Annotated in this window: 110 protein-coding genes (2 of these 110 cut by a window edge); 81 read left to right on the top strand and 29 right to left on the bottom strand. The window is 68.6% G+C overall.

Translation table 11 applies throughout. The features are described 5' to 3' along the window. The 6 genes from QU603_RS09925 to QU603_RS09900 form a co-directional block, all read left to right on the top strand. Window positions 1-534, top strand: partial view of a hypothetical protein gene (locus QU603_RS09925; protein WP_308491231.1) — the 3' portion only. 120 nt of this gene lie to the left of the window's left edge; the window shows 534 of its 654 coding nt (coding positions 121-654); its start codon lies off the left edge, out of view; its stop codon occupies window positions 532-534. After that, window positions 531-1226 (top strand): hypothetical protein, encoded by a 696-nt coding sequence (locus QU603_RS09920; protein WP_308491230.1) that lies wholly within the window; start codon window positions 531-533, stop codon window positions 1224-1226. Before QU603_RS09925 ends, QU603_RS09920 begins: the two co-directional genes overlap by 4 nt. Beyond that, window positions 1223-2365, top strand: coding sequence for a type IV pilus twitching motility protein PilT (locus QU603_RS09915; protein WP_308491229.1), 1143 nt, complete (start codon window positions 1223-1225; stop codon window positions 2363-2365). The genes QU603_RS09920 and QU603_RS09915 overlap by 4 nt, the downstream gene beginning before the upstream one ends. Further along, the gene (locus QU603_RS09910) at window positions 2362-3600 is read left to right on the top strand and encodes a type II secretion system F family protein (protein WP_308491228.1); all 1239 of its coding nucleotides are present in this window, start codon (window positions 2362-2364) and stop codon (window positions 3598-3600) included. Before QU603_RS09915 ends, QU603_RS09910 begins: the two co-directional genes overlap by 4 nt. A 285-nt stretch (window positions 3601-3885) precedes the next feature. Continuing rightward, complete coding sequence (locus tag QU603_RS09905; RefSeq protein ID WP_308491227.1) at window positions 3886-4185, top strand: hypothetical protein; 300 nt, start codon at window positions 3886-3888, stop codon at window positions 4183-4185. Window position 4186: 1 nt separating this feature from the next. After that, the gene (locus tag QU603_RS09900; protein WP_308491226.1) at window positions 4187-5134 is read left to right on the top strand and encodes an ATP-grasp domain-containing protein; all 948 of its coding nucleotides are present in this window, start codon (window positions 4187-4189) and stop codon (window positions 5132-5134) included. A 25-nt stretch (window positions 5135-5159) separates the two neighbouring features. Here the strand turns inward: QU603_RS09900 and QU603_RS09895 are convergent, their stop codons facing one another. Next, window positions 5160-6059 (bottom strand): NAD(P)H-binding protein, encoded by a 900-nt coding sequence (locus QU603_RS09895; RefSeq protein ID WP_308491225.1) that lies wholly within the window; start codon window positions 6057-6059, stop codon window positions 5160-5162. A 70-nt stretch (window positions 6060-6129) separates the two neighbouring features. Here QU603_RS09895 and QU603_RS09890 point away from each other — a divergent pair, with 70 nt between their 5' ends. Then, window positions 6130-6750 (top strand): TetR/AcrR family transcriptional regulator, encoded by a 621-nt coding sequence (locus tag QU603_RS09890; protein WP_308491224.1) that lies wholly within the window; start codon window positions 6130-6132, stop codon window positions 6748-6750. A 129-nt stretch (window positions 6751-6879) separates the two neighbouring features. Here QU603_RS09890 and QU603_RS09885 read toward each other — a convergent pair whose 3' ends face one another. Together QU603_RS09885 and QU603_RS09880 are read right to left on the bottom strand one after the other, a co-directional pair. Continuing rightward, window positions 6880-8550, bottom strand: coding sequence for a GspE/PulE family protein (locus QU603_RS09885; RefSeq protein WP_308491223.1), 1671 nt, complete (start codon window positions 8548-8550; stop codon window positions 6880-6882). A 128-nt stretch (window positions 8551-8678) separates the two neighbouring features. Further along, window positions 8679-9557, bottom strand: a complete 879-nt coding sequence (locus QU603_RS09880) for a LysR family transcriptional regulator (protein ID WP_308491222.1) — start codon at window positions 9555-9557, stop codon at window positions 8679-8681. A 198-nt stretch (window positions 9558-9755) separates the two neighbouring features. Between QU603_RS09880 and QU603_RS09875 the strand changes: the two genes are divergently transcribed. Continuing rightward, complete coding sequence (locus tag QU603_RS09875) at window positions 9756-10667, top strand: NAD(P)-dependent oxidoreductase (protein WP_308491221.1); 912 nt, start codon at window positions 9756-9758, stop codon at window positions 10665-10667. A 37-nt stretch (window positions 10668-10704) separates the two neighbouring features. Then, a complete protein-coding gene (locus QU603_RS09870; RefSeq protein WP_308491220.1) occupies window positions 10705-12210 on the top strand; it encodes a CoA-acylating methylmalonate-semialdehyde dehydrogenase in 1506 nt (501 codons plus the stop codon). 30 nt (window positions 12211-12240) lie between these two features. Here the strand turns inward: QU603_RS09870 and nadE are convergent, their stop codons facing one another. Next, the gene (gene nadE, locus QU603_RS09865) at window positions 12241-13071 is read right to left on the bottom strand and encodes an NAD(+) synthase (RefSeq protein ID WP_308491219.1); all 831 of its coding nucleotides are present in this window, start codon (window positions 13069-13071) and stop codon (window positions 12241-12243) included. 132 nt (window positions 13072-13203) lie between these two features. Between nadE and QU603_RS09860 the strand changes: the two genes are divergently transcribed. From QU603_RS09860 to QU603_RS09850, 3 genes are all read left to right on the top strand, one after another. Beyond that, window positions 13204-13431: a response regulator gene (locus QU603_RS09860; RefSeq protein ID WP_308491218.1), complete on the top strand. Its 228-nt coding sequence runs from the start codon at window positions 13204-13206 to the stop codon at window positions 13429-13431. Continuing rightward, a complete protein-coding gene (locus QU603_RS09855; protein ID WP_308491217.1) occupies window positions 13428-14114 on the top strand; it encodes a CYTH domain-containing protein in 687 nt (228 codons plus the stop codon). Before QU603_RS09860 ends, QU603_RS09855 begins: the two co-directional genes overlap by 4 nt. Window positions 14115-14344: 230 nt before the next feature. Next, a complete protein-coding gene (locus QU603_RS09850) occupies window positions 14345-14818 on the top strand; it encodes a hypothetical protein (RefSeq protein WP_308491216.1) in 474 nt (157 codons plus the stop codon). A gap of 162 nt (window positions 14819-14980) precedes the next feature. On the opposite strand, the gene lpdA is transcribed toward QU603_RS09850, so the two are convergent. Both lpdA and QU603_RS09840 read right to left on the bottom strand, forming a co-directional pair. Beyond that, window positions 14981-16378, bottom strand: a complete 1398-nt coding sequence (gene lpdA / locus QU603_RS09845; RefSeq protein WP_308491215.1) for a dihydrolipoyl dehydrogenase — start codon at window positions 16376-16378, stop codon at window positions 14981-14983. Between the two features lie 10 nt (window positions 16379-16388). Continuing rightward, window positions 16389-16937 carry a copper resistance CopC family protein gene (locus QU603_RS09840; protein ID WP_308491214.1) on the bottom strand — a complete coding sequence of 183 codons (549 nt, stop codon included), beginning with the start codon at window positions 16935-16937 and terminating at the stop codon, window positions 16389-16391. A 165-nt stretch (window positions 16938-17102) separates the two neighbouring features. Between QU603_RS09840 and QU603_RS09835 the strand changes: the two genes are divergently transcribed. The 3 genes from QU603_RS09835 to QU603_RS09825 all read left to right on the top strand — a co-directional run bounded on the left by QU603_RS09835 (window position 17103) and on the right by QU603_RS09825 (window position 18998). Beyond that, the gene (locus tag QU603_RS09835) at window positions 17103-17591 is read left to right on the top strand and encodes an FHA domain-containing protein (RefSeq protein WP_308491213.1); all 489 of its coding nucleotides are present in this window, start codon (window positions 17103-17105) and stop codon (window positions 17589-17591) included. Next, a complete protein-coding gene (ftsR, locus tag QU603_RS09830; protein WP_308491212.1) occupies window positions 17591-18280 on the top strand; it encodes a transcriptional regulator FtsR in 690 nt (229 codons plus the stop codon). The genes QU603_RS09835 and ftsR overlap by 1 nt, the downstream gene beginning before the upstream one ends. A gap of 172 nt (window positions 18281-18452) precedes the next feature. Further along, window positions 18453-18998: a MerR family transcriptional regulator gene (locus QU603_RS09825; protein WP_308491211.1), complete on the top strand. Its 546-nt coding sequence runs from the start codon at window positions 18453-18455 to the stop codon at window positions 18996-18998. 174 nt (window positions 18999-19172) lie between these two features. On the opposite strand, the gene QU603_RS09820 is transcribed toward QU603_RS09825, so the two are convergent. Continuing rightward, window positions 19173-19985, bottom strand: coding sequence for a ParA family protein (locus QU603_RS09820; protein WP_308491210.1), 813 nt, complete (start codon window positions 19983-19985; stop codon window positions 19173-19175). Between the two features lie 95 nt (window positions 19986-20080). Here QU603_RS09820 and QU603_RS09815 point away from each other — a divergent pair, with 95 nt between their 5' ends. After that, complete coding sequence (locus tag QU603_RS09815) at window positions 20081-23488, top strand: pyruvate carboxylase (protein WP_308491209.1); 3408 nt, start codon at window positions 20081-20083, stop codon at window positions 23486-23488. Window positions 23489-23501: 13 nt separating this feature from the next. Here QU603_RS09815 and QU603_RS09810 read toward each other — a convergent pair whose 3' ends face one another. Next, complete coding sequence (locus tag QU603_RS09810) at window positions 23502-24911, bottom strand: hypothetical protein (RefSeq protein ID WP_308491208.1); 1410 nt, start codon at window positions 24909-24911, stop codon at window positions 23502-23504. Here QU603_RS09810 and QU603_RS09805 point away from each other — a divergent pair. The 3 genes from QU603_RS09805 (at window position 24882) to QU603_RS09795 (ending at window position 27656) form a co-directional block, all read left to right on the top strand. After that, a complete protein-coding gene (locus tag QU603_RS09805; RefSeq protein WP_308491207.1) occupies window positions 24882-25937 on the top strand; it encodes a MinD/ParA family ATP-binding protein in 1056 nt (351 codons plus the stop codon). The two genes, QU603_RS09810 and QU603_RS09805, sit on opposite strands and share 30 nt — an antisense overlap. Window positions 25938-25939: 2 nt before the next feature. Continuing rightward, complete coding sequence (gene def, locus QU603_RS09800; protein WP_308491206.1) at window positions 25940-26431, top strand: peptide deformylase; 492 nt, start codon at window positions 25940-25942, stop codon at window positions 26429-26431. 340 nt (window positions 26432-26771) lie between these two features. Then, entirely contained in the window at window positions 26772-27656 is an 885-nt protein-coding gene (locus QU603_RS09795) for a type IV toxin-antitoxin system AbiEi family antitoxin (RefSeq protein WP_308491205.1), read from the top strand. 543 nt (window positions 27657-28199) lie between these two features. Here the strand turns inward: QU603_RS09795 and QU603_RS09790 are convergent. Next, window positions 28200-30035, bottom strand: a complete 1836-nt coding sequence (locus QU603_RS09790) for an AMP-dependent synthetase/ligase (RefSeq protein ID WP_308491204.1) — start codon at window positions 30033-30035, stop codon at window positions 28200-28202. 201 nt (window positions 30036-30236) lie between these two features. On the opposite strand from QU603_RS09790, the gene QU603_RS09785 reads away from it, so the two are divergent. Next, entirely contained in the window at window positions 30237-30929 is a 693-nt protein-coding gene (locus QU603_RS09785; protein ID WP_308491203.1) for a lysophospholipid acyltransferase family protein, read from the top strand. Between the two features lie 26 nt (window positions 30930-30955). Continuing rightward, window positions 30956-32293: a class II 3-deoxy-7-phosphoheptulonate synthase gene (locus QU603_RS09780; protein WP_308491202.1), complete on the top strand. Its 1338-nt coding sequence runs from the start codon at window positions 30956-30958 to the stop codon at window positions 32291-32293. Window positions 32294-32379: 86 nt separating this feature from the next. On the opposite strand, the gene pknB is transcribed toward QU603_RS09780, so the two are convergent. Continuing rightward, window positions 32380-34320: a Stk1 family PASTA domain-containing Ser/Thr kinase gene (gene pknB / locus QU603_RS09775; protein WP_308491201.1), complete on the bottom strand. Its 1941-nt coding sequence runs from the start codon at window positions 34318-34320 to the stop codon at window positions 32380-32382. Window positions 34321-34402: 82 nt separating this feature from the next. Continuing rightward, window positions 34403-35596 carry a muramidase family protein gene (locus tag QU603_RS09770; RefSeq protein WP_308491200.1) on the bottom strand — a complete coding sequence of 398 codons (1194 nt, stop codon included), beginning with the start codon at window positions 35594-35596 and terminating at the stop codon, window positions 34403-34405. A gap of 174 nt (window positions 35597-35770) precedes the next feature. Here QU603_RS09770 and QU603_RS09765 point away from each other — a divergent pair, with 174 nt between their 5' ends. Further along, entirely contained in the window at window positions 35771-36121 is a 351-nt protein-coding gene (locus tag QU603_RS09765; protein ID WP_308491199.1) for an Rv2175c family DNA-binding protein, read from the top strand. 9 nt (window positions 36122-36130) lie between these two features. Here the strand turns inward: QU603_RS09765 and QU603_RS09760 are convergent, their stop codons facing one another. Further along, the gene (locus QU603_RS09760) at window positions 36131-37228 is read right to left on the bottom strand and encodes a polyprenyl synthetase family protein (RefSeq protein ID WP_308491198.1); all 1098 of its coding nucleotides are present in this window, start codon (window positions 37226-37228) and stop codon (window positions 36131-36133) included. Between the two features lie 65 nt (window positions 37229-37293). Here QU603_RS09760 and QU603_RS09755 point away from each other — a divergent pair, with 65 nt between their 5' ends. From QU603_RS09755 to QU603_RS09710, 10 genes are all read left to right on the top strand, one after another. Next, complete coding sequence (locus QU603_RS09755) at window positions 37294-37656, top strand: DUF3040 domain-containing protein (protein ID WP_308491197.1); 363 nt, start codon at window positions 37294-37296, stop codon at window positions 37654-37656. Window positions 37657-37942: 286 nt separating this feature from the next. Beyond that, window positions 37943-38374 carry a division/cell wall cluster transcriptional repressor MraZ gene (gene mraZ, locus QU603_RS09750; protein WP_308491196.1) on the top strand — a complete coding sequence of 144 codons (432 nt, stop codon included), beginning with the start codon at window positions 37943-37945 and terminating at the stop codon, window positions 38372-38374. Window positions 38375-38477: 103 nt separating this feature from the next. Continuing rightward, window positions 38478-39443 (top strand): 16S rRNA (cytosine(1402)-N(4))-methyltransferase RsmH, encoded by a 966-nt coding sequence (gene rsmH, locus QU603_RS09745; RefSeq protein ID WP_308493993.1) that lies wholly within the window; start codon window positions 38478-38480, stop codon window positions 39441-39443. Further along, complete coding sequence (gene ftsL / locus QU603_RS09740; protein WP_308491195.1) at window positions 39440-40018, top strand: cell division protein FtsL; 579 nt, start codon at window positions 39440-39442, stop codon at window positions 40016-40018. The genes rsmH and ftsL overlap by 4 nt, the downstream gene beginning before the upstream one ends. 4 nt (window positions 40019-40022) lie before the next feature. Next, window positions 40023-41804, top strand: coding sequence for a peptidoglycan D,D-transpeptidase FtsI family protein (locus QU603_RS09735; RefSeq protein ID WP_308491194.1), 1782 nt, complete (start codon window positions 40023-40025; stop codon window positions 41802-41804). A 21-nt stretch (window positions 41805-41825) separates the two neighbouring features. Continuing rightward, entirely contained in the window at window positions 41826-43238 is a 1413-nt protein-coding gene (locus QU603_RS09730) for a UDP-N-acetylmuramoyl-tripeptide--D-alanyl-D-alanine ligase (protein WP_308491193.1), read from the top strand. Then, a complete protein-coding gene (gene mraY, locus QU603_RS09725) occupies window positions 43235-44344 on the top strand; it encodes a phospho-N-acetylmuramoyl-pentapeptide-transferase (RefSeq protein WP_308491192.1) in 1110 nt (369 codons plus the stop codon). The genes QU603_RS09730 and mraY overlap by 4 nt, the downstream gene beginning before the upstream one ends. A gap of 13 nt (window positions 44345-44357) precedes the next feature. Beyond that, window positions 44358-45899, top strand: coding sequence for a UDP-N-acetylmuramoyl-L-alanine--D-glutamate ligase (gene murD / locus QU603_RS09720; protein WP_308491191.1), 1542 nt, complete (start codon window positions 44358-44360; stop codon window positions 45897-45899). After that, entirely contained in the window at window positions 45859-47109 is a 1251-nt protein-coding gene (ftsW, locus tag QU603_RS09715; protein ID WP_308491190.1) for a putative lipid II flippase FtsW, read from the top strand. Before murD ends, ftsW begins: the two co-directional genes overlap by 41 nt. A gap of 9 nt (window positions 47110-47118) precedes the next feature. Next, the gene (locus tag QU603_RS09710; RefSeq protein ID WP_308491189.1) at window positions 47119-48195 is read left to right on the top strand and encodes a UDP-N-acetylglucosamine--N-acetylmuramyl-(pentapeptide) pyrophosphoryl-undecaprenol N-acetylglucosamine transferase; all 1077 of its coding nucleotides are present in this window, start codon (window positions 47119-47121) and stop codon (window positions 48193-48195) included. Window positions 48196-48301: 106 nt separating this feature from the next. On the opposite strand, the gene QU603_RS09705 is transcribed toward QU603_RS09710, so the two are convergent. Next, window positions 48302-48676: a GntR family transcriptional regulator gene (locus QU603_RS09705; protein WP_308491188.1), complete on the bottom strand. Its 375-nt coding sequence runs from the start codon at window positions 48674-48676 to the stop codon at window positions 48302-48304. A 130-nt stretch (window positions 48677-48806) separates the two neighbouring features. Here QU603_RS09705 and murC point away from each other — a divergent pair, with 130 nt between their 5' ends. The 14 genes from murC to QU603_RS09635 all read left to right on the top strand — a co-directional run bounded on the left by murC (window position 48807) and on the right by QU603_RS09635 (window position 64013). Beyond that, window positions 48807-50219 (top strand): UDP-N-acetylmuramate--L-alanine ligase, encoded by a 1413-nt coding sequence (gene murC, locus QU603_RS09700; protein ID WP_308491187.1) that lies wholly within the window; start codon window positions 48807-48809, stop codon window positions 50217-50219. A 3-nt stretch (window positions 50220-50222) separates the two neighbouring features. Then, a complete protein-coding gene (locus tag QU603_RS09695; RefSeq protein ID WP_308491186.1) occupies window positions 50223-51266 on the top strand; it encodes an FtsQ-type POTRA domain-containing protein in 1044 nt (347 codons plus the stop codon). Window positions 51267-51449: 183 nt separating this feature from the next. Then, window positions 51450-52619: a cell division protein FtsZ gene (ftsZ, locus tag QU603_RS09690; protein WP_308491185.1), complete on the top strand. Its 1170-nt coding sequence runs from the start codon at window positions 51450-51452 to the stop codon at window positions 52617-52619. After that, complete coding sequence (locus tag QU603_RS09685; RefSeq protein ID WP_308491184.1) at window positions 52619-53305, top strand: YggS family pyridoxal phosphate-dependent enzyme; 687 nt, start codon at window positions 52619-52621, stop codon at window positions 53303-53305. Before ftsZ ends, QU603_RS09685 begins: the two co-directional genes overlap by 1 nt. Window positions 53306-53336: 31 nt before the next feature. Next, window positions 53337-53795, top strand: a complete 459-nt coding sequence (locus QU603_RS09680) for a cell division protein SepF (protein ID WP_308491183.1) — start codon at window positions 53337-53339, stop codon at window positions 53793-53795. Between the two features lie 6 nt (window positions 53796-53801). Beyond that, a complete protein-coding gene (locus tag QU603_RS09675) occupies window positions 53802-54104 on the top strand; it encodes a YggT family protein (protein WP_308491182.1) in 303 nt (100 codons plus the stop codon). Between the two features lie 123 nt (window positions 54105-54227). Continuing rightward, on the top strand, window positions 54228-54809 hold the full coding sequence (locus QU603_RS09670; protein ID WP_308491181.1) for a DivIVA domain-containing protein: 582 nt from the start codon (window positions 54228-54230) through the stop codon (window positions 54807-54809). A gap of 8 nt (window positions 54810-54817) precedes the next feature. Continuing rightward, window positions 54818-55396 (top strand): signal peptidase II, encoded by a 579-nt coding sequence (lspA, locus tag QU603_RS09665; RefSeq protein ID WP_308491180.1) that lies wholly within the window; start codon window positions 54818-54820, stop codon window positions 55394-55396. Between the two features lies 1 nt (window position 55397). Continuing rightward, window positions 55398-56318: an RluA family pseudouridine synthase gene (locus QU603_RS09660; protein WP_308491179.1), complete on the top strand. Its 921-nt coding sequence runs from the start codon at window positions 55398-55400 to the stop codon at window positions 56316-56318. 55 nt (window positions 56319-56373) lie between these two features. Further along, the gene (dnaE, locus tag QU603_RS09655) at window positions 56374-59892 is read left to right on the top strand and encodes a DNA polymerase III subunit alpha (RefSeq protein ID WP_308491178.1); all 3519 of its coding nucleotides are present in this window, start codon (window positions 56374-56376) and stop codon (window positions 59890-59892) included. Between the two features lie 262 nt (window positions 59893-60154). Beyond that, the gene (locus tag QU603_RS09650) at window positions 60155-61081 is read left to right on the top strand and encodes a hypothetical protein (RefSeq protein WP_308491177.1); all 927 of its coding nucleotides are present in this window, start codon (window positions 60155-60157) and stop codon (window positions 61079-61081) included. Between the two features lie 72 nt (window positions 61082-61153). Further along, complete coding sequence (gene hisD, locus QU603_RS09645; RefSeq protein ID WP_308491176.1) at window positions 61154-62476, top strand: histidinol dehydrogenase; 1323 nt, start codon at window positions 61154-61156, stop codon at window positions 62474-62476. Window positions 62477-62487: 11 nt separating this feature from the next. Continuing rightward, the gene (gene nrdR, locus QU603_RS09640) at window positions 62488-62958 is read left to right on the top strand and encodes a transcriptional regulator NrdR (protein ID WP_308491175.1); all 471 of its coding nucleotides are present in this window, start codon (window positions 62488-62490) and stop codon (window positions 62956-62958) included. A gap of 17 nt (window positions 62959-62975) precedes the next feature. Further along, window positions 62976-64013: a quinone-dependent dihydroorotate dehydrogenase gene (locus tag QU603_RS09635; protein ID WP_308491174.1), complete on the top strand. Its 1038-nt coding sequence runs from the start codon at window positions 62976-62978 to the stop codon at window positions 64011-64013. Here the strand turns inward: QU603_RS09635 and QU603_RS09630 are convergent. Next, window positions 63988-64554 carry a DUF3043 domain-containing protein gene (locus QU603_RS09630; protein WP_308491173.1) on the bottom strand — a complete coding sequence of 189 codons (567 nt, stop codon included), beginning with the start codon at window positions 64552-64554 and terminating at the stop codon, window positions 63988-63990. The two genes, QU603_RS09635 and QU603_RS09630, sit on opposite strands and share 26 nt — an antisense overlap. Window positions 64555-64600: 46 nt before the next feature. Between QU603_RS09630 and QU603_RS09625 the strand changes: the two genes are divergently transcribed. The 5 genes from QU603_RS09625 to QU603_RS09605 all read left to right on the top strand — a co-directional run bounded on the left by QU603_RS09625 (window position 64601) and on the right by QU603_RS09605 (window position 69700). Continuing rightward, window positions 64601-65995 carry a dipeptidase gene (locus QU603_RS09625; RefSeq protein ID WP_308491172.1) on the top strand — a complete coding sequence of 465 codons (1395 nt, stop codon included), beginning with the start codon at window positions 64601-64603 and terminating at the stop codon, window positions 65993-65995. A 104-nt stretch (window positions 65996-66099) separates the two neighbouring features. Then, window positions 66100-66465: an iron-sulfur cluster insertion protein ErpA gene (gene erpA, locus QU603_RS09620; protein ID WP_308491171.1), complete on the top strand. Its 366-nt coding sequence runs from the start codon at window positions 66100-66102 to the stop codon at window positions 66463-66465. Between the two features lie 163 nt (window positions 66466-66628). Further along, a complete protein-coding gene (ctaC, locus tag QU603_RS09615) occupies window positions 66629-67525 on the top strand; it encodes an aa3-type cytochrome oxidase subunit II (protein ID WP_308491170.1) in 897 nt (298 codons plus the stop codon). 1 nt (window position 67526) lies between these two features. Continuing rightward, the gene (gene ctaD, locus QU603_RS09610) at window positions 67527-69266 is read left to right on the top strand and encodes an aa3-type cytochrome oxidase subunit I (RefSeq protein ID WP_370655295.1); all 1740 of its coding nucleotides are present in this window, start codon (window positions 67527-67529) and stop codon (window positions 69264-69266) included. After that, entirely contained in the window at window positions 69266-69700 is a 435-nt protein-coding gene (locus tag QU603_RS09605) for a cytochrome c oxidase subunit 4 (protein ID WP_308491168.1), read from the top strand. Before ctaD ends, QU603_RS09605 begins: the two co-directional genes overlap by 1 nt. Before the next feature lie 629 nt (window positions 69701-70329). Here QU603_RS09605 and qcrB read toward each other — a convergent pair. Genes qcrB through ctaE form a run of 4 tightly spaced genes read right to left on the bottom strand, consistent with a single transcriptional unit; the run spans window position 70330 to window position 74714 of the window. After that, window positions 70330-72138 (bottom strand): cytochrome bc1 complex cytochrome b subunit, encoded by a 1809-nt coding sequence (gene qcrB, locus QU603_RS09600; protein WP_308491167.1) that lies wholly within the window; start codon window positions 72136-72138, stop codon window positions 70330-70332. Beyond that, window positions 72135-73214 (bottom strand): cytochrome bc1 complex Rieske iron-sulfur subunit, encoded by a 1080-nt coding sequence (qcrA, locus tag QU603_RS09595; protein ID WP_308491166.1) that lies wholly within the window; start codon window positions 73212-73214, stop codon window positions 72135-72137. Before qcrA ends, qcrB begins: the two co-directional genes overlap by 4 nt. Window positions 73215-73250: 36 nt before the next feature. Further along, on the bottom strand, window positions 73251-74057 hold the full coding sequence (gene qcrC / locus QU603_RS09590; RefSeq protein ID WP_308491165.1) for a cytochrome bc1 complex diheme cytochrome c subunit: 807 nt from the start codon (window positions 74055-74057) through the stop codon (window positions 73251-73253). A 21-nt stretch (window positions 74058-74078) separates the two neighbouring features. Further along, complete coding sequence (gene ctaE / locus QU603_RS09585) at window positions 74079-74714, bottom strand: aa3-type cytochrome oxidase subunit III (RefSeq protein WP_308491164.1); 636 nt, start codon at window positions 74712-74714, stop codon at window positions 74079-74081. A 219-nt stretch (window positions 74715-74933) separates the two neighbouring features. Between ctaE and trpD the strand changes: the two genes are divergently transcribed. After that, window positions 74934-75995, top strand: coding sequence for an anthranilate phosphoribosyltransferase (trpD, locus tag QU603_RS09580; protein ID WP_308491163.1), 1062 nt, complete (start codon window positions 74934-74936; stop codon window positions 75993-75995). Between the two features lie 7 nt (window positions 75996-76002). On the opposite strand, the gene QU603_RS09575 is transcribed toward trpD, so the two are convergent. Further along, window positions 76003-76932 (bottom strand): 5'-3' exonuclease, encoded by a 930-nt coding sequence (locus tag QU603_RS09575; RefSeq protein ID WP_308491162.1) that lies wholly within the window; start codon window positions 76930-76932, stop codon window positions 76003-76005. Between the two features lie 136 nt (window positions 76933-77068). Between QU603_RS09575 and QU603_RS09570 the strand changes: the two genes are divergently transcribed. Further along, the gene (locus QU603_RS09570) at window positions 77069-77431 is read left to right on the top strand and encodes a TraR/DksA family transcriptional regulator (protein ID WP_308491161.1); all 363 of its coding nucleotides are present in this window, start codon (window positions 77069-77071) and stop codon (window positions 77429-77431) included. Window positions 77432-77437: 6 nt separating this feature from the next. Here the strand turns inward: QU603_RS09570 and QU603_RS09565 are convergent, their stop codons facing one another. Beyond that, window positions 77438-77935 carry an STM3941 family protein gene (locus tag QU603_RS09565; RefSeq protein ID WP_308491160.1) on the bottom strand — a complete coding sequence of 166 codons (498 nt, stop codon included), beginning with the start codon at window positions 77933-77935 and terminating at the stop codon, window positions 77438-77440. Window positions 77936-78054: 119 nt separating this feature from the next. Here QU603_RS09565 and QU603_RS09560 point away from each other — a divergent pair, with 119 nt between their 5' ends. From QU603_RS09560 to QU603_RS09540, 5 genes are all read left to right on the top strand, one after another. Further along, the gene (locus tag QU603_RS09560; RefSeq protein ID WP_308491159.1) at window positions 78055-78219 is read left to right on the top strand and encodes a hypothetical protein; all 165 of its coding nucleotides are present in this window, start codon (window positions 78055-78057) and stop codon (window positions 78217-78219) included. After that, entirely contained in the window at window positions 78219-79025 is an 807-nt protein-coding gene (locus QU603_RS09555) for a PH domain-containing protein (protein WP_308491158.1), read from the top strand. The genes QU603_RS09560 and QU603_RS09555 overlap by 1 nt, the downstream gene beginning before the upstream one ends. A 225-nt stretch (window positions 79026-79250) precedes the next feature. Further along, window positions 79251-80708, top strand: a complete 1458-nt coding sequence (gene rpsA / locus QU603_RS09550; RefSeq protein ID WP_308491157.1) for a 30S ribosomal protein S1 — start codon at window positions 79251-79253, stop codon at window positions 80706-80708. Window positions 80709-80788: 80 nt separating this feature from the next. Further along, window positions 80789-82498 carry a sensor histidine kinase gene (locus QU603_RS09545; RefSeq protein ID WP_308491156.1) on the top strand — a complete coding sequence of 570 codons (1710 nt, stop codon included), beginning with the start codon at window positions 80789-80791 and terminating at the stop codon, window positions 82496-82498. A gap of 2 nt (window positions 82499-82500) precedes the next feature. Next, a complete protein-coding gene (locus QU603_RS09540) occupies window positions 82501-83676 on the top strand; it encodes a hypothetical protein (RefSeq protein ID WP_308491155.1) in 1176 nt (391 codons plus the stop codon). Here the strand turns inward: QU603_RS09540 and QU603_RS09535 are convergent. The 5 genes from QU603_RS09535 to QU603_RS09515 form a co-directional block, all read right to left on the bottom strand. Further along, window positions 83663-84445 carry a response regulator transcription factor gene (locus tag QU603_RS09535; protein WP_308491154.1) on the bottom strand — a complete coding sequence of 261 codons (783 nt, stop codon included), beginning with the start codon at window positions 84443-84445 and terminating at the stop codon, window positions 83663-83665. The genes QU603_RS09540 and QU603_RS09535 overlap by 14 nt on opposite strands. Window positions 84446-84553: 108 nt before the next feature. Continuing rightward, window positions 84554-84931 carry a hypothetical protein gene (locus QU603_RS09530; protein WP_308491153.1) on the bottom strand — a complete coding sequence of 126 codons (378 nt, stop codon included), beginning with the start codon at window positions 84929-84931 and terminating at the stop codon, window positions 84554-84556. A 281-nt stretch (window positions 84932-85212) separates the two neighbouring features. Continuing rightward, complete coding sequence (locus QU603_RS09525) at window positions 85213-85845, bottom strand: signal peptidase I (protein WP_308491152.1); 633 nt, start codon at window positions 85843-85845, stop codon at window positions 85213-85215. Between the two features lie 32 nt (window positions 85846-85877). Beyond that, a complete protein-coding gene (locus tag QU603_RS09520; RefSeq protein ID WP_308491151.1) occupies window positions 85878-86426 on the bottom strand; it encodes a hypothetical protein in 549 nt (182 codons plus the stop codon). A gap of 170 nt (window positions 86427-86596) precedes the next feature. Continuing rightward, on the bottom strand, window positions 86597-87340 hold the full coding sequence (locus QU603_RS09515) for a response regulator transcription factor (protein ID WP_308491150.1): 744 nt from the start codon (window positions 87338-87340) through the stop codon (window positions 86597-86599). A gap of 136 nt (window positions 87341-87476) precedes the next feature. On the opposite strand from QU603_RS09515, the gene coaE reads away from it, so the two are divergent. The 10 genes from coaE to QU603_RS09465 all read left to right on the top strand — a co-directional run bounded on the left by coaE (window position 87477) and on the right by QU603_RS09465 (window position 99691). Next, the gene (gene coaE / locus QU603_RS09510) at window positions 87477-88100 is read left to right on the top strand and encodes a dephospho-CoA kinase (RefSeq protein ID WP_308491149.1); all 624 of its coding nucleotides are present in this window, start codon (window positions 87477-87479) and stop codon (window positions 88098-88100) included. A gap of 48 nt (window positions 88101-88148) precedes the next feature. After that, a complete protein-coding gene (gene uvrB, locus QU603_RS09505) occupies window positions 88149-90230 on the top strand; it encodes an excinuclease ABC subunit UvrB (RefSeq protein WP_308491148.1) in 2082 nt (693 codons plus the stop codon). Window positions 90231-90260: 30 nt separating this feature from the next. Further along, a complete protein-coding gene (locus tag QU603_RS09500) occupies window positions 90261-91037 on the top strand; it encodes a DUF4129 domain-containing protein (RefSeq protein ID WP_308491147.1) in 777 nt (258 codons plus the stop codon). A 2-nt stretch (window positions 91038-91039) separates the two neighbouring features. Then, window positions 91040-91537 (top strand): hypothetical protein, encoded by a 498-nt coding sequence (locus tag QU603_RS09495; RefSeq protein ID WP_308491146.1) that lies wholly within the window; start codon window positions 91040-91042, stop codon window positions 91535-91537. Continuing rightward, entirely contained in the window at window positions 91534-92541 is a 1008-nt protein-coding gene (locus QU603_RS09490) for an AAA family ATPase (RefSeq protein ID WP_370655294.1), read from the top strand. Before QU603_RS09495 ends, QU603_RS09490 begins: the two co-directional genes overlap by 4 nt. After that, a complete protein-coding gene (locus QU603_RS09485) occupies window positions 92541-93824 on the top strand; it encodes a DUF58 domain-containing protein (protein ID WP_308491145.1) in 1284 nt (427 codons plus the stop codon). The genes QU603_RS09490 and QU603_RS09485 overlap by 1 nt, the downstream gene beginning before the upstream one ends. Beyond that, window positions 93821-94414, top strand: a complete 594-nt coding sequence (locus tag QU603_RS09480) for a hypothetical protein (protein WP_308491144.1) — start codon at window positions 93821-93823, stop codon at window positions 94412-94414. The genes QU603_RS09485 and QU603_RS09480 overlap by 4 nt, the downstream gene beginning before the upstream one ends. A 51-nt stretch (window positions 94415-94465) precedes the next feature. Continuing rightward, window positions 94466-97363 carry an excinuclease ABC subunit UvrA gene (gene uvrA / locus QU603_RS09475; protein WP_308491143.1) on the top strand — a complete coding sequence of 966 codons (2898 nt, stop codon included), beginning with the start codon at window positions 94466-94468 and terminating at the stop codon, window positions 97361-97363. Between the two features lie 6 nt (window positions 97364-97369). After that, window positions 97370-99232 carry an excinuclease ABC subunit UvrC gene (uvrC, locus tag QU603_RS09470; protein ID WP_308491142.1) on the top strand — a complete coding sequence of 621 codons (1863 nt, stop codon included), beginning with the start codon at window positions 97370-97372 and terminating at the stop codon, window positions 99230-99232. Between the two features lie 96 nt (window positions 99233-99328). After that, window positions 99329-99691 carry a hypothetical protein gene (locus QU603_RS09465; protein ID WP_308491141.1) on the top strand — a complete coding sequence of 121 codons (363 nt, stop codon included), beginning with the start codon at window positions 99329-99331 and terminating at the stop codon, window positions 99689-99691. On the opposite strand, the gene QU603_RS09460 is transcribed toward QU603_RS09465, so the two are convergent. Further along, window positions 99645-102005 (bottom strand): CDP-alcohol phosphatidyltransferase family protein, encoded by a 2361-nt coding sequence (locus QU603_RS09460; protein ID WP_308491140.1) that lies wholly within the window; start codon window positions 102003-102005, stop codon window positions 99645-99647. The genes QU603_RS09465 and QU603_RS09460 overlap by 47 nt on opposite strands. Window positions 102006-102101: 96 nt before the next feature. Between QU603_RS09460 and QU603_RS09455 the strand changes: the two genes are divergently transcribed. The 13 genes from QU603_RS09455 (at window position 102102) to QU603_RS09395 (ending at window position 112849) form a co-directional block, all read left to right on the top strand. Further along, window positions 102102-103091, top strand: a complete 990-nt coding sequence (locus QU603_RS09455; RefSeq protein WP_308491139.1) for a zinc-dependent alcohol dehydrogenase — start codon at window positions 102102-102104, stop codon at window positions 103089-103091. Continuing rightward, window positions 103069-103509 carry a 6-pyruvoyl trahydropterin synthase family protein gene (locus tag QU603_RS09450; protein WP_308491138.1) on the top strand — a complete coding sequence of 147 codons (441 nt, stop codon included), beginning with the start codon at window positions 103069-103071 and terminating at the stop codon, window positions 103507-103509. The genes QU603_RS09455 and QU603_RS09450 overlap by 23 nt, the downstream gene beginning before the upstream one ends. Further along, complete coding sequence (locus QU603_RS09445; protein WP_308491137.1) at window positions 103506-104543, top strand: glycosyltransferase family 4 protein; 1038 nt, start codon at window positions 103506-103508, stop codon at window positions 104541-104543. Before QU603_RS09450 ends, QU603_RS09445 begins: the two co-directional genes overlap by 4 nt. Window position 104544: 1 nt before the next feature. Beyond that, complete coding sequence (locus QU603_RS09440; RefSeq protein ID WP_308491136.1) at window positions 104545-105564, top strand: lysylphosphatidylglycerol synthase transmembrane domain-containing protein; 1020 nt, start codon at window positions 104545-104547, stop codon at window positions 105562-105564. Beyond that, the gene (locus QU603_RS09435) at window positions 105557-106240 is read left to right on the top strand and encodes a RibD family protein (protein ID WP_308491135.1); all 684 of its coding nucleotides are present in this window, start codon (window positions 105557-105559) and stop codon (window positions 106238-106240) included. Before QU603_RS09440 ends, QU603_RS09435 begins: the two co-directional genes overlap by 8 nt. Before the next feature lie 60 nt (window positions 106241-106300). Beyond that, a complete protein-coding gene (gene rapZ / locus QU603_RS09430) occupies window positions 106301-107185 on the top strand; it encodes an RNase adapter RapZ (protein WP_308491134.1) in 885 nt (294 codons plus the stop codon). A gap of 50 nt (window positions 107186-107235) precedes the next feature. Then, window positions 107236-108213, top strand: coding sequence for a DNA-binding protein WhiA (gene whiA, locus QU603_RS09425; protein WP_308491133.1), 978 nt, complete (start codon window positions 107236-107238; stop codon window positions 108211-108213). 130 nt (window positions 108214-108343) lie between these two features. Next, entirely contained in the window at window positions 108344-108970 is a 627-nt protein-coding gene (locus QU603_RS09420) for a superoxide dismutase (RefSeq protein WP_308491132.1), read from the top strand. A gap of 96 nt (window positions 108971-109066) precedes the next feature. Further along, window positions 109067-110077 carry a type I glyceraldehyde-3-phosphate dehydrogenase gene (gene gap / locus QU603_RS09415; RefSeq protein WP_308491131.1) on the top strand — a complete coding sequence of 337 codons (1011 nt, stop codon included), beginning with the start codon at window positions 109067-109069 and terminating at the stop codon, window positions 110075-110077. An 18-nt stretch (window positions 110078-110095) separates the two neighbouring features. Then, window positions 110096-111328, top strand: a complete 1233-nt coding sequence (locus QU603_RS09410) for a phosphoglycerate kinase (protein ID WP_308491130.1) — start codon at window positions 110096-110098, stop codon at window positions 111326-111328. Beyond that, on the top strand, window positions 111325-112119 hold the full coding sequence (gene tpiA, locus QU603_RS09405) for a triose-phosphate isomerase (RefSeq protein ID WP_308493991.1): 795 nt from the start codon (window positions 111325-111327) through the stop codon (window positions 112117-112119). The genes QU603_RS09410 and tpiA overlap by 4 nt, the downstream gene beginning before the upstream one ends. A gap of 126 nt (window positions 112120-112245) precedes the next feature. Continuing rightward, window positions 112246-112494: a preprotein translocase subunit SecG gene (gene secG, locus QU603_RS09400; RefSeq protein WP_308493990.1), complete on the top strand. Its 249-nt coding sequence runs from the start codon at window positions 112246-112248 to the stop codon at window positions 112492-112494. Between the two features lies 1 nt (window position 112495). Next, a complete protein-coding gene (locus QU603_RS09395; protein ID WP_308491129.1) occupies window positions 112496-112849 on the top strand; it encodes an RNA polymerase-binding protein RbpA in 354 nt (117 codons plus the stop codon). A gap of 36 nt (window positions 112850-112885) precedes the next feature. Here the strand turns inward: QU603_RS09395 and pgl are convergent, their stop codons facing one another. The 3 genes in view from pgl to zwf are tightly spaced (each overlapping or abutting the next) and all read right to left on the bottom strand, a layout consistent with a single transcriptional unit that may run on beyond the window. After that, window positions 112886-113689, bottom strand: coding sequence for a 6-phosphogluconolactonase (gene pgl, locus QU603_RS09390; protein WP_308491128.1), 804 nt, complete (start codon window positions 113687-113689; stop codon window positions 112886-112888). Beyond that, the gene (locus QU603_RS09385) at window positions 113682-114638 is read right to left on the bottom strand and encodes a glucose-6-phosphate dehydrogenase assembly protein OpcA (RefSeq protein ID WP_308491127.1); all 957 of its coding nucleotides are present in this window, start codon (window positions 114636-114638) and stop codon (window positions 113682-113684) included. Before QU603_RS09385 ends, pgl begins: the two co-directional genes overlap by 8 nt. Continuing rightward, window positions 114635-115343 carry the final stretch of a glucose-6-phosphate dehydrogenase gene (gene zwf / locus QU603_RS09380; protein WP_308491126.1) on the bottom strand. 842 nt of this gene lie beyond the right edge of the window, so the window shows 709 of its 1551 coding nt (coding positions 843-1551); the start codon falls outside the window, past its right edge — the gene reads right to left on this strand; the stop codon is at window positions 114635-114637. The genes QU603_RS09385 and zwf overlap by 4 nt, the downstream gene beginning before the upstream one ends.

Below are 115343 nucleotides of genomic sequence, written 5' to 3'. Positions count from 1 at the left end.
GTCGTGTTCGCCGCGATCGTGGTCGCGGCTGTCGCAATCGGCGCCGCGTTCGCATGGAGCCTCTTATCAACCCAGCGCTTGTCTGCGGCGCAAGCGCAGACGAACAGCCTGCTGACGCAGATCGGCAGCATGTCGGATGTCTCGTCCTCCCTCGCCGCCGAGCAGGAGCTGCAATCGTTCCGCGCCGACGCGATGGGCGGCGATTTCGCGTGGAAGCCGCTGTTGACGTCCGTCGAAGGCACCTTGCCCAAGGACGTGAAGGTGACCGGCTTCGACCTCGCCACCGGCGCACCGCCGAAAGCCGGCAGCGAACCGGCGAGCGAGGTCGGGCTCACCGGCACGCTCACCCTGACGAGCCCGAACGTCGTCGACATCGCGGGCCTCTCGCGCAAGCTCGCCACAGTCCCCGGCGTACAGCACGCTGACGCCCGTGCGACCAAGACCGCGAGCGGCACCGATGGGTTCGACTACACCGTTGACGTCACGTGGGACCAGTCGATCTATTCCGGTGCTTACGCGAAAGAGGCGAAGTGATGAACAAGCAGATCATCTCGCTCATCGGAGGTCTGGTCGCCGCTGGCGTGCTCGTGCTCGCCTTCGTCGCGGGCGTCGTGCCGCAACTCACCGCTGCGAACAGCACGAACGCACAGGCGGCACAGGTCGATGCCACGAACCAGGCATACCGCGCGCAGATCACCCAGCTGCAGAGGGCGAAAGAGAACATCGGTCAGACACAGGCCAGCGTCGCCCAGTTGCACACTCAGATCTCGGCTGATCCGCTGAACTGGCAGGTATTCCGTCAGATCGCCGTTGCCGCCGACGCGGCCAAGGCCACCGTGGAATCGATCGACGCCGACGACCCGGTCGCGTTCGTGCAGCAGGCCGCCCCCGTGCCCGCCGGCAGCCCGACGCCCGCACCAACACCAACTCCAACGCCGGCTCCGTCGCCTTCGGCGAACACGGATGCCGGGGCTGCGGCCTCCGGCACCGCATCGACAGCACCGGCCACTGCATCGGCCGACGGTCGCCTGCAGGTTCCGTTCACGATCTCGGTGACCGTGCCAGATGCGAAGGCCGCCATCGCCTTCTTGGATGGGCTGCGTAAGGGACCGCGGCTGATCGGCGTCGTCACCGCAACCGCGGCGTCGCAGAGCGCCGACGGTATCCGACTCGACGTCAACGCGCTGGCGTTCGCCGAGCCGACCAAGGAAGGAGCGGCGAAATGAGTGCCGATGATCTCACCCACCTGCTTACCGTCGGCGCGCGGCGCGCGGCATCCGACGTCCACATCACGGCGGGGCAGCCGCCTCTCATGCGCGTGGACGGTGACCTGGTGCCGGTTCCGGGCTATGAGGCGCCGCTGGCGACCGAATGGGTCGAAGACGTGGCCTACGGGCTGATGAGCCTCGAGCAGCGCGACGAGTTCCACGAGCAGCATGAGGTCGACCTGGCCCACGCCGAGCCGGCGATCGGCCGGTTCCGAGTGAACGTGTTCCGCCAGCTCGGTGAGATCGCGATCGCCCTGCGCTACATTCCCGAGCGGGTGTTCTCACTCGACGAACTCGGTATTCCGCAGATCGCCCGCGAGCTCGCACTGCACCCACGTGGCCTCGTGCTGCTGACCGGCCCCACCGGGTCGGGAAAGTCGACGACGCTGACAGCGATGGTCGACATCATCAACAGCACCCGCCCCGTGCACGTGGTCACGATCGAAGACCCGATCGAGTTTCAGCACACCAGCCGCAAGGCGCTGATCCACCAGCGCGAGGTCGGCAGCGACACCGCATCGTTCACCGAGGCGCTGCGCCGCGTGCTGCGGCAAGACCCCGACGTGATCCTCGTCGGCGAGCTTCGTGACCCCGAATCGATCTCGATCGCCCTGTCGGCGGCCGAGACCGGGCACCTGGTGCTCTCGACCCTGCACACTCAGGGCGCGGCAAAGGCCGTAAACCGCATCGTCGACGTCTTTCCCGCCGACCAGCAGCACCAGATCCGTGCACAGCTGGGCGACACGCTGCGCGGCATCATCAGCCAGACGCTGCTGCCGATGGCACAGTCCAACGGCCGCTGCATCGCGACCGAAGTACTGATCAACACGCCGGCGGTGGCCAACCTCATTCGCGAGGGTCAGGTCGCCCAGCTCTACACGGCCATGCAGGCAGGTGTCGGCGTCGGCATGCACACTCTTGATCAAGACCTGCGGCGGATGGTCTCGGAAGGGCTTGTGTCGATGGCCGTCGCCCGCACGTTCGCCGACGATCCGAAGTCGCTGGACGGAGTGGTCGTGCGCCACAAGGACTTCGACGCCGAATCGTGGTCGGTGCACGCCGATGAGCAGCTGGACGAATGGGGGACTCTCGCATGAGCATCGTGCAGGAGTTCGCGTACAAGGCCTTGGAGCAGACGACCGGCAGCGTCGTCAAGGGGACGGTCGAGGCATCCAACGAGTCGGCCGTCGCGGGCAAGCTGCGTGCGCAGGGATTGACACCACTCGACGTCTCGCTGTTGTCCAAGACCGGGCTGCACCGCGAGATCACGCTGCCGAGCTTCAGCAAGACGATCTCGGCCAAGTCGCTGGCCGTGTTCTCGCGGCAGATGGCGGCGCTGATCAACGCCGGCCTGCCGCTGATGCGCACGCTCGCGATTCTCACCGACCAGACCGCCGACAAGAAGCTCAAGCCCGTGCTGACGCAGGTCGCCGCCGACGTCGAGAGCGGATCGTCCTTCTCGGCAGCGCTCGGCCGGCACGGGCTGGTCTTTCCGCCGCTGATGATCTCGATCATCCGCGTCGGCGAGACTGGCGGCTTCTTGGGTCAGGCGTTGAACACGATCGCGGAGAACTACCGCAAAGAGGCGGAACTGCACGGCAAGATCCGCGCGGCGACGACCTACCCGCTTGTCGTGCTGATCATCGCGCTCATCGGCGTGGTGGTCATGGTCACTTTCGTCGTGCCGATCTTCGAGAAGATGTTTGCCGGATTGGGCAAGGCACTCCCGCTACCCACGCAGATTCTCGTGAACATCTCGCACAACATGATCTGGATCTTGCCGCTGCTGATCGTGCTGGTGATCGTGGGGTGGGTGTGGTGGGCGCGCAACCGCTACACCGACGGCTACCGGCGCGTGGTCGACCCGTTCAAGCTGAAGCTGCCGATCTTCGGCAAGCTGACCACCAAGATCGCCGTCGCCCGGTTCGCGCGCAACCTGTCGATGATGCTCGATGCGGGCGTGCCCATCATCCAGGCCCTGTCGATCGTGGGGCAGGCGTCGAACAACTGGAAGATCGAGCAGGCCGTGCGTGACGTGCAGGACTCGGTCCGGTCCGGCAAGTCGTTCGCGGCGCCCTTGTCGCGCGCCGAGGTCTTCCCCGAGATCGTGCCGCAGATGGTCGCCGTCGGAGAAGAATCAGGAACCCTCGCTGAGATGCTCGCCAGCATCGCGGACTTCTACGAAGAAGAGGTCGCCACCGCGACCGACCAGCTGTCGTCGATGATCGAGCCGATTCTGATCGTCGGGCTCGGCATCGTCATCGGCGGCATGGTGGTCTCGCTGTATCTGCCGATCTTCACGCTGTACGGAGACATCGCCAACCAACACTGAGAGACCGGGCTTCACGCCTGAATGACCGGATGCCGCGACCCGTGCGAGTAATGTGCGTAACCCTCCAGTGGTTGCACCCCCAGGCACACGCCGAGTCGCGGCATCCTTCTTCTCCTTCGCGTTGCGGGTGCTGGTGCACCCATTGACTTCGGTGTGGTTCTCCGCCATCCTCATTCGTAATCGAGTGGCTGATCGGACAGCAGATTCGGGGAGGCGGCCTTCAGGCTGTGGGACTGCGTTCGTGCAGCGGCTCTTTTCGATACTGGGATCGAAGGGGAAACGACCATGGAAAACAACGAAAACGCGGGCGCGGAGGCCTTGCCGGCGCTCGACAACACCGCGGGCCGCCGTTACGTCCTTGCGGAAGAGAAGGAGGTCGGCGCGCTGGTGCCCACCGTGTGGCCGTTCAAGGCCGAGTGGTTCGAATTCGCCGGTCAGGACGGGCTGGCGGAGTGGGAAGAGGCGATGCGCACCAAGGTCGGGATTCCGATCGATGCGCGCATGGCCTACAAGCCGGGGTGCGTGACGACATCGGGCTCCGGTGACGGCTGGGACGACTGCGACTACTGGGGCAACGGCTGCTGAGTTGTCGCACATCGGCATCCTGACGCAGGTCGGTGATCTGCACGCCGAATTGGTGGCGCACTGGATCAGGCAGGCCGGCGGTCGGGTGTCTTTGGTGTACGCCGACTGCGTGCCGGCAGAGGGCGGAATCAGTTTCGATCCGGCCCACGCGGCCAGAGCGCGGCTGCGGTCTGCCGACGGCGTCATCACGCCAGAGGATCTCGATCTGGTGTGGTGGCGTCGGGTCGGCAAAGCCCGCGTCCCCGAGCAGGTGCAAGATGCCGATGCCCGCGAGGTCGTCTCGAACGACAGCCGGGATTCGGTGGTGGGTCTGTTCCGGTCGGGCTTCCGCGGTGTCTGGGTCAGCGACCCGGACGCGACGAGGAACGCAGAGTTCAAGCTCGTGCAGCTGAGGGCGGCCGTCGACGTCGGGCTGCGGGTTCCCGCCACCCTGGTCAGCCAGGTGCCCGACGACATCCGGGAGTTCTGCGTGCGGGTCGGCGGCCGCATGGTCGTCAAACCCGTCGCGAGCACGATGGATGTGCCGTTACGGGCAGGTGTGCTCGAGCTGGAGGACCTGCCGGGGGATGACGCGCTCTCCCTTTCTCCCGCCATCTATCAGGAGTTCGCGCCGGGGTCGCAGCATCTGCGTGCCTGCGCGTGGGGCTCGACGGTCATCTGCGGGCGTCTCGAGTCGCCCATCATGGACTGGCGCACCGACCCGAGGCCGAGAGTGGACACTGCCGAGATCGACGCCGACACCGCGGGTCGCCTGTGCGCGCTCAACGACAGGCTGGGCCTCGAGATGGGGATCTCTGACCTGAAGCCGGCGGCCGACGGTGGGCCGCCGTACTGGTTGGAGGTCAATCCGCAAGGGCAGTTCCTCTTTCTCGAAGGGCTGGGCGGCCCGGAGGTCGCCAAGCCGTTCGCCGATTTTCTGCTCGCGCGTTCGGGTGAGGGTGCTGTCTGAGATCCGCTGCTGCATCGCGCCGAGGTCAGGCGGCAGCGTGCCGCGGTGACGCGGCATCCATCGCCGGCTTCAGCACCTCTTCGGCGAACCGGCGCAGCGACGTCGGGGTCGTGTTCTCGGGCGTGCGCGCGATGGCCCGATCGATGCCGCGCTCTTTGGCGACGTCCATGTCGACCAGCGCCTGGGCGACGGCCTCAGAGAACCCGTACCCCATGAACGCCTGCAGGTCGCCGGCGCGGTCGCCGCGCTCGTAGCGGATCGGAGTGCCCAATACCTCGGTGAGGATGCGCGCCGTGTCGTTCATCGACAGGTCCTCGGGGCCCATCACGCCGATCGTGTCCTGACCGGTCCAGGTGTGATCGAGCAGCAGCCGCACGGCGGTGGTCGCGATGTCAGCGGTCGCCACGGTGGGCAGCGCGAGGTCGCCCGGCAGGTTGCCGGTGAGGACGCCGGCCTGCAGTGCGGGGATCTGCCGCAGCAGGTTGTCGATGAACGTCGGGTTGGCCAGGGCGCGCACGTGCACACCGGTGGAGCGGAACAGATCTTCCATCGCGAGCGACGCGGAGATGTGGCCGCCGTAGATGCCGGTGCCGCGACCGAGGGCCGAGACGATGACCACGCGCTGGACTCCGTGGCGGCGGGATGCCTCGGCGCCGGGGATGCTCGCGGTGACGTACGCGTCATAGATGCTGGGGGCGGTGCGCTCGGCGGGCATCAGCCAGAAGAGCGCGTTGGCATCCGTCAGCGCCCGGTCGAGGACGGACGGATCGTGGTGCGATCCCGTGATGACGTCGAAGCGCTCGAGCGCGGCCGGGGGCAGCTTCTGCGGATCGCGGGCGATGACCCGCACGGGCTCGGGCTGGTCGAGCAGTCCGGTCAGAACTTTGCTGCCGATGTGACCGGTGGGGGCGGTGACGACGATCATGGGTATGGGCTCCTGTCGTGGGGGATAAGTAAACTATACTGTACCGTATACTTGAATGAAGGAGGGCACCATGGCGCGTCGCGGGGCGGTGCTGCGTGATCACATCCTCGAGCAGGCCAAAGAGGCCTTTCTCGAGGCCGGGTTCGAGCGCACGTCGATGGATGCCGTGGCCGCCCGCGCGGCGACGTCGAAGCGATCGCTCTATGCGCATTTCGCGACGAAAGAGGTGCTGCTGCTCGCCGTGCTCGACTATGTCGACGAGCTGTTCCAGCACCGGATGATGACCCCGGCCAGCTACGCGGACGACCCCGTCGACGCAGCCGCGCTCTACTGCGCGCGCTTTCTGCAGATGCTCGGCTGGGCGTCGCTGACCCAGACCTGTCGGCTGGGCATCGAGGTGGCCGTGCAGTTCCCCGACGCCGCCGCGCGGCTGCACGAGGTGTTCTTCGGTTCGACCACGGCGCGACTGGCTGATCATGTGGGGGCGTCGTACACACTGGATGCCGCAGCTGCGCAGTCGCTGGCGGGGGAGCTGCTCGGCGCCACGGTCTATCCCGAGCTGCCGCGGCTGCTGTTCGGCCTCAGCGAGACGCGGCCCGACGTGCCTGAGATCCAGACGCTGACGGAGGACGTTGATGTCGAGGCGATCCGTCGGCAGGTGGGGGTGCGGCTGGCGGGCGTTGCGGCGTGACGGGGTTTCCATCCCACGCCGGAAACCGCTGCCGCGTGACGAGCGCGCTGCGCAGCGCGGCGCGCGATGAGACTGCGCGAGCGGCGTGAGTCCGATGAGACGCGCGAGTCGCCTCGGCCGAACCATGTCTCACATCGAGACGCGCAACACCTCTTCGATCGTCGTCAGACCCGACGCCGCCTTCTCCCAGCCGTCGTCGCGCAGCGACACCATGCCCTGCGCCAGCGCCAGCTCACGCAGTTCGGTGCCGGTCGCATGCGCCACCAGACGCTGTTCGATCTCATCCGACACGCTCATGACCTCGTGCAGCGCGATCCGGCCGCGATAGCCCGTGTTCGAGCACGCGTTGCATCCGACCGCGCGATACACCTGCGAACCCTCCACCAGGTGCTCGGGCAGACCCACTGCTGCCAGGGTGTCGGCATCCGCTCCCAACGGCACTCGACACCGCGTGCACAACTGCCGCGCCAGCCGCTGCGCCACCACCGCCGACAGCGCCGTGGCCACCAGATACGGCTCCGTGCCGATCTCGGTGAGACGGGTCAGCGCACTGGGCGCATCATTCGTGTGCAGCGTCGAGAGCACCAGGTGACCGGTCAGCGCCGCCTCGATCGAGATGACGGCGGTCTCTTGGTCGCGGATCTCGCCGACCAGCACGACATCCGGGTCGCTGCGCAGAATCGACCGCAGTGCCGACTGGAATGTCAGCCCCGCACGCGGGTTCACCTGAACCTGATTGATGCCCGGAATGCGGAACTCCACCGGATCTTCGACCGTGATGATGTTCACCCGCGGATCGGCCACCGCACGCAACGCCGTGTACAGCGTCGTCGACTTGCCCGACCCGGTGGGGCCCGTCACCAGCACCATGCCGTGCGGCCGCGTGATCGCCGCGGTGAACCGTTCCTCGTTGGCGGTCGAGAACCGCAGATCGCTCATCGTCAGCAGCTGCGCCGACGTGTCGAGGATGCGCATGACGATCTTCTCGCCCCACACCGTCGGCAGGGTCGCCACACGCACATCGATCGTGCGTCCGTCGTGCGAGACGCTCAGACGTCCGTCCTGCGGCTTGCGCTTCTCGGCGATGTCGATCGACGACATGATCTTCAGCCGCGAGATGATGCCGTCCTGAATCGCCCGGTCGGCCTTCTGCATCTCGTGCAGCACACCGTCGATGCGGTACCGCACCGTCAGCTGCCGTTCACCGGGCTCGATGTGGATGTCGCTGGCACGGTCGTTGATGGCCTGCGAGATCAGCAGATTGACGAACCGCACGACGGGGGCATCGGCATCCTGCCCGTCCAGAGCCTCGGTGAACGCGATCGAATCCGTCTGATCGGCCGCCTCGCCCAGCTGCTCGGACAGGTCGCTGAGCTCTTCGTCGCTGCGCAGGTAGCGTTCGAACGCCTGCTCCAGGGCATCGGATGCCACGACCACCGGCTCGACCTGCAGGTCGGTGATGCTCGTCACATCGTCGATCGCGATGATGTCGGTCGGATCGAGCATGCCCACAAGCAGCCGCTCGCCACGTCGATCGAGCGGAATGATCTGATAGCGGCGACACAGCGCCCCCGACACCAGCGCGACGACCGTCGGATCCAGTGTGGCCCCGCTCATGTCGACGTAGCGGTACCCGGTGTGCACCGCGACGGCCTCGGCCAGCTGCGCCGGCGTGATCGCCCGCGAAGCCACCAGCTGCGCGGTCAGCTCGGCGCCGTCACCGTGTTGAGCAATCGCCTCCGACATCTCGGCCGCGCGCATCGCGCCGGTCAGCACGAGCGTCTGCGCGAGTCCTCTCACACGTGTCCCCAATCCCCGTCGCATTCCCGCGGTCAATTCCCGCGGTCAATCGCCGCAGTTCCCCAGGAACATCCTAAGCGGGTGGGCGTCCCGGCGCGCCCGCCGCGGCGGACGGCAGTACCTCCCGATCAGCCGGCGCGGTCCACGATCCGGCGCAGCGCCTCCAGAGTCGCCGCGACCGCCTGATTGCGCGGCCCCTCGTCGCGCACGACCGCCCAATACGACAGCGGATGCGCATACGCGTCGCGCAGCACCGGCACCACCCGGTCATCGACGTCGGCCAGAAAGTCCGGCAGCACCCCGATTCCGGCGCCGGCAGCCGTCGCCTCCATGTGCGCGAACACGCTCGTCGACCGGATCGACGGGGGAGAGGCCGGCAGCCGCAGGGTCGCAGCATCCAATTCGTCCACCTGCAGAGACGACTCCACGTAATAGATGACAGGATGCCGCGACAGCTCATCGAGCGAGGCCGGCGCGCCGTGGCGCTCAAGGTAGGACGGCGCCGCATACAGCCGCAGCGAATAATCGCACACCGGTGTCGCGAACGCACGGTGCACGACCGGGCGGCCGACCACGATCTCGAGGTCGACGCCCGACCGGTTCTGCCGCACACGCTGCGTGGCGGCCAGCAGCTCGATCGCCAGACCCGGATGCGTGCGCTGCAGCTCCACCATCGCCGGCACCAGGAACGCCGAGGTGAAACCCTCCGGCGCCGCCACCCGCACCATGCCCTGCAGCGAATCGCGGCCGGTGTCCTCACCCAGATCGTGCAGTGTCGATTCGATGGCCTCGGCCGCAGACAGCGCACGCCTGCCGAGCGCGGTGATCTCCCACCCGCTCGATGTGCGCACCAGCATCCTGCCGCCCATCGCGTCTTCCAGCCCCGCCAAGCGCCGCGACACCGTCGAGTGGTTCACACCCAGCACTTCGGCGGCGGCCGTGTAACGACCCAGCCGCGCGACGGCGAGCAAGGTCAGCAGCGCGTCGGGCTGAGGATCGGAAGGCATCCTCACAGTGTGCATCCGCGCACGGTGACCGTGCAACATTGCCGCCGCTGTGTGCATTGATCTGCAGTCGGACCGAGCCTATCCTGGCCATGACGCGGTGGTCACGATGCCGCCGCGCGGCACGTGCAAGACGTGCTTGCCGCAGTGAACCTGCGCTGGCAGGCGTGCGGCAGGCGCTGACACCTACAAGGAGGCAGGATGTCGACCATCGCGTGGATCGGGCTCGGTCATATGGGCGCGCCCATGAGTGCAAACCTCGTCGCCGCCGGACACACGGTGCGCGGCTTCGACATCTCTCCGGACTGCATCGCCGCCGCAGAGGCACGAGGCATCGGCACCGTCGGCAGCATCGCCGAGGCGCTGGACGGTGCCGACGCGTGCTTCACCTCACTGCCGATGCCGCAGCACGTGCGCGGCGTCTACGAGAGCGACGACGGCATCTGGGCGCACGCGTCGACCGACACGCTGCTGCTGGACACCTCGACCGTCGACGTCGAGACCTCGCGCTGGTGCCATGACGAGTCGGCGGCCCGCGGCTTCCACTTCGTCGACAGTCCCATCTCGGGCGGCACCGCAGGCGCCGAGGCGCACACGCTGACATTCATGCTCGGCGGCGACAGCGCCGACGTCGAACGGGCCGCGGTGTACGCGCAGGCGATGGCCGGTTCGGTGATCGCCTGCGGCGGGCCGACCGCCGGCATCGCCGCGAAGCTCGTGAACAACATGATGCTGTTCGTCTCGATGATGGGCGTGGCCGAAGGATCGCAGCTGGCAGAGCAGCTGGGCCTTGACCCCAAGGTCTTCTACAGCGTCGCCAACGTGTCGTCGGGCCAATCCTGGCCGCAGCGCACGTGGTACCCGGTGCCGGGCGTGGTCGACAGCGCCGCAGCCAACCGCAACTTCGACGCGACGTTCTCGGTCGACCTGGCCCGCAAGGACTGCGGTCTGGCCGTCAAAGCGGGCGAATCCACCGGCATGCACCTGCCGGCCGCCGAGCTCGCGCTCTCGCAGCTCGAGCAGCTGTCGGCCGAAGGCCTGGGCGGCAAGGACTGCTCGCTGGTGACCAAGCTCGTCACACCCGACGGCACCCTGCGCGGCTACACCCCCTGAGGTGCGCGGCATCCACACTCCACACGAAGGACACATCATGAGTACGACACTCCAGTCAACCCTCACCCAGATTCCGCACATCGTCGGCGGCCGGCGCATCGACCCCGCAGAGCGACGCGGAGCCGTCTACAACCCGTCGCTGGGCACCCAGACCGGCGAGGTCGGCCTCGCCTCTGCCGGCCTCGTCGCCGAGGCGGCCCGCGTGGCCGCCGAAGCGCAGAAGAAGTGGCGCGATGTGGGTCTGGTCAAGCGCGCGCAGCTGATGTTCCGCGTGCGCGACCTGATCGTCACCCGCGGCGAAGAGCTCGCCCGCATCATCACCGCACAGCACGGCAAGACCGTCGCCGACGCGCTCGGCGAGGTCACCCGGGGGCTGGAGAACGTCGAGTTCTGCACGGGCCTCATGCATCACCTGAAGGGCGAGTACTCCGAGCAGATCGCGACCGGCCTGGACGTGCACCAGGTGCGCCAGCCGCTGGGCGTGGTCGCCTGCATCACGCCGTTCAACTTCCCGGCCATGCTGCCGCTGTGGATGGTGCCCACCGCCATCGCCGCCGGCAACGCGGTGATCCTCAAGCCGAGCGAACGCGACCCCTCGGCCGCCGTGTGGATCGCCGACATCTTCCGTGAGGCGGGACTGCCCGACGGAGTGCTCAACGTCGTGCACGGCGACAAAGAGACCGTCGACGCGATCCTGGCCGACCCGATCATCAAGGCCGTCTCGTTCGTCGGCTCCACGCCGATCGCCAAGTACATCTACACCGAGGCCGCCGCGCACGGCAAGCGCGTGCAGGCCCTGGGCGGCGCGAAGAACCACATGGTGGTCATGCCCGATGCAGACCTGGATGCCGCAGCCGACGCGGCGGTGTCCGCCGGATTCGGCTCGGCGGGGGAGCGCTGCATGGCGATCTCGGCCGTGGTCGCCGTCGGCGGCGTGGGCGATGCGCTGGTGGCCAAGGTCGCCGAGCGCATGAAGAACCTGCGCATCGGCGACGGCTTCGACCCCGACAACGAGATCGGCCCGCTGATCACCGCCGCCGCGCGCGAGCGGGTGCGCGGGTTCGTCGACGGCGTCTCCGATGCGGGGGCGACCCTCGTCGTGGACGGACGTGAGCAGCAGTTCGACTCGGACGGGTTCTTCCTGGGCGCGTCGCTGGTCGACGACGTCACGCCCGGCATGGCCGTGTACGACGAAGAGGTGTTCGGCCCGGTGCTCTCGGTGCTGCGCGTGGACACCTACGACGAGGCCGTCAAGATGATCAACGAGAACCCGTACGGAAACGGCACGGCGGTGTTCACCCGCGACGGCAAGACCGCCCGCCAGTTCGAGTACGACATCGAGGTCGGCATGGTCGGCATCAACGTGCCGATCCCCGTGCCGGTCGGGTCATTCTCGTTCGGCGGCTGGAAGAACTCGCTGTTCGGCGACACGCACATGTACGGGCCGGAGGCGTTCAACTTCTACACCCGCCGCAAGGTGGTCACCAGCCGCTGGCCCGAGCCCAGCGAGAGCCAGATCAGCCTGGGCTTCCCGACGCACTGAGTCGCCCCCGGTCGTTGAGCGAGTCGGTGCTCAACGACCGGCGGAGCGCCACCAGGTGTCGTCGGGCGACACCGGCAGATGGCGTTTGTGCTCTGAAACCCGGTATTTCTGCTCAATGCGGGCAGCGGTCGCCGCATCCACGGGCTTGCCTTCGAGATAGTCGTCGATCTGCTCGTAGGTGAGGCCGAGTTCATCCTCGTCGGCGCGTCCGGGGCGGTCGTCGAGCAGGTCGGCGGTCGGGACCTTCAGCCAGAGTCGATCGGGTGCCCCGAGTTCGCGCAAGAGGCTCTTGCCCTGACGCTTGGTGAGGCCGGCCAGCGGCAGGATGTCGGCGGCGCCGTCACCGAACTTCGTGTAGAAGCCGGTCACCGCCTCGGCGGCATGGTCGGTGCCGACCACGAGGTGTCGGTCGGCGCCGGCCAGCGCGTACTGCGTGACCATGCGGATGCGGGCCTTGATGTTGCCCCGGTTGAAATCCGAGACGGATGCTCCCGAGGCCTGCTCGATGTCGGCCTCCACACCCTCCACGCCATGCTGGATGTTCACCTCGACCACCCGATCGGCAGAGATGAACTCGAGCGCCGCCGCCGCGTCATCCGCATCGTGCTGAATTTTGTACGGCAGGCGGACCGCGATGAAACCGGCCGTACCGCCGCCGGCACGGACGCGCTGGACGGCGAGCTGGGCCAGACGCCCGGCCAGCGTCGAGTCCTGTCCGCCCGAGATGCCGAGCACGAACCCGTTCGCGCCGGTCTCCATCAGATAGTCGGCGAGGAACTGCACCCGCCGCTCGATCTCGGTGGCCGGATCGATCTCGGACCGCACCCCGAGTGCCCGGGCGATCTCGTGCTGAAGAGTCATGTCCCTAGTCTGGTCTGCTCTCGGCGACACCGCGAACGCCGTGAGTCGCGTGTCAACGACCGGGTTGCAGTCCCGCGAGGCCGGCACGCGCACATTCCCGCCCAATCCCTGCCCGCGCACTACCATGTGACCATGGCAATCGCACGTCTCTCCGGCGGCCCGCTCGACGGGCAGATCATCCCGCTCGAACCGGGAGCCTCCGACTCGCTCATCATGCCGTACGGCGGTGGCCAGCTGGTCTATCGCCGCGAGGGCGCTGCGGCCAATACCGGAGCCCACGACGGACCCACCGAGACGCGATTCGTCTATGCCGAGGCGACCGAAGACATCAATCCCGACCCCGACGGCCGGGACGAGTGAGCTCGCAGCCGGAGCATTCCCTCGAGATCGAGCGCAAGTACGACGTCGACGACGGCGTGGTACTGCCGAACTGGCGCGCGCTGCCCGGCGTGGTCGGCGTCGACGCGCCCGAGCCGCGCGAGCTCGACGCCCGATACTTCGACACGGCCGATCTGGCGCTCGCCCGCGGGGGAGCGGCGGTGCGCCGCCGCGAAGGCGGCCCCGACGCCGGCTGGCACATCAAGGTGTCGGCCGTGGACGGCAAGCATGAATACCACTGGCCGTTGACGGTGGATGCCGCGGCCTCCGATTCTGCCGATGGCGGCGATGGCGGCGATGGCGGCGATGGCGGCGATGGCGGGACCGGCGGCGTTCCGGCCGCGGTGGCGGCAGCTCTCGCCGACCGCTCCGCAGGGCCGTTCGTGCCGATCGCCCGCATCCGCAACCACCGCGTCGCCTACGGGCTGCGCGATGTCGCCGGAAAACTGGTGGCCGAAGTCGTCGACGACCACGTCACCGCGCGCAACGAGCGTTCGGGCGGCGAGCAGTCCTGGCGCGAGTGGGAGGTCGAGCTCGGCCCGGCCGGCCCTGCGACCCCGGCCCAGATCGCGGCGTTCTTCACCGAAGTGGATGCACTGGTCGCCGCCGCAGGCGGCCGGGTATCGGCATCCCCGTCAAAGCTCGCCCGGGCCCTCTCTGCCTGACTCGCCCGGGCCTTCTCGGCCTGGCTCGCCCGGCCGCTCGGCACCCCCGCCGACCGTGCAGCGGGAGCGTATGGTCTCGCCACCGGCGCCGTGCGAGGGCGGGATCCGGGGGGTCCGATATTGGGGCTATCGCCGGCAAGCTCCTGAGGTCTAGTCTGAACCTCATTCTGGGGGGAGTTCGGCCGGTATTCCGCTGGTCGAGCCCCGTTTATGGATCAAAGGGGATTTCCATGCGCACGTCTCGAAAGTTCTTCACGCTGCTCGCTCTGGCCGGTTTCGCTGTGCTCGGCACCGCCGGGCCCGCATTGGCCGCACCGCCCGCGCGGTCGACCTCGGCTCAGCTGGTCGGCATCGTCCATCAGACGGGCGCCACCACCGCGACGGTCACGGCCCGGTACACCTGCACCGGCGGGGCCGACCAGACCCACCTGTGGATCTCGGTCAAGCAGACCGCGGATCGCACGGCCGACCCGATCCTGGCGACCGAGGGCTCGTCCCAGGCGTCAGCTGCGTGGAGTCAGACGCACGCCGGCGTGCTGGACTGCGACGGGATGAACCATGTCGCCACCTTCACCGTCGATCAGACCGAGCAGGGCTTCGGCGAGCTGGCGTCGGGGTCCGCGTGGGTGCAGTTCTGTCTGTTCGACGCGACGACCGGCTTCGAGACCCCGGTCAGCGACACGGGGTTCATGCTCGTGCGCTGACCGCCTCCGTGCGGGCGCGGCGTGTCGGCCGGCTGCGCCCGCGAGGCGCCGAGGGCGCCGCGAGAACGACCGCGGGTGCCGCCGGAAATCAGCGACGCCGCCCTCGGCTTCGAGCAGGGCGGCGTCGTTGGGTTCCCGGAATCCGGGAGACTGACCAACAGTCTAGAGGTTGATCATGTGTCCGGCCAGACCATGGAAGCCTTCTTGGAGGGCCTCCGACAGCGTCGGGTGGGTGTGCACGTTGCGGGCGGCCTCCAGAGCGGTCAGATCCCACTTCTGCGCGAGGGTCAGTTCGGGCAGCAGCTCCGACACGTCGGGGCCGACCATGTGGCCGCCCAGCAGCTCGAGGTGCTCGCCGTCGGCGATCAGCTTGACGAACCCGACCGGCTCGCCCAGACCGTTGGCCTTGCCGTTCGCCGAGAACGGGAACTTCGCGACCTTGACGTCGTAGCCGGCGTCGCGCGCCTGCTGCTCGGTCAGACCGAACGAGGCGATCTGCGGCGAGCAGAAGGTCGCGCGCGGCATCATGCGGTAGTCACCCAGCGTCATGGTCTCGGCACCGGCGATGGTCTCGGCGGCGACGACGGCCTGCGCCTCGGCCACGTGCGCGAGCTGCAGCTTCGCGGTCACGTCGCCGATCGCGTAGATGTGCGGCACGTTGGTGCGCATGTAGTCATCGATGTCGATCGCGCCGCGCTCGGTGAGGGCGACCCCGGTGTTCTCCAGGCCGAAGTTCTCGACGTTCGGCGCGAAGCCGACCGACATGAGCACCTTGTCGGCCTCGACCGAGCCGGCCACTCCGTCTTTGTCGGTGTAGGTGACGGTGACCTTCGAGCCGTCGTCAGTGACCGTCTCGACCTTGGTCGAGGTGAGGATCGGGATGCCGTAGCCCTTGTACTGCTTTGTGATCTCCTTCGAGACCTCGGCGTCTTCGTTGGGCAGCGCCCGGTCGAGGTATTCGATGATCGTGACCTCGACGCCGTAGTTGCGCAGGACGAAGGCGAACTCCATGCCGATCGCGCCGGCTCCGACGATGACGATCGACTTCGGCAGCTCGCGCGTGAGGATCTGCTCCTCGAACGACACGATGTTGCCGCCGATGGTCACACCCGGCAGGCTGCGCACCTTCGAGCCGGTCGAGATGATCGCGTTGTCGAACGTGACCTCCTCGGTGGACCCGTCGGACTTGGTCACGGTGATCGCGTTCGCGCCGGTGAAAGAGCCGCGGCCGTCGTACTCGGTGACCTTGTTCTTCTTCATCAGGAAGTGGATGCCCTTGACGTGCGTCTCGGCCACCTTGCGGCTGCGGTCCCACGCGACGCCGAAGTCGAAGTGCACGTCACCCGAGATGCCGAACAGCTCGGCCTTGTGCAGCACCTGGTGCGCGAGGTCGGCATTCTTCAGCAGAGCCTTCGAGGGGATGCAGCCCACGTTCAGGCACACACCGCCCCAGTACTTCTCTTCGATGATTGCGGTGGAAAGACCCAACTGAGCGCTGCGAACGGCCGCGACATACCCGCCGGGGCCGGCGCCGAGGATCACGACGTCATAATGTGGCATGCCTTCCAGCCTAGCGGTCGCCGGCACGGCTCGAGCGGGTGACCAGGAGCACGATCACCGCTGCCACGATCACCACCACGCCCCCGCCGATGATCCAGGGCAGCATCCCGTCCGATGAGCCGGTGGGAGCGGTCGTGGCGGGAGCTGCGTCGCACGACGACGCGGGGGATGCCGCAGCCGCCCCCGATCCCGACACGGTGAAGGTGAAATCGCCCGAGACGGGGTGGCCGTCGCGGGAGACCACGCGCCACAGCACCGTCACCGGACCGGTGGATTCTCCTGCGATGGGCTGGGTCACCACGTTATCCTGCAGTTGCAGGGGGCCGTCGTTGATGACTTTGCACGAGGCATCCATCACCTTGACCTGGTTGGCGTCGGAGCCTGCGTCATCCACGGTGTCATTGAAGGTGAGGGTCACCGCGGTAGGCAGAGACGAGACCGTCGCCCCGTCCTGAGGGCTGGTCGACAGCAGCTGATCGTGTGCGAAAGCGGGTCCTGCGACGCCGAGAACGGCGAAGGCGGCAAGAACGGCGGCGGCGATGACAGCGGGGATCCTCACGGGCGGGAGCCTACCCGCCTGCGCTGAGGGCCGGGCCGGACCGAGGCTCGGGACGGTGTTCGAGTGGACAGCGGCACCCGCCGTTCAATAGGGTCGACTATCGGCGCTATCCGCTCTCGCAGCGGAAGCGCGATCGGTTAGTCTGGGGGGAAAGGAAGGACGACCGTGGACGATTTCCGTCGACCCGACGCGGGGGGCATTCATCGTGGCTCCGGGGCGTCGCGCAACAGCGACGCGACCCAGACGTTCGGCCACGACTCTGATCTGTCGTTCGTGCCGTTCGGCAGCGATCTGTCCAGCGCCGAGCTCGCCGCGATCGACGCGTTGCCTTCGGGTGTGGCGCTGCTGGTGGTCCGGTCGGGCCCCACTGCCGGAGCCCGCTACCTGCTCGACACCGACGTCATGACCGTGGGGCGGCATCCCGAAGCCGACATCTTCTTCGACGACGTGACGGTGTCGCGACGTCATGCCGAGATCACCCGTGACGGCAAGCGCTTCGAGATCGTCGACCAGCGGTCGCTGAACGGCACGTATGTGAACGGCGAGCGCGTGGACCGTGCGGCACTCGCCAACGGCGCCGAAGTGCGCATCGGCAAGTTCAGATTGAACTTCTTCGTCTCTCCCGCTGATCTCGAGCAGGTCGCGGAGAGCTGATGCCCGCCTCACCCGCACCCCGCCGCGCCGCGGCCGGGGGCGCGCTGAGCATCGGTCAGGTCCTCGCTCGCCTCAGCCCGGAGTTTCCCGCACTGACGGCCAGCAAGCTGCGCTTTCTCGAAGTGCAGGGGATCGTGACGCCGATGCGCACCGCGTCCGGATATCGCAAGTTCACGCCCGAGAACGTCGAGCGGCTGCGGCTCGCGCTCACGCTGCAGCGCGATCACTATCTGCCGCTGGCGCGCATCCGCGCGTACATGGAGGATGTCGACGCCGGCCGTGCGCCCGCATCGCCCACCTCCGTGCCGCCCTCGATCACACCCACCGCCCGCCGCTACCGGCGCGCCGAACTGCTCGCGGCAGCGGGAGCGGCGCCGCAGCTGCTGAACGACGCGGTCAGCACCGGCATGATCCCCGGCGCGGACACATACGACGAGCAGGCGCTGGCCGTGCTGCGTGCACTCGTGGCGCTGGATCGGCACGGCATCGAGCCGCGCCATATGCGGGGCATGCGTCAGGCGGCAGAACGCGAGGTCGCGCTGATCGAGACGGCGCTGGCACCGCTGCTGCGTCGCACCGACTCCACATCCCGTGGGCGAGCCGGCGAGCTGGCCCCCGAGCTGGCGGCTCGGCTGGGCGAGGTGCGCACGGTCTTCGTGCGCCACGCGATCGATCGACTCGTCCAGTGACGGGGGCGCGCACGGAGCCCTCCGCACGGGGCGGCCGAGCCGCGACACGGGGCGGCCGAGCCGCGAAGGTGCGCGACACGCGACCGGCTCCACGCCGGAGGTCGTTGCCGGGAGGAGGATGGTCCTCTAGCGTGGGGGAAGGTCCATTGGACTTCGGAGAAGGGGGATCTCGATGACCGCGGATGAAGCGGCAGGCGAGCATCGATTCGGCGTCGATCTCCTGTTCACCGACGGGTTGCCCGCCATGGACGACGAAGTCGGCTATCGCGGTGCGGTGGCCGCGCGGGCGGCCGGCATCACGTACCGGCAGCTGGACTACTGGGCGCGCACCGAACTCGTCGAGCCCACCGTGCGCGGAGCGAGCGGATCGGGATCGCAGCGCCTGTACGGATTCCGCGACATCCTGGTGCTCAAGCTCGTCAAACGGCTGCTCGACACCGGAATCTCACTGCAGCAGATCCGCACGGCCGTTGAGCAGCTGCGGGTCGCCGGCATCCGTGACCTGGCCGGCACGACGCTCATGAGCGACGGCGCCTCAGTGTATCTGTGCACCTCGAACGACGAGGTCATCGACCTGGTCAGCCGCGGTCAGGGCGTCTTCGGCATCGCCGTCGGCAAGGTGCTCACCGAGGTCGAATCGACATTGCTCGAGTTCGACCCGCAACGGCCCGACCCGGTCGACGAGCTGGCGGCCCGTCGCGCGCAGCGCACCGCCTGACCGCCGCCCGGCCTCTGCCGTCCTGTGCCCGCAGTGCGCGTGGCACTTGGTGTCGAAATCATATGACTTCGCCGGCGACACATGGGTTTGACGCAAATTTGATGTGTGCGCGTCGAGATCACATGATTTCGACGCGGGGGCGGGGCGGGGCCGCGGGGCGAGCGCGGCGCGCGGTCAGGCTACGGGGAGGCCGTCGGGCGACGGGATGCGGCCGGTGCGCATGATGCGATCCAGCAGCTGGTCGAAGTCCGCCGCGAGCTCCTGGGCCGAGTCGCCCGGCCAGATGTGCAGCGGCTTGGCCGCGCCCTGCGCCTGCTGCAGCGACGTGCGCTCGGGCAGCTGCGGGGACAGCACCAGCGGGCCGAACATGTCGCGCAGCTCCTTGATGCGGAACTGGTGCTCGATCGACTGCGGGCGCACGCGGTTGACGACGATGCCCAGCGGCTGCAGGCGCGGCGAGAGGCCGCGGCGGATCTCTTCGATCGCGCGCAACGCGCGGTCGGCGGCGGCCACGGAGAACAGGCCCGGCTCGGTGATCACGATGACACGATCACTGGCAGCCCACGCCGTGCGCGTGAGCGCATTCAGCGACGGCGCGCAGTCCACGAGCACGAGGTCGTAGTCGGCCTCGACGGCGGCGAGCGCCTCTTCGAGCTTCCAGACGTCGCGGATGCTCGGGTGCGGACCGTCGAAGTTGATGGCCGAAGGGCTGCCGATCATGACATCGATCGTGCCAGGGTGCACCTTGGTCCAGCCGCTGGAAGTGATGGCCTGGCGTACGACCTTCTCTTTCGGGCTGGCCAGCACATCGGCGACGTTCAGGCGGCCTGCCACCTGGATGTCCATCCCCGTGGAGACGTCGGACTGCGGGTCGAGATCGACAACGAGCGTCTTGACACCCCGGGCGAACGCCGCGGAGGCGAGACCGAGGGTCACGGTTGTCTTACCGACACCGCCCTTGAGGGAGCTGACCGAGAGGACGTGCACAAGGCTCTACGTTACCGTCCCCTAGGCTGAGAGCACACTCAGCCACGAAAGGCGATCACGCCTGCCCGCATGATCGTCGCCTTATTGGGAGTCGCATGTTCGAGAAGATCCTGGTTGCCAACCGCGGTGAAATCGCAATTCGCGCGTTCCGAGCCGCATACGAACTGGGTGCTCGCACCGTCGCCGTCTTCCCCTACGAGGATCGACATTCACTGCACAGGCTGAAGGCCGACGAGGCCTACCAGATCGGCGAGCAGGGGCATCCCGTACGCGCATACCTCGACGTCGACGAGATCGTCCGCGTCGCGCTCCAGGCCGGGGCCGACGCCATCTACCCGGGCTACGGGTTCTTGTCGGAGAACCCCGAGCTGGCCGAGAAGGCGGCAGCCAACGGCGTCGCGTTCATCGGACCGCCCGCCGCGGTGCTCGAGATGGCCGGCAACAAGGTCGAGGCCAAGCACCACGCGATCGAGGCGGGCGTGCCGGTGCTGCGCTCGACCGAGGCATCCGACGACATCGACGCGCTGGTCGCACAATCCGACGAGATCGGGTTCCCGCTGTTCGCGAAGGCCGTCGCCGGCGGCGGCGGACGCGGGATGCGGCGGGTCGCGTCGAAGGGCGAACTCGCGCAGGCACTGGCAGAGGCGATGCACGAGGCCGGCAGCGCGTTCGGCGACCCGCGCATGTTCCTCGAGCAGGCGGTCCTGCGCCCGCGTCACATCGAAGTGCAGGTTCTGGCCGACGCGCACGGCGAGACAGTGCACCTGTTCGAACGCGACTGCTCGATGCAGCGCCGCCACCAGAAGGTCGTCGAGATCGCACCCGCGCCGAACCTCGACGACGAGATCCGCCGCAGCCTGCACCGGCACGCCATCGCATTCGCACGCTCGATCGGCTATCAGAACGCGGGCACCGTCGAGTTCCTGCTCGAGACCGAGGGGGAGCGCACCGGCGAGGTCGTCTTCATCGAGATGAACCCGCGCATCCAGGTCGAGCACACGGTGACCGAAGAGGTCACCGACGTCGACCTCGTCCAGGCGCAGATGCGCATCGCCGCCGGCGAGACGCTCGCCGATCTCGGCCTGCGGCAGGACGAGATCCGGCTGCGCGGGTCGGCCGTGCAGTGCCGCATCACCACCGAGGATCCGTCGCAGAACTTCCGCCCCGACACCGGCAAGATCACCACCTACCGGTCGCCGGGCGGCGCCGGCATCCGCCTCGACGGCGGGACGACCGCGGCCGGGTCCCAGATCAGCCCGCACTTCGACTCGATGCTCGCGAAGCTGATCTGCCGCGGCCGCGATTTTCCCGCCGCCGTCAAGCGCGCACGACGCGCTCTGGCCGAGTTCCGCATCCGCGGTGTGGCCACCAACATCCCGTTCCTGCAGGCGGTCTTCGACGACCCCGAGTTCCTCGCAGGCGACGTCTCGACGCTGTTCATCGAGTCCCGTCCCGAGCTGCTGCGCGGCCGCGTCTCGAAGGACCGCGGCAGCAAGATCCTCACCTGGCTCGCCGACACGACCGTCAACCGGCCGCACGGGCCGAACCCGGTGACCGTCGACCCCGTGGCCAAGCTGCCCGCCGTCGACCTCACGGTGCCGGCCCCCGAGGGTTCGCGTCAGCGTCTGCTGCGGCTGGGGCCGACAGGCTTCGCCGCTGAGCTGCGCGGCCGGCAGGCGCTGGCGGTCACCGATACGACCTTCCGCGACGCGCACCAGTCTCTGCTGGCCACCCGGGTGCGCACCAAGGACCTCGCCGCCGTCGCCCCGTACGTGGCACGCCTGACCCCGCAGCTGCTGTCGGTCGAAGCGTGGGGCGGGGCCACCTACGACGTCGCGCTGCGGTTCCTGGGCGAAGACCCGTGGGAGCGCCTGGACGCTCTGCGCACCGCCATGCCGAACATCGCGATCCAGATGCTGCTGCGCGGTCGCAACACGGTCGGGTACACGCCCTATCCGACGCAGGTCACCGACGCGTTCGTGCGCGAGGCCGCGGCATCCGGAATCGACATCTTCCGCATCTTCGACGCCCTCAACGACGTCGCCCAGATGCGCCCCGCCATCGATGCGGTCCTGTCCACCGACACCGCCGTGGCCGAGGTCGCCGTCTGCTACACCGGCGACCTGCTCAACCCCGCCGAGGACCTCTACACGCTGGACTACTACCTGCGCCTGGCGGAGCAGATCGTTCAGGCCGGCGCGCACATCCTGGCGATCAAAGACATGGCGGGCCTGCTGCGGCCGGGCGCCGCAGCGAAGCTCGTCGCGGCGCTGCGCGACCGGTTCGACCTGCCTGTCCACGTGCACACGCACGACACCGCAGGCGGGCAGCTGGGCACGCTGCTGGCGGCGAGTGCGGCCGGCGCCGATGCGGTGGATGCCGCGGCCGCTCCGATGTCGGGAACGACGAGCCAGCCCTCCCTGTCGGCACTGATCGCGGCCCTGGCGCACACCGATCGCGACACCGGCATCGACCTGTCGGCCGTGACCGATCTGGAGCCGTACTGGGAGGCGGTGCGCCACCTGTACGGGCCGTTCGAGTCGGGACTGCCCGGCCCCACAGGGCGCGTGTATCACCACGAGATCCCCGGTGGGCAGCTGTCGAACCTGCGCCAGCAGGCCATCGCGCTGGGCCTGTCGGAGGACTTCGAGCTCATCGAGGACATGTACGCCGCGGCCGACGCGATCCTCGGACGGGTGCCCAAGGTCACTCCGTCCTCGAAGGTGGTCGGCGATCTGGCGCTGCACCTGGCCGCCGTCAAGGCGGACCCGGCGGACTTCGCCGAGAACCCCGAACACTATGACGTGCCCGACTCGGTCGTCGCGTTCATGGCGGGGGAGCTCGGGGACCTTCCCGGCGGATGGCCCGAGCCGTTCCGCACCAAGGTGCTCGCCGGTCGCGACATCAAGCACGGTGTGACGCCGCTCACCGACGATCAGGCGGCGGCGCTGGATGCCGACTCCTCGACCCGGCGCGAGATGCTCAACGAGCTGCTGTTCCCCGCGCCGACCCACTCGTTCCGCCAGCTGCGGGAGCAGTACGGCGACCTGAGCGTGCTCGAGACAGCCGACTACCTCTATGGCCTGGTCCCCGGCGTCGAGCACGTCGTCGACCTCGAACGCGGCGTGCAGCTGTACGTCGGGCTCGAGGCCATCGGCGAGGCCGACGAGAAGGGCATGCGCTCGGTCATGACGACTCTGAACGGCCAGCTGCGGCCCGTGTTCGTGCGTGACCGCAGCATCGACGTCGAAGCGCGGCAGGCCGAGAAGGCCGACGCTTCGCGGCCGGGACAGGTCGCGGCTCCCTTCTCGGGTGCCGTGACCGTCAAGGTCGCCGAAGGCGATGTCGTCGAGGCCGGACAGCCAGTCGCCTCGATCGAGGCGATGAAGATGGAAGCGGCCATCACCGCACCGGTGGGAGGCGTGATCGAACGCGTGGTTCTGGACGGCACTTCTCAGGTCGAAGCAGGGGATCTTTTGGTCGTCATCCACCCGCGGCAGTAGCCTGGAGGGCGGGCTAACCGGCCCCGACGCTTCTTGGAGACAACCCGCTGTGACGCCCGATCACCCCGACCATACCCCTGACGAGTCCACCGAACTCGGGATCCTTCCCGAGGTGACGCGAGCCGACACCGGCATCCTCGGCATCCTCGGCACCACGACGACGGCCACGGCACAGGTGAGTGTCGCTCTGCCGACGGTCGACGAGGACGAGCTCTCCGACGACGACGTCGTCGGAGACGAGGTCTCGTTCGACGACGGCGGCGAGAGTGTGACGTACGATGATGGACCGGTCGCGCCGGTGCGTGCGATGGACGTGGATGCCGCCGCCGACGATGCTGTCGCGGACGAAGGTGATGGCGCGGTCGAGGGTGATGACGCGGTCGAGGTCGTTGAAGCGGACGGCGCGGTCGATGGTCCGGAAGCGGTCGACGTGGACGAGGCCGACGAGGCTGCTCAGGTCGATCAGGCCGATGAGGTCGATGAGGTCCACGTGGTCGACGATGCTGACGTGGTCGAGGTGGATGCCGCGGCCGGCTCGGACGCGGATGACGCGGCCGGTGGCCCTGTCGACGCCAACTCCGACGCGGATGATGCGGATGTGGTCGACGTCGAGCTCGACGAGGTCGACGTGAACGAGGACGACGACGTGGTTGACGCGGATGTGGTCGACGATGAAGTCGACGGGGACGACGACGGGGCTCGTGCGGCCCGAGCCGACGACCTCGACGATGACCTTGATGTGATCGAGGTCGAGGCGGCCGAGGACTGCACGGCCGGCGCCGACGCCGACGAAGTTGCTGACGCTGACGCCGACGAGACCGTCGTGGACGTTGCTGGCGCTGATGCCGATGTCACCGAGGTGGCAGACGCGGATGTTGTCGGGGCCGACGAGGCCGAGAGGGAAGCCGCTGATCACGCCGACATCAGAGGCGACGTCGTCCGGACCGACGGCCTCGGCGACACAGCCGCGGTCGACGAAGCAGGCGCCGCAGACGCCGGAGGCGACGCCGCGGACCTCGTCGACGATTCGGACGACGACTGGCATGCCGGCGACGAGCCGTTCGACCGCGCGGCGTTCGCAGCCCTCATCGACAACACGATCGCACGGTATGCGCATCCTGAGACGGTTGAGCCGGCTCCGGATGCGCCGGCCGCAGACACGACCGATGCGCAAGCGCCCGCCGGTGACGTGGAGGCCGCGACTGGTGACACTGATGACATCCCCGCCGAGGCGGGCGGCGCCGACGAGGCGGACGATGCGCGCGATACGGTAGCGGTGGCCACGGCGGCACCGAACATCGGCGTCGCATATCCGACCGTCGTCGACGCCGAACCGGTTGACGCCGAACCGATCGAAACCGAGCCTGCCGCAGGCGCGCTGGAGGAGGCATCCGTGAATGAAAATCCCGCCGGGCGTGGCCACGACGTGGAGCGCGTGCAGACTCACCGTCCCGAGGTCAGCCTGACATCGAAGCGGCTTGATCAGTTCGACTCCGGCAAAGAGACCTCTGACCTGCTCACCGCCGACCGCCTGCTCGAACGCGGCAAGATCGCCGGTGGCGAGCCCGAAGGCACCTGGCAGCACTTCGTGTATTCGCTCTCGGGCGGGCGCATAAACCTGGGCGACGGCAAGCGTGCACGCGAACGCAAAGAGCTCACCACCCGGATCGCGGCGCCTCTGAGCGGCGGAGCGCGGTTCGTGCCGGTGCTCTCGCGCAAGGGCGGCGTCGGCAAGACGACGATCACGACCCTGCTCGGCATGGCCTTGGCCGATGCGCGTGATGACCGCGTGATCGCGATCGACGCGAACCCCGACCGGGGCACTCTCGCCGAACGGATCGCGCGCCCGAGCGGCAAGACGGTGCGCGACCTCGCGCGCATGCAGGGGGCCGTCGCCGGCTACAACGACATCTCGTCGATCGTCGCGCGCGATCAGACGCGCTTGGACGTCCTGGCATCCGATGCCGACCCGCGTGTCTCCGAGGCGTTCAGCGACGTCGATTATCAGGATGTCGCGGGCCTGGCCGCTCACTACTACTCGATCGTGCTCACCGACACCGGCACCGGCATCGTGCACTCGGTCATGGGCGCGACGCTGAACAGCGCCGACCAGCTCGTGGTCGTGTCGGGACTGAGCATCGACGAGGCACGGCTGGCGTCCGAGACCCTGACCTGGTTGGAGACCAACGGCTTCGCCGGGCTGGTGCGCAGTGCCGTCGTGGTGCTGAACAACTCCCGCCCGGGCACCCCGCTCGTGCGCGAAGACGAGCTCGAAGCGCACTTCACCACACGCGTACGCACGGTGGTGCGCATGCCGTATGACCCGCTGATCGGCACGGGCAGCGCCATCACGTTCCACGACCTGCAGCCTGCCACGCGTCAGGCGGCCCGGCGGCTCGCCGTCGCGGTCGTCGAGGGCCTGCGCGAGAACGCGACGGCAGCGGCCTGACCATGGCGGTGCGAGAGATCCGTCTGTTCGGCGACCCCGTTTTGCGTTCGACGGGCACCGAGGTGACCACGTTCGACGAGGGCACCCGCGCGCTTGCGCGCGACCTGGTCGACACCGTCGAGCTGCCCGGACGCGCGGGAGTCGCGGCATCCCAAATCGGTGTCGGCGTGCGCGCGTTCAGCTACAACGTCGACGGAGACATCGGCTGCGTGTTCAACCCCGTACTCGTCGAAGTGTCGGGGGAGCCGACGGCGATCGGTGAGGGATGCCTGTCGGTGCCCGGACTGTGGCACGAGGTCGTGCGGTACCCGCACGCGAAGGTCGAAGGCGTCGACGCCGACGGCAACCCGGTCACGATCGAGGGCGACGGCGTGCTCGCGCAGGCGCTGCAGCACGAGACCGACCATCTCGACGGCAAGCTGTACATCGACCGGCTCGACAAGGACACGCGTCGCGTCGCGATGCGTGAGATCCGCGAGTCCAGCTGGTTCTGACCCGGCTCCCTTCGTGTCGAAATCATGTGATTTCAACATGGGCACATCAAATTGACGTCGGAATGATGTGTGCTGGACGAGTACATATGATTTTGGCCGCGCGGCGGCGCCTCCTCCCCAACGGTGCCAACGCTGGCGATCGTCCACCGATCGCGTAGGGCGCCGGATCCTGACCTGATGGCCCGAGCAGGCTGTCGGTATGCGAACGGCGCACGACATCGGGACGATCCGCTCCGCCCTGCGATCGCGAGCCGGCCTCGTTGCCACCGGATGGACCGATCGGCAGATTCGAACCGCGGTGCGCCTCGAATCGGTGCGCCGCGTGCATCAGGGATGGTACGTGGCACAGGACTTCTGGGACGACCTCTACTGGGAGCAGCAGCACCTCGCGCACGTGGCCGCCGTGATGGAGGATGCCCGAGAAGAGCCCGGGCCGGTCGCCTGCCATGAGTCGGCCGCGGTCGTGCATGGATTGCCGCTCTTCGGCCGTCCACCCGATCGTGTTCACGTTCTCTGCAGCGACGGAGTCAGAGCTTCCAGCACCCGCGATGTCCTCCGGCATCGTGAGGCACACGACGCGGACGACATTGAAGAAGTCGACGGCATCCGCTGCACCACGCTGGCGCGTTCGGTTGTGGATGTCGCAAGGTCGGCCTCACTCGAGACGGCGGTGAGCTGCGCGGATGCGGCATTGCACAGTGTCGCGGCATCCTCGCCGTCACGGCTGTATGACGAGGATGCCGCGGAACAGCTCCGCGACCAGATGCGCGCAGTTCTCGGCCGCATGTCCGCGACACGCGGTGCCCGCAAGGCAGCGTGGGTTCTCGCGTTCGCCGACGGCCGAGCGCAACTCCCGGGCGAGAGCGTGAGCCGCTTGCGGCTGGTGCAGCTCGGTTTCGTCATTCGGGGGTTGCAGGTAGGAGTGCCGCGGCCCGACGGCGGGATGTATTACGTCGATATCGACACCGACGACTGGTGGTTCGAGTTCGACGGCAAGGCGAAGTACCTCGACGAATCGATGCGCAAGGGAGTGTCGATCGAGGAGACCGTGCTCGATGAGAAGAAGCGTGAGGACGTGATTCGCGCATCCAGCGGTCGACGGCTGATCCGCGCGACAGGCGAGCACATCGTGTCGATCCCGGCTTTCGCGGGCCGACTCGCGGCCTACGGCATCCACTCTCCGACCCGTCGTCCACGTCCTGAGGCCGGGCCGTCGTTCGGCTAGCTGCTGCGCTCGGCACGGGTCGGGCTCGCGTGCGGTCGAACGTCTTGCGAGGGTTGCGCGGGCTCAGCGTGTCGAACGGGTCGTGCGGGGGTTGAGCGTGTCGGGTGGGCGGCGCGTGTCGAGCGGGCCGGGCGTGTCGAGCGCGTCGGGCGGCCGGCGCGTGTCGAGCGGACGAACGCTGCGCGTGTCGCGCGTGTCGGGCGTGTCGCGCGTATCGAGCGTGCATGGGCCGCGGGTGCCGAACGCCTTGAGCGGGCAACGGCGGCGCGGACCGATCGTCCCGCAGTCGCGCTGAGGGCGGTCACCGCACCGCGGTCATGACCGACCGTGCGCTGCGCCGAACACCGGGGCCACCGGCGCACATGCGACCACGGCCGAAGCCAGCGGTACGGGCACGCGCACAAATGCGCACCGTGGCCGACCACGGAGACCACGAGCACACATGAAGACCACGGCCACACATGTGATCGACGTCAAACGCATGTGTGCCCGTTGAAATCACATGATTTCGACGAGACGCGCGACGCGCGGCCGGGCGGGCGGCTACTTCAGCGACACGCCCGTGGTCGCGGTGGCCGGCAGGTTGTAGATGTCGTCGATGGCCGCCGCGAAGTCCTTCAGGATCACGTTGCGCTTGATGCTGAGCTTCGGGGTGAGGTGGCCGCTGGCCTCGGTCCACTCCGTCGGCAGAATCGTGAACTTGCGGATCGACTCGGCCCGCGAGACCATCGCATTCGCCTCGTCGACTGCACGCTGCACCTCGGCGCGCACCTGCGGGTTGGCGGCGCATTCCTCCATCGACATGTCGGCGGGCAGGCCGTTGTTGGCCAGCCACGTCGGCAGCATCTCGTCATCGAGCGTCACCAGTGCCGCGATGAACGGACGCTTCTCGCCGACCACGACCACCTGACTGACCACCGGGTTGGCGCGGATCGGGTCTTCGAGCGTCGCGGGGGCGACGTTCTTGCCGCCCGCGGTGACGATGATCTCCTTCTTGCGGCCGGTGATCGTCAAGAATCCGTCGTCGTCGAACGAGCCCAGGTCGCCGGTGCGGAACCAGCCGTCGTCGAACGCGGCCGCCGTGGCCTCGGGGTTGCGCCAGTACTCGCGGAACACGTTGATCCCGCGCACCTGCACCTCGCCGTCTTCGGCGACGCGCACCCCGACGCCCGGCAGTGCCGGTCCCACGGTGCCGATCTTGGTCTTGGTCGCCAGGTTCACCGTGGCCGGCGCCGTGGTCTCGGTCAGGCCGTAGCCTTCGAGCACCGTCACGCCCAGGCTCGCGAAGAAGTGGCCGAGCCGCTCGCCCAGCGGCGCCGAGCCCGAGATCGCGTAGACGATGTTGCCGCCCATCGCCGTGCGCAGCGTGCTGTAGACGAGCCGGTCGAACACGCGGAACTTCACGCCGAGCCAGAACGGGATCTTCTGCCCGTTCTGCGTCAGTCGCGAGTGCTCGATCGCGGTGCGGGCGGCAGAGCGGAAGATCTTTCCCTTGCCGGCGGACTCGGCCTTCTGCTCGGCCGAGTTGTACACCTTCTCGAACACGCGCGGCACGGCCAGCAGGAACGTGGGCTTGAACGACCCGAGTGCCGGCAGCAGGTGCTTCGTGTCGGGCTGGTGACCTGTCTTCACTCCGGCGTGGATGTTGAGGATGCTGATGAACCGCGCGAACACGTGCGCGGTCGTGATGAACAGCAGAGTGGATGCGCCCGGAGTCTCCACGACCTCGCGCAGCGCTCGCGACGAGTTGCGGGCGAGTTCGACGAAGTTGCTGTGCGTGAGCACGCAGCCCTTCGGGCGTCCGGTGGTGCCCGCGGTGTAGATGAGCGTGGCGATGTCGTCGCCGTTGGCCAGCGACCGGCGCCGCTCGATCTCGTCGTCGGCAACCGACGCGCCTTCGGACCGCAACGTGTCGAGGACTCCCTCGTGCATGTTCCAGGTCGTACGCACAAGCGGCAGGTCCTTCTGCGCCTCGGCAAGGCGGGCGGAGTGCTCGGGCAGCTCGGCGATGCACGCGATCGCGCCCGAGTCCGCGAGGTTCCACTGGATCTGTGCCGCCGAACTCGTCTCATAGATGGGAACCATGACGGCTCCGGCATAGAAGAGCGCGAAGTCGACGAGGGTCCAGTCATACGTCGTGCGCGCGATCAAGCCGACCTTGTCACCGGGTTGGATGCCGCCGGCGACGAACCCTTTGGCCAGGGCGACCACCTGCGCACGGAATGCGGAGGCCGAGACATCCCGCCATCCGTCTCCCTCTGGAACCGAGAACAGCGCGAGGTCAGGCGTGGCCGCGACCCGGTCCTCGAGCAGATCTGTGATGTTGGCCTGCGGGTCGGCGGGCACGATGGCTGGAACGTCATATGTGACAGTGGGCATTCCGGCATCTCCTTCGGTACCGTTACGGGTTGCTGTGCTTCGAGTCTAACCTGCGCACGGGGCCACGCTCCTGACATTCAGTCTCACTTATTGCGACACTCGATCTCGCCCTTCGGCATGCCGCGGGCCGGCGCATGCGCGCTGGGTAGACTTTTGCACGCACAGGCACGGCACACGCACGGCACGGGAGGGAGGCGAGCGATGTTCTACTGGCTGATGAAGTATGTGGTGATCGGGCCGATCCTGAAGGCGATCTTCCGTCCGTGGATCGTGGGACGTCGCAAGATCCCCAAGACGGGGGCCGCGATCCTCGCGAGCAACCACCTGTCGTTCGCCGACTCGATCTTCCTGCCGCTGCTGATCGACCGCCCTGTCGCATTCCTCGCCAAGAGCGACTACTTCACCGGCCAGGGCATCCGCGGCTGGGCCACGCGCGTGTTCATGAAGGCGACCGGGCAGCTGCCCATCGACCGGTCCGGCGGCAAGGCGTCCGAGGCATCGCTGAATACCGGACTTCAGGTGCTGGGGCGCGGCGAGCTGCTGGGCATCTACCCCGAAGGCACCCGCAGTCCCGATGGCAGGCTCTACCGAGGACGCACCGGCATCGCCCGCATGGCGCTGGAGGCCAAGGTCCCCGTCGTCCCGGTCGTGATGGTCGACACCGACACGATGATGCCGATCGGCCGGCGCCTGCCGCACATCGTGCGGGTGGGCGTGGTCATCGGCGAGCCGCTGGACTTCAGCCGCTACGCGGGCATGGAGAACGACCGCTACATCCTGCGCTCGGTCGTCGACGAGATCATGGTCGCGCTGCAGCGGCTCGGTCAGCAGCAGTACGACGACGTCTACGCCTCGACGGTCAAGGATCGCCTTCCGTCATCAGCGAAGGCGTGATATCGCGCGGCCGGTAGACTTGCCGGATGCTGCAGCACCTGGATGGCCTGGACCACTGGCGGACACTTCCCATCAAGCAGCAGCCCGCCTGGACAGACCCCGAAGCCGTGGCTGAGGCATCCGCTGAAATAGCGTCGATGCCCCCGCTCGTCTTCGCCGGCGAAGTGGATGCGCTGCGCATGAAACTCGGCCGCGCAGCGGCGGGACAGGCCTTCCTGCTGCAGGGCGGCGACTGCGCCGAGACGTTCGCGGGGGCCACGGCCGACAAGATCCGCAACCGCATCAAGACGGTGCTGCAGATGGCGGTCGTGCTCACCTACGGCGCTTCGCTGCCGGTGATCAAGATGGGCCGCATGGCGGGGCAGTTCGCCAAGCCGCGCTCCAGCGAGACCGAGACCCGCGGCGACGTCACGCTGCCGGCCTACCGCGGCGACATCGTCAACGGCTACGACTTCACCGAGGGCTCACGCGTGCCCGACCCGCAGCGGCTGCTGCGCGGCTACCACGCGGCATCGGCGACGCTGAACCTCATCCGCGCGTTCACCCAGGGCGGCTTCGCCGACCTGCGCGAAGTGCACAGCTGGAACCAGGGCTTCGCCAAGAACCCGGCCAACCAGCGCTATGAGGGCCTGGCCGCCGAGATCGACCGTGCGATCAAGTTCATGGAGGCAGCCGGCGCCGACTTCGACGAGCTGCGCCGCGTCGAGTTCTACACGGGCCATGAGGGCCTGCTGATGGACTACGAGCGGCCGATGACGCGCATCGACTCGCGTACCGACCTGCCCTACAACACGTCGGCGCACTTCCTGTGGATCGGTGAGCGCACGCGCGACCTCGACGGCGCGCACGTGGACTACTTCTCGCGCATCCGCAACCCGATCGGCGTGAAGCTCGGGCCCTCCACCACGCCCGACACGGCGCTGGCGCTGATCGACAAGCTCGATCCCGAGCGCGAGCCCGGTCGACTCACCTTCATCACGCGGATGGGTGCAGGCAAGATCCGCGACGCGCTGCCGCCGCTGCTGGAAGCAGTGAAGGATGCCGGTGCCACGCCCCTCTGGGTCACCGACCCCATGCACGGCAACGGCATCACCACACCCACCGGGTACAAGACGCGCCGTTTCGACGACGTCGTCGACGAGGTGCGCGGGTTCTTCGACGCGCACCGCGAGGTCGGCACGTTCCCCGGCGGCATCCACATCGAGCTCACCGGCGATGACGTCACCGAGTGCCTCGGCGGGTCGGAGCAGATCGACGAGGGCACCCTGGCGACGCGGTACGAGTCGCTGTGCGACCCGCGCCTGAACCACATGCAGAGTCTGGAACTGGCGTTCCTGGTCGCCGAGGAGCTTGAGCGGCTCTGATCCGCGTGGTGTGGGCCGCTCGGCTCGGCCTGGGCTGCTCGCCGAGCCCTCACCGGGGGTCGCTCCCGTCCAGGGCGCGGGCGATGCTACTGGGTGCCGGTGATCTGCAGATAGACGGACGTGCCCTTCGGGCGCATCTGGCCGGCTGCGGGGTCCGTCCCGGTCACCTGGGTGAGCCCGTTGGGGAAGAGCTTCCAGATCGGAGCGTAATCGACCGTGAAGCCCTGGCTCTCGAGGGTCCGGGCCGCCTGGTCGCGGGTCTTGCCGCTGACATCCGGGATCGGAAACGGCTGCGGCCCCTTCGAGACCACGAGCGTCACGGTATCGCCGGGGCGCCAGTCGCCGCCGCCGGGACGCGGGCCGACGCTGATCACATCGCCCTTGGTGACGGAGTCGCTGAAGTCTTCCGTGGTCTTGACCTTCAGGCCGAGGTCGGTCAGCGTCGAGGTCGCATCTGTCGCTGAGGTGCCGACCACGTCGGGCAGCGGGCCCTTCGACACCGACAGGGTCGCCGCGCCGCCCTCGTAGACAACGCACCCCTTCGTGCAGTCGACGGCCTTGTCGCTGCCACGGGCGGTGAAGGATGCCGCGATCACGGCTCCGTCCTTCGCATCGGTGAAGAAGTACGCGGCATCGCCGACGGCGACCTTCGCCCTGCTGAATTGGTCGCGTGCGTCCTTCTCGTCCATGCCGGCCAGGGCCGGGATGTCGTGCGGCGCAGGCCCGTTCGACACCACGATCGTCACCGTCGTGTGTTTGTCGACACGGTCCCCGGCCGCGGGAGTCGTGTCGATGACCGTGCCCTTGGCGACGTCGAGGTCGTAGGCGTCCTTGTGGGCCGGTGTGAGGTTCGCGGTGGTGATGGCCTGCTCCGCCTGGCCAAGCGTCTTGCCGGCGACCTGTGGCACGGCGATCAGCGAACCGGGTCCCGAGCCGAACCACCAGCCGGTGCCCCCCGCCAGGGCCGCGAGCAGAACCACCAGCACGAGCAGCCACGCGCCGCGGGTGCGCCGCCGCTTGGCGCGGTTGCGCAGACGCGTCGCGTTGTCGTCGCCCTCTGTCGGCACGGTGGGCACGCTCACGGCCGTGGGCAGCACTTTGGTCAGCTCGCCGGTGTCCAGTCGCTCCGTGACGCCCAGGGTGCCGGCGACGGCCAGAGTGCGCTGCACCTGCGGCGCGATGCCCAGCTGCTGCTCGATCTCGCGCATGCGGTCGAGCATCTCGGTGGCGTCGGCGGGGCGCTCGGCGGGCTCTTTCTCGGTGGACCACAGAACGAGCTCGTCGAGCTGCTCGGGAACGCCGGGGTTCTTCATGCTGGGGCGCGGCACAGAGTCGGTCGCGTGCTGGAAGGCGATTTGCATGGGCTGCTCGCCCTTGTAGGGCTGTTCGCCGGTGAGCATCTCGTACAGCATGATCCCGAGGGCGTAGATGTCGCTGCGGGCATCGGCGGTGCCGCGGGTGACCAGCTCGGGCGCGATGTAGGCGATCGTCCCGAGCAGCAGCTGCCCACTGGACGTGTTCGCCGTGGTCGCCCGGGCCAGGCCGAAATCGCCGATCTTGATGCGGCCGTCTTCGGCCAGCAGCACATTCTCGGGCTTGACGTCGCGGTGGACGATGCCGGCACGGTGGGCCGCGGCCAGCCCCGACAGCACGGCATCCATGATCGTCACCGTCTGCGCGACGCTCAGTCGCTTCTGCTCGCGCAGCAGCTCGCGCAGGGTGATCCCCGGCAGGTACTCCATGACCAGGTAGGCCATGTCGCCTTCCTGCCCCTGGTCGAACACGTTGACCACGTGCGGGTCGGCCAGGCGGGCGGCGGCGCGCGCCTCTTGGATGAAGCGGCTCTGGAAGATCACGTCATCGCTGAGATGGCTGTGCATGACCTTCAGGGCCACGCGGCGCTCGAGCCGAAGGTCGGTGGCCACATAGACGGTGGCCATGCCGCCACGGGCGATGCGAGCGCGCACACGATAGCGGCCGTCGACAAGACGCCCGATGAGGGGGTCTGCCTGCGCGCTCGTGCTCACGCTGCGAGTCTACGGAGGATTGGCCGCGAGCCAGGGCAGCGGCGCACCCCTCCGGGCCGCCGGCCGCGGTGATGCGATGCGCTCATCCGATGGCGGCGAGCCACGCGTAGGCAGGCTTCTCCCACTGGGCATACGCCCGCGGATAAGCCGAGATCTGCACGGCCTGCGCCGCGTCGGCGAAGTCCATCTTCTGCCAGCCGGCGATGTCCAGAAGCCCGCGGGTGCGCCCGGCGTTCGGGTTGCCCCGCCCGCCGAAGAACGCGCGCACGGCGCGGTCGGCGTCGCGGGTCTGCGCGGCCGTTCCCCACCCGGCGCTCGGCCGCTGCTGGAACAGTCCCAGCGAATCGCGGTCGCCGTAGTCGAGGTTGCGCAGTCCGGATTCCTGCATCGCAGTGCCCAGGGCGATCGCCAGCCCCCTGTTCGGCACGCCGAGCTGACGGCCGATCCGTACGATCAGGCGCGCATTGGCGGCCTGTTCGTTCGACAGGCCGGGCAGGCCGCTGGTGGGGATGCGCACGCGCTGACCCGGGTAGATGATCGAGTTCCAGTCCATGCCGTTCGCGTGCAGCAGCGCCGTCACGCTCACCCCGTGGGCGGCGGCGACGGCCGACATCGTGTCGCCGGCGCGCACCGTGTAGGCGCTGCCGGCGGAAGCCGGGGACGTGTCGGGGCGGGGCGCGGGCTTGACCGTTGGCTTGACCGTGGCCTTCGTCGCCGCGGGGGCGCCGGCTTTGGCCGGGATCACGAGCTTCTGGCCGGGGAAGATCACCGACGACCAGCGCAGGTGGTTGGCGTTGAGCAGTGTCTGCGTGCTCTGCCCATGCCGGCGGGCGATGGCACTGATGGTGTCGCCGGAGCGCACCGTATAGGTCGCGCCGGCGGCAGGTCGCATGGCGCTCTTCTTGTGAGGGGATGCCGCGGCCGCCCGCTTCGTGGGTGTCGCGGCCTTGGTGCTTGCCGGCGGCGTGAGCCGCAGGACCTGCCCAGGATGGATCACGGCAGACCTCCCCAGTCTGTTCCACGCCAGCACATCGGCCGTGCGCAGCCGATACCGCACGGCGATCGCCCACACCGTGTCACCACGCACGACGCGGTGCGTGGCGGGCGTGCGTCGCGCCGGCACCGCAGCGATCGTCGCCGGAGCGACGGCGGGTGAGATCGTCGGCATGATCCCGGTCTGCGGCGCCATCGGCGCGCGTTCGACAGCGGTTGCGGCGTGTGCGGGCAGCGCTGTCAGAGACAGCGCCAGCGATCCGATCGCGGCCGGCACTGCCATGGCTGCATGCCGAATAGTGCGGTGATGCTGTGGCACGAGTTTCCCCCCTCAGTGACCATGTCACCGTGTCACGGATGGCGATCAGTGTCAACAGGAGATGAAGACGTGGCTGATGTGACACCTGTGACAGCTGTGACGACAACCGGAGCGTCCGCGGCATGAGATAGTGGCCTGGTGAGCGCTGAGAACACGGCATCCACGTCCATCGACTGGTTGACACTGCCCGAGATCGCCGAATTGCTGGACGAGAGCATCGGGCGCGTGCATCGCATGCTCGACGATCGCCAGTTCGCCGCATCGCGGCGTGACGGTGCGGCCAAGGTGCCGGCGGCGTTCTTCATCGAAGACCGCCCGCTGCCGTCGCTGCGCGGCACGCTGTTCGCCCTGCACGACGCGGGCTTGGACGACGACGAATCGATCGATTGGCTGTTCAGCCCCGAAGAGACGATCGGTCAGCGTCCGATCGACGCGCTGCTGCAGGGGCGCAAGAGCGAAGTGCGTCGCGTGGCGCGCACCCTGGCCTGACCCGCCCGGTCAGGCCGAACGCACCACCGCATCGCGGGCCAGATCGCGCAGCTGCGCGACGGCCGCATTTCCCAGGGGCGCCCCCCGCAGGGCGCGGTCGGCGTCGGCGGCGTACTCGCTGATGAGCGTCTCGACACGTTCGAGGGCGCCGCTGTCTTCGATCGTGCGGCGCAGCGCCGCCACCTGTGCGTCGTCGAGGTCGGGGTCTCCGACCAGTTCGTCCATGATCCGACGGGCCGTGGGTGCCAGCGCCTCGCGCGCGTACGCGATGAGCACTGTGCGCTTGCCTTCGCGCAGGTCGTCGCCGGCGGGCTTGCCGGTCACCTCGGTGTCGCCGAACACTCCCAGCACATCGTCGCGCAGCTGGAAGGCCAGCCCCACCGGGTGACCGAAGTCGGCCAGCGCCTTCAGCTGAGCGGCGTCGGCCCCGGCCAGGCGCGCTCCGATCAGCAGCGGCTGCTCGACGCTGTAGCGCGCGGACTTCAACGAGGCCACACGCAGTGCGCGATGGGCATGCTCGGAATCGTCGGCGTCGACATGCGCCGACTCCTCGGCGACGTCCAGGAACTGCCCGATCGTGACATCGCGGCGCATCGTGGCGTACTGCGCGCGGGTCGCGGCGGCGATCTCGGCGGGCTCGGCGAGGAGCGAGCGCTCCATCAGGTCGTCGCTGAGGGCGACCAGCAGGTCGCCGACGAGGATCCCCCCGGCACGGCCGAAGGCCGCGGCATCCCCGTCCCACGATGCGGTGCGGTGCAGGCTCTGCAGACGCCGGTGGGCGGCGGGGCGGCCGCGCCGCGTGTCGGAGTTGTCGATCAGATCGTCGTGCACGAGAGCGGCGGCGTGGAACACCTCCAGGGCGGCTCCGACGCCGATCACCGAGGCCGGGATGTCGGGCGTGCCGACGGAGGACATCTCGGCCACCGAGGCGAATCCTGTGAAGCAGAAGCGGGCGCGCAAGCGCTTTCCGCCGACCACTGCGTCGGCGGCGGCATCCATCAGCAACGTCGCCTCCGAGCCGAATTCTGCGATCGCGCGGCGCTGGCGTGTGAAGAAGTCATCCAGTTGCTGGGAAAGCGCCGCGATCGTACCGGGGGAGGATGCCACGGGCCTAGCCTAGTGAGCGAACCGACGGGTAGACTCGAAGCAAGAATTCCAGCCGAGGGGGATGCATGCCACTCTCCGAACAAGAGCAGCGCCTGCTCGATGAGATGGAACGCCATCTCATGAACAACGACGCCGATGTCGTGCGCGCTCCGAGCGATGGGCGCGCCCTGAGTTATCGCAATGTCGTGTACGGGGCTCTGCTCGTACTCGTCGGCCTCGGCGGCCTGATCGCCGGGGTCGCACTTCCGCAGATCGTCATCGGGGTCATCGGCTTCGTGCTGATGCTCGGCGGTGTCGTGCTCGCCGTCACTCCCAGCCGTCATCGTCTGCGCGGCGCGCGTGATCCGCGACCGGTCGAGACTGCCCGTCCGTCGTTCATGGACAAGATGAACGAGCGATGGGATCGCCGCGGGCACGACCAGCAGTAGGCCCGCCCCTCCAGCCTCCACCGCGCTCCACCACACCCACACCGACCTTCGGGTCGGTGTTTTTTTGTGCCCGAGTGACTCCCGCGCCCCGTCTGGGCGGGGATGCGGCGCTGTTCCGGCGCCGCTCTGACGCCGTGCCGTCGTCACTCGCGCCCGTACCGTGCCGCGTGCCAGGGAGCCGACGTGGAGGAAATGCCTTCCTAATGGTGGTGAAGTGGAGGGTAGTGGAGTAAAGTGGGGGAGAACCTCACGGGGGGCCGGACAAAGAGGGGGGGGGTGATCGGCGATGTTGCTCGGAACGCATACTCCGAAGCTCGACGACAAGGGCCGCGTCATCCTGCCCGCGAAGTTCCGTGAGGACCTCGGCGCCGGCATCGTGGTCACCCGCGGCCAGGAGCGCTGCCTCTACGTGTTCTCCACCGAGGAGTTCGAGCGCATCCACGAGCGCATCCGCGAAGCGCCGCTGACCAACAAGCAGGCCCGCGACTTCCTGCGCATGTTCCTGTCGGGCGCCAGCGCCGAGAAGCCCGACGGCCAGAACCGCATCACGATCCCGCCGCCGCTGCGCACCTACGCCGGCCTCGAGAAGGAGCTCGTCGTCACCGGCGTCGGAGCCCACGCCGAGATCTGGGATGCCGCGGCGTGGAACACCTACGCCGAGAACTACGAAGACGCCTACAGCGAGATGGAGCAGGAGGTGATTCCGGGGCTGTTCTGATCCCTGTCCGTGATGCCCAGCCGCTCACGCCCTGACACACTTCCCCGGTGCCAGGTCAGAGCGGATGGGGATCAGGGATCGGGATCAGATGCCAGGACACACCATGGACATCCGCGACATCCACACCCCCGTCATGCTCGAACGCTGCGTCGAGCTGCTCGCACCTGCCCTCGAGCGAGACGGCGCCGTCCTGGTCGATGCCACGCTCGGGATGGGCGGCCACTCCGAGGCGTTCCTGCAGCGCTTCGACCGCCTGCAGCTGGTCGGCTTGGATCGCGATCAGGATGCGCTGCGCATCGCGGGGGAGCGCCTGGCGCCGTTCGCCGACCGGGTGCGGCTGGTGCACACGGTGTACGACGGCATCGGCGACGCGATCGCCGGCGCCGGCCTGTCCGGTGTCGAAGGCATTCTGTTCGACCTGGGAGTCTCGTCCCTGCAGCTGGATGAGACCGCACGCGGCTTCGCCTATGCGCACGACGCGCCGCTGGACATGCGCATGGACCAGTCCGTCGGGCTCACCGCGGCCGACGTCGTGGCCACCTACGGCGAGGGCGACCTGCGGCGCATCTTCGAGCGCTACGGCGAAGAGAAGCTCGCCGGACGCTACGCCCGCGCGATCATCGCCGCACGAAAGACCGCGCCGATCGAGCGGTCGGGCCAGCTCGTGCAGATCCTGCAGGAGGCGACCCCCGCGGCCGTCCAGCGCGCAGGGCATCCCGCCAAGCGGGTGTTCCAGGCGCTGCGCATCGAAGTCAACGCGGAACTGTCCGCCCTCGAGCACGCCATCCCCGCCGCCCTGGCGGCACTGAACGTCGGCGGCCGCATCGTCGTGCTGTCGTACCAGTCCTTGGAAGATCGCCTCGTCAAGAGGGCGATCGCCCAGGCATCGGCATCCACCGCCCCCGCGGGACTGCCGGTCGAACTTCCCGAACACGCCCCCCGATTCCGCCCGCTGGTCAAAGGCGCAGAGCTGGCGACCGACGAAGAGCGCGCGCGCAACCCGCGTGCGACACCCGTGCGGTTGCGCGCCGCCGAACGCGTGCGCGCTGCTGTGAAGGAGGACGCATGAGCACCCAGACCGCGGCCGTCCGGCCGCTGAGCGCGCCCGGGCTCACGCCGCGCACCGACGCGCCGCGACGACTGCACGCCGTCGCAGCCCCGGCACCGCGTCGCAAGCCACGCCTGGTGTACGGGCTGGTCGCCGTGGTCGGGGCCCTCGCCATCGTCGGGGCGCAGATGGTGCTGTCGGTGATGACGACGCAGACCTCGTATCAGATGGCGCAGCTGACCACTCAGCAGCGTCAGCTGACCTGGCAGAAGCAGATCCTGGATGACGAGGTCACCGGACTCAGTTCGCCGCAGTACATCGCCGCCAACGCCGCGGCCCTCGGCATGGTCGTCAACGAGTCGCCGAGCTATCTGCGTCTGAGCGACGGCAAGATCGTCGGGGCGGGCAAGAAGGCGTCCTATCGTTCGTCGGTCGACCCGCTCGGGCGCGGAGCCGTGGCCAACCACCTCATCGCCGATACTCCGCTGGTGACCGATCCGCAGGCCACGATCGAGGGGAGCGGGCGGGGAACGGCGAGCAAGAACGTGACACCCGTGCCCGTGACCGACGGCTTGCCCACCGTGCGCACACACTGAGACCATGACGCCCAGCAGCAGCACCCGTTCGCCACGGCGCCGCACCGTGGTGGCCCTTGCCGTTGTGCTCATCGTGCTCTGCGCGTTCGTGATCCGCTTGGTCGACATCCAGGTGGTCAACGCGCGCGAGAACGTCGACGCCGCCGTCGAGCACGGCCTCGGGGTCACCCAGACCATCGCCGGCACGCGCGGCGCCATCGTCGATGCATCCGGTCGGCCGCTGGCCTCCAGCATCCTCACCTACACGTGCCAGTACGACCCGTCGAACGTGCGCGACATCTCCCGCACCGCCGCCGACGGCACGAAGCTGGTCACCGCGTGGTCGCACGTGTCCACGCAGATCGCCAAGATCACCGGTCAGTCGGTCGACCAGGTGCGCGCGACGGTGTCGGATGCGCTGGTGAACAACCCGCACGCGCAGTACGCGCAGCTGAAGAAGGGCTTGTCCACCGAGCAGTACCGCGCGCTCATGGACCTCGGCGTCGACTACATCACCTGCACCGCCGACCCCGCCCGCGCCTATCCGAACGGCGCGGTGGCCGGAAACCTCGTCGGCTTCGTGCGGGGGGACGGCAAGCCGCTCGCCGGGCTGGAGAGCGAGTACAACCGGTGTCTGGCCGCCAAGAGCGGCACCTTGACCTTTCAGAAGGGCAAGGACGGCGTGATCATCCCGGGCACCGAGAGCGAGCAGCCGGCCACGGACGGCGGCACTCTCACACTCACGATCGACACCGACCTGCAGTGGTACATGACCCAGCTCGCGCAGCAGGCCAAGCAGGACATGCACGCCACGTTCGCGACCATCACCGTCCTGGACGTGAAGACGGGAAAGCTGAAGGCGGCCGCGGAGTATCCGACCGTCGATCCCAACAATTTCGACGCGAAGGGCAGCTACCTGTCCAGCCGCATCTTCAACTGGCAGTTCGAGCCGGGCTCAACCTTCAAGGGCATCACGGCCTCGACGCTGCTGGATTCCGGCGCGGCCACTCCCACCTCGACGGAGATCGTGCCCGACCGCAAGCACTTCCCCAATGGCGCCGTCGTCAGCGATGCCACCCGGCATCCCACCTACGACTACACCCTTGCGGGCGTGCTGATGGACTCGTCCAACGTCGGCGCCTCGACGTTCAGCCAGCGGGTGAGCCTGAAGACCCGGTACGACTACCTCAAGAAGTTCGGCATCGGGTCCGGCAGCGCGATCACGTTCCCCGGGCAGACGCAGGGCATCGTGCACCCGTACCAGCAGTGGGACAACCAGATGCGCTACGACACGTCGTACGGCCAGGGTCTGACCACCACGGTGCCCGAGCTGCTCGGCGCCTACGACGCGATCATCGACGGCGGCGTGAAGAAGCCGCTGCAGCTGGTGGAATCGTGCACCAAGCCCGACGGCACGGTCGTCAAGCCGACGCTGCCGAAGGCCACACGCGTGATCAGCTCCAAGACATCGGCGCAGATGCGCGAGATCCTCGAGAACGTCGCGCTGCAGGCCTCGTACGCCAAGATGATCAAGATCCCCGGCTACCGGATCGGCGTGAAGACCGGTACCGGTCAGATCGCGGCGAACGGGCATTACAAGGCCGGTGTCTACTACACGACGATGATCGGATTCGCCCCGGCGAACGACCCGCAGTACCTCGTCGCCGTCACGCTCGACGAGCCGACTAAGGTAAGGTCATCTTCGGCCAACGCGCCGTACTTCCAGAAGGCGATGACCCAGGTTCTCAAGACGTACCGGGTCATGCCGGCCACCAGCAAGCCGACCATTCTGCCGAAGTTCGGCTGACCCCGCGGGCCCGCATTTCACATGATCGCACTCACACTCCACGAGCTCGCCCGCGCCGTCGGCGGGCAGCTTCACCTTGCCGGATCCGACACCGACCAGACGGTCGTCTCGGGTGCGGTCGACACCGACTCGCGTCAGATGGAGCCCGGCGGGATCTTCGTCGCCAAGCCCGGCGAGGCCACCGACGGACACCTGTTCGTCGGCGCCGCCGTGGCCGCAGGCGCCGTGCTGGCCATCGTCGAGCACACCGTCGAGGCCGCCGTCACCCAGATCGTGGTGCCCGACGCGGTCCAGGCGCTGGCCGATCTCGCGCGCGAGGTCGTCGCGCGTGTGCGGGCGGGCGGGCAGCTGCGCATCGTCGGCATCACCGGCTCCAACGGCAAGACGACCACGAAGAACCTTCTGGCGCGCATTCTGCAGGACGAGGGCGAGACCGTCGCTCCGCGCGCGTCGTTCAACAACGAGGTCGGCGCGCCGCTGACCATGCTGCGCGTGACGCCGTCGACCCGCTTCCTGGTCAGCGAGTTCGGCGCCTCCGGCCCCGGCGCCATCGCGCACCTGGCCGGTCTTGTCCAACCCGACATCGGCGTCGTGCTGATGGTGGGCATGGCCCATGCCGGCGGCTTCGGCGGCATCGAGGGCACGGTGAAGGCCAAGGCCGAGCTGATCCGTGCGCTGCGCCCGGGCGGTGTCGCCGTACTGAACGCCGACGACGGCCGTGTCGCCTCGATGGCCTCGATCGCGCAGGAGCGCGGGCTGGCGGTCCGGTGGTTCGGCACGGGCCCGTCGGCCGACGTGCGCGCCGATGACATCGAGACGGATGCCGCCGGCACGCGGTGCACGGTCAGTGTCGACGGCGTCGGCCTCCCGCTGCGCCTGAAGGTGCTCGGCGCCCACCACGTGATGAACGCCATCGCCGCACTGACCGCAGCGGCCGTACTCGGAGTCGAGGCATCCGCCGCCATCGCGCGGCTGGAGACCGTCGAGCTGGCCGAACGCTGGCGCATGCAGCCGATGGGCAGCGACCGGGTGCGCATCATCAACGACGCCTACAACGCCAGCCCCGACTCGATGTCGGCAGCCCTGCGGACCCTCGCCCAGATCACCGGCCCGGACGAGCGCACGGTCGCCGTGCTGGGCGCGATGAGCGAGCTCGGCGAGTACGCCGGCGAAGAGCACGACCGCATCGGCGAACTCGCGGTGCGACTGCACATCCAGCGCATCGTGGTCGTCGGCGCCGAGGCGCGCCGCCTGTTCCTCGCAGCCGTGGGCGAAGGGTCGTGGGACGGCGAGGCGATGTTCTTCGCCACCGCCGACGAGGCCTACGACTACCTGATGGGTGAGCTGCGCGACGGCGATCGCGTGCTGGTGAAATCGTCCAACTCCGTGGGGCTGCGGTTCCTCGGCGATCGTCTGGGAGAATCGTTCTCGTGAGGTCACTCCTGACAGCAGCCGCGGTCTCGCTGGCGTTCACCCTGTTCCTCACGCCGGTATTCCTCCGGGTGTTCCGCAGATGGGGCTGGGGTCAGGTCATCCGCACGCCCGAAGACGTGCACAACCCCAGCCATGCCGCCAAACGCGGCACCGCCACGATGGGCGGGGTCATCTTCATCGTCGGGGCGGTGGTCGGGTATCTCGTCGGCTGCTACACCGGCAACAACCCACCCACGATCTCGGGCCTGCTGGTGATCTGGATGATGGTCGGGTTCGGGGTGGTCGGATTCATCGACGACTTCATGAAGGTGCGCAGCCAGCGCAGCCTCGGTCTGAGCGGGTGGCGCAAGATCCTCGGCCAGGTGGTCGTGATCGTGCCGTTCGGCGTGATGGCGATGAACTTCCCCGACCGGTACCAGCAGACGCCGGCCTCGGGAATGATCTCGGTCGTGCGCGACGTGCCGGTGCTGAACCTGTTCGCGCTGGGTGCGGTGATCGGCTGGATCCTCTACCTGATCTGGATCACGTTCATCGGCGTCGCCTGGTCGAACAGCACCAACGTCACCGACGGGCTGGACGGCCTGGCCACCGGCATCGGCATCTTCACGATCGCCGCGATGAGCCTGGTCACGTTCTGGCAGTTCAACCAGTCCTGCAGCGGCATCGGCCTCGTCGACGCCTACCAGCCCGCCTGCTACCCGACACGCGACCCGATGGATCTCACGATCATCGCGGCATCGTTCGTCAGCGCACTGATCGGGTTCCTCTGGTGGAACGCGCCCAAGGCCAAGGTCTTCATGGGCGACGTCGGCTCGATGTCGATCGGCGGGGTGATCGCGGCGCTGTCGATCCTGTCGCACACCGAACTGCTGGCCGTCCTGCTGGCCGGTGCCTTCATCGTCGGCCCCGGCTCGGTGATTCTGCAGCGCATCTACTTCAAGCTCTCGCGTGGCAGACGGCTGTTCCTCATGAGTCCGTTCCATCACCATCTCGAGATGCGCGGCTGGCCGGAGATCACAATCGTGGTGCGCATGTGGATCATCGCCGGCATGCTCGCGGTCACCGGCATCGGCCTGTTCTACGTCGAATGGCTCTCGCGCACATGAACGACGGGCGCAGATGAACGACCGACTGGACTCGCTGACCAGCTGGAACGCTGACTGGTCCGGCCTGCGTGTGGCGGTTCTCGGCCTGTCGATGACGGGGTTCTCCGTCGCCGACACCCTCGCCGAACTCGGCGCCGACGTGCTCGTGGTCACCGAGGGTGCCGATCCCGAATATGCGCGGCTGCTGCCGGTGATCGGTGCGCGGCTGCACGTGGGCGGCTTGGATGAGGTGCCCGCCGAGCTGGTGGCCTTCGCCCCCGACGTGATCGTGGCCTCACCGGGGTTCGCCCCGCATCACCCGGTGGTGGCGTGGGCGCAGGCATCGGGCATCGCGCTGTGGGGCGACATCGAGCTGGCCTGGCGTGTGCGCGACAAGGTCCTGCGCGCCGACGGCACGCCCGCCGAATGGCTGCTGATCACCGGAACGAACGGCAAGACCACCACGACCCAGATGACGGCCGCCATGCTCGTCGAGGGCGGCCTGCGGGCTGCCCCGTGCGGCAACATCGGCGTACCCGTGCTCGACGCGGTCCGCGACCCGGGCGGTTTCGACGTGCTGGTCGTTGAGATCTCCAGCCACCAGCTCTGGTATCTCTCACACCAGATCTCGCGGGAGGGCGCGGTCTCACCCCACGCGAGCGTGTGCCTGAACCTCGCTCCCGATCACCTGAAGTGGCACGGGTCGTTCGAGGCGTATCGCGACGCCAAGGCCGTCGTGTACGCCAACACACGGGTCGCCTGCGTGTACAACAGAACGGATGCCGCGACCCGGCGCATGGTCGAAGACGCCGAGGTGGTCGAGGGCGCGCGGGCCGTGGGCTTCGGTCTGGACATTCCCGGCCCCAGCGACGTGGGAGTGGTCGAGGGGATCCTCGTGGACCGCGCCTTCCTGGACGATCGACGCACGAGCGCGCTCGAACTGTGCACCGTCGACGACCTCGCCGCGCACGGTCTCGCCGCGGCGCACCTCGTCGCCGACGCGCTGGCCGCCGCCGCCCTGGCCCGCTCGCTCGAGGTGCCGCCCGCGGCGATCCGTGAGGCGCTGATCGCCTTCCATCTGGATGCGCACCGCATCCAGAACGTGGGCACCGTCCGCGGCATCACCTGGATCGACGATTCGAAGGCGACCAACCCGCATGCCGCGGCATCCTCGCTCGCCGCCTACCCGGGTGCGGTCTGGATCGTCGGGGGACGGCTCAAGGGTGTCGACATCAACGGCCTGGTCGAAAGCCGCGGGCCCGCAACGAAGGCCGCCATCGTGATCGGCCTGGATCGCACCGAGATCGTCGCGGCGTTCGCCCGACACGCGCCGTCGGTGCCGGTGATCGAGGTCGATGCCGGTGAGACTGAAGATGTCATGGCGCAGGTCGTCCGAATCGCTGCGGGCGTCGCCGATGACGGGGACGTGGTGCTCCTCGCCCCCGCCGCGGCATCGTTCGATCAGTTCACCTCCTACGCCGACCGGGGGAGGCGCTTCGCCGCCGCCGTGCAGGACCTGACGGCGGGGGGAGCCGATGACGAGCACGACGACCCGTCCGGCTCGCGGGACGCCTGAGCCGGCTGAGCGCTCCGGGCGCGGGCTGACCGCGCGCGTGTCCCTGGGCCGCGTGTTCGCGCCGGTTCCCAGCGAGTTCCTGCTGATCGCCTCGACATCGCTGCTGCTGACCGGCTTCGGTCTGGTGATGGTGCTCTCGGCCACCTCGGCCATCGGCACCGCGAACGGCGACCAGCCGTACGAGGCACTGCTCAAGCAGGGGATCTTCGCCGTGATCGGCGTGCCGCTCATGTTCATCATGAGCCGCTTTCCGATCGCCTTCTGGAAGCGGATGGCCTGGCCGGCGCTGATCATCGCGACCCTCGGTCAGATGCTCGTGTTCACCCCGCTCGGCCACAGCAACGACGGCAACCGCAACTGGATCGTCATCGCCGGCATGCAGGCCCAGCCGTCCGAGTTCCTCAAGCTCGCCCTCGCGCTATGGCTGGGCTACGTGCTCTACCGTAAGCAGACCCTGCTCGGACTGTGGCGGCACGTGTTCATCCCCGTGGTGCCGGTGGCCGCCCTAGTGATCGCCACCGTCATGGCCGGTCACGACCTGGGCACCGCGATGATCCTGGTGCTGATCGTGATCGCGGCGCTGTTCTTCTCCGGCGTCAAGCTGCGCATCTTCATCATCCCGCTCCTGCTGGGAGTGATCGGCGTCGCCGTGCTCGCGGTGACCAGCACCGACCGCATGCGGCGCATCATGAGCTTCCTCGACCCGGTCTGCGCCGACTACTACAACACCTGCTACCAGCCGCTGCACGGCATCTGGGGCCTGGCCAGCGGCGGGTTCTTCGGCCTGGGGCTGGGCAACTCCAAGCAGAAGTACGACTGGCTGCCGGCGGCCGCCAACGACTACATCTTCGCGATCGTCGGCGAAGAGCTGGGCCTGGTCGGGTGCTGCGTCGTCCTCGTGCTGCTCGCGCTGTTCGCCGTGGGCGCGTTCCACGTCATCCGCAAGACCGACGACATGTTCGTGCGCATCGCGGCGGGTGCGATCGTGATCTGGATCGTGGGCGAGGCGCTGCTGAACATCGGCGTGGTCCTGCGCCTGTTCCCGGTGCTGGGCGTGCCGCTGCCGTTCCTGTCGCAGGGCGGCACGTCGCTGCTGTCGACGCTGCTGGCGTGCGGGGTGCTGCTGTCCTTCGCCAGATCTCTGCCCGCGAAGGGCCCGACGCCCGTCGCCGCCCCTGCGGCGGCGAAGACTCCGCGGCGCACCCGCTAGCCTCGTGTGGTGACGACCTACTTACTGGCCGGAGGCGGAACCGCCGGCCATGTCAACCCGCTGCTGGCCGTGGCCGATGGTCTGCGCGAGCGCGACCCGGCCGCACACGTACTCGTGCTCGGCACGCGGGAGGGACTCGAGGCGCGCCTGGTCCCCGAACGCGGCTACGAACTGCTGTTCGTCGACAAGGTGCCCTTCCCCCGCCGGCCGAACGGCGACGCGGTGAGGTTCCCGGGTCGATTCCGTCGCGCGATCGCACAGGTGCGGCAGCACGTGCGAGAACGCGGCGTCGATGTCGTGGCCGGGTTCGGCGGGTACGCGTCTGCGCCGGCCTACGTCGCGGCGCGGCGTGAGAAGGTGCCGTTCGTCGTGCACGAGGCCAACGCCAAGCCGGGCCTTGCCAACGTGCTCGGCGCACGCCGCGCGGCGGCGGTCGGGGTCGCCTTCGAGGGCACGCGGCTGCGCGGCGCCGAGCCGGTGGGCATGCCCTTGCGGCGCGAGATCGTCGACCTCGACCGCGTCGGGCTGCGCGTGCAGGCCGCAGAGTTCTTCGGGCTGGATGCCGGCAAGCCCACGCTGCTGGTGTTCGGCGGCTCACTCGGCGCGCGCCGGCTGAACGAGGCGTTCGCCGGGTCGTGGCAGGACGTGCTGGATGCCGGGTGGCAGCTGATCCACGTCACCGGCGAGCGCAGTGACCTGGCCGACCCGGGTGTGCCCGGTTATGCGATGCGGCGCTACGTCGACCGGATGGACCTCGCCTTCGCCCTCGCCGATCTGATCGTGTCGCGATCGGGTGCGGCCACGGTGAGCGAGATCAGCGCCCTGGGGATCCCGGCGGTGTACGTGCCCTATCCGGTCGGCAACGGCGAGCAGAGCCTGAACGCCGCCTCGGCCGTACGCGCCGGCGCGGCACGGATCATCCCAGACGGCGCGTTCACCCCCGAGGTCGTCACGAGTGCGATCATCGGCCTGCTGGGCGATGCCGACGGGATCGACGAGATGCGGCAGGCTGCGGCATCGGTCGGCACGCGCGCCGGAACGCAGAACGTCATCGCCCTGATCGACCGGGCCCTCGCCGACCGCTGACGGGCCCGATCTCGGTCGTGGCCCGGCCTGCGTCGTCCACTGGCGTCGCCCGGTGCCTCGAGATCGCGCAGACTGCCCGGTCGGGGACCGCACGCGCGGGTCGGCGTCACGCGCCCGCGCGCAGGGCCGCTGCAGCCAGGGCGAGTGCCTCGTCGGCGTCGAGCCCGAGACCGCGGATCTGCTCCGCGAACGCGGCAGCCGCCCGCTGCGCCTGCTGACGCAGCGGGTCGCGGTCCAGGCTCACGAAGCTCCCCGCGCGTCCCCGGGTCTCGATGATGCCGGATGCCTCGAGCTCGCGGTACGCGCGCGCCACGGTGCCCGTGGCCAGACCCAGGTCGTCGGCCAGGCGACGCACGGTCGGCAGACGCTCACCGGCGACCAGTCCACCCGAGGCGATGGTGGCCACCAGCTGCGCCCGCAGCTGCTCGAACGGCGGTGCAGCGTTCGCCGGATCGATGTGCAGGGTCTGCTCGGCGTCCATACCCGTTTGTACCACCGTCTGGATCAGCGTCACACCGCGTGCCTGCGGCCGGACCGCGGCATCCCGCCCAGCCACCTCACAGCGCGCCACGCCCGGGGGCATCGCCGGGCCAATCTAGGATGGATCCGTCATGATCAGACCCGACCTGAGCCTTCCCATCCCCGACGACATCCACGCTGCGCACTTCATCGGCATCGGCGGATCCGGCATGTCGGGGCTCGCGCGCATGTTCCTGGCCCGCGGCATCCGGGTCTCCGGCTCCGACCGTGCCGACAGCGCGAACCTGCGGGCTCTGGCCGCTCTCGGCGCCGACGTGCACGTCGGGCACGACGCAGCGCACCTCGGCGACGCCGATACCGTCATCCACACCGGCGCCATCTGGCCGACCAATCCCGAATACGTCACCGCCCGGCAGCGGGGGCTCGCGGTCATCCACCGTTCGCAGGCGCTGCATTGGCTCATCGGCGGTCGCCGTCTGGTCTCGGTCGCCGGCGCGCACGGCAAGACAACCTCGACGGGCATGATCGTCACGGCCCTGCAGGCACTGGGCACCGACCCGACATTCGTCAACGGGGGAGTGATCGCCCAGCTCGGCGTTTCCAGCGGCACCGGGTCCGACGAGCTGTTCGTGATCGAGGCCGACGAATCCGACGGCACGTTCGAGCTGTACGACACGTCGGTGGCGCTGGTCACCAACGTCGACCCCGACCACCTGGACCACTACGGCACCGCCGATGCGTTCTACGACGCGTTCGCACGCTTCGCCGACAAGGCGCGTGAGGCCGTGGTCATCTCGGCCGACGACGCGGGCGCCACCCGTGTGCGCGCCCAGCTGGCACACGCGCACATCGTGACGTTCGGGCAGGATGCCGCAGCCGACGTGCGCGTGAGTGACATCCGCACCGACGGGCCTGTCACGTTCACCGTCTCGCACGGCGGGGTCTCGGTCGCCGCGCGTCTGCCGGTGCCGGGAGCACACAATGCGGTCAACGCCGCGGGGGCCGCCGCCGTGCTGCTCACGCTGGGGTTCGACCTGGCCGACGCCGTGCACGCGATCGAGGGCTTCACCGGCACCGTGCGCCGGTTCGAGCTGCACGGCGTCCAGCGCGGGGTCAGCGTGTACGACGACTACGCACACCACCCGACCGAGGTCGCCGCGGCCCTCACCGCCGCGCGCAGCGTCGTCGGCGAGGGGCGGATCATCGCGATCCAGCAGCCGCACACATACTCGCGCACGCAGCAGATGCACCACGAGTTCGCCGAGGTGCTCGAGCACCTGGCCGATCACACCGTCATGCTGGACGTCTACGGTGCGCGCGAGGACCCGGTGCCCGGTGTGACCGGCAAGCTCGTCAGCGACGACTTCGCCGACCCGTCGAACGTGCATTATGTGGCCGACTGGCAGGATGCCGCGGACTACACCGCCTCGATCGCCCGTGACGGCGACTACGTCATCACCCTCGGCTGCGGCAACGTGTATCAGATCATCCCGCAGGTGCTCGAGGCGCTCGGCCGGACCCCCGCCGCGGCCGACCAGGGATAGCCCATGCGCCGGCCCGCACCGCTTCCCGCTCCGGCACGGCCCGCGCCGCGGCCGTCCGCAGCCGGTGGGGCCTCGTCGCCCGGCGTGGACGGCACGGACGAGACGGGGCGGGATGCCGCGGCCCGGGTGGTTGCGCTCGCCGGCGGTGCGGCACCGGACGGTGACCGTCCGGCCGGCGGGGAGCATGCCGGCGTCGCTGACGCCACAGGCCCGGCAGTGGGGGCCGGCGCGGGTGCCGGCCTCGACGCGGGAGCCGGCGCCGGCTCTGTCGCGGACGACGGCATCGTCGGGATGCGTGATGTGTGGCGGGCGGCCCGCGCACGGCGTCGGGCGCTGCGCGCCGAGGTGCGCCGGTTCACCGGGCGCCAGCGCCGGCGCCGCGCCATCTGGATCTGTGTGGCCGTCGCCTTCGCGGTGCTCATCGCCGGGTCGTTCGGCGTGGCGTACAGTCCGCTGTTCGCCGTGCAGCGCATCTCAGTGGTCGGCGCGCACAGCCTGAAGGCTGCCGCCGTCGAACACGCCCTGGCCTCGCAGCTGGGAACGCCGCTGCCCTTGGTCGACGATGCGGCGGTCAAGGCCGCGCTCGTGCGCTTTCCGCTCGTGGAGACCTACACGCTGCAGGCCAGACCTCCGCACGAGCTGGTCGTGCGGATCGTGGAGCGCACACCCGTCGGTGTGGTGACGGGTCCCGCCGGCTACACGCTCGTGGATGCTGCCGGAGTGGCGCTGTCGACCACGGCGACGGCGCCGGAAGGTGAACCGGTGCTGACGGTGACCGGGGGAGTGGACTCGGATGCCTTCCGCTCGACGGGGCTCGTCATCCGCTCTCTGCCATCTGATCTGCGTGCACTGGTCACCGCGGTGTCGGCATCCACCCCCGATGACGTGACGCTCACGCTGGGCAAGACCGGATCGAAGGTCATGTGGGGCGGCGAGGACGACTCCGGGCGGAAGGTGCTGGTGCTGAAGGCGCTGATGAAACGGTACCCACCGGCCAAGACGGGTCTGTACGATGTGTCATCGCCTGACGCGGTCCTCGTGAAGTAGCGACAGCGTGCGCCCGATCGGGGGAGTTTCGACTCGCTCTTCGCGACACGCCCACGGCGTCGCGGGCTGTCGTGCCCCCTCCGCTTATCTTCAATCAAAAGGAATTGCATACCGGGCAATTCTTTAAACCTCTAGATGAGGTTGAAGGTTTACAGCTTGGTTCGGGACGAGACGGAGGCCGGCATGAGCCAGAACCAGAACTACCTCGCAGTGATAAAGGTGGTCGGCGTCGGCGGCGGTGGTGTCAACGCCGTGAACCGCATGATCGAGCTGGGGCTGCGCGGTGTCGAGTTCATCGCCGTCAACACCGACGCGCAGGCGCTGCTCATGAGCGACGCCGACATCAAGCTCGACGTCGGGCGCGAGCTCACGCGCGGGCTCGGTGCGGGTGCCGATCCCGAAGTGGGTCGGCGTGCGGCCGAAGACCACGCCGAAGAGATCGAAGAGGCCCTCGCCGGGGCCGACATGGTCTTCGTCACGGCAGGCGAGGGCGGCGGCACGGGAACGGGCGGCGCGCCCGTGGTGGCCAAGATCGCCAAGTCGATCGGGGCTCTCACGATCGGCGTGGTCACCAAGCCCTTCTCGTTCGAGGGCCGTCGGCGCCAGAGTCAGGCCGAAGCCGGTGTGGCCAAGCTGAAAGAAGAGGTCGACACGCTCATCGTGGTGCCCAACGACCGGCTGCTGGAGATCAGCGACCGCGGCATCTCGATGATCGAGGCGTTCGCCACCGCGGACCAGGTGCTGCTGGCCGGCGTTCAGGGCATCACCGACCTGATCACCACGCCCGGTCTGATCAACCTCGACTTCGCCGACGTCAAGTCGGTCATGCAGGGGGCGGGCTCGGCCCTGATGGGCATCGGCTCGGCCCGCGGCGCGGATCGCGCGATCAAGGCGGCAGAGCTCGCCGTCGAATCTCCGCTGCTGGAGGCTTCGATCGAGGGTGCGCACGGCGTGCTGCTGTCGGTGCAGGGCGGATCCAACCTCGGCATCTTCGAGATCAATGACGCCGCGCAGCTGGTCAAGGAGGCCGCGCACCCCGAAGCGAACATCATCTTCGGCACGGTCATCGACGACACGCTGGGCGACGAGGTGCGGGTCACGGTCATCGCGGCGGGCTTCGACGGCGGCGAGCCGCAGGCGCGCATCGAGCCGATGATCGGCAGCCGCACGGCACCGGCGCTGCCGGCGACGACGGCCGATGAGGCCGCATCCCGGAACGCGGGCGACGAGCCGAAGGACGGCTCCGACCAGAAGCCGGCAGTCAAGAGCGTGCCGGTCGCGGTCGTCGCCGAAACGGGCTACGACTCGGCGTTCGGCGACGACGACCTCGACATCCCCGACTTCCTGAAGTAGTGGACGACCTCGCCTCGCGGCTCGCCGCAGTCGACGCGCGCATCGCCGATGCCGCGCGCGCGGCGGGCCGCGATCCGGCTTCGCTGACGCGGATCGTCGTCACCAAGTTCCATCCGGCCGCACTGGTCGCGCAGCTCCACCGTCTCGGAGTGCGCGACGTGGGCGAGAACCGGCAGCAGGAGCTGACCGGCAAGACGGCGGAACTGGCGACGCTGACCGATCTGCGGTGGCACTTCATCGGGCAGGCGCAGACCAAGAAGGCGCGCGCCATTCGGGCGGCGGCATCCGTCGTGCATTCGCTCGACCGTGACAGACTCGCCGACGCGCTCGAACGCGCCGGCGAAGACACCGACGCCGTGCTGGACGTGCTGCTGCAGGTCAACCTCACCCAGGATCCGGATCGCGGAGGGGTGGCTCCCGCACAGCTGGAGCGGCTGGCCGAGCACACGGCGGGATGCCGCACCCTGCGCGTGCGCGGGATCATGGCCGTCGCTCCGCTCGACGAGGAGCCGGCCGCCGCGTTCGCACGACTGGCAGGCTTCGCGCAGCGCCTTCGCACCGTGGTGCCGGATGCCGACTGGATCTCGGCCGGGATGACGGCCGACTTCGGCGAGGCGATCGCCGCCGGTGCGACACACCTGCGGATCGGCTCGGCAATCACGGGACCGCGACCCGTGCACGATTAGCCTCGACTCAGACAAGCAAACGGAGGATGCGATGTCGAACCCGCTCAAGAAGACCATGGTGTACCTGGGCCTCGCCGACGAAGAAGAGATCGAAGACGAGCCCACCGCCGCACCGCACAGCACGGCCAAGACCATCGAGAAGGCTCCGGCCCCGGTCACGCCCATCCACCGGCCCGCCGTCGTGCGCCAGCCGGCCCCTGCCGCTGTCAGCGAGATCCTCACCGTGCACCCGAAGCAGTATCGCGACGCACAGCTGATCGCCGAGAACTTCCGTGAGGGAATCCCGGTCATCATCAACCTGTCGCAGATGAGCGACGCCGACGCGCGCCGCCTCGTGGACTTCGCGAGTGGGCTGTCGTTGGGGCTGTACGGCCGCATCGAGCGCGTGACGAGCAAGGTCTTCCTGCTCTCACCCGAGAACGTCGCGCTGTCCGGCGACGGCACGGTCGCCCAGGCCGATCCCGACGTCACGCCCTTCACCCAGCACTGACGCGGCGTGCAGATCGTCCATGTCATAGCAGCCGTCGTCTACTGGCTGCTGCTGCTGTACGTCGTGGCGCTGTTCGCACGGATGGTGCTGGACATCATCCCGCTCGTCAATCGAGGGTGGCGCCCGAGCGGCGCCGGTCTCATCGCCGCCGAAGTGGTCTACACCATCACCGATCCGCCGATCCGGTTCCTCCGCCGGTTCGTGCGGCCCGTGCGCATCGGTTCGATCGCGATCGATCTCGCTTTCACGATCGTGCTGATCGCCTGCTTCATCCTGATGTCGATCGTGCGTGCTCTCACGTTTCTGTGAGTGCCCTCCTCGCACCCCGTCACAGCGCCGACTATGCTGTCCAGGTAACACCGGTTCACTGGGCCGGGGTGCCCAGACATCGGTCAGCATCACGTTCACAACGAGCCCCGAAACGAGGAAGAAATGCCTTTGACTCCGGATGACGTCGTCACCAAGCAGTTCCAGCACGTCCGGTTCAAGGAGGGTTTCGACCCCGACGAGGTCGACGATTTCCTCGACGAGGTCGTCGTCGAGTGGCGCAAGGCCCTGGCTGAGAACGAAGAGCTCAAGGCGAAGATCGCCGCCCTCGAGTCCGGTCAGCCCGCCCCCGCACCGGCCGCCGCCGAGCAGGCACCTGCTGCCGCAGCGCCGGCCGTGCAGCCTGCGGCCGTCGGCGGTGCGAGCCAGAGCGCCGGCATCATCGAGCTGGCTCAGCGTCTGCACGACGAGCACGTCGCCGAGGGCAAGGCCCAGCGGGACAAGCTCATCGCCGATGCGCAGGCGCAGGCGGCCACGATCGTGTCGCAGGCCGAAGCCCGTGGCCGTGACGAGATCGCCCGCCTCGACAAGGAGCGCTCAGCTCTGGAGAGCCGCATCTCCGAGCTGAGCACGTTCGAGCGCGACTATCGCGCCCAGCTGCGCAGCTACATCGAAGGCAAGCTGCGCGAGCTCGAGACCACGGCGAACGCTTCCGGCCCGACGCCGGTCTCGTCCGTCGGCCTGTAGGGCCGGCGGTGAGTGGCCGCGCCCCTCTGCGGACGGTCGCGGCCGGTACCATCGTCGTCGTTCTGTCGGCGCTGGTGCTGGTCGCCGATCAGTTCACGAAGTACCTCGCGCTGAAGCACCTGCCGTTCGAGCAAGGTGTGCACGTGATCGGGGACTTCCTGATCTTCTTCCTGATCAAGAACGCCGGTGCGGCCTTCTCCCTCGGCGAGAGCGTGACCTGGCTGTTCACGATCGCCCTCGCCGTGGTCGCTCTGGTGATCATCTGGCTGGTGGGCACGCGGGTGCACTCCCGCGCATGGGCCATCGTTCTGGGCCTGCTGCTGGGCGGCGTGCTCGGCAATCTGTCGGATCGGCTGTTCCGCGAGCCCGGTTTCCCGGTCGGTCACGTCGTCGACTTCATCAACATGCCGTGGATGATGCCCGCGACCTTCAACGTGGCCGACATGTTCATCACGACGATGATGGTGGCCGTGGCGATCCTCGTGCTCACGGGGCTGCGCCTGGACGGCACGCGAGACAAGCACGCCTCGACCATGGGTGATGACGCGGGCGAGGCGTCCAAGGCCGACACGTCCTCGAAGGACTGAGGTGGAGTCCCGCACGCTTCCGGTGCCCGACGGCCTGGCCGGCTCTCGGGTCGATGCCGCTCTGGCGAAGATGCTCGGCTTCTCGCGCACGTTCGCGGCCGAGGTCGCAGACGCCGGCGGCGTGAGCGTGGACGGGCGTACGGCCGGCAAGTCCGATCGGCTGCACGCCGGTTCGTGGGTCGATGTGTCGTGGACGCCGAAGGCCGAGCCCGTGGTGGTGCCGGTCGCGGTGCCGGACCTGGGCATCGTGTACTCCGACGACGACATCGTCGTCGTCGACAAGCCGGCGGGCGTGGCCGCCCATCCGTCGCTGGGGTGGGGGGGCCCGACGGTGCTCGGGGCGCTGGCGGCGGCCGGATTCCGCATCGCGACCACGGGACCTGCCGAACGGCAGGGGATCGTGCATCGGCTGGATGCCGGAACCAGCGGTCTGATGGTCGTGGCATCCAGCGAACGCGCCTACGTCGCGCTCAAGCGCGCGTTCAAAGAGCGCACGGTCGAGAAGATCTACCACGCGGTCGTGCAGGGCCACCCCGATCCGCTGGCGGGCACGATCGATGCCCCCATCGGTCGGCACCGCTCGCACCCGTGGAAGTTCGCTGTCACGCCCGACGGCAAGGACTCGATCACCCACTACGAGACGATCGAGGCGTTCCGCGGGGCATCTCTGCTGGAGATCCACCTCGAGACCGGCCGCACGCATCAGATCCGCGTGCACATGGCCGCGCATCGGCATCCCTGTGTCGGCGACCCGCTCTACGGCTCGGATCCGACGCTGTCGGCGCGGCTGGGCATGACGCGGCAGTGGCTGCACGCGCATAGGCTCGCGTTCACGCACCCCCGCGCGGGCGAACGGGTGTCATTCGAGTCGCCGTATCCGGCCGATTTCCAGCATGCGCTGGACATCTTGCGCGAAGACTGACCGCTGACCGCCGCGCCGGGCGCCGAGGTCGGAGCCGGTACGTAGACTCGATCTCGTGGCATCCGATTCTTTCGTTCACCTGCACGTGCACAGCGAGTACTCGATGCTGGACGGTGCCGCCCGCATCGGATCGATGGTCGAAGAAGCCGCCCGGCTCGAGATGCCGGCGATCGCGGTGACCGACCACGGCAACACGTTCGCGGCGTTCGAGTTCTACAAGACCGCCAAGGCGGCCGGCATCAAGCCGATCATCGGCATCGAGGCGTACGTGACTCCGGGTACGCACCGCTCCGACAAGGCGCGCGTGCGGTGGGGGACCCCCGAGCAGAACGACGACGACGTCTCGGGTTCGGGTGCGTACACGCACATGACCCTGCTCAGCGAGACCAGCGAGGGCATGCACAACCTGTTCCGGCTCTCGAGCCGGGCCAGCCTCGAGGGCTACTACTTCAAGCCGCGGATGGACCGCGAACTGCTGCAGAGCTACAGCAAGGGGCTGATCGCCACCACGGGGTGCCCGTCTGGTGAGATCCAGACCCGCCTGCGGCTCGGTCAGTACGACGCGGCGCGTGCGGCAGCCGCCGAGTTCCAAGACATCTTCGGCCGCGACAACTACTTCTGCGAGATCATGGACCACGGTCTGTCGATCGAGCGGCGCGTGATCGGCGACCTGCTGAAGATCGCGAAAGACCTGCAGATCCCATTGGTGGGCACCAACGACCTGCACTACACGCACCAGCACGACGCTACCAGCCACGCCGCGCTGCTGTGTGTGCAGTCCGGCTCGACTCTCGACGACCCGAAGCGATTCAAGTTCGACGGCGACGGCTACTACGTCAAGTCGCCCGCCGAGATGCGGCAGGTGTTCCGCGACCACCCCGAAGCCTGCGACACGACGCTGCTGATCGCCGAGCGCTGCAACGTCGAGTTCAACCTGGGTGCGAACTACATGCCGCGCTACCCCGTGCCCGACGGCGAGACCGAAGAGAGCTGGTTCATCAAAGAGGTCGAGAAGGGGCTGCGCTTCCGCTACCCGGACGGCATCCCCGACGCGGTGCGCAAGCAGGCCGACTACGAGTGCGGCGTCGTCGCGCAGATGGGGTTCCCGGGCTACTTCCTCGTGGTGGCCGACTTCATCAACTGGGCCAAGGACAACGGCATCCGCGTCGGCCCCGGACGCGGGTCCGGTGCCGGCTCCATGGCCGCGTACGCCATGCGGATCACCGACCTCGACCCGCTCAACCACGGGCTCATCTTCGAGCGGTTCCTCAACCCCGACCGCGTCTCGATGCCCGACTTCGACGTTGACTTCGACGACCGGCGTCGCGGCGAGGTGATCCAGTACGTCACCGAGAAGTACGGCGACGACCGGGTCGCCCAGATCGTCACGTACGGCACGATCAAGGCCAAGCAGGCGCTGAAGGACGCCGGGCGCGTGCTCGGCTTCCCCTTCAGCATGGGTGAGAAGCTCACCAAGGCGATGCCGCCGGCGGTGATGGGCAAAGACATGCCGCTGGGCGGCATGTTCGACCCGAAGCATCCGCGCTACAAAGAGGCATCCGAGTTCCGGACGGTCATCGAGACCGACCCCGATGCCAAGACCGTGTTCGACACCGCCGTGGGTCTGGAGAACCTGAAGCGTCAGTGGGGCGTGCACGCGGCCGGCGTCATCATGTCCAGTCATCCGCTGACCGACATCATCCCGATCATGAAGCGGGAGCAGGACGGTCAGATCGTCACGCAGTTCGACTATCCGTCCTGCGAGACGCTCGGCCTGATCAAGATGGACTTCCTGGGGCTGCGAAACCTCACGATCATCAACGACGCGCTCGACAACATCGAAGCCAACCGCGGGCATCCGCTGGTGCTCGAAGAGCTGCCGCTGGATGACCGCGAGTCGTACGACCTTCTTTCGCGCGGCGACACACTCGGCGTGTTCCAGCTCGACGGCGGGCCGATGCGGTCGCTGCTGCGGCTGATGAAGCCCGACAACTTCGAAGACATCTCGGCGGTCATCGCGCTGTATCGACCGGGACCGATGGGTGCCAACTCGCACATCAACTACGCACTGCGCAAGAACGGTCAGCAGGAGATCTCGCCGATCCATCCGGAGCTGGCCGAGCCGCTGCAAGACATCCTCGAGACCAGCTTCGGCCTGATCATCTATCAGGAGCAGGTGATGGCCATCGCCCAGCGCGTCGCCGGGTTCTCGCTCGGCCAGGCCGACATCCTGCGCCGCGCGATGGGCAAGAAGAAGAAGTCCGAGCTCGACAAGCAATACGCAGGCTTCCACCAGGGCATGATCGACCGCGGGTACGGCGAGGGCGCGATCAAGGCGCTGTGGGACATCCTGCTGCCCTTCTCGGACTACGCGTTCAACAAGGCCCACTCCGCCGCTTACGGCCTGGTGTCGTACTGGACGGCATATCTGAAGGCCCACTACCCGGCCGAGTACATGGCGGCTCTGCTGACCAGCGTGGGGGACTCGAAGGACAAGCTCGCGCTGTATCTGAACGAGTGCCGGCGCATGGGCATCAAAGTGCTGCCGCCGGACGTCTCGGAGTCGATCAAGTACTTCGCGGCCGTGGGGGAGGACATCCGGTTCGGTCTGGGCGCGATCCGCAACGTCGGCTCCAACGTCGTCGACGGCATCGTCCAAGCCCGGCAAGAAGGCCCATACACGACCTTCCACGACTTCCTGCGCCGGGTTCCGCCGCACGTCGCCAACAAGCGCACGGTGGAATCGCTGATCAAGGCCGGTGCATTCGACTCGATGGGCGCCACGCGCCGTGCCCTCGTTGAGATCCACGAAGACGCGACCGAGGCCGCGGTGCTCGACAAGCGTCGCGAGGCGCACGGCGAGGTCGGATTCGACTTCGACTCGTTGTGGGGCGACGACGAGCCGCAGCACGACAGCAAGGTGCCCGATCGTCCGGAGTGGACCAAGAAGGACAAGCTCGCCTTCGAGCGCGAGATGCTCGGGCTGTATGTCTCGGACCACCCGCTGGCGGGGCTGGAGATTCCGCTCGCCAAGCACGCGTCGATCAACATCCACGATCTGCTCAGCAGCGAGGACATGCGCGACGGCGACCAGGTCACCGTCGCGGGGCTGGTCACCAGCGTGCAGCACCGTGTGGCCAAGCAGAGCGGCAACCCCTACGGCATGATCACCGTCGAGGACTTCAACGGCGAGGTGACGGTCATGTTCATGGGCAAGACCTACACCGAGTTCCAGACCATGCTGCAGGCCGACTCGATCCTGGTGGTGCGCGGCCGGGTGTCGCGGCGCGACGATGGGCTGAACCTGCACGCGCAATCGTGCTTCTCACCCGACCTCGGGGTGGCGGACGCATCCGGGCCACTCACGCTGACCATGCCCGAGCATCGCGCCACCCAGCGCGTGGTGGGCGATCTCGCCGAGATGCTTCAGCGACACCACGGCGACACCGAGGTGACGCTGCGGCTGTATCGCGGCGGCACGGCGAAGGTGTTCGAGGTGCCGATGCCTGTGCATGTGACAGCAGATCTCTATGGAGAGCTCAAGGGATTGCTCGGTCCCAATTGTCTCGGGTGACCGCTCAGATAGGATCGGACGGCGCCGGGCCGACACGCGCCGCGGCCATCGGAAGGAGACCCTGTGACCGACGAACAGCACACAGACCCGCGGCAGGGCGTCAACGCGCACGATGATGCATGACTGACGGATGCCGCCGGTCACGGCGCTAGCACGAGGGCGACGGCGTTTCCGGTGGCCGACGCCCAGGCCGCCGAAGACACGACCCCGGTGCAGTACGGCGTCGGGGCCGTTCTCGTTGCGCGAAGTGATCCTCGCCGGTGTGTGGATCGTCGCATTCGTCGTCTCGTTCTTCTCGAACAGCTCGTACGTGTTCAGCTCGGTGTGGACGCACGGCATCGACTGGATCCTCGCAATCGGTCGTGCCGACCGGTGGGCCGTCTTCCTGCTCGTGCTGCGCCGACTTTCGCCCACCGGCATCCGTCGTGTCGGCTCGCTGGGCATCGACCAGTTCGCCTCGGTCGCCTTCAGCGTCGCAGCAGTCGTCTGGCTGCAGATGCTGTGGTTGCAGGTCGCGGTAGTCATCGCCGGCGGAGGCGTGCGCTCGCAGACGGGGATCGCCGTGGTCAGTGTGCCGTGGGTCACGACCTGGGTGCCGTGGGTGGAGCTGGTGCTCATGCTCGCCGGCGTCGTGCTGACGGTGTTCGCCCCGTTCATCCCGGGGCTCTCGGACGACTTCCGGCACCGCCCCGAGACCGTCTCACATCGCAGCGCGCGCCTGGCGCGTCCGGTCGCGCCCCGGCCCAAGCCGGTGCTGTCGCCGGTTCCCGCCCATGCCTTCGCTCCGGAACGGACCGCGCCGGCAGCGGCTGCACCCGCAGAGGCGGCACAGGCGACGGTCGCACCGCAGGCGACGACTCCCGCCGAGGCGGATGATGCGTCTGCAACGCCCTCTGCAGTCGACGCGGCGGCCGCCGGTGACGATGTGCCCGCCGGCGGCGGCATGTCGAAGGAGGCGGCATCCGACCAAGACGCGACCAGCGCCGTTCCCGCGGCCTCGCGTCAGGCGTTCTGGGCGCTTGTACCCGAGGAGCGCGACGTCGTCGATGAGAACGGCACCGCGCTGTTCCGCATCGGCCCGACCGCCTGGGCCCTCGTCATCGAAGACCGTGGGTCTTCGTACGTCGTCCGCCACGAAGACGGCCGGGTCGGCCTGCTCAACGACGTGTCGGGGGTCACGCGCGGCTGACGCCCCGCGCAGATCGCGCGCGGCCTCGTCATGACCGAAGGAGCACACGGGCCCACCGACTAGCCTGGAACGATGCTGCGCATCATCGACCTCCGGGGTCACTCATTGTCGGCCGCTGATCTTCTCGCGGCGGTGCCGCGCGCACAGGCGGCCCGCGCGGACGCGCTGGCCGCCGCCGGCCAGATAGTGCTCGACGTCGCCGCGCGCGGCGAGGCCGCGCTGCGAGAGCAGGCCGATCGGTTCGATCGGGTGCAGGGGCACGCGATCCGTGTGCCCGCTTCGCACCTTGACGACGCTCTCGCGCAGCTCGACCCCGCTGTGCGGGCGGCCCTGGAGGAGTCCATCCGTCGCGTGCGGATCGCCTCACGCGCCCAGGTGCCGGCACCGGTCGTGACCGAGATCGCCGCCGAGACCGGCGGCGGGGCGGCATCCGGGCGCATCGAGCAGCGCTGGCAGCCGGTGCGCCGCGCCGGCGTCTACGTCCCCGGCGGCAAGGCGGTCTACCCCTCCAGCGTGGTCATGAATGTGGTCCCCGCCCAGATCGCCGGAGTCGGACAGGTGGCCCTGGCCTCCCCACCGCAGGCGGCGTTCTCGGGTCGGGTGCACCCCGACATCCTGGCCGCGGCCAAGCTGCTGGGAATCGACGAGGTGTACGCGATGGGCGGCGCCGGCGCGATCGGAGCCTTCGCCCACGGTGTGGCCTCGTTCGGTCTCGACCCCGTGGACGTCGTCACGGGGCCGGGCAACAACTTCGTCGCTGCCGCCAAGCGCGCCGTCGCGGGGCTGGTGGGAGTGGACGCCGAGGCGGGCGCCACCGAGATCCTGATCGTGGCCGATGAGGCAGCCGACGCGACGCTGATCGCGGTGGATCTGATCAGCCAGGCCGAGCACGATGAGCAGGCGTCGGCGGTGCTGGTCACCGACAGCCCCGAGCTGGCCGGGCGCGTGCACTCCGAGGTCGCCGCGCGCGTGGCGGCCACACGCAACGGCGCCCGCGCCGGAGAGGCGCTCGACGGCGTGCAATCGGCGATCGTGCTGGTCGACGATCAGGACGCCGCCGCGGCGTTCACCAACGCGTACGCGCCGGAGCACCTCGAGCTGCACGTGGCCGATCCGCGGCCCGAGCGGTTCGTGAATGCGGGGGCGATCTTCGTGGGGGCCTATTCGCCGGTGAGCCTGGGAGATTACCTCGCCGGGAGCAACCACGTGCTGCCCACCGGGGGACAGGCGCGCTATGCCCCCGGGCTGTCGGCTGCGACGTTCCTGCGCCCGCAGCAGGTCATCACCTACGGGCGCGATGCGCTGGCCGACGTGGTCGACCACATCGTCGCCCTGGCCGAGGCTGAAGCGCTGCCCGCTCACGGCGAAGCGGTCACCGCGAGGTTCGCGGGGTAGTCTGTCGCCTGATGCACTGCCCCTTCTGCCGCCACCCCGATTCCCGCGTCATCGATTCGCGCACGAGCGATGACGGCCTCGTGATCCGCCGTCGTCGGCAATGCCCCGAGTGCGGCCGACGATTCTCGACCGTCGAGACCGCGAGCCTGACCGTGCTCAAGCGCTCCGGTGTCGCCGAGCCCTTCAGTCGTGAGAAGGTCGCCGCGGGTGTGCGCAAGGCGTGTCAGGGCCGGCCGGTGACCGACGACGACCTGGCGATCCTCGCGCAGAAGGTCGAAGAGGCGGTGCGCGGCACCGGCGCCGCCCAGATCGACACGAACGACATCGGACTGGCGATCCTCGGCCCGCTGCGGGAGCTCGACGAGGTCGCGTATCTGCGTTTCGCGAGCGTCTACCAGGCGTTCGACTCGCTCGACGACTTCGATGCGGCCATCGCACGGCTGCGGGCCGACCATGCCGCGGGCGGGGCAGTGGAGGACTGACCGATACGCTGGAGGGGATGTATCCCTTCCTCTTCCGCATGGTTCTCTCCCACCTCGATGCGGAATTCGCGCATCACAGCGGCATGGCCGTCGTCCGCCTGCTCGGCATGCGGGTCTTCGCCGGCGTGACGCGCCGGCTGACGGCCCCCGACGCCGCACTGCGCACGTCGGTGCTCGGCCTGACGTTCGATTCGCCGTTCGGCGTCGCTGCGGGGTTCGACAAGGACGTCGTCGGCGTGCGCGGGTTGACTGCCCTCGGCTTCGGTCACGTCGAAGTCGGCACCGTCACGGCGATCCCGCAGGACGGCAATCCCAAGCCGCGCCTGTTCCGGCTGATCCCCGACCGCGCCGTCATCAACCGCATGGGCTTCAACAACCGCGGAGCGGCGGCGGCCGCCGCACGTCTGGCCAAGCTGCGACGCAGTCCGCGCCCGCGCAGCGTGATCGGCGTGAACATCGGCAAGAGCCGGGTGGTGGACGTCGCCGACGCCACTGCCGACTATGTGCGCAGCGCGACGCTGCTTGCTCCGCTGGCCGACTACCTCGCCGTCAATGTGTCCTCGCCGAACACGCCGGGACTGCGCGGGCTGCAGGCGGTTCAGACGCTGCGGCCGCTGCTGCAGGCGGTGAAGGATGCCGCGGGCACGACGCCGCTCCTGGTGAAGATCGCCCCGGACCTGCCGGACGACGAGATCGCCGCGATCGCGTCGATGGCCGTCGAGGAGGGCCTGGCGGGCATCATCGTCACGAACACGACCATCTCACGCGAGGGCCTGATCTCGGACCCGGCGGTCGTTGCCGCGGCCGGAGCGGGCGGACTGTCGGGTGCGCCGCTGAAGCAGCGCGCGCTGGCCGTGCTTCGCCAGGTGCGCGCCGTGGTTCCCGCGCACTTCGCCGTGATCGCCGTGGGAGGGGTCGAAACGGCCGCCGACGTGCAGGAGCGGCTGGAGGCTGGAGCAGACCTCGTGCAGGGCTATACGGCCTTCCTGTACCGGGGGCCCTTCTGGGCGCGTCAGATCAACCGCGGGCTCAGTGCGGGTATTGGCCGCGCTTGACCTGAGGCTTGGGCAGCCGCATCCAGCGCATCTGGATCGTGCGCATCGCGCCGTACCAGCCGAGCCCGCGCTCGCGCTTGCTCCCGAACTTGCGACCCGCCGCGCGCTTGACGCGCAGTGAGGTGACGACCATGTCGATGATCACCAGCAGCACGAAGATCCACAGGATGAGCATGCTGATCAGCTGGATCTCGGTGATCTGCACGACCATCGTGACGATCACGAGGATCATCAGCGGCATGATCAGCTCGCCCAGGTGCCAGCCGGCATCGATGTAGTCGCGCACGAAGCGGCGCTGAGGGCCCTTGTCGCGGACCGGCAGGTACTTGTCTTCGCCGGCGGCCATGCCGATGCGCGCGCGCTCGCGCTGGGTGGCCATGTCTGCCTTCTGCCGCTGTCGGGCTTCTTTGGTGTCGGGCACGAGCGGCCGCTTGCGCGCGGCCTCCTGCTCGGCCCGCGTCGGGGTCGGCCGTCCCTTTCCAGAGTTCGTGACGTCGTCGGTGGCGTCCTCGGCGGCGGGTTCGGCTGTCTTCTTGGACACGGATGATCCTCGGTCTCTGTGAACGGGTTCCCTTAAGATTACCCGCATGACATCTGAGCTGTCCCGACCCCAAGCCGTCCGCGATGCCGCGGACAGCGGCATCCCTTCAGCATTGGCCGACCTGGGAAGTCTCGTGCGCATCCCGTCGGTCGCTTTCGCGGGCTTCGACCGCGCACATGTGCAGCGCTCCGCCGAGGCGGTGCGCGAGCTCATGGAAGGCATCGGACTGTTCGAGCGTGTCGAGATCCGCGATGCGGCCATCCCCGGAACCGAGGAGCGTGGCATGCCCGCGGTGCTGGCCACGCGCGCAGCCCGCAACGGCAGGCCGACCATCTTGCTGTACGCGCACCACGACGTGCAGCCGGTCGGAGACGAAGGGCTCTGGACGTCGTCGCCGTTCGAGCCGACAGTGCGCGACGGCCGCCTGTACGGGCGGGGGGCCGCCGACGACAAGGCCGGCATCATGGTGCACGTCGGCGCACTGCGGGCTCTGCGGGCGGCGCTGGGAGACGATCTCGATCTCGGCATCGCCGTGTTCATCGAGGGAGAAGAAGAGGCAGGGTCCCGCTCGTTCGCACAGTTCCTCGCCGACAACGCCGATGCGCTGCGAGCCGACGTGATCGTGGTCGCCGACTCGGGCAACTGGGATGCCGTGACCCCGGCGGTCACCGTCTCGTTGCGCGGCAACGCCCGCTTCACGCTGAAGGTGCGCACTCTCGAGCACGCGTCGCACTCGGGCATGTTCGGGGGAGCGGTGCCCGACGCGATGATGGCGACGGTGACGCTTCTGGCGACGCTGTGGGACGACGCGGGCGCCGTCGCCGTCGAGGGCCTCGCCGTGCGCGACGCGGCGACCCCGGACTACTCGGAGGCGACGCTGCGTGATGAGGCAGGACTTCCGCAGGGGGTCCAGCCCATCGGGCGCGACAGCATCCTCAGCCGCATCTGGAACAAGCCGTCGATCACCGTGACCGGCATCGATGCGCCCAGCGTCGTGAACGCCTCGAACACGCTCAGCCCCGAGGTCAGCGTCGTCATCAGTGCCCGGATCGCCCCCGGGCAGTCCGCCCGTGACGCGTACGAGGCGCTCGCAGCGCATCTGCGTGCGCATGCGCCGTTCGGCGCCCAACTCGAGTTCGTCGATGTCGACTTCGGGGACGGATTCCTCGTCGACACCAGCGGCTGGGCCGTGCAAGACGCGCGCGCGGCCATGCAGGACGGATATGGCGTCGCGCCGGTGGACCTGGGCGTGGGCGGCTCCATTCCCTTCATCTCCGACCTGGTGCGCGAGTTCCCCGACGCCCAGATCCTGGTCACCGGTGTCGAAGACCCGCATGCGCGGGCCCACAGTCCGAACGAATCGCTGCACCTGGACACTTTCCGTCACGCACTGCTGTCCGAAGCGCTGCTGCTGGAACGGCTGGACGCCCGCGAAATGTGACCCGGCGGTCCGCGATGACACGGCCTCGGACGCGGCCGCGGCCGTGTGCGCGGGCGTAGACTCTTGGGCGTCCGCCCCGCTTCTGCCAGACCTGGAGGATTCACATGACAGACACGGCACTGACCACGGAACAGACGGTGAGCGAGCACGGTGTGCTGCTGACCGATGCCGCCTCAGACAAGGTGAAGAGCCTGCTGGCCCAGGAAGGGCGCGATGACCTGCGACTGCGTGTCGCCGTGCAGCCCGGAGGCTGCTCGGGTCTGATCTACCAGCTGTACTTCGACGAACGGGTCCTCGATGGTGACCGCACGGTCGACTTCGACGGTGTCGAAGTGATCGTCGACGACATGAGCGTCCCGTACCTCGACGGCGCGACGATCGACTTCAAGGACACGATCTCGGAGCAGGGCTTCACGATCGACAACCCGAACGCTGCGGGGTCCTGCGCGTGCGGCGACAGCTTCCACTGATCACACGGTGACCTCGTCGGCTTCGGCCGGTGCTCGGCGTACCCGCGGAGGGTGGGCCGAACACCATGCGTCCCTGCTTCCGGGCTGGACGAATGGCCAGAATCCGGTGGGAGGTTGCTCTAGACTTGCCACTGTCGAAACCATGATTCCGGAAAGGTGCATCGTGCCCTCGAAACGTCGCCTGCGCTGGCTCGCTCTCCCGGTGGGGGGTGCCGCGGCCGTTCTGCTGGCCGGATGCACGTCCACCCAGCTACACGGGTATCTGCCCGGGTTCGCGGACCCGAACGCGAAACCCGCGACCAACCGCACCGACATGGTCGCCTCGCTGTGGACCAACTCGTGGATCGTGCTGCTCGTGGTCGGTCTGATCACGTGGGGCCTCATGCTGTGGGCGATGATCGCCTACCGTCGTCGCAAGGGTCAGACGGGCCTGCCGGTGCAGTTGCGCTACAACATGCCGATCGAGATCTTCTACACGGTGATCCCGCTCATCCTCGTGGCCGGCATGTTCTCATTCACCGCACGTGACCAGACGATCATCGAGACGCAGGATCAGCACCCCGACGTGTCGGTCGTGGCGATCGGCAAGCAGTGGTCGTGGGACTTCCAGTACAACGGCCAGGCCTCTGACAACTCCGACGCCGTCTGGTCGATGGGCACGCAGGCACAGCCCGACAAGAACGGCAACGTCGACCAGGATGCGCTGCCCACGCTGTACCTTCCCGTCGACAAGACCGTGCGCATCGACCTCGAGTCGCGTGACGTCGCGCACTCGTTCTGGGTCATCGACTTCCTGTACAAGAAGGACCTCTACATCGGCAGGGACAACTCGTGGTCGTTCACCCCGACCCGCGAAGGCACCTACCAGGGCAAGTGTGCGGAGCTGTGCGGCGAGTACCACTCGGCCATGTTGTTCCGCGTCAAGGTCGTGAGCGCGGCTGAATACCAGCAGCATCTGACGGAACTGCGCGACGAGGGAAACACCGGCGACATCACGGACGGTTACGACCGGCTCGGCAACGAACCCGGTACTGGCGCTCAGAACAAGGGGAACAACTGATATGGCGACCACGCTCCCATTGCAGGAGTCCGCACAAGGCCACAGATCCACGCTGCCTCCGCGCCAGGCGGCGCTGATGAGCGCCACCCGCGTGGAGCAGAAGGGCAACATCGTCGTCAAGTGGATCACCTCCACTGACCACAAGACGATCGGCTACATGTACCTGATCGCCTCGGTGATGTTCTTCATGCTCGGCGGGGTGATGGCGCTGATCATTCGCGCCGAGCTGTTCGCGCCGGGACTGCAGATCATCCCGACGAAGGACCAGTTCAACCAGCTGTTCACGATGCACGGCACGATCATGCTGCTGATGTTCGCGACGCCGCTGTTCGCCGGCTTCGCCAACGCGATCCTGCCTCTGCAGCTGGGTGCGCCGGATGTCGCCTTCCCGCGCCTGAACGCGTTCGCGTTCTGGCTGTACCTGTTCGGCTCGACGATCGCGACGGCCGGGTTCCTCACGCCGCAGGGCGCCGCGGCGTTCGGGTGGTTCGCCTACCAGCCGCTGGCCAATGCCACGTTCTCGCCGGGAGCCGGTGGCAACCTGTGGATGCTCGGCTTGGGCATGAGCGGGTTCGGCACGATCCTGGGCGCCGTGAACTTCATCACGACCGTCATCACGATGCGCGCCCCCGGCATGACGATGTGGCGCATGCCCATCTTCTCCTGGAACACGCTGATCACCAGCATCCTGATCATCATGGTCTTCCCGGTGCTCGCCGCCGCGATCCTCGCCGCTGCCGCCGACCGCGTGCTCGGGGCCCATATCTACGACTCCGCCAACGGCGGTGTCCTGTTGTGGCAGCACCTGTTCTGGTTCTTCGGCCATCCGGAGGTCTACATCATCGCGCTGCCGTTCTTCGGTATCGTGTCCGAGATCTTCCCGGTGTTCAGCCGCAAGCCCGTCTTCGGCTACAAGACGCTGGTGTATGCCACGATCGCCATCGCGTCGCTGTCGGTGTCGGTGTGGGCGCACCACATGTACGTGACCGGTGGCGTGCTGCTGCCCTTCTTCTCGCTGATGACGATGCTGATCGCCATTCCGACGGGTGTGAAGATCTTCAACTGGATAGGCACGATGTGGCGCGGCTCGATCACGTTCGAGACGCCGATGGTCTTCTCGATCGGGTTCTTGACCTCGTTCGTGTTCGGTGGCCTGACCGGCGTGATCCTGGCCTCGCCGCCGCTGGACTTCTTCCTGTCCGACTCCTACTTCCTGGTCGCGCACTTCCACTACGTGGTCTTCGGCACGGTGGTGTTCGCGATGTTCGCCGGCTTCTACTTCTGGTGGCCGAAGTGGACCGGCAAGATGCTCAATGAGCGCCTCGGCATGGTGCACTTCTGGATGCTGTTCATCGGCTTCCACATGACGTTCCTGATCCAGCACTGGGCCGGTGTGGACGGCATGCCCCGCCGCTACGCGGACTACGCGCCGTCGGACGGCTGGACCTGGATGAACGAGGTGTCGACGATCGGCGCGATGCTGTTGGGTTCGTCGATGATCCCGTTCCTGCTGAACGTGTGGATCACCGCACGCAACGCGCCGAGGGTGACGGTGAACGACCCGTGGGGCTACGGTGCGTCGCTGGAGTGGGCCACGAGCTGCCCGCCGCCGCGGCACAACTTCACCTCGATCCCGCGCATCCGCAGCGAGCGCCCGGCGTTCGATCTGAATCACCCGGAGGTCATGGAGCCGGCCGGTGCCGCGCTGGTCGGCGCGGGGGCAAGTGGAGAGGCGAAGTAATGCGTGCGAATGCTGGTATCTGGTGGGTCATCTGTGCATTCTTCGTGGTGATGTCGATCGTCTATACGATCTGGAGCATCCTGCCCCACCCGGACCTGCCGTGGAACCACGGGGTGGAGTGGGTCGGCACGATCGCACTGCTGTTCGTCGGCTTCATGGCCGCACTCATCGCGTTCTATATCGGTCGGGTGCATCACGCACAGGGTGGCGAACTGCCCGCAGACATCCCGACCGCCGACATCGACGACGGTGACCCCGAAGTCGGCGAGTTCTCGCCGTGGTCCTGGTGGCCGCTGGTGCTTGCCTTCTCGGCAGGTATTGCGATCCTAGGTCTCGCGATCGGCACGTGGATGATGCCGATCGGTGTGGCCGTGTTCGTCGTCGCGATCGTCGGCTGGGTCTACGAGTACTACCGCGGGTACTTCGCGCGCTGAGACAGCCGTAGAGGGCCGCTGACACCGGGTCATCCGGGTCGGCGGCCCTCTGTCATGCGCCGCCGTGTCCCGTCTGCGCCGCTTTGTCGCCGTCTGCGCCGCCGTCTCCCCGTCTGCGCCGCCGTGTCCCTGCGCATGGTCAGCGCCGGTACGCGAGTTGACAGAAATGGCCGGAACCGCACCGATCATTCCGGCCAGTTCTGTCAACTCACGGATGCGGGATGGCATGACCGCGACTCGCCGGACGTCGGGCGATGGTGACGAGCGCCGGATGCGGCGGTCCGGGCGGAACCTCACCGGACCGCGTTACCGCGCACGCACGTGACACGCACGCTGTCTGCATCGACAATGTCGTTCACGACTCCGCCCACCCCGGACCCGTGCGGCGTCCCGGACGCGTGGTGCTCAGAGAACCCCGGCGCGGGGTACGGTAGTGGCCGGAATCGTGCGGACGATTCCGGCCACTACCGTCAGCTCACTGACGTGGAGGGTGTGGGGCCGCCGTGGGACGTGGGCGCCGGGTCGGCCGGGCGAGTGACGAGCACGGGGAGGGGCGGGGCCGGGGCGTCCAGACGGAAAGAGCCCCGGACCGCGCATGGCGGTCCGGGGCTCTCAGCGTCGCGAGAAGACTACTTCTTGCCGTCGCCCTCAGGCTCGTCCTCGGCGAGGACGGTCGTGGCCACGACGGGGATCTCACCGGTCTTGCCGTCGATGCCGGCCACGTGCAACGGCGCCTCAGGGTGACCGGCGCGCTCGTGCGCGGCCTGGATCTCGGCGTCGGCGACAGTGGTCATCTCGGCCAGTGTGTGGTGCTGATGCTCCACGGCCGCATCGAGCTGTCCCTGCGTCACCGGGCTCAGGCGATCCTCGAAGAACCACCGTGACATCCCCGCCCGGACGTTCTGCCAGAAGCCGATCCGACCCTTCGCGTTCGGACGCACGATGAGCGGCTGGTAGGTCTCGTAGTCGACGAGCTTGAATCGGTCGAAGTGCTCGACGGGGCGGTGCACCTCGACGAATTCACCACCGGGCAGTCGCACGATGCGGCCGGACTCGTACCCGTGCAGCACGATCTCACGATCCTTCTTCTGCAGCGCGATGGCAATGCGCTTGGCGACGAAGTATCCGACGATCGGTCCGAGGATCAGCAGAGCCTGGAGGCTGTGGATCACACCCTCCATCGTCAGCGAGAAGTGCGTGGCGATGAGGTCCGACGAGGCGGCGGCCCACAGCACTGCGTAGAAGATCACGCCGGCCACGCCGATGCCCGTCCGCGTTGCGGCGTTGCGGGGGCGCTGAGCGATGTGGTGCTCGCGCCTGTCACCGGTGACCCAGGCCTCGATGAACGGGTAGATCATCACCAGGAGGATGAAGACCACCAGCACCAGCACCGGCAGGATGATGTTGAACGACCAGGTGTGGGCGAGCCAGACGAACTCGAGATGCGGGGGCACGAGACGCAGAGCGCCGTCGGCAAAGCCGATGTACCAGTCGGGCTGGGTGCCCGCCGAGACAGGAGACGGGTCGTACGGGCCGTAGTTCCAGATCGGGTTGATCGTGAACAGCGATGCGATCAGCACGATCACACCGAAGGTGATGAAGAAGAAGCCGCCCATCTTCGACATGTAGACGGGCATCATCGGGTAGCCCACGACGTTGCTGTTCTGGCGGCCGGGGCCGGCGAACTGCGTGTGCTTGTTGATGACCATCAGCATGAGGTGCAGCACGAGCAGCCCGACCAGGATCGCCGGCAGCAGCAGAATGTGCAACGTGTAGAGGCGACCCACGATCTGGTCGCCCGGGAATTCACCGCCGAACAGCAGGAACGAGGTCCAGGTGCCGATCAGCGGCAGGCCCTTGACCATTCCGTCGATGATGCGCAGGCCGTTGCCCGAGAGCAGATCGTCGGGCAGCGAGTATCCGGTGAAGCCTTCGCCCATGGCGAGGACGAACAGGATGAAGCCGATCACCCAGTTCAGCTCACGGGGCTTGCGGAACGCCCCCGTGAAGAAGACACGCAGCATGTGCACGCCGATGCCGGCGATGAACACCAGCGCCGCCCAGTGGTGGATCTGCCGCACGAGCAGTCCGCCACGGATGTCGAACGACAACCGCAACGTCGAATCCAATGCTGCGGACATCTCGACCCCGCGCATCGGGATGTACGAGCCCATGTAGTGCGTCTCGACCTGCGATGCCTGGAAGAAGAACGTCAGGAACGTGCCCGAGAGCAGGATCACGACGAAGCTCCACAGCGCGATCTCGCCGAGCATGAACGACCAGTGGTCGGGGAAGATCTTGCGGCCGAGTTCCTTCACGAAGCCGGAGAGGCTCGTGCGCTCATCGATGTAGTTGGATGCCCAACCGACGAAGCGGCCGCCCAGCGGCTTCTCCTTGGCGTCCTCCTGGAACCGGGAGGTGGCGGATGCGGTACTCAATGACGCTCCCAGAAGCTCGGACCGACGGGTTCGTGGAAGTCGCTCTTGGCGACGATGTAGCCCTCACTGTCGACCTCGATCGGCAGCTGCGGCAGCGGGCGCGCCGCCGGGCCGAAGATGACCTCAGCGTTGTGCGAGACATCGAACTGCGATTGGTGGCACGGGCAGAGCAGGTGGTGGGTCTGCTGCTCGTACAGCGCGACCGGGCAGCCGACGTGCGTGCAGACCTTGGAGTAGGCGACGATGCCGTCGAAGCCCCAGTTCTCACGTCCCGGTGCCGGGTGCAGCTGGTCGACGGGCAGACGCATCAACAGCACGATCGCCTTGGCCTTCTGGTCGAGGTAGCCCTCGCTCGGAGTGAGCTTCGCCAGATCTTCGGGAATCACGTGGAACGCCGAACCGAGCGTGACGTCGGACGCCTTGATCGGAACACCGCTCGGGTCGTGCGCGAGGCGCATCCCCTTCTTCCACATGGTGTGGCTGAGCAGATAGACCGGGTCGCCGGCGTGTGGCTCGGACGGTGAGCTGTGCGGCGCGAGACCGCGGAACAGGACGATCCCCGGAACGAGAGAGGCCACCAACGCGGCGAACATCGAGTTGCGCACCATGGCGCGACGGCCGAAGCCCGACTCTTCGTTCGCGTCTGCGAACGCCTTGATGGATGCCTCGCGGGTCGCGTCACGACCACGGGTCGCGTGCCGAGGCTCGACGAACTCCTTGTCGGACATGATCGCCTTGGACCAGTGGATCGCGCCGATGCCGACCGCCAGCAGCGCCAGGGCGATGCCGAGTCCGATGAACATGTTGTTGTGGCGGATGGCGACGACCTGGCCGTCTTCGATCGGGAAGATCAGGTATGCGGCCACCGCCCAGATGCTGGCGGCCACCGACAGGTAGAACAGCGTGTAGACCGTGCGGACGGCGCGGTTCATGGCGGCCGGGTCCGTGTCGGTGGTCCGCTCGCGATGCGGCGCCAACTCGCTGTTCTGCACCGGGTCGGGGACCGCGACGGCGAGCCCGGGGGAGGGCTTCCACGAAGCCCTCTCGTGCTCGAGCGGGTCTTCCTCGTGTGCCATGGTGCTCCTCGTGCGTGGAATGTCGAAAAAGTAGGGTCAGTTGGACTTCGCGGTGATCCACACCGTGACGCCGATCAGCGTGCCGATGCCGAAGATCCAGATGAACAGACCTTCTGCGACCGGGCCGAGCGAACCGAGCGCGAAGCCGCCGATCGACTCGTGCTGCTGCAGGAACAGCAGGTACGAGATGATGTCGCGCTTGTCCTCCAGGTTCAGGTTGAGATCGCTGAACACCGGCATGTTCTGCGGACCGGTCACCATCGCCGCGTACATGTGCAGCGGGCTGGTGGTGTTCAGCGCCGGGGCGAACTTGCCCTCCGTCAGCGCACCGCCGGCGCCGGCCACGTTGTGGCACATCGCGCAGTTGGTGCGGAAGATCTCAGCGCCCTTGGCGACGTCGCCCTTGCCGTCCAGCGTCTCTTCGGACGGGTACGTCGGACCCGGAGAGACGGACTGCACGTAGGCTGCCATCGCCCGGATCTGGTCCTCGGTGAACTGCGGCGGCTTCTGCGGGGCCTGCGGCCCCTGCATGGCCAGCGGCATGCGTCCCGTGGAGACCTGGAATTCGACGGCGAGCTCTCCGACGCCGTACAGCGACGGGCCTGCTTCGGTTCCCTGCAGGTCCATGCCGTGACAGGTGGCGCAGTTCGCCTGGAACAGCTTCTTGCCGTCCTCGACGCTCAAGGCCGTCGCGGACGTCTGCGAGCCGTTGGTGGTGGCGGCGACGGCCGCCGATGCTCCGGCGTACACGCCACCGGTCATCAGCAGACCCACGCCGATCAGGACGACGGCTGCCAGCCGACTGCGGCGCCCAGCGGCGCGACGCTTCTTCTCACGTGCCATTTCGAATGAGGCCTTCGCTTCTTATTTGAGGAAGTAGATGACGAGGAACAGGGCGATCCAGACGACGTCGACGAAGTGCCAGTAGTACGACACCACGATCGAGGTGGTCATCTCTTTTCGCCCGAAATTCTTCACGGCGTAGGCGCGCCCGATCACCAGAAGGAACGCGACCAGCCCACCGGTGACGTGCAGGGCGTGGAAGCCCGTCGTTAGGTAGAACGCGGACGCGTAGGCGTTCGCGTAGATCGGCATGCCTTCGGTCGACAGCTGCGCGTACTCCCACACCTGGCCGGACACGAAGACCGCGCCCATCGCGAAGGTGAGGAAGAACCATTGGACCATGCCCCATCGGTACTTGGGGGTGCGGGTCGTATAGGGCTGGAAGCGCTCAGCTGCGAACACGCCCATCTGGCAGGTCACGGACGAGAGCACGAGGATGATCGTGTTCACGGCCGCGTACGGCACATTGAGGTGCTGCGTCATCTCTGCCCAGAGTCCGGGAGAGGTGCTGCGCAACGTGAAGTAGATCGCGAACAGACCCGCGAAGAACATCACCTCGCTGCCGAGCCAGACGATCGTGCCGACGGCGACCGGGTCGGGTCGCCTCACAGTGCGCAAGGCCTGATTGAAAGTCGCTGGGGTCGTCACGCACACCATTATGGCCGATTATGGGCGCCGGTATTCGCATCCGGAGGCCCGATTCGCGGTCCGATTCGGCTGATCACTGCCTTGGAGCGCGCCGAACATCTGCCCGAAGCCGCTCGTGATGCGCTGGGAGGGCCCTGAGAAACCCCGGTGAGCGGCGGGATGACTCCTCAATGTCACACAAGGCGGCCGTGTGCGGCCGGTTGCAACGTGATCGATATTCTTGTCGGCATGGCAGAACTCATTTCGTGGCCGCAGGTCCTGACGACTCTTCTGGAAGGCCGTGATCTGAGCGTCTGGGAGGCGACCTGGGCGATGCGCGAGGTGATGGCCGGGCGCGCCACCCCCTCGCAGCTGGGCGGATTCCTCATCGGACTGCGCAAGAAGGGCGAGACCGTCGACGAGATCGTCGGGTTCCGCGACGCGATCCTCGAAGCGGCCCTGCCGCTGCCGGTGGATGCCGATGTCCTGGACATCGTCGGAACGGGCGGCGACCGAGTGGGAACGGTCAACATCTCGACGATGTCGGCGATCGTGGCGGCGGCATCCGGTGTTCCCGTCGTCAAGCACGGCAACAAGGCGGCCAGTTCATCGTCGGGCTCGTCCGACGTTCTTGCGGCGCTGGGTCTCGATCTGTCTCTGGAGCCCGACAAGGTCGCCGAGACGCTGCGGCGGACCGGGCTGACGTTCGCGTTCGCCACGGCCTTCCATCCCGGGTTCCGCCACGCCGGCCCCACGCGCGCCGAGCTGGGCGTGCCCACTGTCTTCAACTTCCTCGGCCCGCTGTGCAACCCGGCCCGCGCCGAGGCGAACGCTGTGGGCGTGGCGCAGCTGGACCGGGTGCCCCTGATCACGGGCGTGTTCCGCACCCGCGGTGCCACAGCGCTGGTGTTCCGCGGCGATGACGGCCTAGATGAGATGAGCACCACCGGGCACAGCCGCGTGTGGGAGGTCAGCCTCGGCGACATCCACGAGCACGACATCTACCCGCCTGACCTCGGCATTCCTCTGGCGGAACTGGCCGATCTGATCGGCGGGGATCCGCAGCACAACGCCGAGGTCGTCCGTCGGACGCTGGCCGGGCAGACCGGGCCGGTGCGCGACATCGTGCTGCTGAACGCGGCTGCAGGCCTGGTCGCCTACCGGCTGTTCCGCGATCCCGTGCAGGTGCAGCGGCCGATCCTGGAGCGTCTGGGCGAAGCGGTGAAGGTCGCCGCGCAGACGATCGACAGCGGTGCCGCGGCGACCAAGCTCGATGAGTGGATCGCCACGACGAACTCGTTCTCGCACTGAGCCGGGTTCACCGCCCGGCCGCTGCCAGCGCGTCGAGGGCGCGCGTCATCGCGGCGGTGAGCCCCCGGTCCTCGGCGAGGCGCTCGGCGGCGGCGCGGTCCGCGTCCGAGAGCGCGCGCAGCGGCACGGGAGCGACGTCGACGGGGGCGTCGTGGGCGACCCGGACGACGCGGGGCGCGACCTCGAGGTATGGGGCCGCCTCGATGATGCGCGCGCTGGTGCGCGCCGACATCCCGTCCCCTGCGTGCGCCGCGGCCACCACGCCCTCCAATGTGCCGTGGGCCTGCAGCAGCGTCGCCGCCGACTTCTCGCCGACCCCGGATACTCCGGGCAGACCGTCCGAGGGGTCTCCGCGCAGGGTCGCGAAGTCGGCGTACTGCGCGGCGTGGATGCCGTACTTGGCGAGGATCGTCTGGTCGGTGACCACCTCGAGATTGCTCATCCCGCGTGCGGTGTACACGATGCGCACCGCTCGCTCGTCGTCGACGAGCTGGAACAGATCGCGGTCGCCGGTGATGACGTCCACCGGCGAGGTCGCGCGGGTCGCGAGCGTGCCGATCACGTCGTCCGCCTCGAAGCCGGCGGCCCCGGAGATGGGTATCTGCAGCAGCGACAGGGTCTCGCGGATCAGCGGCACCTGTGCGGTCAGCGCATCGGGCACGTCTTCGAGGTCCGTGGCGCCGGGACGCGCCTGGGCCACACGGTGCGCCTTGTAGGTGGGGATCAGCGAGACCCGCCATGCCGGACGCCAGTCGTCGTCCCAGCAGGCGACCAGCGCCGTGGGTTCGTAGGTCGACACCAGCTTGGCGATGATGTCCAGGAACCCCCGCACCGCGTTGACGGGAGAGCCGTCGGGCGCCGTCACAGACGAGGGCACGCCGTAGAACGCTCGAAAATACAGTGACGCGCTGTCAAGCAGCATGAGACGGTCGGTCATCGCTCGATCTTGACACGCGCACGCAGGCTGCGGCATCCCCTCCTCTTGTCGCCCTTGTGATCTGCCCGAGCATGCCCCGCCCTGCAGTCGACGGATGCGGCCGGGCGGGCACGGGGCGGTCTATGCTCTGTAGACCATGGACGAGGCTCACCGTGCGGAGTTCGCCGAACTGCTCAGAAGACGCATCGACGAGAGCGATGCGACCTTGGCTGCGCTCGAGCAGGACCTGAATGCACTGGCAGACGCCCGCGCCGACGCCACCGCCGACGACGAGCACGATCCCGAGGGGGTCACGCTGTCGGCCGAGTGGTCCCGGATCGCCGGCCTGCGCGATGAGCAGCTGCGCGAGCGGGCAGAGGTGCATGCCGCGCAGGAGAGGTGGGATGCCGAAACCTACGGCACGTGCGTCTCGTGCGGGCGTCCGATCCCCGTGGGCCGGCTGCGGATCCGCCCGATGGCCACGCGTTGCGTGGCGTGCGCGCAGCGCGAAGAGCGCTGAGTCGCCTCAGGTGCTCGGGCGGCACCGCTGCAGGTCGCGCGCGGCTTCGCCTGGTGTGCGATCGAGCAGGCGCTGGGGCCAGACGAGGTCCCACCCCGCGTTCCTGGCGCGGGATTCGCGCAGGGTCGCAGCGGAGTGACCGGCGTTGCGCGGCGTCGAATCCAGGAAGTCCTCGTAGCGGCGCAGCCTGATTCCCAGCAGCTGGCTGGTCGACCCGATCCGATCCACGTCCTGCCAGGCGATGCGGCCGCCGTCGCCCAGACGGATGCCGTCCTGGTCGGCGGTGATCACGTGGGTGCGTCGCCACTGCGTGACGAACGCGATGCCGCCGCCGATGCCGAAGAACGCGATCGATCCGGTGCCCACCAGTGCGTTCAGCGTCTTGGTGGGGGCGAGCACCAGGATGACCACGCCCAGTGCGGTGAACACCATGCACAGCACGAGCAGCACGATGAGGCTGCGTCGAGGCGAGATGATCTTCACGGGCGGCGCGGAATCGGGCATGGGTCCACCGTATGCGAGACCCGCGTGTCTGGTCGCGCAATCGCCCTCGGGCCTGTAGAAAAGCAGTGGTGTGCATCCGGGGGGCTGGATTCAACGACGTCTACGGAAGGAACCACCTCGTGAAGATCATCAAGCGAGTCCTCATCATCGCGGTGCTCGCCTTCGCGGTCTTCTATCTGATCATGCGTCCGGAAGAAGCCGCCACCGCCGTGCAGACCGCCATCGGGGCCGTGTGGGGCGCAGGTGAAGCGGTCGTGAACTTCTTCGTCGCGCTCGCAGGCTGATGGGTGACGTCGACCCGCGCACTGCCCGCCATCTGATCTCGGATCAGGGCGAAGTCGTCATCGACGAGGTGCGCAAGCACTGGGCGGCCCTGGTCGGTGCGGTGATCGAATTGTGCGTCGGCGCGGTGGTGCTCATGCTGGCGGCGGTCCTGCCCAAGGCGTGGTGGCTGTTCGTGCTGATGGGACTGGCCATCACCTGCCACGCGGTCTGGCGGATTCTGGACCGGCGACTGGACCGGTTCGTGATCACGAACATGCGCGTGTTCCGCATCCACGGCATCCTGTCCCAGCAGATCGCCACGATGCCTCTGGCGCGCATCCTCGACTTCACGGTGGACAAGCCCTTCCTCGGGCGGATCCTCGGATACGGACACTTCGTCTTCGAGTCCGCGGCGCAGTCGCAGGGTCTGCGGGTGATCCGCTTCGTCGGGGACCCGGACCGGCGCGGTCTGACGATCCAACGGGTGATCCAGCAGGCGGGCCTGCGCGGGTGGGCAGGTCGCGACGTGGGCGCAGGACACGGGATGTCGATGCCCGGCCGGGACGTTGCCCACGAGACCGGCTCCGCGGTGCGAGGCGGGGGCACGGCGCCGGCACCGGTGATGTGGAACGACACCCTGGAGTTCAGGACCGGGGAGCCCGGTGCGCGGGAGCTGCGTGCGGGTGCGCCCGCCGCGGCCGAACCCGAGCCCGAGCCCTTCGAGCCTGCGCCGTTCGAACGCGCGTCGTTCGATCCCGGCCCGTACGAACCGGAGCCGATCGACCCCGACGACACCGATACCGCACCCATCCGACTTCCGCGCTGACGGGCCTGTCGCACTCCCGTGATGTGCGCAGGGAACATCCACGGGGCCAGTGCGGTTCTGATAACCTGGAGTGTCATTCGCGTGGCGGCTGGTTCGCCGTGCGCGTGACGCGCAACACATCCGCTCCGCTCCGGCGAGCACTTCTCACTCCATCTTGCATCACCGATGCCGAGGGTGGGTCGTGTCGGAGCCCGACCCTCAACCCCTACAAGGACAACCCACTACATGACTACCGCAACGACCGCCCCGGCCACCAAGCAGGTCGCGATCAACGACATCGGATCTGCCGAGGACTTCCTGGCCGCGGTCGAACTGACCATCAAGTCCTTCAACGACGGCGACCTCATCGAAGGAACCGTCGTGAAGGTCGACCGCGACGAGGTCCTCCTCGACGTCGGCTTCAAGACCGAGGGCGTCATCCCCTCGCGCGAGCTTTCCATCAAGCATGACGTCGACCCGAACGAGGTCGTCAAGGTCGGCGACGAGGTCGAGGCTCTTGTGCTCCAGAAGGAGGACAAGGAAGGCCGTCTCATCCTCTCCAAGAAGCGTGCGCAGTACGAGCGCGCGTGGGGCGACGTGGAGAAGATCAAGGAGAACGACGGCGTCGTGACCGGTCAGGTGATCGAGGTCGTCAAGGGCGGCCTCATCGTCGACATCGGGCTGCGCGGCTTCCTGCCGGCATCGCTCATCGAGCTGCGCCGAGTCCGCGATCTGACGCCGTACCTCGGCCAGGAGCTCGAGGCGAAGATCCTCGAACTCGACAAGAACCGCAACAACGTGGTGCTGTCGCGTCGAGCGCTGCTCGAGCAGACGCAGTCCGAGTCGCGTTCGAACTTCCTCAACAACCTGCACAAGGGCCAGGTCCGCAAGGGCACGGTCTCGTCGATCGTCAACTTCGGTGCGTTCGTCGACCTGGGCGGCGTGGACGGTCTGGTCCACGTCTCCGAGCTCAGCTGGAAGCACATCGAGCACGCCAGCGAGGTCGTCGAGGTCGGCCAGGAGGTCACCGTCGAGATCCTCGAGGTGGACCTGGACCGCGAGCGCGTCTCCCTGTCGCTGAAGGCGACGCAGGAGGACCCGTGGCAGATCTTCGCCCGCACCCACGCGATCGGCCAGATCGCACCGGGCAAGGTCACCAAGCTCGTTCCGTTCGGTGCGTTCGTGCGCGTCGCAGACGGCATCGAGGGCCTCGTGCACATCTCCGAACTGTCGGGCAAGCACGTCGAGCTGGCCGAGCAGGTCGTCTCGGTGGGTGAAGAGGTCTTCATCAAGGTCATCGACATCGACCTGGAGCGCCGTCGCATCTCGCTGTCGCTCAAGCAGGCCAACGACGCTGTCGACCCGTTCGGCACCGAGTTCGACCCGGCCCTCTACGGCATGGCCACCGAGTACGACGAGAACGGGGAGTACAAGTACCCCGAGGGATTCGACCCGGAGACCAACCAGTGGAAGGAAGGCTTCGACGAGCAGCGCGAGACCTGGGAGCAGGAATACGCTGCAGCCCAGGCCCGCTGGGAGGCGCACAAGGCGCAGGTCGCCAAGGCCGCCGAGGCCGAGGCCGCCGGCTTCGGCGAGGTCGCGGCGCAGCCGTCCTCGTCGTTCTCCAGCGAGTCGACGCCGGCGGGCACCCTCGCCGACGACGAGGCTCTCGCTGCTCTGCGTGAGAAGCTCTCGGGTCGCTGATCCGGACACCATCGAGCGAGGGGGTCGGAACCTGCGGGTTCCGACCCCCTCATTCGTCTGTGTCGCGATAGCGTCACGGTATGGGCGGTCTGATCAGATTCGAGGGCGACGGCCCCGATCGCACGTTCGCGCGCGTGGCGGCACTGAACCAGCTGCTGCTCGGGTTCGTCGTGCTCATCACGGCGATGCTGACGGCGTTCTCGCCGCATTCCGCGGGCGAGAGCCTCTTCTTCGTCGGGATCGCCATGGTGTTCGTCGCGACCGGAGTCGCCCTTGTCGTGCCGTGGAACCGCATCGGCGCGATGTGGCTCGCGCTCGTGCCGCTGACGGACATCGTCGCGATCACGGTGATGCGGATCGGCGAGCCGGCGTCGGGCGTGGGCCTGCTCTGGGTGTTCCCGGCGATGTGGCTGGCCTCGACGTATGCGCTGGTGGGTGCAGTGGGCGGGACGATCATGATCCTCGCGGCCTTCGCCCTGACCGTCTGGCTCCAGCCCGGCAAGGTGACCGGCTACTCGCTCGTCCTGCTTCCGCTCGTGGTGATCAGCGTGAGTGGTGCGAGCTATCTCACCGCCCGCCGCACGGCGGCGCAGCGGGCGCTGCTGAACAAGCAGGCTCGCGTGCTCGCACAGTCGCTCGAGCGTTCCCGCCGACAGGAGCAGGAACTCGCCGAGCTCATCGAGGCCGTGGGCTTCGGCCTCATCCGCATTGCGCAGGACGGCGCCGTCTCGATCGCGAACGAGACGCCGGCCCAGCTTCAGCGCGCACTGATCCGCAGAGCAGCGGGCGACGGTCTGCGGGTGTACGCCGACGATGGCGTCACGCCGCTGCATCCCGACGAGATGCCGCTGGAGAGGGCGCTGCGCGGCGAGGCCTTCGACGGTCAGGTGCTGTGGTTCGGCGACGTAGGGGCCGACAGCATCGCGCTCGAGATCTCTGTGCGCCGTGTGCGGGACGCGACCGGCGCGGATGCCGGTGCCGTGCTCGCGTCGAGGGATGTCACCCGCGAGCTGCGCGCCATGCGCGCACGCGATGAGCTGGTCGCGTCCGTCTCGCACGAACTGCGCACTCCGCTCACCTCCATCCTCGGGTATCTGGACCTGGCGATCGACGATCCGGACGTGCCGGCGACGGCCCGTCGCGGGCTCGAGATCGCCGAACGCAATGCGGAGCGCCTGCTCGGCATCATCGCGGACATCCTCGTGGCGTCCGCGGACTCCCGCCGGTCCGTGGACCTCACGATCGAGCCCGAGGATGCGGACGTGGCCGAGATCGTGGAAGCGGCCGTCGAGTCCCTGCTTCCCCGTGCGCAGGAGGCAGGGGTCGCGCTGGATACCGCGGGGGTGGAGCCGGCCTCGGCATACGTCGACCCGCAGCGCGTCCGTCAGATCATGGATAACCTGATCGTCAACGCCATCAAGTACAACAGAGCGGGTGGGACGGTGACCATCGGGTGCACCACGGACGGGGATTCGACCTGGATCCTCGTCCGTGACACGGGGATCGGCATGACCGAGACCGAGATGGCGGGGCTGTTCGAACGCTTCTATCGCGCCGAGAGCATCCGTTCCGGTGGTCGCAAGGGCACCGGACTCGGGCTCGCGATCAGTCGGCAGCTGGCGCGCGCCCACGGTGGCGACATCACGGTGCGCAGCACCGCGCAGGTGGGGTCGACGTTCATGGTGCGGCTTCCCGCGACGCGTGCTGCCGCTGCGCCGGCCCCGCGTGTGGCGATCCGGCGGCCGGGGGAGGAGTCTGCGGTGGGCAGGTCCGAGGCGGAGGGGGAGTGACGATGGTGCTCGATCAGGTGACGCTGTCGTTCGCGACGGCGCTCGTGGTGGTGGTCAGCGGCGTGTTCTTCATCGCTGAGACGCTTCTGCGGCGAGACGACGGGGCGGGGCGGGTCTGGTCGCTCGGGTTCCTCGGCGCGATGCTCACGACACTCTTGTACATGGTCTGGGCCTACGATCCGCAGGCGATGTGGAGCGTGGTGATCGGCAACGCGACGTTCGTCTCGGGCACCGGATGCATGTGGCTCGGATGCCGCTACTTCAACGCTCGGCGCATGTCGGCCACCTCTCTGGTGGTGGCCGGAGCCGCCGTCGGCGCATCGGCGGCAGTGGTGCTCGCCGGCCCGGATGCCGGTTCTTGGGCGGGCGCGCTGTGGATGTTCTTGGCGCTCATGGTGTTCGCGGGGCTGGGTGCAGCGGAGGCTCTGCGCGGGGAAATGGGCCGTTACCGGACCGCACGGGCCCTGGCCGTCGTGCTCGGACTGCAGTCGCTGTTCTATGTCGGCCGTGTGGTCGTGGTGCTGATCGCGGGCTTCGACAGCGACGTGTTCAACACGTACTTCGGCGTCGCCGCGGCCAGCATCCTCACCGTGATCCTGACGATCGTGGCGGTGGTGGTCACCTCGGTGCTGCGCGCGGACCGCGCGGCAGAGCGTGGGCCGCTGCTGACGGCATCCGTCTCTCTTCTGGGGACGGGCGGCATCCTGCCGCGCGCGTCGTTCCTGCGGGTCCTCGACCAGGCGCTGGGTCGCGCGTCTGCTCGGGGCGAGCAGATCGCGGTCGTGGCGGTGCGCATCGACGACCTGCCGCAGATCGCGACGGCATTCGGCGACGAGATCGCGCACAGCGTGGCGCAGGCCTGTCGTGACGGCATCGCCCGGCTCATGCCGGCGCTGTCCCTCATTGGCGAGGACGGGGCGACGGGCATGCTGACCGCGTTCCACGCCTCGTCCGAGCCCGACGCCCGGCGTCTGGCCGGGCAGCTCTACCGCGGCCTGGTCGACGTGCTCGGGCGTGTCAGCGGCGGCATCGTGCCGGTGGTCGGCGTGGGAATGAGTCTTTCAGAGCCGGGCGGCGGGACTGCTGAAGACATCGTCGCCAGCGCGGAGGATGCGGGACTGCGCGCCTCGAGGAGTGTCGGCGTCGTCATCGTGGCGGAGGACGTCAGGGAGCCGTGATGCGGTAGCCCACGCCGCGTACCGTCTCGATCCATCGCGGTCGTGCGGGTGACTCGCCGAGCTTGCGCCGGAGGTTGGCCATGTGCACCTCGATCACCCGGGAGTCGCTTTCGCTGATGTACTCGCTGCCGGTGTACCGATCGCCGCGCAGAATCAGGGCCAGTTCGCCCTTGCCGATGACGCGCCGCCGAGCCGACAGCAGTTCGGCGAGGATGTCGAACTCGCTGCGGGTCAGCTCCAGCGGAACCCCGTCGACGGTGGCCAGGCGCATGCCGATGCTGAGCCGCAGTCCGTGATGTTCGAGCCAGTCGGCGCCGTCGGGGTCGACCGCCGTCTGGGATGGCGCGTCGACGCGCGGCGGCGCGCCGACTTCGGCGGGCGGCGTCTCGGGAAGGCCCATGCGCGACCGGCGCAGCATGGCCTCGATGCGCGCACGGAACTCCCGTGGGCGGAACGGCTTGGTGACGTAGTCGTCGGCACCGGCATCCAGCCCCTGCAGGGCGTCGATCTCTTCGGTTCGCGCGGTCAGCATGACGATGAGTGTCGTGCTGATGGCACGGATGCGGCGTGTGGCCTCGAAACCGTCCATCCCCGGCATGTTCACATCGAGGGTCGTCACCACCGGGTGCACCTCGCGGACGAGCTCGACCCCCTCGGCGCCCGTGCCCGAGCTGTGCACGGTGAATCCGGCCTGTTCGAGCACGTCGGACAGAAGCGACCGGATGTCGGCCTCGTCCTCGATGACCACGGCGACGCGTCTCGCATCCACGAAATCCCCCTCCCGGGCCGAGGCGCCCGGCGAGTTCGGCTCCGCGACATCGGCCAGGATATCCCAGAACGCGTGACGGAATGCTCTACCAGGCACGGGCGCCGCCTTTCATGAGCAGGTGGGACGACCGGTTTGAGCGGACCGCGAGTCGGCCAGCGAAAGCGACACCTCGGGGCTGCCCGACCAGTCCCACCCGGCGATCGTGCGACCTGTCAGCAGAGGCAGAGCCGCACATGCCGACGTCGGTGTGAACTGCGTCCCGGACCCGGTGACGGCAGTCGTCCAGTTCCACGGCCCCACGCTGGAATCGGTCCCGACGGTTGCGGTGGACAGGTCTGTCGACACCGTGATGTACGACGTGGCTGCCGGTGCCGAGACCGTGAAGGTGAGGGAGTAGTCGCGGGTGTGCTTGTTGGTGCCGCCGCGGCCGTCGTACCTCATGTCGGTGATCGCGCAGGTTCCCACCGGCGCGTCCTGCGCGGTCATGGCAGTGCACGAGCCGTAAGCAGGCCACGATCCGGCCGAGACCGGGGCCGATGCGAACGCGCGGTCGGTCCACGCCGCACCTGTTGCGGCGATGCCTGTCGCGGTCGCAAGCGTCACCACAACGGCGACGACGACCGAGGCGAGAGCGGCCCATCCCGGTGCCCGGCCTCCCCATGCCGGCCACCGGGACGTGTCTCGCAGGCGCGCCGGACGGCGGGGGGCAGTCCCTCTGCTGCCTCGCCCCACCGCCCGGCGCACGGCGGCCGCGATCGTGCTCGGGTTCACGATGCCGCGGCTCCCGCGAGTTCGCGCCGCTCGCGTCGCGAACCCACGGGGAGTGTGTCATCCAGAGGGGTCTCCGCTCCGCCGTCGTCGCCGTGCTCGCCGTCGTCGCCGTGCTCGCGGCGCGTGACCGGCGTGGTGAGCCAGGCGAGGCCGACCAGGGCGGCGACGCCCACGAGCAGACCGAACATCGCCTGCGGCGAGGTCATCCGTTCGATCGCCGCGCCCGCCCCGGGCAGGCGCAGCCGCGGTGCCCACACCTGACCGCCGACGTGGTAGGCGACCGCGTCTGCGAATCGGTTGTTGTCGCCTTTGAGTGTGACCGCGAAGCCTGCGCCCTCGGGCGTGATCGACTGGACGCGGTGCGTGACCAGATCGTGCGTCTGGGTGCTCGGCAGGCTCACGACGTCTCCGACCGAGAGCCCGCGCGCATCGACGGATGTGTCGACGACGAGGTCGCCGGTCATGATGTGCGGCTCCATCGAACCCGAGATCACGATGAGTGGCTTGATCAGGCCGGCGGCGGTGGCGCCCCAGACGATCCCGCAGGCAATGCCCACGGTCGCCAGGACCCACAGCAGGAGGACCGCGACGCGGTGCACAGCGATCATGTTGCGCTCATTTCTGTTCATGCTCGGATACGAGGGAGGCAGTGCGCGGACGCTCAGTCCGTGGCGGTGCCGGCGACGGTGACCGTGACGGCGCCGGCCTTGCCCTGGTTGCTGGCGGCCCAGTCGGCGGGAGCGGTGACCGTCAGGGCGATCGCCGTCGACTGGCCGGCCCCCGTCGCGGTGAGGTCCGTGGACGCCGGCGCGACCGACAGGCCGGGCGCCGTGGTGAAGGTGCTGCCCGTCGCCCATGCCGCGGTGGCCGTGACCGCGGCATTCGCGGTGCCGACGTTCTTGACGTACACGGTCACGGTGCGGGTCTGTCCTGGAAGCAGGTTCGCGAAGGTCGAGGCGGGGACGTCCAGCTGCACGCCGTCGGCATTGTCGGACTGCACCCAGGTGCTGTTGTCGAGCGACCCCTGCAGGTCGAACGTCGCGGCCTGGGCCGGTGCGGCGAAGAACACGTTGTCGGTCCAGGCCGCGCTGGTGACGGCTGCGCCGACACCGCCCACGGCCAGCAGGGCGAGCGCGCCCGCGACGATCGGGCGACGCGTGGTGGTGCGGGAGGACCGGCGCGCGGCGCGGGTCGTGAGCTGCTTGGTCATGTCTGCCTTTCGGGCTGAGTCGTGGCGGAGCAGGCCATGCCCGGGGGATCCGGGTGCTGCACCGCGATAACCCGAAGGTATGCAGGCCGCCTCAATCGGGCCTCAACCAGCCCTCAAGCAGATCTCAGGGTTGTGATCTTGAGGTGATCCTGAGCAGGAGCCGCGAATCCTCAGACGGCCGCCGAGAGCCGATAGCCGACACCGCGGACGGTCTCGATCCACCGCGGCTGGGATGCTGTGTCGCCGAGCTTGCGGCGCAGGTTCGCCATGTGCACCTCGATCGCGCGCGCGTCATTGTCGCTGACGAAGGTCGTCGAGCCGTGCTGACTGCCGCGCAGCATCAGCGCGAGCTCGCTCTTCGAGCGGACGCGCCGCCCGGAGTTCAGCAGGTCGGCGAGGATGTCGAACTCGCTGCGGGTCAGATCCAGCTCACGGCCGTCGACCGAGGCGATGCGCATCTGCGGGTGCAGGCGCAGGCCGCGATGATCCAGCCACTGCGAGTCTGCAGCGGCCGATGCGGGGGCGGGCGGGGCGGAGTTGTGTGTGCGCGGCCTGCGGAGCATGGCTTCGATCCGCGCCCGCAGTTCGCGCGGCCGGAAGGGCTTCGCGATGTAGTCGTCGGCGCCGGCCTCGAGTCCCTGCAGGGTGTCGATCTCGTCCGTGCTCGCGCTGATCATGACCAGATACGTGGGGCTGACGGCGCGGATGCGGCGCGCCGTTTCGATCCCGTCCATCCCCGGCATGTGCAGATCGACCGTTGTGACCAGCGGCTCCGTGCTCTGCACGAGTGCGAGCCCCTCTCGACCGCCGCCCGCGGTCGAGACCTCGAATCCTGCCTGTTCCAGTACGGTCGCCAGCAGGACACGGATGTCCTGTTCGTCCTCGATGACGACGGCGCGGCGCGTATCCAACACGTGACCTCCCCAGTGGCCGCGCATCCGCTCCCACAGCGACGCGAGGATCGACCTGCCGCCAGGATAGCGAAGAAATCGGGCTGATGCGCGTCTTGCGGCGTCATCTCGGAGCCGGCGACCGTGGCATCCTCGTTGCATGCCTCTCATCGCACTCACGGGCGGAATCGCGTCCGGCAAGTCCACGGTGGCCGCGCGTCTCGCCGAGCACGGAGCGGTCGTCGTCGACGCCGATGCCGTCGTGCGCGACGTGCAGAATCCCGGCTCGCCGGTGCTGGCCGGCATCGCCGAGGAGTTCGGCTCGGACGTCATCGAGGCGGACGGATCGCTGGCACGTGCACGGCTGGGTGCCCGCGTGTTCGGCCACCCCGACCGCGTCGCACGGCTGAACGCGATCGTGCATCCCGCCGTCGCGGCCGAGTCCGCGCGCAGGTTCGCCGCAGCCCGGGCGGCGGACCCCCGCGCGGTCATCGTCTATGACGTGCCGCTGCTGGTGGAGAGCGGCCGTACGGACGAGTGGGATCTGATCGTCGTCGCCCACGCCCCGGCGCCGCTGCGCGCCGAGCGGCTCGTGACGCTGCGGGGCATGGCGCCGGAGGAGGCCTGGGCTCGGATCGATGCGCAGGTCGGCGACCCGGAACGACTGGCGGTGGCAGACGTGGTGATCGACACGTCCGGCACGCTCGATCAGACGCGCGCACAGGCCGACGCGCTGTGGGAACGGCTGAACGCGATGGGCACCACGACGCGCGCCGAGCGCTGAACCAGGGCGCCCGGTCGCAGTGTCGTAGGGGAGTCGTAGCCTGGAAGGATGCAACCCACGCGCTCGGTCCGCCCCTTCGAGGTCGTCAGCGACTATGAGCCCAGCGGTGATCAGCCGCAGGCGATCGTGGATCTCGCGGCGCGGATCAACGCCGGTGAGACCGATGTCGTGCTGCTGGGCGCGACCGGCACGGGCAAGTCGGCCACCACCGCCTGGCTCATCGAACAGGTGCAGCGTCCGACCCTCGTCCTCTCGCACAACAAGACCCTGGCCGCTCAGCTGGCGAACGAGTTCCGCGATCTGATGCCGCACAATGCCGTCGAGTACTTCGTCAGCTATTACGACTATTACCAGCCTGAGGCGTACGTGCCGCAGACCGACACCTTCATCGAGAAGGACTCGTCGATCAACGCCGAGGTGGAGCGGCTGCGCCACTCCACGACGAACTCTCTGCTCAGCCGGCGCGACGTCGTCGTGGTCTCGACCGTGTCGTGCATCTATGGTCTGGGCGCTCCGGAGGAGTATCTGCGCGCGATGGTGGCGCTGCAGGTGGGGGAGCGCTATGACCGTGACGCCCTGATCCGTCAGTTCATCGCGATGCAGTACAACCGCAACGACATCGACTTCTCGCGCGGCAATTTCCGCGTGCGCGGCGACACGATCGAGATCATCCCCGTGTACGAGGAGTACGCGATCCGCATCGAGCTGTTCGGCGACGAGATCGAGGCGCTGTACATGCTGCACCCGCTGACCGGCGACATCGTGCGCCGGCTCGACTCGGTGCCCATCTTCCCGGCGTCCCACTATGTAGCCGGTGCGGATGTCGTGCAGCGGGCGATCGGCACGATCGAGACCGAGTTGGGTGAGCGTCTCGCCGAGTTCGAGCGGCAGGGCAAGCTGCTGGAGGCGCAGCGGCTGCGGATGCGCACGACGTTCGATCTCGAGATGCTGCAGCAGCTGGGCTTCTGCTCGGGCATCGAGAACTACTCGCGTCACCTCGACGGCCGGCAGCCCGGTGAACCCCCGCACACCCTGCTGGACTTCTTCCCCGACGACTTCCTGCTGGTGATCGACGAGTCGCACGTGACGGTGCCGCAGATCGGGGCGATGTACGAAGGGGATGCCTCGCGCAAGCGCACGCTCGTCGAGCACGGGTTCCGGCTGCCGTCTGCGATGGACAACAGGCCGCTGCGGTGGGACGAGTTCAAGGAGCGGATCGGGCAGACCGTCTATCTGTCGGCGACCCCGGGGCGCTATGAGATGGGCATCGCAGACGGCGTGGTGGAGCAGATCATCCGTCCGACGGGCCTGCTCGACCCCCGGATCGTCGTCAAACCCTCGAAGGGGCAGATCGACGACCTGCTCGAAGAGATCCGGGTGCGCGTCGAGCGCGACGAGCGTGTGCTGGTGACCACGCTGACCAAGAAGATGGCCGAAGAGCTCACCGACTTCCTCGGGGAGCACGGCGTCCGGGTGCGCTACCTGCACTCGGACGTCGATACGCTGCGCCGAGTCGAGCTGCTCACCGAACTGCGCGCGGGGGTCTACGACGTGCTGGTGGGCATCAACCTGCTGCGCGAAGGGCTCGATCTGCCGGAGGTCTCGTTGGTCTCGATTCTCGACGCCGACAAAGAGGGCTTCCTGCGCAGCGGCACCTCCCTCATCCAGACGATCGGGCGCGCCGCGCGCAACGTGTCGGGCGAGGTGCACATGTACGCCGACAACGTGACCGCTTCGATGCGCACCGCGATCGAGGAGACCGAGCGCCGTCGAGAGAAGCAGATCGCCTACAACCACGAACACGGCCTTGATCCGCAGCCGCTGCGCAAGCGCATCGCCGACATCACCGAGGTGCTCGCCCGTGAGGGCGCCGACACAGCCGCGATGCTCTCCCATCGCGGCTCGGCCAAGACGAAGAACGGCAAGGGCACGTCTCCGACGCCGCGCCTGCGCCGCGAAGGCATCGCCGCCGAGGGCGCGCAGCAGCTCGAAGACACCATTTCGGATCTGACCGGCCAGATGCTGGCAGCCGCCGGCGAGTTGAAATTCGAGCTCGCCGCGCGCCTGCGCGACGAGGTGCAGGATCTCAAGAAGGAGCTGCGGGCGATGGAGAGAGCCGGGCATGCATGACGCGCGCGAAACCTCCGATAGCGTGAGGGAGTGAGGTATCGCAACGGTCGCGTCGGGCTGATCACGGCCGTCGTGGTCGCCGGGGCCGCCGTTGTGGTCGGGTCGGTGCTGGCAGGACCGGTCGAGACCGGCCCGCCGCGCTGGGTGCCCGCGCCGATCGCGTCGATGCCCACGATGCCGGCCCAGGATTCCGGCGACGGGGGCCTGCCGCTGACAGATCACGGCGGCGACCTTGTCGGCAGGATCTTCGTCGCGATCCTCGAGATCGTCGCCGTGGCCGTCGCGGTGCTGATCGTGGCTCTGATCGTGCGACTGGTGCTCCGGCGGATCTCCGACCGGAGGCGGCGTGTGCGCCGCGACCACGCCGCGCAGTCCGGGGGCGCGTCGGCGGTGCTGGATGCGGATGCGGTCGTGGCGGCTCCGGTCATGCAACGCGGCATCGCGCGCGCTCTCGCCCTGCTGAACGAGCCTCGCGCTCCTGGCGACGCCGTCGTCCAGGCCTGGCTCGGCCTCGAAGACGCTGCCATGGCCGCCGGGGCGCGTCGCGAGGATGCCGAGACGGCAGCCGAATACGCTGCGCGGATCGTGCAGCGCTTCGACACCGATCGCGACGCCGCGCAGCGCCTGCTGCGGCTCTATCACGACGTGCGGTTCGGCTCGCGCGAGGTCGACGCCCAGACCGTGGTCGAAGCTCGCGAGTGCCTGCTGCGTCTGCAGGCCTCGTGGCATGGCGAGCCGGCGCCGGCTCCCATGACCGACACGGCGACGCAGGGCTCGGGTGGGCCCGCCCCGCAGGCGGCAGGGTGATCATGAGCGGCGAACGGTTCGCAGGGGTGCTGACCTGGTCTGCGGTCGCGGGGGCCGCGGTCGGCGGTGTGCTGTGGTTCTTCGGGATGTCGTGGCCGTTCGCTCTTGCCGCGGCAGTGCTGATCGTGGCCTTTGGCGCCGGCTGGGCCGGGTTCGACGACGCCGAGCGCCCGCTGTTCGTCCGCCCGGCCGTGGACCCGCGCCCCGGCACACGTTCCGAGGTGAGCCAGACGGCGTGGTCGCTGCGCGGGCGCCGCAATGAGGTCTCGGATTCCGGCCGCAAGCGCCTGCGCGCATACGCCCGGTCGCGCCTGCGTCGTCGCGGGCTCGACGTGGACGACCCGGAGGATGCCGCGCGCATCGCCGAGGTGCTCACCCCGCGTGCGGTGGCCGTTCTCGGTCGGGGCGGCCGGGTCACGATGTCCGATGTCGAATACTGTCTTGACCGCCTCGACCAGCTCGCAGCGAGCGCCGTCCCTCCGTCGAAAGGATCGCCGTGACACAGCCACACCCGAGGACGAACGAGACGGCCCCGGCGCTCCCGCCCGACCGCGTCGGCGAGATCGCGCATGACATCCTGACCGAGCTCGGCACTGTCGTGATCGGACAGGAAGAGCCGCTGCGATTCGCGCTGGCGGCGATCCTCGCCGGCGGCCATGTGCTGTTCGAAGACGTGCCGGGACTGGGCAAGACGCTGGCCGCGCGGTCTCTGGCGCAGGCGTCGGGGCTGGCCTTTCGCCGCCTGCAGTGCACTCCCGACCTGCTGCCCTCCGACATCACCGGTTCATACGTGTATGCGCCCGACAGCGGGTCGTTCGAGTTCCGTCCCGGCCCGATCTTCACCGGGCTGCTGCTGGCGGACGAGCTGAACCGCACAGCGCCCAAGACGCAGTCGGCGCTGCTGGAGGCGATGGCCGAAGGCCAAGTGACCGTCGAAGGCACGAGCTTCGCGCTGCCCAAGCCGTTCCATCTGATCGCCACGGCCAACCCGATCGAGTATGAGGGCACCTACGCCCTTCCCGAAGCGCAGCTGGACCGCTTCCTGGTGCGTCTCAGCGTGGGCTACCCCGACGGCGACGGAGAGCAGCGCATCCTGGCCAACCGCATCGCGCGCAGAACGGAGGTGGCCACCGTCGCTCAGGTGGTGGATGCCGACCAGCTGCTGGCGATGCAGGCCGGCGTCGAGAGGGTCCACGTGGATCCCGACATCCTGAACTACTGCGTGCGGCTGGCGGCGGCCACGCGATCGGACGCGGCAGTCGAGGTCGGGGCGTCACCGCGCGGATCGCAGGGGCTCATGCTCATGGCCCGCGCCGTCGCGGTCATCGCCGGCCGCGACTACGTGACGCCTGACGACGTCAAGCGCATCGCCGTACCGGTGCTCGCGCACCGCCTCACCCTGACGCCGGCGGCCTGGGCTGCAGGCACAGACCCGGCGCGCGTGATCGAGGCGATCGTGTCGAAGGTGGCCGTGCCGCCGACGGTTGCGCGCAGCACGACGTGATGCGCGCACCACTGTCTCCCGCGGCCTTCGCCGGTGCAGGGCTCGGCGTCGTCTTGGTGGCGGCCGCACTGGGCTTCGGCAGACCCGAGCTGGCAGTGATCGGCGCCGTGCTGGTCTCTGCCGTCGCCCTGGCGCTGGGCACGGGGCGACGAACGGCGGCGACGCGGACAGCCCTCGCGCGCATCACCGCCGGGCAGAGGGCGCCCTCGCCCGCGGAGTACCCCGTGGTCATCGTCCGCGGCGAGGTGCGCGCCCCGGGCGCCGAGCTCGCGGTCGTTTCGGCGACGATGCTCTCGTACCGCACCGAACGGGTCGTGTTGGCCGCCCCCCGCAGTTCGTTCGCTCTGCGCTTGTCGACAGTGCACTCCGGCGATCAGCAGCTGGTTGCCACCGAGACCTGCGCTGTGGGTGCCGACGGCACCTGGGCGGCTGCGGCATCCACCCTCTCGCGCCTGTCGGCGCGCATCGTGCCGCCGGTGCGACCGCTTCCTTTCCTGCCGCTGCCGCGCGTGCCCAGCGGCCTGACGGGAGGGCATGATGCGCCCCGCCCGGGCGACGGCGGAGAGTTCCGCGACATCCACCCGTTCACCACCGGCGATCGCCTGCAGCGCATCGACTGGAAGGCGACGGCGCGTCTTGCCCGACGGCCGGGGGATCTGTTCGTACGGCGCACCTTCGCCACCGCCGACATCGATGTGGCGCTGATCCTGGACGACGGCGAAGACCTGTCGGGGATGCCCGGGGACTGGTTGCGCGGGGACCGCGCGTTGCAGGTGCCCACGTCGATGGACATCGCGCGAGAGACGGCTTGGAGCGTCGCGTGCGCGTATCTGGATGCCGGTGACCAGGTCTCCTTCCAGCTGCTCTCGCGACTCGGGTCGGCCGTGCGGCGCGGCTCGGGCGCCCGTCAGCGCGAGCGTCTGCGCGCCTCGATCGCCACCGCCGCCCCGCAGCCGAGGGCCACCCGCCGCCGGACTCCGCTGGTGCCCAGCGGCGCGCTGGTGGTGCTGATGTCGACGTTCCTCGATGACGAGCCGGTGCGACTGGCCGAGCTCTGGCGCGCCTCGGGCTTGCGGGTGCTCGCGGTGGACGTCCTGCCGCAGCTGCGCAGCGAGCGGCTCAGGCGCGAAGAGATCGCCGCATCGCGCATCGTCCTGGGCATGCGTGCGGACCGACTCGCCGATGTCGTCGCCGCCGGTGCGGACCTGCTGGTGTGGGATGGCTCGGCGGGCTCGCGCACCGCGGCGCTGCGCGCCATGACGCGGAGGCGGAGGCGCCGGTGAGCATGCGGGAGCGCGAGGGCGCGGAGACGGCCCGACCAGGCGGCGCGGCCGCCGAGCGCGGCGCGGCAGGGCCCCGCGGTGCAGGAGCGCACCTGGAGATCGGGCCGTGGGTGCCGCTGGCGGCGCTGCGCGTGGCCCTCGTGGCCGCGGCGTGCGTGGCGTTCGCCGTCGCACCGCTGCCCTACGCGCTGATCGCCGTCGCGTTGGCCCTCGTCGGCGCGGTGCTGCCGGCAAGCCTCCTGGGCTGGGCCGCAGCGTTCGTGATCGCCATGGCACAGCTCGCGCACCCGGCGGCGGTGGCCGACCCGCGCGGGTACATCGCGCTGATCGCGGTGCACCTGCTGCACGTGCTGGCCGGCCTGATCCTGGTGCTGCCGGCCCGCGGGCGACTGCAGGTGCGGGCGCTGGCGGTCCCTGCCCGTCGCTGGCTGGTCATCGAAGTCGTCGCCCAGCCCGTACTGGCACTGGCCCTGTGGGCGCGTGCCGGACACGTCGGCGGTGCGATCGCCGGTGGTGCGGTGGCGGTGGGCGCGGCGCTGTGCGGGCTGGCGATGGTGATCGCCTTGGCGCGACTGGCGCGGCGACGCTGAGGGCGAACACGGGGCGGGATGGGTGTCCGAGGCCCGAAATAGACTTGACGGGTGCCCATCATCCCTGTCGCAACCCTCGGTAACTCCTCGGGAAAGCTGAGCGTGCGCGGCGCGCGCGTCCACAATCTGAAGAACGTCGACCTCGACATCCCGCGCGATGCCCTCGTCGTGTTCACCGGATTGTCCGGCTCCGGCAAGTCCAGCCTGGCGTTCGACACGATCTTCGCCGAAGGGCAGCGTCGCTATGTGGAGTCGCTCAGCGCGTATGCGCGGCAGTTCCTCGGTCAGGTCGACCGTCCCGATGTGGACTTCATCGAAGGTCTGAGCCCGGCCGTCTCCATCGACCAGAAGTCGACCAACCGCAATCCGCGCTCGACCGTGGGCACGATCACAGAGATCCACGATTACATGCGTCTGCTGTGGGCCAGGATCGGCATCCCGCACTGCGCCGAGTGCGGCGAGGTCATCCAGCGCCAGACGGTGCAGCAGATCGCGGACCGGCTCATGGAGCTGCCCGAGCGCACCCGGTACCAGATCCTCGCCCCGGTCGTCACGCAGAAGAAGGGCGAGTTCGTCGACCTGTTCAAAGAGCTCGCGGCGAAGGGGTACGCCCGAGCGGTGGTCGACGACGACCTCGTGTCGCTGAGCGAGCCGCCGACGCTGAAGAAGAGCTACAAGCATGACATCGCGGTCGTCGTGGACCGCCTGGTGGCCGATCCTGCGATCCTCGGCCGCATCACCGATTCCGTCGAGACCGCTCTGGGGCTGGCGGACGGCATCGTCCGGATCAACTTCGTCGACGAGACCGGCGAGGCGGCGTGGCAGAGCTTCTCCGAGAGGCTCGCCTGCCCGAACGGGCACCCGGTGCAGCTGACCGAGATCGAGCCGCGGACGTTCTCGTTCAACGCCCCGTTCGGCGCATGTCCCACCTGCTCGGGCCTGGGCACGCGCATGTCGGTGGATGTCGACCTCATGCTCGGTGACGAGGACCTCTCGATCCGTGAAGGCGTCATCATCCCGTGGACGACGCAGGGCAAGGGGCTGTTCCAGTACTACGAACGGCTGCTGGAGGGACTGGCCGACGACCTCGGCTTCTCCCTGGACACGCCATGGCGCATGCTGCCGATCGACGTCCGCGAAGCGGTCCTGCGCGGCGACAACTTCAAAGTGACCGTGCGGTGGAAGAACCGCTACGGCCGAGAGATGCGGTACACGTCAGGGTTCGAAGGGGTCGTCCCCTACATCGAGCGGCAGTACATGCAGGCCGAATCCGACAGCCAGCGCCAGCGCTGGTCGGAGTTCCTGCGTGAGGTGCCCTGCCCCGTCTGCGACGGTGCCCGGCTCAAGCCCGAAGTGCTCGCCGTCACCGTGCACGGGCGCTCCATCGCCGACGCGTCGCGGTTGAGTCTGGCCGATGCGCAGGAGTACTTCGCCGCGCTGGAGCTGACGCCGCGTGAGGCGAAGATCGCCGCGCAGGTGCTGCGCGAGATCCGCCTGCGGCTGGACTTCCTGATCCAGGTGGGGCTGAACTACCTGAACCTCGGGCGCGCGGCAGGGTCGCTCTCGGGCGGCGAGGCGCAGCGCATCCGTCTGGCCACGCAGATCGGCTCGGGGCTGACCGGCGTGCTGTACGTGCTCGACGAGCCGTCGATCGGGCTGCATCAACGCGACAACCGTCGCCTCATCGAGACGCTGGTGACGCTGCGCGATCTGGGCAACACGCTCATCGTGGTCGAACACGACGAAGAGACCATCCACGCGGCGGACTGGATCGTCGACATCGGTCCGCGTGCGGGAGAGGACGGCGGCACGGTCGTGCATTCGGGACCGCTGGAGTCCCTGCTGCAGGAGCGCGCGTCCCTGACGAGCGACTATCTGGCGGGGCGACGTGAGATCGCGCTGCCGGCCCGGCGCCGCAAGATCGACAAGAAGCGGATGCTCAGCGTCGTGGGGGCGCGCGAGAACAATCTGAAGAACGTGACCGTCGACTTCCCCCTCGGCGTGTTCACCGCCGTGACCGGTGTCAGCGGTTCGGGCAAGTCGTCGCTGGTGAACGACATCCTCTACCAGGTGCTCGCATCGCGACTGAACGGGGCGCGCACGGTCCCGGGCAAGCACACCCGCGTGACGGGCCTGGACGGACTCGACAAGGTCGTGCATGTGGACCAGGCACCCATCGGACGCACTCCGCGTTCGAATCCGGCGACCTACACCGGCGTGTTCGACCGCATCCGCACCCTGTTCAGCGAGACCCCCGAGGCGAAGGCACGCGGCTACCGGCCCGGCCGGTTCAGCTTCAACGTCAAGGGCGGCCGATGCGAGGCCTGCTCAGGCGACGGCACGATCAAGATCGAGATGAACTTCCTGCCCGACGTGTACGTGGACTGCGAGGTGTGCCACGGCAAGCGCTACAACCGCGACACGCTGTCGGTCCACTACAAGGGCAAGAACATCGCCGAGGTGCTGGAGATGCCGATCTCTGAGGCGGCGGAGTTCTTCGAGCCGATCCAGGCGATCCACCGCTACCTGCGCACGCTGGTCGATGTGGGCCTGGGGTATGTGCGTCTCGGGCAGTCGGCCACGACGCTGTCCGGCGGCGAAGCGCAGCGCGTGAAGCTTGCCACCGAGCTGCAGCGCCGCTCGAACGGACGGTCGGCGTATGTTCTGGATGAACCGACCACCGGACTGCATTTCGAAGACGTGCAGCGGCTGCTCGAGGTGCTGAACGGTCTGGTCGAGAAGGGCAACACCGTCATCGTGATCGAGCACAACCTCGATGTCGTCAAATCGGCGGACTGGATCATCGATCTCGGACCCGAGGGCGGCGAGGGCGGCGGCGAGGTCATCGCCACCGGCACACCCGAGCAGGTGGCGCGCGTCGAGGGCTCGTACACGGGCGCGTTCCTGGCCGAGCTGCTCGACGTGTCGGCGCAGCGCAAGGCCGGGTGATCAGCGGTGGCCGACCAGCTGCCCTACAAGCCGAAACAGGGCGAGATCCCCACCGAGCCCGGAGTGTACAAGTTCCGTGACCGCGCCGGGCGCATCCTCTACGTGGGCAAGGCGAAGAACCTGCGCGCACGACTGTCGAACTACTTCGCGCCGCTGCGCACGCTGCACGAGCGCACCCGTCGCATGGTGACCACGGCCGCTTCGGTCGAGTGGACCGTGGTCGGCAGCGACGTGGAGGCGCTGCAGCTGGAGTACATGTGGATCCAGGAGTTCAAGCCGCAGTTCAACGTGCGCTACAAGGATGACAAGTCCTACCCGTTTCTGGCCGTGACCCTCGCCGATGAGGCACCCCGCGTGATCGTGACCCGCAACCACCGCATCAAGGGCGCGAAGTACTTCGGGCCCTACCCGAAGGTCTGGGCCGTGCACGACACGATCGATCTGATGATCAAGGTGTTTCCGATCCGCACCTGCAGCGACGCGTCCTACAAGCGAGCGATGGCCACCGGCCGCCCGTGCTTTCCTGGGCAGATCGGGCGGTGCGGCGGTCCCTGCTCGATGAAGGTGACGGTCGAAGAGCACCGCGCGATGGTCGAAGACTTCGTCGCATTCCTCTCCGGCGGTGACGAGCGCTTCCGCACCGACCTGACGAAGCGGATGCGGGCGGCGGCAGCGGCCATGGACTACGAGGCGGCGGCGGAGTACCGCGACAAGCTCGCCGCGATCGATGCCGTGCTCAGCAAGAGCGCGCTGGTGCTGGCACCCGACATGGACGCGGATCTGTTCGGCATCGCCGAAGACGAACTCGCCGCAACCGTGCAGCACTTCGTGGTGCGCGGCGGACGGGTGCGCGGAGTGCGCGCCATGACGATCGAGAAAGAGCTCGACATCTCCGGCGCCGAGCTGGTCGACCAGGTGCTGCAGCGCGTGTACGGCAACGCGGATCCCGTCGACATCCCGCGTCAGATCCTCGTGCCGCAGCTGCCCGAAGACGCTCCCGAACTCCAGGCGTGGCTGCGTGAGAAGCGCGGCCGCAAGGTGACGCTCGGGGTGGCCCGGCGCGGCGGCAAGGCAGACCTGCTGGCCACGGCGACCCGCAACGCCCAGCAGGCGCTCGTGCTGCACAGGACCCGCCGCACGAGTGATTACGTCGCCCGAACGCAGGCGCTGACCGACCTGCAGGAGGCGCTGGGCATGACCGAGGCGCCGCTGCGCATCGAGTGCTATGACATCTCCCACCTGTCCGGGACGAACGTCGTGGCCTCGATGGTGGTGTTCGAAGACGGCCTGCCGCGCAAAGACCAGTACCGCTCGTTCTCGGTGCCGCAGACCACCGATGACACGGATTCGATGTACCAGGTGCTCATGCGTCGGCTTGCTCACCTGGATGTGCCCGACGAACCCGAGGAGGAGACCGGCAAGAAGAAGCGATTCGCCTACCCGCCGCAGCTGCTTCTCGTCGACGGCGGGCAGCCGCAGGTGGCCGCAGCCGCCCGGGCGCTGGCCGACGCCGCGCACCCCGAGATCGCGCTGTGCGGCATCGCGAAGCGCCTCGAGGAAGTGTGGCTGCCCGACCAGGACTTTCCGGTGATCCTGCCGCGCACCTCCGAGGCGCTGTACCTGCTGCAGCGGCTGCGCGACGAGGCGCATCGGTTCGCGATCACCCATCAGCGCAAGCGCCGCAAGCGCGACATCAGCACGGTGCTCGCCGAGATACCCGGATTGGGGCCGGCCCGCATCAAATCGCTGCTTCGGCACTTCGGGTCGGTGAGCGCACTGCGCGAGGCGACGCCCGAGCAGATCGCCGAGCTGCCCGGCATCGGTCCGAGCCTGGCCGCCACCGTGCACACCCACCTGGCGCGTCGCTGACGATCGGGCCGGCGTGGGCCCGACGACCGCTATGCTCTGATCACGATCATGCGACGCTGCGTGGCGCTCTGGTGGACACACTGAGAGGAACTGATCATGGCGATTCGTATCGTGGCGGCGGTCGCCGTGCTCATCTCGGCGATCATCCACCTCGAGCAGTGGATTCTGGTCTTCCGAGATACGCCCTATGTCGGGCCGGCGATGCTGACCAACTTCATCGTCGGGCTGATCATCGTCGCGCTGCTGCTGTGGTGGCGCACCAGCCGGGTGCCGTGGGTGCTGACGGTCCTGTTCGGGGCAGCCACCCTGGGCGCCTTCCTGATCTCCGCCACGGTGGGATTGTTCGGCGTGCACGAGCATTGGACCATCTGGGAGGTCTGGGTGGCGGCGATCGTCGAGGTCGTCGCGATCATCACCGGCCTGGTGGGGTTCGCGCAGCGTCCGGCGGCCCGACGCTGAGCTGCGGACTGTAGGCGGCCACGAAGCGGTCGCGGAAGGCGCTCATCGGCCACACCGCAGCGGTGGGACCCGGCAGCATGCCCGCGTCCCATCCCCACGAGTCGATCGCGGACAGCACCGCCGGATCGTGCGCGATGATCGAGATCGGCACGTCATGGCCGGGATGGGTCCCCGACACGTACGCGTGCGGCTGGTGATCGCCGACCACGACCAGGACCAGATTCGGGTCAGGGTAGGTCTGGATGAAGGAGAACAGCGTGCCCAGCGTGTATTCGATCGATCGACCGTACTGCGCGCGAACCTGCGCAGGATCCTCCAGCGCGGCATCCGACGGCTGATCCTGCTCCGGCATCCCGGCGAACACGGTGCCGTCTCCGACGGCGCTCCACGGCACCGGGCGCGGCAGCGGTGTCCACGGGTGGTGGCTGGAGACGAGGTCGATCTCGGCCATGACCGGCAGGCGGTGTGGTGCAGCGAGCTCCAGCCGGCGGAACGCCGACCACGTGAATTGGTCGGGCATCGGCGCGTAGCCGAATCGCGGACCGCGGTATCCGACGTTCCTCGAGTCGTAGAGGGCGTCGAAGTGGTAGAACGCGGCACCCTGACTCCAGTCGATCGTGTCTGCGGGCACCATCGACACCGTGCGCCAGCCGGCACGCCCGAAAGCACTGGACAGGGTCAGCCGCTGCTGCGTGAGCAACTGGTTGTACCGCTGCTGACTGTCCACCCACAGGCCGGCCTGCAGGGTCGCATGGGCCAGCCAGCTGCCGGCGCCGAACGTCGGTGACGTGACGAATCCGCTGCGCGAGGCGAAGCCGGCCGCACTCAGACTCCGGGTGCCCGCCGTCAGCACCGCATCGATGCCCGGAGAGAAAGAGGTGCCTTCGACGGCCGTGCGACCGTAGCTCTCCACGAACACGACCAGGACGTCCTTGCCGCGCAGCCCGGTCAGCAGCGCGCCCGGCGGAGCGTTTCGCAGGGGGTCCCGGTCGATCTGTGCGCCGAAGGCGGCGTGATCGGCGATGTCCGCCTGCAGCCGTCCGACGATCAGATTGGTCGCGCTCGTCGAAGCGACAGGCCCGGCGGGGCTCAGGCGGGCACCGGTTGCGGCCAGAAGCGCTGCGAGTGCGCCGAGTCCGATCACGGTGCCGATCACAGCGCCGATCGAGATCCGGCGCGTGCCGGCGACGCCCTCGACCAGTCGCACCGTGACGAACGGCATCACCAGGACGATCGCCACGGCTGCCGTGACCGCCGCGGCTGCCACCGTCAGCGCCCCGAACCGGCCGATCGAGTCCGCGAGCACGCCGACGCCCGGCCCGAAGTAGTAGCCGTCGCTGATGATGTCGAACGACCGGTCGAAGACCGTGTAGAACACAGTGTCGATCACCTTGACGATCACCAGCAGACCCAGCAGCACACCGAAGACCCGCGCCACGACCCGTCGCGCCACCGGCGGCAGCACGAGGGCCAGCGCGACCAGGACCAGACCTTCGAGCGGGATGCGCACGAACGCAGCCGGAGCGAACAGGCCCGGCTTGCTCGGCACGATCAGGATGAACCACACCAGCAGCCCGGCCGCCGCTGTCAGTGTCGGGGACGTGGCGAGCCAGTACGGCGGGGTGGGCTCTCGATGCCGCCACAGCCACCATGTCTGCCGGGCGAACGACTCGACGAGCAGGATGCCGGCGACGGCCGCCGCGATCTGAGCGACGGGCCGCGGCAGGACGCCGGTGGCCACCACCATGAGCACGATGCCCTGGGTCGCCGCGACGACCTTCGCCCAGTACCGCGGCGGTGACCAGGCGCGCAACCACGGCAACAGCCATCCGGCGACGACGAACACGTACCGCGCCAGGCCGATCCCGAGCACCCACGCGCCCACCGCCGGTGCGACGTACACGCTGAGCACCAGGATGAGGAAAGCGTCGACCTCCATGTCGAAGCGCGCTCCGAAGTCGGAGGCCGTTCGTGTCGCACGTGCGACGCGGCCGTCGACCGCGTCGAGGACGAGTGCGACGGCGGTCAGCGCAACCAGCAGTGCGACCGGGATCGCGCGATCGAACGCGTCGGCGGTCAACGCCGCGATCGCGCACACCAGTGTCGCCCGCACCAGCGTCACCCAGTCGGCCGGTCCGAACCCGCCATGGCCGCGGATCGTCAGGCCGCGCGCCAGCGCTGCACTGCCCACGATCGCGATGGCACCGCCGGTGATCCAGCCCGGTGCTCCGAGCCCGACCGTGGTGGCCAGCGCGACCAGGATCATGGACTGGGAGACGATTGCGATGGCCGGACCGGCCTGGACCGAACGCACGACGCCTCCTTTGCCGCCCACGGCGACGGTAATAGACTATGGCGCACCTCGCCGCGAACCTCGGGTCCCGGCGAGGTCTGAGACGAGGTGGATGCCGTGCCCGCTGAGGCGCTTGCACTCTGGCTGAGCGAACCCGGTCTCGCTGAGATCCGTGCACAGCCCCTGCCCGCGCGCGGACCCGACGACGTGCTGGTGCACACGCGCTACTCGGGGATCAGCCGGGCATCCGAGGCCCTCGTGTTCCGTGGGGGCGTGCCCGACAGCCAGCGCGCGGTGATGCGGGCGCCGTTCCAGGAAGGCGACTTTCCCGCGCCGGTCAAGTACGGCTACCTCAATGTCGGGGTCGTGCAGGCCGGGCCGAGCGCGCTGGCCGGCAGGACGGTCTTCTGCCTCTACCCGCATCAGACCGCGTACGTGGTGCCGGCCTCGGCGGTCACCGTCGTTCCCGACGGCGTGCCTGCACAGCGTGCGGTGCTGGCAGGGACGGTCGAGACGGCGGTGAATGCGCTGTGGGATGCTGCGCCGCTGATCGGCGATCGCATCGCCGTCGTCGGCGCCGGCATGGTCGGCTGCTGCGTGGCGCGGCTGCTCGCGCAGATCGTGGGCGTGCGGGTGACGCTGGTCGACGTGGACGTGGCCCGCAGTGCGACGGCCGCCGCGCTCGGTGTCGACTTCGCGCTGCCCGGTGCCGCTCCGGTCGGCTGCGACCTGACCATCCACACCAGCGGCACCTCGGCCGGCCTGCAGCTGGCGCTGGACCTTCTGGGGCCGGAGGGCACCGTCATCGACCTGAGCTGGTACGGCGACTCCGACGTGCGGCTGTCACTGGGCGGTGCGTTCCACTCGTCGCGCCTGAGCATCCGCTCCAGCCAGGTCAGCGCGGTCGCCCCCGCCCGCCGGCGGCGACGCACCACCCGACAGCGACTGGAGTTCGCGCTGACGCTGCTGCGCGACCCGGCTTTCGACGCGCTGATCACCGGCACGAGTCGGTTCGAGGATCTGCCCGACGTGTTCCCGCGGTTGGCGGCCGGGCACCTGCCTGCCCTCTGCCACACTGTTTCGTATGGGTACCGCCCGGATGGATGAGTCGAGCACCGCTGCGGGCATGTTCAGCACGACGGTGCGCGATCACCTGATGATCGCGCACAGCCTGACAGGCGCGGTGTTCGGTCCCGCCGAGCGTCTGCACGGGGCCACATACGTCATCGACGCGACCTTCACACGGCCCGAGCTCGATGCCGACGGCATCGTGGTCGACATCGGGGCGGCGACCCGTGAACTGCGGGCGATCGTCGACGAGCTGAACTATCGCAACCTCGATGAGGTGGCCGCCTTCGCCGGGGTGAACACGTCCACCGAGGTGCTGGCGCGGTTCATCGCCGACCGATTGGCCGACCGCGTGCACGCGGGCGCCTTCGGTGCACACGCGCACGGGCTCGCCGGCATCCGGGTCATCCTGCACGAGTCCCACGTCGCATCCGCCGGCTACGAGCGGCCGCTGTGAACGACCTGCACGTCATCGTGCCCAGCGGCATCGATGATCCGACCAGACCCAGCGGCGGCAATGTGTACGACCGGCGCGTCTGCGCGGGCCTGGCCGCCATCGGCTGGTCGGTGCGCGAGCATGCGGTCGTCGGCGACTGGCCGGTGCCCGACGCCGCTGCGCGTGCGGCGGTGGGGGCTGTGCTTGCCGCACTGGCGGACGATGCGCTGGTGCTGATCGACGGGATCGTCGCCAGCGTCGTGCCCGAGGTCGCCGCACAGCAGCGGCTGCGTGTCTTCGTCATCGTGCACATGCTGCACCGCGGCGCTGCGGGAGACGGCCTGATCGAGGCGGCTGTGCTCAGGGCGGCGACCGGAGTGATCGCCACGAGCGAATGGACCAGGGCGCAACTGGTGGCGCAGTACGGGCTCGACGGGCACCGCATCCACGTCGTCGAGCCTGGCGTCGATCCCGCCCCGCTCGCCGTCGGCAGCCCCGATGGTGGCGCATTGCTGTGCGTTGCGGCGGTGACGCCGGTCAAGGGGCACGACCTGTTGGTGCCTGCTCTCGCACAGATCGCCGACCTGCACTGGCACTGCAGCTGCGTCGGGGCACTGGACCTTGACCGGGGCTTCGCCGCCCGGGTGCAGCGGTGCGCCGCACGCAGTGGGATCGCCGACCGTGTGCGCTGGGTGGGAGCGCGCACCGGCGCGGCGCTGGACGAGGCCTACGCGACCGCGGATCTGCTCGTGCTGTGCTCTCGCACCGAGACGTACGGGATGGTCGTCACCGAGGCGCTCGCACGCGGCGTTCCGGTGATCGCCGCATCCGTCGGCGGCGTGCCGGAAGCCTTGGGCGGCACCGACGAGCTGCCGGGCATCCTGGTGCCACCGGGGGACCCGGCAGCGCTCGCCGGTGCACTGCGCCGGTGGCTGGGCGACCCCGACCTGCGGCAACGGCTGCGGCGCGCTGCAGGGGAGCGCCGGGCCTCGCTGACGGACTGGGCCGGGGCGGCGGACCGCCTGTCGGGTGTGCTCACCGCGGCGAGGGTGTGAGATGTCTCGAGGCCGGAGGGTATGGCGCTGGACGCAGGTTCTGGCCGGAGCGGCGCTGCTGATCGCCCTGCTCATGCGGCTGGGCGCCGGGCCGTTCCTCGACGGATTCGCGCGGGTGAGTCCCCTGGCGCTGCTGGCGGCGGTGGCCATCACCGCGTTGACGACGCTGTGCTGCGCCGTGCGCTGGCGGCTGGTCGCGCGCGGACTGCATCTCGAGCTGTCGCTGGGCACGGCTGTGGCCGCGTACTACCGCTCCCAGTTCGTGAACTCGACGCTGCCCGGGGGTGTGCTCGGCGATCTCGACCGCGGCGTGGTGCACGGCCGCCGCAGTGCCGACGTGTCAGGCGGACTGCGGGCGGTCGCGTGGGAGCGTCTGGGCGGCCACCTCGTTCAACTCGTCGTCGCTGCGGCACTTCTGATCGCACTGCCGTCGCCGCTGCGCGCGTGGATGCCGGGGGTGATGGTCGTGGTCGTCCTCGTCGCGGGGGTGCTTGTGCTGGCCGCCGGGAAGCCACCGGCCGAGGGCGGGTCGCTTCGGGCGCGCATCAGCAGGAGGGTGCGCGCCGACCTGCGCGAAGGATTGGGCTCCCGGGCGGCATGGCCGGGGGTCGTTCTGACCTCGGTCGGGGCGACGGCGGGTCATCTCACCGTCTTCGTGATCGCCGCCGAGGCCGCAGGGGTGACCGTCTCACCGACCCGGCTGCTTCCGCTGGCCGCCTTCATCCTGGTGGCGATGTCGGTGCCGACGAACATCGCCGGATGGGGGCCGCGCGAGGGTGCGGCCGCGTGGGTTTTCGGCGTGGCGGGGCTGGGCGCCGCGCAGGGCGTGACGGTCGCCGTTGTCTACGGGGTGCTCGCACTGGTGGCCTGCCTGCCCGGTGCGATCGTGCTCGCCGTCGACGCGATGCGGCGCCGTGGCGCTTCGCATGCGCCGGTCGCGCAGCCGGATGGGCAGCCGGATGGGCAGCCGGATACGCCGCCCACGCCGCACAGCACGTCCCGGGAGATCGCGCGTGGGTGAGCGTCCGTACACCGTGCTCAGCTGCAGCATGTCGATCGACGGCTACATCGACGACGCCGGCGAACAGCGGCTGCTGCTGTCCAACGCCGAGGATTTCGACCGCGTCGATGGGCTGCGTGCGTCGTGCGATGCGATTCTCGTCGGTGCCACCACGATTCGTCGGGATGACCCGCGGCTGCTGGTGCGCAGCCTCGAACGGCGAAACGACCGCGTGGCCCGCGGTGTGCCGGCCTCGCCGACCAAGGTGACGGTCACCGATGGCGCAGATCTGGTCGCGACGGCGAAGTTCTTCACGACGGGCGAGGTATCCAAATTGGTCTATTGCACGAGCGCCCGTGCTCAGCGTGCAGCCGGACGGCTGGGCCCGGTCGCCACTGTGGTGGACGCCGGAGATCGGGTGCAGATGGCCTGGGTCGCAGCCGACCTGTATGCGCGGGGCATCCGTCGCCTGCTGGTGGAAGGCGGCGAGCGGGTGCACACCCAGTTCCTCGCCGAAGGTCTCGTCGACGAGGTGCAGCTGGTGGTGGCGCCGTTCTTCGTCGGCGATGCGCGCGCACCGAGACTGGTCGGCCCGGCGCGGTTCCCCTGGGGCCCGGATCGCCCGGCCAGATTGATGCAGGTGCGCCGGATCGGCGACCTTGTGCTGATGCGCTACGCGCTCTCGGAGAGGGCGTAGGGCCGCGGCCGGCATTCCGCGTGTTCGACGGGCCCCGATAGGCTGGGACCAGGGGGAGAGATGACTACGGATACGCCGGACCAGGGCGGGGAGATCCTGATCGTGACCGGAATGTCGGGGGCGGGTCGTTCCACTGTCGCCGATGCACTGGAAGACATGGGCTGGTATGTCGTCGACAACCTGCCCCCGCAGATGCTGCGGCCTCTGCTGGAGCTGTCGGGCATGGCTGCGGCATCCCTTCCCCGTGTCGCCGCCGTCGTGGACGTGCGCGGGGGAGGACTGTTCACCGACCTGCCCGAGGTCACACGCGCGCTGCGCACGGTGCGCGGTCAGGTGCGCGTGGTGTTCCTGGATGCGTCCGACGATGTGCTGGTGCGGCGCTACGAGGCGGTGCGAAGGCCCCACCCACTGCAGGGTGACGGCACGATCGTCGACGGTCTGCGGCGCGAGCGCGATCGGCTGACGGCCATTCGCGAGAGCGCCGACGTGGTCATCGATACGAGCGACTTCAATGTGCATCAGCTGGCCACGCACGTGGGCGACCTGTTCCGTGAGACGGGCGCTGCCCGGCACACGCTCACCGTGATGAGCTTCGGGTTCAAATACGGTCTGCCCGTCGATGCCGACATGGTCGCCGACATGCGGTTCCTGCCCAATCCGTACTGGGTCGACGAGCTGCGTGCCCACACCGGCGAGGATCCGGAGGTGCGTGATTTCGTGCTCTCCCAGCCCGGTGCGAAGGAATTCCTGGATGCCTACACCCACGCGGTCACCCCCGTGCTCGAGGGCTATCAGCGGGAGAACAAGCGCCATAGCGTGATCGCCATCGGCTGCACGGGCGGCAAGCACCGCTCGGTCGCGATGGCGATAGCCCTGGCCGACCGCCTCGCTGCCGTCCCCGGCGTCGCCGTGCGCGTTGCGCATCGCGACATGGGGCGCGAGTAGCGCCGGGTAGGCTGGAGCGTCCGATCCGAACGCCCGCCACGAGGAGTACTGTGCCGCTGACTGCCGATGTGAAAGCCGAGCTGATCGCCGTTCGCGACCCGCGCCCCACAGCGCGCGTCGCCGAGCTGACGGCCCTGCTGCGCTTCTCCGGTGGGCTGCATTCGATCGCCGGTCGGGTGGCGGTCGAGGCGGAGCTCGACTCGGATGCGCTGGCCCGCCGCACCGCGCGGGAGCTCATGGAGCTGTACGGCGTGCGCCCCGAACTCGTGCACGTGCAGGGGTCGATGGCCGCGGGCGGACCGCGGTACGCCGTGCGTGTGATCGAGGCCGGCGAGACGCTCGCGCGTCAGACCGGACTGCTGGATCCTCGACGTCGCGTGGTGCGGGGACTGCCGAACCGGCTCACGACCGGATCGCGCCCCGACCTGGCGGCCGTGTGGCGCGGCGCGTTCCTCGCCGCCGGTACCCTGACCGACCCCGGTCGCTCGGCGGCTCTCGAGGTGTCGTGCCCGTCGTCAGAGGCGGGCATGGCGCTGGTGGGTGCTGCGCATCGCCTGGGTGTGGCGGCGAAGGCCCGCGAAGTGCGCGGCATCCCGCGCGTGGTGGTCCGCGACGCCGAGGCGATCCGTGCGGCCCTGGCCGCCATGGGAGCCGTGCGCGCCGCGGCTGCCTGGGACCAGGTCCGGCAGCGACGCGAGGTGCGCGCCGGTGTGAACCGCCTGGTCAACTTCGACGACGCGAATCTGCGTCGCTCCGCGCAGGCGGCGGTCGCCGCATGCGCCCGGGTCGAGCGTGCCCTGGAGATCCTGGGCGAAGACGTGCCCGTGCATCTGGAAGAGGCGGGACGGCTGCGCCTGGCCCACCGTGATGCGAGTCTGGACGAGCTCGGTCATCACGCCGACCCGCCGTTGACGAAGGATGCCGTGGCCGGCCGTATTCGGCGACTTCTGGCGATGGCCGACAAGAAGGCCGAGGCCGACGGCATCCCTGGCACCGAGTCGGCCGTTCCGGCCGGCGCCGCCGACTGACGGCGACCGCGAGGGAAGGAACCCACCACCTGCGGCGTTGGGCGTCAGTAGGATGAAAAGGTCACCCTCGCTGCGCCTCGGAGCGTACTTGTCTCCGACCCCTGCGCGGCGCCGACAGGAAGAAGAGAACATGGCGAAGTACACGTTGCCGGACCTGCCCTATGACTACGCAGCACTCGAGCCGCACATCAGCGGCAAGATCATGCAGCTTCATCACGACAAGCACCATGCGGCATATGTCGCCGGTGCGAACACCGCGCTGGACAAGCTCGCCGAGGCTCGTGAGTCCGGCGATCTGGCCAACGTCAACAAGCTCGAGAAGGACCTTGCGTTCAACCTCGGCGGTCACGTGAACCACTCGATCTTCTGGACCAACCTGTCGCCGAACGGCGGTGGCGAGCCCGAGGGCGAGCTGCGCGCAGCGATCGACGAGTTCTTCGGCGGATTCGACAAGTTCCAGGCTCATTTCACGGCTGCCGCGTCGGGCATCCAGGGGTCGGGCTGGGCCGTGCTCAGCTGGGACCCGATCGGCGAGCAGCTGATCGTGCAGCAGCTGTTCGACCAGCACGCCAACACCGCGCAGGGCACGGTTCCGCTGTTCCAGCTGGACATGTGGGAGCACGCGTTCTACCTCGACTACCTCAACGTGAAGGCCGACTACATCAAGGCCGTGTGGAACATCGCGAACTGGGAGAACGTCGCCCAGCGCTTTGTCACAGCGCGCGAGAAGACCGCGGGGCTGCTGGTACTGTCATAGCGAGTACGGGCGTCCCGACGGGACTCCTGTCGGGACGCCGTTGTCCCTCCGAGAAGAAACCGCGCGTTACGCGCATAACACCTGGGAGAAAATTCCGTGACTGTGAAGATCGGAATCAACGGCTTCGGCCGCATCGGACGCAACTATCTGCGCGCGGCACTCGCGCAGGGTGCCGACCTCGAGCTGGTCGCGGTCAACGACCTGACCGACAACCGGACGCTGGCCGACCTGTTGACCTACGACTCGGTCGGGGGCCGCCTGTCCGAGAAGGTCTCGTACGACGACAACGGCATCACCGTCGGCGGCAAGAGCATCCGCGTCTTCGAAGAGCGCGACCCGGGCGCACTGCCCTGGGGCGAGCTCGGGGTCGACGTGGTGGTCGAGTCGACCGGGCGCTTCACGAAGGCGGAGGATGCCGCGAAGCACCTCGCCGGTGGAGCCAAGAAGGTCATCATCTCCGCGCCCGCCACCGGTGCCGACGGCACGTTCGTCATGGGCGTGAACGAGGACACGTACGACCCGGCCTCGATGAACATCATCTCCAACGCGTCCTGCACGACCAACTGCCTGGCGCCCCTCGCGAAGGTGTTCGAAGACGCCTTCGGCATCGAGCGCGGCTTCATGATGACCGCGCACGCGTACACGGCCGACCAGAACCTGCAGGACGGCCCGCACAAGGACCTGCGCCGGGCGCGCGCCGCCGCCATCAACATCGTTCCGGCCTCCACCGGTGCAGCCAAGGCCATCGGCCTGGTGCTGCCCGAGCTCAACGGCAAGCTGAGCGGTGCCTCCTACCGCGTCCCGGTGCCCACCGGGTCGATCGTCGACCTGACGGTCATCACCCAGCACACCGGCCTGACCGTCGACGAGGTCAACGCGGCCTACCGTGCGGCGGCCACCGAAGGACGACTGGTCGGCTACCTCGCCTACACTGAGGACCCGATCGTCTCCAGCGACATCCAGCTCGACCCGCACTCGTCGATCTTCGACTCGGATCTGACCAACGTCAGCGGCAACCTGGCGAAGGTCTCGGGCTGGTACGACAACGAGTGGGGCTACTCCAACCGCCTCGTCGACCTGACCGAGTACGTCGCCGAGCGCCTCTGAGAATCCCAGAGACCGCATATGGCCCTGCGCACCCTCGACACCCTTCCGTCGCGCCTGGGGCGATCGCTGGCCGGTACGCGGATCGTCGTCCGCTGTGACCTGAACGTCCCCTTGCGGGACGGGGTCATCACGGACGACGGCCGCGTCCGCGCGTCGCTGCCCACGCTGAACGCCCTGATCAACCAGGGCGCACGCGTCGTCGTCTGCTCCCATCTGGGGCGGCCCGCCGGCGCACCCGATCCGCAATACAGCCTCGAGCCGGTCGCGCAGCGGCTGTCCGAGCTCCTCGGCCAGCCGGTCGCCTTCGCCCGCGACACCGTCGGCGAATCCGCCCGTGACGCCGTCGCGGCTCTGGCAGACGGAGACGTCGCCGTCATCGAGAACCTGCGCTTCGAAGCGGGCGAGACCTCGAAGGACGACGCGGTGCGTCAGCAGTTCGCGCGCAGCCTCGCCGGGCTCGGCGATGCGCTGGTCTCGGACGGCTTCGGCGTCGTCCACCGCAAGCAGGCCAGCGTCTACGATCTCGCCGAGCTGGTCCCGTCCGTGGCGGGTCTGCTCATCGAGAAAGAGGTCGAGGTCCTCGACCGGCTCACCGAGAAGCCCGAGCGCCCGTATGCGGTGGTTCTGGGCGGCTCGAAGGTCAGCGACAAGCTCGGCGTCATCGAACACCTGCTGCCGCGCGTGGACACGCTGCTGGTCGGCGGGGGGATGATGTTCACGTTCCTCGCGGCGCAGGGGCACAAGGTCGGCAAGAGCCTGCTGGAGGCCGATCAGCTCGACACGGTGCGGGGCTACCTCGCGCAGGCCCGCGAGAAGGGGATCCGGATCGTGCTTCCGGTCGACGCCGTGATGGCGGCATCCTTCTCCGCCGACGCCGACCATGTCGTGGCCGCGGCCGACGCGCTCGAAGACACGCCGTTCGGCGCCGACGGGATGGGACTGGACATCGGGCCGCGCACGGCCGAGCAGTTCGCCGAGGCGATCCGCGCGTCCACGACGGTGTTCTGGAACGGGCCGATGGGCGTGTTCGAGATGCCGGCGTTCGCCGCCGGCACGAAGACAGTCGCACAGGCGCTGACCGAGGTCAGCGGACTCAGCGTCGTCGGCGGCGGCGACTCCGCCGCGGCCGTGCGTCAGCTCGGGTTCGCCGACGAGGCGTTCGGCCACATCTCGACCGGTGGCGGGGCGAGCTTGGAGTTCTTGGAGGGCAAGAAGCTGCCCGGACTGGAGGTGCTGGGGTGGGAGCAGTGAACGAGAACGGCGGCCGCACGCCGCTGATCGCGGGCAACTGGAAGATGAACCTCGACCACCTGCAGGCGGTCGCGTTCGTGCAGAAGCTGCACTGGACGCTGAAGGACGCGAAGCACGAGGCGGACTCGGTCGAGGTGGGACTGTTCCCCCCGTTCACTGATCTGCGCACCGTGCAGACGCTGCTGGACGCCGACAAGATCCCGTTCGAGCTGGGTGCGCAGGACCTGTCCGCCCACGACTCAGGCGCGTACACCGGTGAGGTCTCCGGAGCGTTCCTGGCGAAGCTGGCCTGCCGCTACGTGATCATCGGGCACTCGGAGCGGCGCGCTTACCACGACGAGACCGACGAGGTCGTCGCCGCGAAGGTGGCCGCCGCGCACAAGCACGGCCTGGTGCCGGTGATCTGCGTCGGTGAGACCGCCGAAGACCTCGAAGCGCACGGGTCCAGCGCGGTCCCGGTCGCCCAGTTGACCGCGGCGCTGGCAGGTGTCGCCGCCGGTGCAGAGGTCGTCGTGGCGTACGAGCCGGTCTGGGCGATCGGCTCGGGTCAGGCGGCGACCCCCGATCAGGCGCAGGATGTCGCCGCCAAGCTGCGTGCCGTCGTGCGCGAGGCGATCGGTGACGAGGCTGCCGCGCGCACCCGCGTGCTCTACGGCGGCTCGGTGAAGTCGTCGAACATCGCCGGCTTCATGCGCGAGCCCGACGTGGACGGCGCGCTCGTGGGCGGTGCGAGCCTCGTGCCCGAAGAGTTCGCCGCCATCATCCGCTATCAGAACCACGTCGGAGTGTGAGAGCGGGCTGCGCCCCCGGTTCGTGTCGAACCGAGGGTGCGGCACCGGTCCCTTATACTTGACCAGGTCGGCCTCGGCCGAATGACCGGCGCCGACCCGATCCGGCGCCGACCCGAAAGGCACAGCGTGGAAATCCTCGAATTCGTCCTGCAGGTGGTGCTCGGCATCACGAGCCTGCTGCTGACCCTGCTGATCCTTCTGCACAAGGGCCGGGGCGGTGGGCTGTCCGACATGTTCGGCGGCGGCATGACCTCGTCGCTGGGGTCGTCCGGTCTCGCTGAGCGCAACCTCAACCGCTTCACCGTGGTCCTGGCGCTGGCCTGGTTCGTCGCGATCGTGGCCCTGGGCCTGATCGCCAAGCTGCAAGGGATCTGACATGGCCGTCGGAGGCAACGCAATCCGCGGCACCCGTGTGGGTGCCGGCCCCATGGGCGAGCAGGACCACGGCTTCCACGCGGATCGCATCGCGATCTCGTACTGGGACGCGCTGGGCAACGAGACGGTCCGCTACTTCGCCGCCGGCATCGCCGAAGAAGAGATCCCCGACACGATCGACTCGCCGCACTCGGGGCTGCCCGCCGGTCGAGACCAGCAGAACCCGCCGGCGATGGCGAAGGCCGAGCCGTACAAGACACACCTCGCGTACGTCAAAGAGCGCCGCACCGACGAAGAGGCCGAAGCACTGCTCGACGATGCCCTCAAGCAGCTGCGCGAGCGTCGCGGTCAGTGAGCTGACGCGCTTGGGCGCACCCCTGATGCTCGGCGTCTAGTACGTTCCGTCGATCAGCTCCGGCGGAACGTTTCCGGCCGCTGCCTCGTCGACGAAGAAGATGGTGCGTCGGCGTCCTTTGGCACCGGCCGCGGGGACGCTGTGATAGCTGGCGCCGGCCAGCGCAAGTCCCAGAGCCGAGGCCTTGTCGGGCCCGGCCAGCACGAGCCACACCCGGTTGGAGGAGTTGATGACCGGTCGGGTCAGGGTGATGCGCTCCGGCGGCGGTTTGGGGGAATCGCGCACTCCGACCGCAGCGCGATCCGTGATGCGGATCTCGTCGCGGTCCGGGAACAGCGACGCGATGTGCGCATCGGGCCCGACACCGAGGAAGCAGATGTCGAACGACGGCCACGCACCGGTGAGGACACCCGTGGCAGTCGTCTCGGACGGACCGTACACCGCCAGCTCGGTCGCATAGGCTGCGGCGGCTTCGTCGAGGGCGAGTCCCTGATCTGCGGCCGGCATCCGGTGGACATTGGCTGCCGGAACCGCGATCCGACCCAGCAGCGCGTCGGTCGCGCCGACGTCGTTGCGGTCGGGGGAGTGGGATGCCACGAACCGCTCGTCGCCCCACCAGAAGTGCACCTGGGACCAGTCGAACGTCGCATGCTCGGCATGGTCGCCGATCGCCCGCAGAACGGAGGTGCCGACGCCTCCGCCGGTCAGCGCCACGTGCACGGTCTTGCCGGCGCGCACGCGCTTGCCCAGGCGATCGTAGAATCGGTCGGCGACCGAGGTCGCCAGGGCTGCGGCGTCGGCACTGACGACGACCCGCTTCTCGGCTCCGCGTTCACTCATCGTCGCCCTGCCCCTCAGTCAGCTGCCGGCATCCGTCGGTGATGACGCGACCATACAGCAGATCGGGGTCGAGGCTGCGCAGCTCCTCGGCGAGGCATTCGCGCAGCGTGCGCCGCGGGAACGCCAGCTCGTGCGAGGGCTGGCCGGGCTGGGTCAGAACGGCCATGCCGGGAACGGGGCGCTCGAGCAGGATGTCTCCGTCGGCGCGCACGAGACGCACGGACTTGATGCCGCTCTTCCACTCGTCGGGGCCGAGGTAGGTCCAGGTCACCGGAACCTTCAGGCTCAGGCGAAGCCACGCCGCCAGCAGAGTGGTGGAGGGGGAGTCGGACGCGCCGCGCACCTCGACGGCGGTGACCGGCTCGTATGGCGGCTGGTCGAGCACTGCCGCGAGCTGCTCGCGCCATCGGGTCACGCGCGTCCAGGCGAGGTCGGTGTCGCCGGGCACGTAATGCTCGCCGAGGCGGGAGACCCATGCGGAGGGATCGGGCTGGGCTGCGGCATCCGTGATCCGGCGCTGCGCGATGCGGCCGATCGAGGAGCGCGAGGGCTCTTTCGGTGTCTCGCGAGGCCACCATGCGACCACCGGGGCATCCGGCAGCAGCAACCCGGTCACCAGGCTCTCGGAGTTGTTGCCGGCAGCGCCGTAGGCCCGCAGCAGGACCACTTCGCTCGCGCCGGCGTCACCGCCGACGCGGATCTCGGCGTCCAGTCGGGGCTCGGCGTCGGCATCCGGCCCATGCGGGTCGCTCATCAGCACGATCACGCGCATCGGGTGCTCCCGCGACGCGTCGTTGGCGGCTTCGATCACTTCTTCCTGCGCGCCATGGCGCACCAGGATGATCAGCGTCAGCACGCGGCCCAGAGCCACCGCGCCGCCCTCCTGGCGCACGTTGACGAGCGCCTTGGCGATCTTGCTGACGTTCGTGTCGGGCAGGTCGATGATCATGGGCGCCTCCACGTGCGACCGTCACGGGCAAGGAGTTCGTCCGCGCTTCGCGGCCCCCAGCCTCCGGGCGTGTACTGCTCCAGCGGGCCGCCGGCGGAGGCCCAGTACTGTTCGATCGGGTCGAGGATCTTCCAGCTGAGCTCGACCTCTTCGTGTCGGGGGAACAGCGGTGGGTCGCCCAGCAGCACGTCCAGGATCAGCCGCTCGTATGCCTCGGGGCTCGCCTCGGTGAACGCGTGTCCGTAGCCGAAGTCCATGGTCACGTCGCGCACCTGCGTGCCGGCGCCGGGCACCTTCGAGCCGAAGCGGATCGTGACGCCCTCGTCGGGCTGCACACGGATCACGAGCGCGTTCTGCCCGAGCCCCGAGGTCTGGGACCGCGTGAACAGGTGCTCGGGCGCCTTCTTGAACACCACCGCGATCTCGGTGACCCGGCGGCCCAGGCGCTTTCCGGTGCGCAGATAGAACGGCACCCCGGCCCATCGGCGGGTGTTGATGCCGAGTTTGACGGCCGCGTAGGTCTCGGTGGTCGAGTGCGGATCCATGCCCTCCTCGTCCAGGAAGCTGTGCACCTTCTCGCCGCCCTGCCAGCCGCCGCCGTACTGGCCGCGGGCCGTGGCCTGCGAGAGGTCGTCGGGCAGCGTGACGGCGGCGAGCACCTTCTCCTTCTCGGTGCGCAGGTCGCGCGCGTTGAACGAGATCGGC

The organism is Microbacterium terrisoli, assembly GCF_030866805.1.
In the GTDB taxonomy this organism is placed as follows: Bacteria; Actinomycetota; Actinomycetes; order Actinomycetales; family Microbacteriaceae; genus Microbacterium; species Microbacterium terrisoli.
This window is presented reverse-complemented; position numbering and strand designations above follow the sequence as displayed.

What these genes read in the sequence shown, in the direction of transcription:
- ftsW (WP_308491190.1), top strand. Translation starts at nt 45,859, where the DNA reads ATGACGAGCACGACGACCCGTCCGGCTCGCGGGACGCCTGAGCCGGCT.
- QU603_RS09890 (WP_308491224.1), top strand. Translation starts at nt 6,130, where the DNA reads ATGGCGCGTCGCGGGGCGGTGCTGCGTGATCACATCCTCGAGCAGGCC.
- murC (WP_308491187.1), top strand. Translation starts at nt 48,807, where the DNA reads ATGATCAGACCCGACCTGAGCCTTCCCATCCCCGACGACATCCACGCT.
- QU603_RS09525 (WP_308491152.1), bottom strand. Translation starts at nt 85,845, where the DNA reads ATGAACAGAAATGAGCGCAACATGATCGCTGTGCACCGCGTCGCGGTC.
- QU603_RS09850 (WP_308491216.1), top strand. Translation starts at nt 14,345, where the DNA reads ATGCGCACGTCTCGAAAGTTCTTCACGCTGCTCGCTCTGGCCGGTTTC.
- QU603_RS09895 (WP_308491225.1), bottom strand. Translation starts at nt 6,059, where the DNA reads ATGATCGTCGTCACCGCCCCCACCGGTCACATCGGCAGCAAAGTTCTG.
- QU603_RS09735 (WP_308491194.1), top strand. Translation starts at nt 40,023, where the DNA reads ATGACGCCCAGCAGCAGCACCCGTTCGCCACGGCGCCGCACCGTGGTG.
- QU603_RS09605 (WP_308491168.1), top strand. Translation starts at nt 69,266, where the DNA reads ATGCGTGCGAATGCTGGTATCTGGTGGGTCATCTGTGCATTCTTCGTG.
- erpA (WP_308491171.1), top strand. Translation starts at nt 66,100, where the DNA reads ATGACAGACACGGCACTGACCACGGAACAGACGGTGAGCGAGCACGGT.
- QU603_RS09670 (WP_308491181.1), top strand. Translation starts at nt 54,228, where the DNA reads ATGCCTTTGACTCCGGATGACGTCGTCACCAAGCAGTTCCAGCACGTC.
- QU603_RS09395 (WP_308491129.1), top strand. Translation starts at nt 112,496, where the DNA reads ATGGCCGTCGGAGGCAACGCAATCCGCGGCACCCGTGTGGGTGCCGGC.
- QU603_RS09485 (WP_308491145.1), top strand. Translation starts at nt 92,541, where the DNA reads ATGCGCGCACCACTGTCTCCCGCGGCCTTCGCCGGTGCAGGGCTCGGC.
- QU603_RS09540 (WP_308491155.1), top strand. Translation starts at nt 82,501, where the DNA reads ATGGTGCTCGATCAGGTGACGCTGTCGTTCGCGACGGCGCTCGTGGTG.
- QU603_RS09780 (WP_308491202.1), top strand. Translation starts at nt 30,956, where the DNA reads ATGCTGCAGCACCTGGATGGCCTGGACCACTGGCGGACACTTCCCATC.
- qcrC (WP_308491165.1), bottom strand. Translation starts at nt 74,057, where the DNA reads ATGGCACGTGAGAAGAAGCGTCGCGCCGCTGGGCGCCGCAGTCGGCTG.
- QU603_RS09815 (WP_308491209.1), top strand. Translation starts at nt 20,081, where the DNA reads ATGTTCGAGAAGATCCTGGTTGCCAACCGCGGTGAAATCGCAATTCGC.
- QU603_RS09465 (WP_308491141.1), top strand. Translation starts at nt 99,329, where the DNA reads ATGGCGATTCGTATCGTGGCGGCGGTCGCCGTGCTCATCTCGGCGATC.
- QU603_RS09570 (WP_308491161.1), top strand. Translation starts at nt 77,069, where the DNA reads ATGGACGAGGCTCACCGTGCGGAGTTCGCCGAACTGCTCAGAAGACGC.
- QU603_RS09790 (WP_308491204.1), bottom strand. Translation starts at nt 30,035, where the DNA reads ATGCCCACTGTCACATATGACGTTCCAGCCATCGTGCCCGCCGACCCG.
- QU603_RS09450 (WP_308491138.1), top strand. Translation starts at nt 103,069, where the DNA reads ATGGGTACCGCCCGGATGGATGAGTCGAGCACCGCTGCGGGCATGTTC.
- QU603_RS09440 (WP_308491136.1), top strand. Translation starts at nt 104,545, where the DNA reads ATGTCTCGAGGCCGGAGGGTATGGCGCTGGACGCAGGTTCTGGCCGGA.
- rpsA (WP_308491157.1), top strand. Translation starts at nt 79,251, where the DNA reads ATGACTACCGCAACGACCGCCCCGGCCACCAAGCAGGTCGCGATCAAC.
- QU603_RS09520 (WP_308491151.1), bottom strand. Translation starts at nt 86,426, where the DNA reads ATGACCAAGCAGCTCACGACCCGCGCCGCGCGCCGGTCCTCCCGCACC.
- ftsL (WP_308491195.1), top strand. Translation starts at nt 39,440, where the DNA reads ATGAGCACCCAGACCGCGGCCGTCCGGCCGCTGAGCGCGCCCGGGCTC.
- ctaE (WP_308491164.1), bottom strand. Translation starts at nt 74,714, where the DNA reads ATGGTGTGCGTGACGACCCCAGCGACTTTCAATCAGGCCTTGCGCACT.
- pgl (WP_308491128.1), bottom strand. Translation starts at nt 113,689, where the DNA reads ATGAGTGAACGCGGAGCCGAGAAGCGGGTCGTCGTCAGTGCCGACGCC.
- QU603_RS09695 (WP_308491186.1), top strand. Translation starts at nt 50,223, where the DNA reads ATGCGCCGGCCCGCACCGCTTCCCGCTCCGGCACGGCCCGCGCCGCGG.
- QU603_RS09755 (WP_308491197.1), top strand. Translation starts at nt 37,294, where the DNA reads ATGCCACTCTCCGAACAAGAGCAGCGCCTGCTCGATGAGATGGAACGC.
- QU603_RS09880 (WP_308491222.1), bottom strand. Translation starts at nt 9,557, where the DNA reads ATGCCTTCCGATCCTCAGCCCGACGCGCTGCTGACCTTGCTCGCCGTC.
- QU603_RS09420 (WP_308491132.1), top strand. Translation starts at nt 108,344, where the DNA reads ATGGCGAAGTACACGTTGCCGGACCTGCCCTATGACTACGCAGCACTC.
- QU603_RS09565 (WP_308491160.1), bottom strand. Translation starts at nt 77,935, where the DNA reads ATGCCCGATTCCGCGCCGCCCGTGAAGATCATCTCGCCTCGACGCAGC.
- QU603_RS09905 (WP_308491227.1), top strand. Translation starts at nt 3,886, where the DNA reads ATGGAAAACAACGAAAACGCGGGCGCGGAGGCCTTGCCGGCGCTCGAC.
- QU603_RS09495 (WP_308491146.1), top strand. Translation starts at nt 91,040, where the DNA reads ATGAGCGGCGAACGGTTCGCAGGGGTGCTGACCTGGTCTGCGGTCGCG.
- ftsR (WP_308491212.1), top strand. Translation starts at nt 17,591, where the DNA reads ATGCCCGCCTCACCCGCACCCCGCCGCGCCGCGGCCGGGGGCGCGCTG.
- QU603_RS09915 (WP_308491229.1), top strand. Translation starts at nt 1,223, where the DNA reads ATGAGTGCCGATGATCTCACCCACCTGCTTACCGTCGGCGCGCGGCGC.
- QU603_RS09910 (WP_308491228.1), top strand. Translation starts at nt 2,362, where the DNA reads ATGAGCATCGTGCAGGAGTTCGCGTACAAGGCCTTGGAGCAGACGACC.
- coaE (WP_308491149.1), top strand. Translation starts at nt 87,477, where the DNA reads ATGCCTCTCATCGCACTCACGGGCGGAATCGCGTCCGGCAAGTCCACG.
- QU603_RS09545 (WP_308491156.1), top strand. Translation starts at nt 80,789, where the DNA reads ATGGGCGGTCTGATCAGATTCGAGGGCGACGGCCCCGATCGCACGTTC.
- QU603_RS09625 (WP_308491172.1), top strand. Translation starts at nt 64,601, where the DNA reads ATGACATCTGAGCTGTCCCGACCCCAAGCCGTCCGCGATGCCGCGGAC.
- mraZ (WP_308491196.1), top strand. Translation starts at nt 37,943, where the DNA reads ATGTTGCTCGGAACGCATACTCCGAAGCTCGACGACAAGGGCCGCGTC.
- nadE (WP_308491219.1), bottom strand. Translation starts at nt 13,071, where the DNA reads ATGACTCTTCAGCACGAGATCGCCCGGGCACTCGGGGTGCGGTCCGAG.
- QU603_RS09555 (WP_308491158.1), top strand. Translation starts at nt 78,219, where the DNA reads ATGGGTGACGTCGACCCGCGCACTGCCCGCCATCTGATCTCGGATCAG.
- lpdA (WP_308491215.1), bottom strand. Translation starts at nt 16,378, where the DNA reads ATGCCACATTATGACGTCGTGATCCTCGGCGCCGGCCCCGGCGGGTAT.
- QU603_RS09410 (WP_308491130.1), top strand. Translation starts at nt 110,096, where the DNA reads ATGGCCCTGCGCACCCTCGACACCCTTCCGTCGCGCCTGGGGCGATCG.
- rapZ (WP_308491134.1), top strand. Translation starts at nt 106,301, where the DNA reads ATGACTACGGATACGCCGGACCAGGGCGGGGAGATCCTGATCGTGACC.
- ctaD (WP_370655295.1), top strand. Translation starts at nt 67,527, where the DNA reads ATGGCGACCACGCTCCCATTGCAGGAGTCCGCACAAGGCCACAGATCC.
- QU603_RS09870 (WP_308491220.1), top strand. Translation starts at nt 10,705, where the DNA reads ATGAGTACGACACTCCAGTCAACCCTCACCCAGATTCCGCACATCGTC.
- QU603_RS09635 (WP_308491174.1), top strand. Translation starts at nt 62,976, where the DNA reads ATGTATCCCTTCCTCTTCCGCATGGTTCTCTCCCACCTCGATGCGGAA.
- nrdR (WP_308491175.1), top strand. Translation starts at nt 62,488, where the DNA reads ATGCACTGCCCCTTCTGCCGCCACCCCGATTCCCGCGTCATCGATTCG.
- QU603_RS09730 (WP_308491193.1), top strand. Translation starts at nt 41,826, where the DNA reads ATGATCGCACTCACACTCCACGAGCTCGCCCGCGCCGTCGGCGGGCAG.
- QU603_RS09860 (WP_308491218.1), top strand. Translation starts at nt 13,204, where the DNA reads ATGGCAATCGCACGTCTCTCCGGCGGCCCGCTCGACGGGCAGATCATC.
- QU603_RS09575 (WP_308491162.1), bottom strand. Translation starts at nt 76,932, where the DNA reads ATGACCGACCGTCTCATGCTGCTTGACAGCGCGTCACTGTATTTTCGA.
- ftsZ (WP_308491185.1), top strand. Translation starts at nt 51,450, where the DNA reads ATGAGCCAGAACCAGAACTACCTCGCAGTGATAAAGGTGGTCGGCGTC.
- rsmH (WP_308493993.1), top strand. Translation starts at nt 38,478, where the DNA reads ATGGACATCCGCGACATCCACACCCCCGTCATGCTCGAACGCTGCGTC.
- uvrB (WP_308491148.1), top strand. Translation starts at nt 88,149, where the DNA reads ATGCAACCCACGCGCTCGGTCCGCCCCTTCGAGGTCGTCAGCGACTAT.
- hisD (WP_308491176.1), top strand. Translation starts at nt 61,154, where the DNA reads ATGCTGCGCATCATCGACCTCCGGGGTCACTCATTGTCGGCCGCTGAT.
- QU603_RS09875 (WP_308491221.1), top strand. Translation starts at nt 9,756, where the DNA reads ATGTCGACCATCGCGTGGATCGGGCTCGGTCATATGGGCGCGCCCATG.
- trpD (WP_308491163.1), top strand. Translation starts at nt 74,934, where the DNA reads ATGGCAGAACTCATTTCGTGGCCGCAGGTCCTGACGACTCTTCTGGAA.
- QU603_RS09705 (WP_308491188.1), bottom strand. Translation starts at nt 48,676, where the DNA reads ATGGACGCCGAGCAGACCCTGCACATCGATCCGGCGAACGCTGCACCG.
- QU603_RS09680 (WP_308491183.1), top strand. Translation starts at nt 53,337, where the DNA reads ATGTCGAACCCGCTCAAGAAGACCATGGTGTACCTGGGCCTCGCCGAC.
- QU603_RS09770 (WP_308491200.1), bottom strand. Translation starts at nt 35,596, where the DNA reads ATGGCAGTGCCGGCCGCGATCGGATCGCTGGCGCTGTCTCTGACAGCG.
- QU603_RS09530 (WP_308491153.1), bottom strand. Translation starts at nt 84,931, where the DNA reads ATGACCGCGCAGGACGCGCCGGTGGGAACCTGCGCGATCACCGACATG.
- QU603_RS09385 (WP_308491127.1), bottom strand. Translation starts at nt 114,638, where the DNA reads ATGATCATCGACCTGCCCGACACGAACGTCAGCAAGATCGCCAAGGCG.
- def (WP_308491206.1), top strand. Translation starts at nt 25,940, where the DNA reads ATGGCGGTGCGAGAGATCCGTCTGTTCGGCGACCCCGTTTTGCGTTCG.
- QU603_RS09785 (WP_308491203.1), top strand. Translation starts at nt 30,237, where the DNA reads ATGTTCTACTGGCTGATGAAGTATGTGGTGATCGGGCCGATCCTGAAG.
- qcrA (WP_308491166.1), bottom strand. Translation starts at nt 73,214, where the DNA reads ATGGCACACGAGGAAGACCCGCTCGAGCACGAGAGGGCTTCGTGGAAG.
- murD (WP_308491191.1), top strand. Translation starts at nt 44,358, where the DNA reads ATGAACGACCGACTGGACTCGCTGACCAGCTGGAACGCTGACTGGTCC.
- QU603_RS09825 (WP_308491211.1), top strand. Translation starts at nt 18,453, where the DNA reads ATGACCGCGGATGAAGCGGCAGGCGAGCATCGATTCGGCGTCGATCTC.